Here is a 115,343-nt window from a genome sequence, read left to right as displayed (position 1 = left end):
TCCATCCAGATCTGGTCGAACCGGTTGTTACCCATGGCCCGATCGTCGACGCGGTCGTAGCTCTCGAACTGCCTAGGCATCACGTGGAACTCGGCGACCGCCTCGCCGTAGTCCTCACTGGCCCGCGTCATCTTTCCATGCAGGGGGCTGTGCTTCGCGTCTGCGTCCTCGAACTGCTTCTTGTTCTCGGGGGTCTTGTTCGCTTCGTAGGCGTCCTTGGCTGCCCGGCGGTCCTTATGCGGCTGATTGTCAGCATCGATTGCGTCTTGGCGGGCCTTTGCGGCCTTGTCGAGCCGCTCCAGGTTCTCCCTGGAGATCTCTGTGTTCCGCTTACCTGTATCCGCGCCCTCGTCGATGTACGACTCCGGATCGGCGTCCGGTGCGTCGTTGGCCAGCATCCAGGGAGTGTTGGGATCGTTCGTGGGATGCAGCTGGGGGACGGGACGGCCGTCCTCGGCGGGGGCCTTCACGCTCCGGCGGTGGCCGCTGTTCGGGTGGTAGTACTTCTCGAACCAGGCTTTGTCCTTCGGATCCTTCGAATTGGCGCGCGCGAGCATGTCCAGATCACGCTGCCGACGGCTTGCCTGGTCGTTGGCGTCAGGGGTACTACCTGCGGGCTCTGCAGGACCGGAGGGGCGCTCGGGGCTCGTCGGCCGGGAGGCCTGCGCCGGATTCTCGGATGCAATGTCGCCGTACAGCGGTTTCTTCCCGTTGACGGCGTCCTTGATGTAGTTGGCCGCATCGGCGTTCCTGCCGTCCGGCAGACGCTCGCGCGTGGGGACCGCGGAGTCCTCGTTCATGTTGCTCGGACGGTTGCGAGAGGCGTCGGCCGGCGAGTGGTCCGGGTCATCGGGCCGGTTCTTGTCCGGGGCCTCTGGCTGTGGCTCATGGCGGTGGTCCGGGCGTGTCTGGTCTGGGCGTGCCTCGTCCGCTCGCGGCGGCGTGTTCGGCCGTCGGCCGTCGGGCCGCTCGCTGGTCTCCGGCTTCTGCGTGGGGTTGTCCCGACGCGGTTCGGCCGTACGCGGGTCCGTGGTACGCGGGTCGGTGGTGCGGGGGTCCGCAGTCTGCTGGTGCGGAATGGACGTACGCGGATCCGAGGGCGTAGTGGTCTGCTGGGGCGTGTCCCGGTTGGGCGTGGGGTCGCTCGGAGCGTCGCGTGCCGGGCTGGTGCCCGGGGTGTCCGTCGCAGTCCGGGTGGGCGTCGACTCGTTGTCCGGCGTGGTCTTGTCGGTGCCGTCGGGGGTGGTGTGGGTGGGCTGGTGCTGGTGCTCCGGGGGTGAGTCGGCGCGGGTCGGGCTCTCCGCGGTCGGAGCGGGCGGCTGGGACTCCGTTTCGGGCGTCCCACCCTGCTCGTCGGGGCGAGTCGGGGTGTCCGGGCGTGACTGCTGGTCCCCGGTGTCGGGGGTCTCGGCCGGGGACGGGCGGTTCTGCTCGTTGGCCGACTCCGGTGTCTCCGACTGCCGCGGTTGCGTCGAGTTGGCGTCGTCCGGGGTTGTCTGCCGCCCGTCAGGTGTGCTGGGAGGCGGCGGTGTCTGGCCGTCCCCGTTTTCGGCCTTGCTGTTCGCCGGGTCCGGATCCGCGCTAGGACCCGGGTCCGTGCTCGGTTCGGCCGGGGACGGCTGAGACGTGTTCGAGGTGTTGGCGACGTCCGGTGTCGTGGCGTCCGCTGTGGTGGGCAATTCGGTGCTCGGGTTGTTGCTGTGGGTCTGCTGCTTCGGGGTGTCGCCCGAGGCGTCGTTCTGCGTGTTGTTGTCCGGCTGTCCGTTGCTGTCGGAGTTCTCCGCGTTCTCGGAGTTTTCAGTCAGAGACTCGTCGCTCTGATCCTGGGAGTCGCCGGTGTCCGTCTCCGCCGGGTGGATCGGGTTTCCGTCCGCGTCCAGAGGGATGTGCCAGACACGTGCCGCGCTGTCGATGTGGAGTGGGTCGTGGCTTACCTCTCCGCTCTGGGTGTCGATCCAGATGATGTTGCCGTGGTGGTTGACGGCGTTGAAGGCGTGGCCGCCGCCGCCCGGCCAGTCGACCTGGACGATGGCCGCCGAACCGTGCCCCGCCTGGTGAAGGTCCCACGCGATACGCAGCGGAGTATCGGGGTCGTCGCCGGTGCCGGCGTAGGTGTGGGGGGCGCCTGTCCAACGGATCTGGTTCTCGTTCGCGTTGCTCTCGGGGGACCAGGGGTCGGGGTTCCCGTTCTCGTCGGTGTCGAGGGTGCGCGGCGCGGAGACCTGCGGGTTGCCGTACCAGGTCTCCAGGAAGGAGCGGGAGCAGTCCGCGCAGTTGTTACTGCGGCCGGGTACCTGGTTGCCGCCGTCGTTTTGGAGCTGGCTCCAGGTGCCGAACGGGTCGGGGTGGCGCTGGGGGGTGCCGTCGGGGTTCTGCGGCACCGCGTCCGCCAGCAGTTGCTGGTCCTGGGGGTCGGGCGCGGTCAGCCCGCCTGGGTAGTGGTCCAGGTCGTTGCGGATGTCATCGAGGCTGTCCGTCTGCGGCTGCGGCTTGTCGGGGGCGCCCGGGTCGGCCTGGGGCGAGCCCGGCGCCTGCGGGTGGGGCGTGCTCGGGGTGGGCGCGGGAGAGGGAGACGGGGCCGCCGAGTGGATCGGGACCGGCGTCACCAGCGGTTGATCGGGTTTGTTCGATGTGCCCGACGGAGTGCCCGAGTCAATGCTGTTGCCACTGGGCTGCTGCGGAACGTTGGGCGTACTGCCCGACGGCTGATGCGGCCTCGCGGGAGCGGTGCCCGGCGCGGGCTGCGACGCGTGTGGGGTGTTCCCGGCCGGTGGCGTTCCTGGCCTGTCCGGCGTACGCGCGGGCGTGCCGGAGTCGCTCGTTTGAGGCGAGGGCGAGGGCGAGGGTGACGGGGAAGGCGTCGGAGTACCGACGGGTTGCGGCGTGCCTCTGCGCGGAGCCGGCTGCTGCCTGGGGTCCTGGGCGGGTGTGGACGAGTGCGGGTTCTGGCCAGTGCTGTTGGGGGTGCGGCTGTCCGCCGTGCTCGGGGTGCTGGAGGCCGGGCCGGGGGTCCGAGAGCTCGGTGTGTTCTGGTTCGGTGTGTTCTGGTTCGGGGTACGCCCGTCACTCGTGCCGGGGGTGCTCTGGTTCGTTCCCGGGTTGCGGCTGGCGGTGGGGTTGGGTGTGCCGTGGTTCGGGTTGGAGCTGTGCGCCGGAGGCGTGCTTGTGCCCGGGGTGCGGCTGTCCGGCGAAGGGTTGGCGGTGATCCGGGGCGGGGTGGCCGACGTGGGGTTGGGGGTGGAGGCGGGGCTGGTTGCACCGGGGGACGGGGCGCCCGTGGGCTGCGGGGTGCTCCTCGGTGGGGTGGAGTTGGCACCGGGGTTCGGGCTGGTGGGGCTGGTGCCGACGGGGGAGTTGCCGGGAGTGTTCGTGCCTGTACGGGCACTCGCCGCACCGTCGGCTGTGGAGGGGGGTGTGGGCGAGGTCGGCGTGGGGGAGTTGCCGTCTGTGCGCGGGGCGGCGGACGAGGAATCGGCCGTGGTGGGGGTGGGTGCGGCGTTGGACTGAGTGGGGATGCTGGCGGCGAGGCTGTCGATCGAGGTGCTGATGCCTCCGCCGCTGTTGGTGGAGGGCGATGTGCCGCCGGGTGCGGTCGCGGGTCCGGTCTGTGGGGTCGGTGAGGTGAGGCCGCCAGGTGAGGAGGAGTTGGTGCGACCATCGCTGTTACTGGGGCTGGTGGTGTTGCCGGTGTCCGGTGCGGGCGACGGTGTGCTGCTGGGGGCGGGGTCGTCGAAGTCCGACAGGGTTGGCCTGGGGGGTGTGTTTGAGGAGGAAGGATTCTGCTGCCCGTTGTCTGGGGTGTCGGCGGCCGGGTCGGGGGTGTTCTGGCTGGAATCCGGGGTGGGGCGGGGGCCCACTTCGGGTGTGCTGGTCGGGGCGTCGCCGATGTCGGCGGATATCCCCCCTCCGATGTTTGTATTGGTGCCGGCCCGCGAAGTCGTCGGAGGATCGGACCGGGAGGAGTCCGAGGAGTTCGACGACGAGTTCGAGGAATTCGAGTCCGGGGTGGAAGAAGCGGAGCTTGAGCCGTTCGGCGAGCTGCTCCCGGACGAAGAGGAGTTGGATGCCGGGCCGGCATCGGATCCGGATCCTGAGCTGGACCTCGAGTCTCCGTTACTGCCGCTACCTTCTCCGGTGCCGGTGCCGGTGCCGGTGCCGGTGCCGTTCCCGTTGCCTGCGTTGGGGCCGCTGTAGTTGTCGATGCTGTTGTTGATGGAGTCGTGGAAGCTGTTGCCGGCTTTTCTGCCGAGTCCGTCGCGGAGGCCTTCGGCGAGGGTTTGTGGGGTTTGCTTGATGGCGTCCCAGCCACCCTGGGCGCCTGCTGAGACGGTTTTGCTGAGGTCGAAGCCTTCCTGGGTGCCGAAGCCGACGTTGATGGACTGGCGGACCAGGTCGGTGACCATGGCCTGGACCGCTGAGACCGCTGGTTCCTTCATCGCCTCGATGATGGCTTCCATCAGGGCGTCTTTGAGTGCGTCGAGGATGCGTCGTATGGCGACACGGGTCAGCTGGGTGGCGGCCATCCCGCCGATGGACGCGAGTCCGAAGGTGACGACGGATGCGGCAGCGGCGGCCGCGATAGAGATGGCCAGCGCGATGAGCTGGACGATGACCGCGTACTTCGCGAATTCCACCAGATACGCGGCGGCTTCGAAGGTGTTCGCGATGATGTAGGCGGCTTCCGAGGCGTTGGCGAGGTAGCCGTCCGAGCCGCCGTCGGAGAACTTCTTGTAGTGCGTGGTGAACTTCTCGATGGACTCACCCGCGTTGTGCGCGGCCACCGTCCGGGCGCTGGTGTCGGCCCGTACGCGCAGCTTCTGGGCGTCGTCGCCGAACTTCCGCCACAGTGCGGCAGAGTCTCTGAGCAGGTCCTCGTTGGCGGTCGGCCACCTGTAGCCGAGCATTTCGAGGACCCACTCGAGCTCGTCCGGCAACATCATCGCCACAGCGCCACACCCCCGTTAGGCCACCGCCGCACCACGTCCCCAACGGCCGGGGAATCACACACAGTACAGCCGTGCCCAGAGCCTACTCACCATGTCCGGCTCAACTCGATGGGGTCCCTGTCACAACCCCGCTGCAGGACGAACTCGTCTCACGACCCTCGAACCACATCCCGGCCCAGAGCAGCCACTACCGCAACGGGATCCGGTGGCGGTGCGTACCGGGGCCATCAAGTCGCCCCGCGCGGGAGCGGCTGCCTCCGAGCGCAGTCGCCCGCGCGGGAGCGGCTGCCTCCGGGCGTTGGCGTCTCCGGCACAGCTTGCGGCGCTCCTTTTCAGAGAACTGCCGCAGCCTCACACCGACTTGAAGTTCCGCACGTCCGCGCCCGCCCCGCCCTCGTGCTGCGCCGTCAGCGCCGCGTACTTCGCGTCTTCCTCCGCCTCGCGCTTCTCGTGCCGCACGCCCATCGCGGTGAACTTCATGCCCATGCCCGCGAGACGCTTGGCGAGGCTGGGCATCGAGTCCTTCATGCCGTCGCGCAGACCTTCGTAGACGACGCCGAAGTGCTCGCCCATCTCGTCATCGCCCCACGGCGGCGTCTTGCCCGACGCCTTCTCGATGCCGTTCAGTCCCTCGAACAGAGCCTTTGCCGCCAGGGCGAAGTCCTGGCCCACCTCGAACATGTGGAAGCCCTCACCCTTGAGGATCGACGCATCGGCCCTCATCGTGTCGTCCCCCGCCACAACTGCCCCCGGTGACTAGTCCATTGCTGTCGCCACGCCAGCCTAGCGCCCACCCCCGACAACACGTGAGGGGCGGCGCCCCATCAGGCGTCGCCCCTCACGTGTTCGTACAGCCGCAGAGAGCTGGAGTCGGGATCAGAACCTGGGCGGCAGCCACCCCGTCTGAATCATCTGCCCACTGCGTCGCCGCGTGTGGAACAGCCCACGCCCGGCCGGCAGCTGCTGCGCGGTGATGCTGCCCAGCAGCGCGCCCTCCGACCGGTCGCCCGAGAGCACAAGGCCCTGCGCGCCGAGCTCGCGCAGTCGCTGCATCACCGGCTCGTACAGCGACCGGCTGGCGCCGCCGGACGCCCGCGCGATGATGATGCGCAGGCCCACGTCACGCGCGAACGGCAGGTACTCCAGCAGCGGTTGCAGCGGGTTCATGCCGGTCGCCACCAGGTCGTAGTCGTCGATGATGACGAAGGCGTCCGGGCTGTTGTACCAGCTGCGGTTGCGCAGCTGTTCCGGTGTGACGTCCGGCCCCGGCATACGACGGCTCAGCGAACCGGCGAGGCCCTCCAGGGTCTCCGTCAGCGCGGGTGCCGAAGCGCAGTAGCGCGACAGATGCGACTCCGGTACGCCCTCCAGGTGCGCGCGCCGGTAGTCGCCCATGACGATCTTCGCCTGGTCCGGCGTGTACCGCTCCGTGATCTGCTTGATGAGCAGCCGCAGCACCGCCGACTTACCCGACTCGCTCTCACCGAACACGATGAAGTGCGGGTCCGCCTCGAAGTCCAGGAAGACCGGCGCGAGCGCCGACTCGTCGATGCCGAAGGCCACACCGCGCTCCGGGTGCTCGAAGCCCTTGGGCAGCCGGTCCGCCTCCATGATCCTGGGCAGCAGGCGCACCGTCGGGGCGGGGGGGCCCTGCCAGTTCTCGTTGACGCCCCGGATGAGTACGCCCGTCGCGTCCGCCAGGTCGTCCGTCTCCGAGGAGCCGTCGACGCGCGGCAGCGCCGTCATGAAGTGCAGCTTGTCCGGGCTGAGACCCCGGCCGGGGACCGACGCGGGCACGTTCTGCGCCACCTTGCGGTCGATCTCCGACTCCGTCGGGTCGCCGAGCCGCAGCTCGATGCGGTTCTGCAGCATGTCCTTGAGCGCGGGCCGCACCTCGGTGTACCGGCTGGCGGTGAGGATCACGTGCACGCCGAAGCCGAGACCGCGCATCGCCATGTCGGTGATGGCCGCTTCGAGCATCTCGTAGTCGGTCTTGAACGTCGCCCAGCCGTCGATGACCAGGAACACGTCACCCCAGGGCTGGTCGGGCAGCAGCCCCGCCGCCCTGCGCTGGCGGTACGTCTGGATCGAGTCGACGTTGTTCGCGCGGAAGTACTCCTCGCGGCCGTTGAGGATCCCCTCGACCTCGCTGACCGTACGGCGTACCTTCTCCGCGTCCAGTCGGTTGGCGACCCCGCCGACGTGCGCCAGGTCCTCCATCGCGATCAGGCTGCCACCGCCGAAGTCCAGGCAGTAGAACTGCACTTCGCTCGGCGTGTGCGTGAAGGCGAACGACGAGATGAGCGTACGCAGCAGAGTGGACTTGCCGGACTGCGGGCCGCCCACGAACAGACCGTGGCCAGCCCCGCCCGCGAAGTCCCGGTACAGCACATCACGCCGCTGCTCGAACGGCTTGTCCACCAGACCGACCGGCACATTGAGCCGCCCCAGCGCCGTGTACTCCGGCGCGGTCAGGCCGCGCTCCGGGGTGACGGCCAGCGCAGGCAGCAGCTGCTCCAGCGAGGGCGCCTCCTCCAGCGGCGGCAGCCACACCTGGTGGGCGGGCGGGCCCTGGTTGACCATCCGGCCGACGATGACGTCGAGAACGGTGTCGGCCAGCGCGTCGTCCACCCGGTTGTCCGCCTCGGGCTCCTCGACCACCGGCTGCGGCGGCAGCGCCACCTGCCCCGCTGTGAACAGCGCCGGGCGCAGCTGGGTGGAGCGGTGCACGCGGGACGGCCCCTCGCCGTGGTACGCCCCCGACACGTACGCCGCCTTGAACCGGACCATGGTGTCGGTGTCGTACCGCAGATAGCCGGAGCCGGGAATGGACGGCAGGTGGTACGCGTCCGGCACGCCGATCGCCGTACGCGACTCCGCGGCCGAGAAGGTCCGCAGACCGATCCGGTACGAGAGATAGGTGTCAAGACCGCGCAGCTTCCCCTCCTCCAGGCGCTGCGAGGCGAGGAGCAGATGCACACCCAGCGACCGGCCGATGCGGCCGATCTGGATGAACATGTCGATGAAGTCGGGCTTGGCGGTGAGCAGTTCGGAGAACTCGTCGAGCACGATCACCAGCGAGGCCATCGGCTCCAGAGCGGCGCCCGCCGCCCGCGCCTTCTCGTAGTCGTGCAGGTTCGCGTAGTTGCCGGCCGTACGCAGCAGCTCCTGACGGCGCTGCATTTCACCCATGATCGAGTCACGCATACGGTCGACGAGCGTCAGGTCGTCCGCCAGGTTGGTGATGACGGCCGCGGTGTGCGGCATGTCCGCCATGCCGGCGAAGGTCGCGCCGCCCTTGAAGTCCGCGAGGATGAAGTTCAGGGTCTCCGACGAGTGCGTCACCGCGAGGCCGAGTACGAGCGTACGCAGCACCTCGGACTTGCCGGAACCGGTGGCGCCGACGCACAGGCCGTGCGGGCCCATGCCCTCCTGCGACGCCTCCTTGAGGTCGAGCATCACCGGCTCGCCGGCCTCGCCGACACCGATCGGCACCCGCAGCCGCTCATGCAGCGTGCGCGGCCGCCAGGTGCGCGTGACGTCGATGTTGCCGGCGTCGCCGATGCCCATGAGGTCCGTGAAGTCCAGGTTGGACAGCAGGGGCTCGCCCTCCTCGGTGGTGCCGACCCGGTAGGCGGCGAGCTGGCGCGCCAGCGACTCGGCCTGCGCCAGGTTCAGCACGTCGGGCTTGCCGCTGTACGCCGACTCGTGGCCGACGAAGAGCTGCAGACGGTTCGGCTTCAGATGCGCCGTCAGGCCGCCCCGCAGCTCGTCCTCGAGCTCACCGGGAGCGATCTCCAGGAACGTCACACCCTGCAGCCCCTCCGAACCCGCGAGCCCGGAGTCCGGCGGTACGGTCCCGCCGTCGAGCACGACGACCAGATGCGGCTGGTCGTAGACCGGCGTCGCGTCCCGGTTCCAGCGGGCCCGGTCCGCCAGCTGGTCCTCCAGCGCCTCCTCCAGCTCACCGAGATCGTCGAAGAGGAGCCGGGCCGTGCCCGCGCCGTCCTTCGACTTCATGTGCTGGCTGTGCGGCAGCCACTTGATCCAGTCCCAGTCGGCGGCGGCCGCGGGATGCGCGACGACCGCGATCAGCAGATCCTCGGGGGAGTGCAGCGTGGCCAACTGGGCAATGGAGGCACGGGCGTTGTCGTAGACCGTGTCACTGTCTCCGGACAGCGCCACATGGTAGAAAGCGCGCAACGACACCGAGACCGGCAGATCGGCCAGGCTTCCGTGCGCGTCGAGAAACGCCTTCATGGCCGCCGCGGTCAGCGGTTCCAGCTCCTCCTTGGGCGCGGTCTCCGGCGCCACCAGCGGAGTGCTCAACTGCTGGGTCCCGAGCCCCATCCGTACGGACGCGAAATCGGCGTCGCTCGGACGCCGCTCCCACAGCCGCTTGCCGTCGGCCGCCAGCGCCCACAGCTGGTCCGGGTCCGGATGCTGGAAGAGCTGGGTGCGCCGCTGAAGATCCGCGGTCTTGTGTACGTCCTTGCGCACCTGCTCCAGATAGCGGAAGTAGTCGCGCCGGTCCTGGGCCATCCCCGCGCCGCCACCCTGCCGGGACTTGGCGAACTGGGCGATGCCCATCGCCAGCGTCGAGGCGAGCATCAGCCCGCCGACCACCCTCATGTAGGAGGGCAGGTTCGGCATGAAGAAGAAGCCGACGGAACCCAGCATGCCGAACATCGGCAGCAGGTTCATCAGCATGCCGTCGTCGCCCTCCCGAGGAATCTCGGGCGGTGTCTCCAGCTTGACCTCGCCGTCCGGGACAGCAGGCGGCTGGACCCGCGGCTGCCGTTTGATGATGACGACGCTCACCGATGCACTCATCCTTCGCGATTGATACGTCTTTGCACCGACGCCCCCGTGTGCGCGACGGGAACTCGTCCGCGTAGCCGCTGATCCTACTGTTACGCACCGGCGCACAAGGAGGCCGGTGGGTGGAGATGCAGGGGGAGTAAGGGGATGAATGGGGGAGGGGCCCTGCGGCCCCGGGGGCGAACGATAAAGTGACGGACCGCGTCGTACGAGCGGCGTGAACCAGCCTTATCCAGCAGGGGGAACTACCAGGTGAGCACGGGTACATCGACGGGTTTCTGCCGGGTCACCGTCGCAGCGCCGGACAGCCGTATCGATGTGGCGCTGCCGGAGGACCTGCCGATCCAGGACATCTATCCGGAGATCATCAGGCTCTCCGGCATGGCCCAGTCGGAGCACGGCCTCGCCGGCTACCACCTCGTGCGCCGCGACGGCCATGTGCTCGACGCCAGCCGCTCGTTGCTCGAGCACCGCGTGCGGGACGGCGAGGTGCTGCTGCTGCGCACGTTCGCCGATTCGCTGCCGCCGGCCGTCCATGACGACGTGGTCGACGCGGTCGCCACCGCCGTCAAGCAGGACCTGCGCGGCTGGAACGACAACCTGATGCGGGTCGCCGGCCTGGTGTCCGGCGTACTGCTGCTGACGATGCTCGGCTTCGTGTTCTGGTTCGCGGACCCGCTCCGCCACGACATGCACGGCCTCCAGGGCATCGTCGCCGGTGTGGTCGCGCTCGCGCTGACCGCGCTCGCGGGCGTACGCGGCCGGGTGTACGACGACCGGGCCTCCGCCGTCGCCCTGGGCATCGCCGCGCTGCCGCACGCACTGATCGCGGGCTCCGGCGTCATCGCGCAGGACGCGGGAGAAGGCCCCGGCCGGCTCCAGTTCCTCGTCGGCTGCGTCGCCGTGCTCCTCTTCTCCGTCGTGCTGATCATGTTGCTGCCGCAGGGCGACGCCCCGTTCGTCGCCGCCGCGCTCGCGGCCGCGATCGGCACCCTGGCGGCGTTCGGCGGCGTACTCACCGAAGCGCAGCCGCGTGAGATCGCCGCCGTCACCTCCGTCGTCGCCCTGGCCGTCGTCGGATTCCTGCCGGGCTGGTCGGCCCGCTTCGCCAAACTGCCGATCGGCTTCCGCAACCCCGAGGACCTGGCCAGGGCCCGCCGCGAGGGCCAGGAGGGCAGCCTGGAGGCCGTCGACGTACAGCGCATCGTCGCCCAGACCAGCCGCGGCCACGAGCTGCTCCTCGGCCTGGTCGGCGGCTGCGCCGTGGTCATCCTCGGCGCCGGCGGCGCTGTCCTCGGCTTCAGCGACAACGGCTGGGCCCAGCTGATGGCCCTGGTCATCAGCCTCGCCGCGATGCTGCGGGCACGACTGTTCCGCTACACCGCCCAGGTCACCTGCCTGCTGGTGGCCGGTGTCCTGACGACCGGCCTGCTGATCCTCGGCCTCGCGATCTCACCCCCGCTCGAAATGATCATGGATCTGGCGCAGGGCAACTCAGCGGGCGTCGACGTACGCACCCTGTGGCTCGGCGCCTCGGTCGCCGTCGGCGCGCTCATCCTGATCGCGATCGCCCTGATCGTCCCGCAGAAGGGCCTGTCCCCCTTCTGGGGCCGCATGCTGGACCTGTCGGATTCCCTGGTCCTGCTCTCCCTGATCCCGATCTGCCTGGCCGTCCTCGACGTGTACGCCAAGGTCCGCGGCGGCGTCTGACGGGGTCCGGACGCATCACGGAGAGCACAGCAGCCTCTCTGTTGGATCCCCTCGTCACGCTCATCCGAGACTGACGAGGGGATGCGTACGTCGAGGGGCAGGCCCAGGGCGCACCGACGCGCGCCGCGTTCTGCGTCCGAACCATCCGCTGAGGGGGCGTAGCCCGCTCAGCGTCATCCGAGGGGGACGCACGTATGGAACGCCTGCGCCAGGACGATCCACCACAGATCGGGCCGTACATCACCCTGGCTCGACTCGACGCGGAGAGCGCGGCCCTGTCGGTCGCGGAGCGTCGCTACATCGCGCGCAGCGCCGACGGGGACCGCACGGTCGTGGCTTGCGTCCCGCACATCGGCACGGATCCGACCCGGTGGTCGGTCGAGGCGGAGACCGCCCGCCGCCTCTCCGTCCCTGGGTTTCTGACTGTCACGGAGGTCGGCGGCCCGGCGGAATTCCCCTGGTACACCACTGCGTACACTCCCGGGCTCCCGCTGCCCGCTGCTTTGGAATCCCACGGCGGTCCGCTTCCGGAGTCCTGCGTACGTTCCCTGGGTGTGGCCCTGGCCGCATCGCTGGCAGCAGCCCACGCGGGGGGTGTGACGCATGCGGGGACATCCCCGTCCGCCGTGCTGCTGACAGCCGAAGGCCCCCGTCTGGCTTCCTTCGGCGCGGCGCGTTCCGCAGCCCCGGACGGCCAGAAGCGAGCCGGGCTACCGGAGCTTGATCCCGGCAGCCTCGCACCTGAGCAGGTCCATGGCGGGCGGCCTCGCCCGCTCGGTGACACATACGCCCTCGGGGCGGTGCTCTCGTACGCAAGCACTGGTCACACAGCCCCGGAACGCGAAGAACTCCCCGCTTCCATAAGCGACTTGATCGCCTCATGCCTGGCCCGTGACCCGGCGGCGCGCCCGCAGGCACACGAGGTCGTCACATCCCTGACGTCCTCCACAGGCAGGGTGACGCCCGCGGCTCCGCAGGCCACCGTCCTGGACACTGGCGCCGTGGTCTGCTGGCCCGCCAGGGTGGTCGCGGCTCTTGCCCGTCAGTCGGCGGACATCCTCGCGGCCGAGCCTCCCACCCTCGCCCCTACAGCTCTGGACTGACGGCCGATGCTCCTGCCTCTCACCCACGACGACCCACACCAGCTCGGGGCCTACCGCCTCATGGCCCGCCTGGGCAGCGGTGGCATGGGCACCGTCTATCTCGCCCGCTCGGCATCCGGACGTACCGCCGCCCTCAAGACGATGCACGCACGCATCGCCTCGGATCCCACCTTCCGCACCAGATTCCGGCTCGAAGTGGACGCGGCCCGCGTGATCGGTGGTGTCCACGGTGCGCAGGTCTTCGACGCGGATCCGCTGGCGGAAACGCCCTGGATGGCAACGGCGTACATCCTGGGCCCGGCCCTGGACGACGCGGTCGTGCTTGCCAGCGGCCTTCCCGAGCCGGCGGTACGGGCCGTGGGGGCCGCGCTGTGCCAGGCGCTGGGTCAGCTCCACGCCTCAGAAGTGGTGCACCGCGACCTCAAGCCGTCCAACATCATGCTGACCGCTGACGGCCCCAAACTCATCGACTTCGGCATCGCTCGCGCCCTCGGCGACGACCGTCTCACCCGCGTCGGTGCGGCGGCGGGTACCCCCGCCTTCATGTCCCCGGAACAAGCGACGGGCCAGGAACACACCTCGGCCGGTGACGTATTCGCTCTGGCTGGTGTCCTGGTCCATGCGGCGACGGGCCGTGGCCCATTCGGTTCCGGTCAGCCGGCGGACCTGATGTTCCGCGTGCGCTATGCGGACCCCGATCTGGCAGGGCTCTCGGATTCCTTGGCCGCTGTGCTGACCGGCTGCCTCAGCAAGGACCCGGCGGACCGTCCCACAACATCGCAACTCATGGCCCAACTGTCCTTTAGCACAAGCGACTTCGCGGAACATCTCCCCGCTGCTCTGCTCGTCGAGATTACCCGTCGATCGGCGGAGGTCTGGCGCGTCCATCCGCACCGGCTCCTTCCTGCGGACACGCTGCCGGAGTCGCCAGAAGCAGTCACATCCCCCTCCGTCTCCCGCCGCAAGCTGCTCACGGTCGGCGCAGGCTCAGTCCTCGGACTGGGTGCCGCCGGCGCGGGAGCCTGGGTGTGGACCGGAGGACGGAGCACGAGTGACAGGGGAAAAGCCGCGCAGCCAGGCGGGGCGAGTACGAGCAACCCACCGCCGAAAAACAGGGACTGGCGGTGGCGGCTTCCGATCACCCCGTCGAAATCCGCCATTGCACCGCTGGTTCCTGTCAGCCTCGACGGGCGCATCGCACTGTCGGACCACAAGGGCGTACGCATCATCGACACCAAGCGCGGCGCGGTTGAGGCTTCCCACTTCAGTAAGGCTCCCTCGCACCAGTGCGTGTCGGACGGGCAGCGGGTGTACACCAATGAGCTCCCACCGGAGGGGGACGGACCCCTGACCATCAAGTCGTTCGGCATCGGCATCGCACCCCCTCCCGTCGCCAGGTTCCAGGACTTCAACGGAAGGCTGCCGGCGAACCAGCTGCTGTGCGCCGAGTTCGGCATCTTGTACATCGCCGCAGGACAGGGGAAGCCTTCAGGGGAAGGGATCGGCTTCGGGAGCGGTCAGTCCTGGTATCTCCTGGCCATTGACTCCGCCACGGGCGACATTGTCTGGCGCCGGCCGCTGCCGCGGCGGCCGGACACCTCGCAGCGGCTGCACTTCCTCGCCTCGCACATCGTGAACCAGCATCTGGTCCTGCTGCAGGAGACCTCGGACGGTCAGGTCAGGCTCTCAGTGAGGGACTCCGGTACGGGGAAGGTCCGCTGGGAGCAGCCGCTGGCAGGCGCCGAGCCCGAAGACGTTCGGGGCCGGCTGGCCGTGGATTTCGTCTCTGTCTATCCGCCTGCGGGAGCGCTCCGGGCGCTGAGTCTGAAGGACGGTACAGAGATGTGGAACGCGGGAGACCGGCGATCCGGCCGCACCGGCCCCCCAACGGTCACGCCCGACGCCGTGTACGCCGTCGAGGAACGACTCGGCGTCGTGGCCCTCGAGCCTTTCTCCGGAGAGCTGCTGTGGGAGGAAAAGGGTGGCAAGGGCGCAGACGCCGACCTCGCCACCGCGCCCATGGCCGGTACCCGACACGTCTACAGCAAGAGCCCGGGACGGCTTCGCATCATCGACGCCAGAACGGGAAAAGCCGGCCCTTCGTACAAGACCTCTGAGACCCGCTTCTTCGCCAATGAGTCGGCCATGGACGATGCCGGCCGGATCATCGCCGTGGGCGAGGACTACGTCGCCGGCTACTCCCTTGACTGAAGCCACAGAAAGCAGCCTGCCCATGCACCCCCTCAGCAACGGCGACCCACTGCGCCTGGGTCCCTACCGGCTCCATGGCGTACTGGGCGAAGGCGGTATGGGAAAGGTGTACTTCGGGCAGGACAGCGACGGAGGCACAGCCGCCGTAAAGGTGCTCAGACCCGAACTCGCACACGACCAGAACCTCGCCCGGCGCTTCGTCCGAGAGGCTCAGATGGCGCGAGCTGTCACGTGCACGGGTGTGGCACGTGTACTCGCTGCGCAGACCGAAGGCGGGCGGCCATGGATGGCCACCGAGTTCCTGACCGGCCCCACTCTCGACCAGGCCGTCGGAGCCCATGGACCCTTCGATGAACCGGGGGTGCGCGCCCTTGCCAGCGCACTCGCCCGCACTCTGGTGGACATCCACGCGGCCGGCCTGGTCCACCGTGACCTCAAGCCCGCCAACATCGTGCTGACCTCAGCCGGTCCCCGCATCATCGACTTCGGTATAGCCCGCCCCGAGCACGGCCTCACCCTCACCACCACCGGCCAGGTGCCGGTCACCCCCGGCTACGGCGCCCCCGAGCAGGCACTGGGCCGGCGCGTCGGCCCATCCGCCGATGTGTTCTCGCTGGGAGCCGTCCTCGTGTACGCGTCCACCGGTTCCGCGGCCTTCAGCGGCGGACATGTCGCTGCCGTGCAGTACGAGGTCGTTCACGGTGCCCCCCAATTGGGCGCCGTTCCGCCGGGCCTTCTACGGCTCCTCGCGCCATGCCTCGGTAAGGACCCCGCCCTCAGACCCACACCGCATCAGATGACAACAGCTTTCGCGCCGCCCCGGGGCGCGGAGCGCATCTGGCGCCAGGGCCCTCTCGCCGGCGACATCAAGGAGCGGGAGCGCAAGGTTCACCAGCTGACCACCGCCGTCTCCGGAACCGGTAGCCCTTACCGCATGTCGCGGCGCCGGCTGCTCACCACGCTCGCCGTCGGCGGCACCGTGATCGCGGCCGCAGGTGGCTCGGCCGCCTGGTGGTTGCGAGAACCTCAGCAGTCCGATCCTTTCGCCCTGCCGCCGACTGCCAACACTCCTGAGGCCCAGCTTGCGCGGCTTCGACCCGTGGCGGGCGGCAACACCCCTGGCACAAACCCCACACCCATATGGGGGCCACTGTCGGTGATCGGCAAAGAGGCCTGGACCCCTCTGCCCGTACGCGATGTCATCGTCTTCGCCGCCAAGAACGGGGGCATCGCCGCTCACGGCGTGGAGGACGGAAAGCTCCGCTGGACTGCGCCGAAGCCCGACGCGGCCGCCGGAATCCTCTCTTTGTCGGACGCGCTGATCGCAGCCGCCGACGCCAAGGGCGCTCTGGTCACGTTCGTGGCATCGACGGGAGAACCCAGGTGGACATCGCCTGCCGCCGAAGCCCGGTCCCTCATCGCCGCGGACGACACAGCGGTGTACGTCGCCACTGAGGACGGCCGCCTGCGCAGCATCAGCCGCCTCGACGGCGCGACCCGCTGGACGGCGCGTGCCAAGGTCAATCTGGAATCGAAGAGGCGGCCGACAGGCCTGGCCGCACAAGGGCGCCTGGTGGTCACCACGGACTCCGGTGCGGTCATCGCCGTCGATTCCGCCAGCGGTCGGCCCGTATGGGACATTCCGGATCAGGCCAGCCCGGCCGAGGAAAAGATCCGTCCGGTGGCCTCCGGAGGGACCGTCTACATAAACGGAAGGTCGCTCACCGCCCGGAGTCTCGCCGACGGTACCGAGCAGTGGTCCGAGACCGAAGTGTTCGAGGGCAGGCCCGTGGCTGCAGGCCCGCCCCTCCTTCATGGGAAGAACGTCTATGCGACTGCGGGACCGTATGTCATGGGCTACGACGCCGACGACGGCACCAAGTCGTGGAGGTCGGCAAAGGGGTATTTCACCCACAGCCCGGTCACCCTGCAGGGCAATACCGTGTGTGCCATGAACTTCACCCCCCACATGGCCGAAGACATGGAGGTGTGGGCCGTGGGCCACGACGACCGCCGACGGTACTGGACCTACCCACTGGACGACGACGCCGGGTCGTACCGAGTGGTGGGGAGCGGCAACCGCGTCTTCGTCGCGCAGGGCAACGCGCTGCTCGCCCTCCCCGCATTCGCCTAGCTAGGGGGTGTCCGGGCGACCCGTGGGCGATGACGTCCTGACTGACTGGTACGCTGTGTGACGGTCGTTTGTGTACGCGCCTTCAGAGTAATCGGAGGCTGCGCCCGACGGACCGCGCCTCCCGAGTAACGGAAGCTCCCCAGAGACCTAGACCTGGGGCACTCGGTGGCTACGAAGACCAAGAGGAGTACGCGTGCCGCTCGACGCCGCTACGAAGAAGCAGATCATGACCGAGTTCGCTCAGAAGGAAGGCGACACCGGCTCCCCCGAGGTCCAGGTCGCCATGCTTTCGCGCCGGATCTCGGACCTGACCGAGCACCTGAAGACGCACAAGCACGACCACCACTCCCGCCGTGGTCTGCTGATCCTGGTCGGCCAGCGCCGCCGCCTGCTGCAGTACCTGGCCAAGAAGGACATCCAGCGCTTCCGTGCCCTGGTCGACCGCCTCGGCATCCGCCGTGGCGCGGCCGGCGGCGCCAAGTAAGACGGACGCCGTGAAGGGAGCGGTCCCCCACTTCTAGGGGATCGCTCCCTTTGCTGTACGTGCGAGACGTACCGGACGCTCAGTAGTCTGGTCGTACAACGGAAAACAGAACGACCTAGAACGACCCAGAATGACCGAGAAGCGGATTCCCCGCCGCCGGTCCTCGGTAGTGGCCCCCGGAGCACCTTCACCCCGGGGTCTTCGATCGAAGACCGGCCCGCAGCAGAAGCGCTTCTCCGCCACCGTCCCCGCGCCACACGGGCTGGGGGACGAAAGACGCCAAGCATCAGGAGACAACGCTAGTGGAGAACGAGACCCACTACGCCGAGGCCGTCATTGACAACGGTTCCTTCGGCACCCGCACCATCCGCTTCGAGACGGGCCGCCTCGCCCGTCAGGCCGCTGGCTCCGCCGTGGCGTACCTGGACGACGACACCATGGTGCTGTCGGCCACGACCGCTTCCAAGAAGCCCAAGGACCAGCTCGACTTCTTCCCCCTGACGGTGGACGTCGAGGAGCGGATGTACGCAGCCGGCAAGATCCCCGGCTCCTTCTTCCGTCGTGAGGGCCGCCCCTCCGAGGACGCGATCCTCACCTGCCGCCTGATCGACCGCCCGCTGCGCCCCTCCTTCAAGAAGGGCCTGCGCAACGAGATCCAGATCGTCGAGACGATCATGGCGCTCAATCCCGACCACCTGTACGACGTGGTCGCGATCAACGCCGCCTCCTGCTCCACGATCCTGGCGGGCCTGCCCTTCTCCGGCCCGATCGGCGCCACCCGTGTCGCCCTGATCAAGGGCCAGTGGGTCGCCTTCCCGACGCACACCGAGCTCGAGGACGCCGTCTTCGACATGGTGGTCGCGGGCCGCGTCCTGGAGGACGGCGACGTCGCGATCATGATGGTCGAGGCCGAGGCCACCGAGAAGACGATCCAGCTCGTCGCCGACGGCGCCGAGGCTCCGACCGAGGAGATCGTCGCCGCCGGTCTTGAGGCCGCGAAGCCGTTCGTCAAGGTCCTCTGCAAGGCCCAGTCGGACCTCGCCGCCAAGGCTGCCAAGCCCACCGGCGAGTTCCCGGTCTTCCTCGAGTACCAGAACGACGTGCTGGAGGCGCTCACCGCCGCCGTCAAGTCCGAGCTCACGCAGGCGCTCACCATCGCCGGCAAGCAGGACCGCGAGGCCGAGCTGGACCGCATCAAGGAGATCGCCGCCGAGAAGCTGCTCCCGCAGTTCGAGGGTCGCGAGAAGGAGATCTCCGGTGCGTACCGCGCGCTGACCAAGAACCTGGTCCGCGAGCGCGTCATCAAGGACAAGGTCCGCATCGACGGCCGCGGCGTCACGGACATCCGTACGCTCGCCGCCGAGGTCGAGGCCATCCCGCGCGTGCACGGCTCGGCGCTGTTCGAGCGTGGCGAGACGCAGATCCTGGGCGTCACCACCCTCAACATGCTCCGCATGGAGCAGCAGCTGGACACTCTTTCCCCGGTGACCCGCAAGCGCTACATGCACAACTACAACTTCCCGCCGTACTCCGTCGGTGAGACCGGCCGCGTGGGCTCGCCCAAGCGCCGCGAGATCGGCCACGGCGCGCTCGCCGAGCGCGCCATGATGCCGGTGCTGCCGTCGCGCGAGGAGTTCCCGTACGCGATCCGTCAGGTGTCCGAGGCTCTCGGCTCCAACGGCTCTACGTCCATGGGCTCGGTCTGTGCCTCCACCATGTCGCTGCTGAACGCCGGTGTGCCGCTGAAGGCCCCCGTCGCCGGTATCGCCATGGGTCTGATCTCGCAGGAGATCGACGGCAAGACGCACTACGTCGCCCTCACCGACATCCTCGGCGCCGAGGACGCGTTCGGTGACATGGACTTCAAGGTCGCCGGTACGAAGGAATTCGTCACCGCCCTCCAGCTCGACACCAAGCTGGACGGCATCCCGGCCTCCGTCCTGGCCGCGGCCCTCAAGCAGGCCCGCGACGCCCGCCTCCACATCCTCGACGTGATGATGGAAGCGATCGACACGCCGGACGAGATGTCCCCCAACGCCCCGCGGATCATCACCGTCAAGATCCCGGTGGACAAGATCGGTGAGGTCATCGGCCCCAAGGGCAAGATGATCAACCAGATCCAGGAGGACACCGGCGCGGACATCACGATCGAGGACGACGGCACCATCTACATCGGTGCCCAGGTCGGCTCGCAGGCCGAGGCGGCCCGCGCGACGATCAACGCGATCGCGAACCCGACGATGCCGGAGGTCGGCGAGCGCTACCTGGGTACGGTCGTCAAGACCACCACCTTCGGTGCCTTCGTCTCCCTGATGCCCGGCAAGGACGGTCTGCTGCACATCTCGCAGATCCGCAAGCTCGCCGGCGGCAAGCGCGTGGAGAACGTCGAGGATGTGCTCGGTGTGGGCCACAAGGTCCAGGTCGAGATCGCCGAGATCGACTCACGCGGCAAGCTCTCCCTGGTCCCCGTGATCGAGGGCGAAGAGGGCTCCGAGGACGACCAGAAGGCCGACTCCGACCAGTGACATCCCGTAGTTCCGTGACGACGGCCCGCACCTCCTCGGAGGGGCGGGCCGTCGCCCGTACCCAAACACTGCTCAAGGGCAAGGACGGCATCGGTACGGTCCGCAGGACCACCCTCCCCGGAGGCCTGCGCGTCGTCACCGAGACCCTGCCCTCCGTCCGCTCCGCCACCTTCGGCATCTGGGCGCACGTCGGCTCCAGAGACGAGACGCCGTCGCTGAACGGCGCGACGCACTACCTGGAACACCTCCTCTTCAAGGGCACCCACAAGCGCAGCGCCCTCGACATCTCCTCCGCCATCGACGCGGTCGGCGGCGAGATGAACGCCTTCACGGCGAAGGAGTACACCTGCTACTACGCACGTGTCCTGGACACCGACCTGCCGCTGGCCATCGACATCGTCTGCGACATGCTGACGGGCTCGCTCATCACGGCCGAGGACGTCGACGCCGAGCGCGGCGTCATCCTCGAAGAGATCGCGATGACCGAGGACGACCCGGGCGACTGTGTGCACGACCTGTTCGCGCACACGATGCTCGGCGACACCCCCCTCGGGCGGCCGGTGCTCGGCACTGTCGACACGGTCAACGCCCTGACGGCCGACCGGATCCGCCGCTTCTACAAGAAACACTACGACCCGACGCACCTCGTCGTCGCGGCCGCGGGCAACGTGGATCACGCCACGGTCGTACGCCAGGTCCGCAAGGCCTTCGAGAAGGCCGGCGCCCTCTCCCACACCGACGCCGTCCCGCTCGCCCCGCGCGAAGGCGCCCGCGCCATCCGCACCGCGGGCCGCGTCGAGCTGGTGGGCCGCAAGACCGAACAGGCGCACATCGTCCTCGGCATGCCGGGCCTGGCCCGCACCGACGACCGCCGCTGGGCGCTCGGCGTACTCAACACCGCCCTCGGCGGCGGCATGAGCTCGCGGCTCTTCCAGGAGGTACGGGAGAAGCGCGGCCTGGCCTACAGCGTCTACTCGTACACCTCGGGCTTCGCGGACTGCGGGCTCTTCGGCGTCTACGCGGGCTGTCGGCCCAGCCAGGTCCACGACGTACTGAAGATCTGCCGCGACGAGCTCGACAAGGTCGCCTCGGACGGACTGCCCGACGAGGAGATCGCCCGGGCCGTCGGCCAGCTCTCCGGCTCCACCGTCCTCGGCCTGGAGGACACCGGCGCGCTCATGAACCGCATCGGCAAGAGCGAGCTGGCCTGGGGCGAGCACATGTCCGTCGACGAGATGCTCGCCAGGATGGCGGCCGTCACCCCCGACGAGGTACGAACCGTGGCAGCCGACGTCCTGGGCCACCGGCCCTCGCTGTCGGTCATCGGCCCGCTCAAGGACAAGCAGGCCGACCGCCTGCACGCATCAGTCACCTAGAGACGTCGTAGAAATCGTAGAAGTCGTAGAAGCGTCGTAGAAAGAAGCAAGCAATGAGCAAGCTGCGCGTGGCTGTTCTCGGTGCCAAGGGACGTATCGGTTCCGAGGCCGTACGGGCCGTCGAGGCCGCGGACGACATGGAGCTGGTGGCGGCGCTCGGCCGGGGCGACAAGCTGGAAGCCGTGGCCGAAGCGGGCGCCCAGGTCGCGGTCGAGCTGACCACCCCCGCCTCGGTGATGGGCAACCTCGACTTCCTGGTACGCCACAACATCCACGCCGTCGTCGGCACGACCGGGTGGACCGACGAACGCCTCGCCCAGCTGGGCTCCTGGCTCGACGCATTCCCCCGGACGGGTGTGCTCATCGCACCCAACTTCTCCATCGGCGCCGCCCTGACCATGAAGTTCGCCCAGCAGGCGGCCCCGTACTTCGAATCCGTCGAGGTCGTCGAGCTCCATCACCCGCACAAGGCCGACGCCCCCTCGGGCACCGCGGCCCGCACCGCCCAGCTCATCGCCGCGGCGCGCGCCAAGGCCGGCAGCGCCCCGCAGCCCGACGCCACGGCCACGGAGCTGGACGGCGCGCGCGGCGCCGACGTGGACGGCGTACGCGTCCACTCCGTTCGGCTCAGGGGCCTGCTCGCCCACCAGGAAGTGCTCCTCGGCGGCGAGGGCGAGACACTGACGATCCGGCACGACTCCCTGCACCACAGCAGCTTCATGCCGGGCATCCTGCTCGGCGCGCGCCGCGTGGTGACCACTCCCGGCCTCACCTTCGGCCTGGAAAACTTCCTCGACCTGAACTGACGGCACGAACAGCCATGCGCGCAAAGATCACATACTTCGTCCTGGCCGCCGTCCTGGTCGTCTACTTCGTCCTGGCCGGAAGCCGCGGCTACCTGCTCATCCGGGAGGGCACCGCCCTCACCGTCACCTTCGGCATCGCGGTACTGGTCCTCCCGGCCATCGGTATCTGGTTCCTCTGGCACACCACACAGTTCGCCCGCAAGGCGGACGTCCTGTCCGCGAAGCTGGAGGCCGAAGGCGGCCTGCCCGTAGACGAACTGGTACGTACGCCGGGCGGACGCATCGACCGTGACTCCGCCGACGCGGTCTTCGCCAGGCGCCGGGCCGAGACCGAGGACGCACCGGACGACTGGCGTGCCTGGTTCCGCCTCGCGATCGCCTACCACGACGCGCGGGACACGCCGCGTGCCCGCAAGGCGATGCAGAAAGCGATCGCACTCCACGACGGCAGAGCCGTCTGAGCAGGCATGGGCATGTGAGTGGAGGGGGCGTCCGCGTCGGAGGCCCCCTCCACTCACATGCCTGAACGACTCACCCGGGCACGACTCACCCGGGCCGGTACTCGTCGCCCCAGGCCTCGACCGTGTCGGCGGCCCGGTCGAAGGCCTCCACCCGCGAGAGGAAGTCCGCGTTGTGGTCGGTGAGCAGCGCCAGCCGCTCACCGCCACGCTGTTCCAGTACGAGGGCCTGCCCCTGAACCGTGCGCGGCAGCCCGAGCCAGCGCACCGGCTGCTGGACCGTGCGTACGGTAGTGGCCTGATGCCACGGCACGGTGACCGTCGTGATGAAGCCCACGCGCCGCAGCCCGTGCCGGCTGACCCAGGCACCGACCCGCAGCAGGCGCAGCGCGCAGCTGATGACGGCCACGGCAACGGCCATGCACAGGCCCGCGCCCGGCAGCGCACCGGCGAAGGCGATGATCATCGCTGCCAGCAGGATGATGGACGCGAGTAGCAGAAGCAGCGCCGCCGCCCCGACGCGCCACGGTCCTGGGCGGTAGGGACGGCGCCATTGATCGTGGTCGTCGAAGGGCAGCGCGACATCGTCGGAAGTCTCACCGGACGCTTCGAAAGCACGGTCGGCCGTCAGGAAGGGCAGGGGCACGACTGATCCTCACTCACCAGCACGCTCGATTGGGCTGTGCCCGGTGAGGCTACCGAGGCGACCCTTCGCGAGCCACCCCAGGGGGTCCGGACGAGTCAGTACCCCTGTCCTGTCGGTCTCCTGTGGCCCGTCAGGCCCGTCAGCGCCCGTGGGCCGCTTCGGACTGCTGGGTAGCGCCGGGCGCGCGGGCGGGATCGAGGGCGGGTACTGCGAAGAGCAGCGATCCGGCCAGTCCCGCGACGACGGTGAGACCGATCAGCGCACGGCCCATGAGCTGGGACGCGCTGGGACGCTCGGGGGGTGGCGGGGTGACGTTACTGCGGAATCGGTCGGCCTCGGCAACGAATGCGAAGGGGACGGACTCTCGCCGGCGCAGCATGGGGCGGTACTCCTTTGATCATTTGCTCTGGTACTCGGGCTTCTACAGAGTCAGACGTAGAAAACTGTCACTTGGTGCCCGATTTCCCTGAATTGGCCGAACCATGTCTCACAGGGCTGGCCGGGGGGCTGGGCGGCACAGCGACGCGAGCCGAGCCCCTAGAGTGTGGGGCGCCCGAGCGACGTACATGGAAGGACCCGCCGGTGACTGTTACCCCTGATGGCACCCCCCCCGAGACCGCCGAACCCAGCTTCCGCAGCGACGTCACCGTCGAGCTGGTGAAGCACACCGCCGGTGACTCCGACGTGTTGTGGGCCGCCCGTGTCTCGACCGCCGGCGAGCAGTCCCTGGAGGAGCTCAGCAAGGACCCCGAGCGCTCCAAGGGCCTGATCAATTACCTGATGCGGGACCGCCACGGCAGCCCCTTCGAGCACAACTCGATGACCTTCTTCATCAGCGCCCCGATTTTCGTCTTCCGCGAGTTCATGCGCCACCGCGTGGGCTGGTCGTACAACGAGGAATCGGGCCGCTACAGGGAGCTGGAGCCGGTCTTCTACGTCCCCGGTGAGTCCCGCAAGCTCGTCCAGCAGGGCCGCCCGGGCAAGTACGAGTTCGTCGACGGCACCCAGGCCCAGCAGGAGGTCACGAGCCGCGCCATGGAGGACGCGTACCGCCAGGCGTACGACGCGTACCAGGAGATGCTCGCCGCCGGAGTCGCCCGCGAGGTCGCCCGCGCGGTGCTCCCCGTCGGCCTCTTCTCGTCGATGTACGCCACCTGCAACGCCCGCTCGCTGATGCATTTCCTCGGCCTGCGCACCCAGCACGAGCTCGCCAGGGTGCCGTCCTTCCCGCAGCGCGAGATCGAAATGGTGGGGGAGCAGATGGAAGCCCACTGGGCCAAGCTCATGCCCCTCACCTACGCGGCCTTCAACGGCAACGGGCGGGTCGCGCCGTAGGAACGCCGCAGGGACGACGTAGGACGCACAGATGTACGGGCCGCTCGCCCGAAGTGTCCGTATTGCCGGAGTTCGGGAATGTCATCTAGGCTGATCAAACGGACCCGGCACTGCTTGAACCCCCGAGCAGGCAGTGCCGGGTTCTACCCCATCTCCTACGTCTTCTCCCACCTCTTCTCCCACGTCCGACCTCCCCCCGAGGGGACACCACGCGTTGAGCAGCGAGTAGCGTGTTACCCATGGCTCCGATCTCCACTTCGCAGACCCCCTTCGGGCGGGTCCTCACCGCCATGGTCACGCCCTTCACGGCGGACGGCGCACTCGACCTCGACGGCGCCCAGCGTCTCGCCGCCCACCTGGTGGACGCGGGCAATGACGGGCTGATCGTCAACGGCACCACCGGCGAGTCCCCGACCACCAGTGACGCGGAGAAAAACGACCTGGTACGGGCCGTGCTGGAGGCCGTCGGAGACCGGGCCCACGTCGTGGCCGGGGTCGGCACCAACGACACCCGCCACAGCCTTGAGCTGGCCCGCGCCGCGGAGCAGACCGGTGCCCACGGCCTCCTCGCCGTGACGCCGTACTACAACAAGCCCCCGCAAGAGGGCCTGCTCCGGCACTTCACAGCCATCGCGGACGCCACCGGGCTCCCCGTGATGCTGTACGACATCCCGGGCCGCAGCGGCGTCCCCATCAACACCGAGACACTCGTGCGGCTGGCCGAGCACCCCCGGATCGTCGCCAACAAGGACGCCAAGGGAGACCTCGGCCGCTCCAGCTGGGCCATCGCCCAGAGCGGCCTGGCCTGGTACTCCGGCGACGACATGCTCAACCTGCCGCTCCTGTCCGTCGGCGCGGTCGGTTTCGTCTCGGTCGTCGGCCACGTCGTCACCCCCGAGCTGCGCGCACTGCTCGAGGCGCACCTGGCCGGCGACGTACGCAAGGCGACCGAGATCCACCAGCGGCTGCTGCCGGTCTACACCGGCATGTTCCGCACCCAGGGCGTCATCACCACCAAGGCCGCCCTCACCCTGCAGGGCCTGCCCGCGGGCCCGCTGCGCCTTCCCCTGGTGGAGCTCACGCCCGACGAAGAGGCGCAGCTCAAGAGGGACCTCGCAGCCGGCGGCGTACAGCTCTAGCCACAGGCTTCACACACCGAACTTCACAACTGAATACGCAGGAATCCCACAGACAACAGCAAGTGCACGAATGTCATGCGCGCCACGTGCCTCCGCGGTACGTGGCGCGTGTGGTGAGGAGAGTCTTTTGAGTCATCCGCATCCTGAACTCGGTACGCCGCCCAAGCTCCCGAAGGGCGGCCTGCGCATCACCCCGCTCGGCGGTCTCGGTGAGATCGGCCGCAACATGACGGTCTTCGAGTACGGCGGCCGCCTGCTCATCGTCGACTGCGGTGTGCTCTTCCCCGAGGAGGAGCAGCCAGGCATCGACCTGATCCTGCCGGACTTCACGTCCATCAAGGACCGTCTCGACGACATCGAAGGCATCGTGCTCACGCACGGCCACGAGGACCACATCGGTGGCGTCCCCTTCCTGCTTCGCCTGAAGCCGGACATCCCGCTGATCGGCTCCAAGCTGACCCTCGCCCTGATCGAGGCGAAGCTCCAAGAGCACCGGATCCGCCCGTACACCCTTGAGGTCACGGAGGGCCACCGCGAGCGCGTCGGCCCCTTCGACTGCGAGTTCGTGGCGGTCAACCACTCCATCCCGGACGCGCTGGCCGTCGCCATCCGTACGCCGGCCGGCATGGTCGTCCACACGGGCGACTTCAAGATGGACCAGCTTCCGCTGGACCGCCGCCTCACCGACCTCCCGACGTTCGCGAAGCTCGGAGAGGAGGGCATCGACCTTCTGCTCTCGGACTCCACCAACGCCGAGGTCCCTGGTTTCGTCCCGCCCGAGCGCGACATCTCCAACGTCCTGCGCACGGTCTTCGCGAACGCCCAGAAGCGGATCATCGTCGCCAGCTTCGCCAGCCATGTGCACCGCATCCAGCAGATCCTCGACGCCGCCCACGAGTACGGGCGACGGGTCGCGTTCGTGGGCCGCTCGATGGTCAGGAACATGGGCATCGCCCGCGACCTGGGCTACCTGAAGGTCCCGGCCGGCCTGGTCGTCGACGTGAAGACCCTCGACGACCTGCCCGATCACGAGGTCGTACTGGTCTGCACCGGCTCGCAGGGCGAGCCGATGGCGGCGCTGTCCCGCATGGCCAACCGTGACCACCAGATCCGCATCGTCCAGGGCGACACCGTCATCCTGGCGTCGTCGCTCATCCCGGGCAACGAGAACGCGGTCTACCGGGTCATCAACGGTCTGACCCGCTGGGGCGCCAACGTCATCCACAAGGGCAACGCGAAGGTCCATGTCTCCGGACACGCCTCGGCCGGCGAGCTGCTGTACTTCTACAACATCTGCAAGCCGAAGAACCTGATGCCGGTCCACGGCGAATGGCGCCACCTGCGCGCCAACGCCGAGCTCGGCGCCCTGACGGGTGTTCCCAAGGACCACATCGTCATCGCCGAGGACGGCGTGGTGGTCGACCTGATCGACGGCCGCGCGAAGATCGTCGGCAAGGTCCAGGCGGGCTATGTGTACGTCGACGGCCTGTCGGTCGGGGATGTCACCGAGACCCACCTGAAGGACCGCCGCATCCTGGGCGAGGAAGGCTTCATCTCGGTCTTCGTCGTGGTCGACACCGCCACCGGCAAGATCGTGGGTGGCCCGAACATCCACGCTCGCGGCTCCGGCATCGAGGACTCGGCCTTCACGGCTGTGGTTCCGCGCATGGAAGAGGCCATCGCCAAGTCGGCCTCCAACGGCGTCCTCGAAACACACCAGATCCAGCAGCTCATCCGTCGCACGGTCGGCAAGTGGGTCTCCGACACCTACCGCCGGCGCCCGATGATCCTGCCCGTCGTCGTCGAGGTCTGACGGGCCGCCTAGCACACCAACTGGGAGCGGGGCACCTCGATTTGCATCGGGGCGCCCCGCTCCAGTACGTTTACGTCTCCGCCTGAACGGGAAGGGCCCGGCACCCTGGTGTGTCCGGACCACTCGGAACGGTCGGGAATTCCGACTCAGAACTTCTGATAAAGTCGGAGTCGCCGGAAAGGGAAACGCGAAAGCGAAGAACTGGAAAGCGCCGAGGAAGGCGGACGCGAAAGCGTCTGATAGAGTCGGAAACACGAAGTGCTGAACGATAGCTCGGAGGAAAGCCCGCGAGGGTGAGTACAAAGGAAGCGTCTGTTCCTTGAGAACTCAACAGCGTGCCAAAAGTCAACGCCAGATATGTTGATACCCCGGCCCACCTCTGGTGGGTTGGTGGTTCCTTTGAAAAGTCCTGGCCGCCCTTGTGGTGGTCAGGCGAACACAGCGAGGACGCTGAGGACAGCGGGCCATATTCCGGCCCGATCTGTTCCGCTCTAAGTGTGTGTGAGCTCGATTACGAGCAAACATTCATGGAGAGTTTGATCCTGGCTCAGGACGAACGCTGGCGGCGTGCTTAACACATGCAAGTCGAACGATGAAGCCCTTCGGGGTGGATTAGTGGCGAACGGGTGAGTAACACGTGGGCAATCTGCCCTTCACTCTGGGACAAGCCCTGGAAACGGGGTCTAATACCGGATAACACTCTTCCCTGCATGGGGAGGGGTTAAAAGCTCCGGCGGTGAAGGATGAGCCCGCGGCCTATCAGCTTGTTGGTGGGGTAATGGCCTACCAAGGCGACGACGGGTAGCCGGCCTGAGAGGGCGACCGGCCACACTGGGACTGAGACACGGCCCAGACTCCTACGGGAGGCAGCAGTGGGGAATATTGCACAATGGGCGAAAGCCTGATGCAGCGACGCCGCGTGAGGGATGACGGCCTTCGGGTTGTAAACCTCTTTCAGCAGGGAAGAAGCGACTGGGTTTTCCCGGACGTGACGGTACCTGCAGAAGAAGCGCCGGCTAACTACGTGCCAGCAGCCGCGGTAATACGTAGGGCGCAAGCGTTGTCCGGAATTATTGGGCGTAAAGAGCTCGTAGGCGGCTTGTCACGTCGGATGTGAAAGCCCGGGGCTTAACCCCGGGTCTGCATTCGATACGGGCAGGCTAGAGTGTGGTAGGGGAGATCGGAATTCCTGGTGTAGCGGTGAAATGCGCAGATATCAGGAGGAACACCGGTGGCGAAGGCGGATCTCTGGGCCATTACTGACGCTGAGGAGCGAAAGCGTGGGGAGCGAACAGGATTAGATACCCTGGTAGTCCACGCCGTAAACGTTGGGAACTAGGTGTTGGCGACATTCCACGTCGTCGGTGCCGCAGCTAACGCATTAAGTTCCCCGCCTGGGGAGTACGGCCGCAAGGCTAAAACTCAAAGGAATTGACGGGGGCCCGCACAAGCAGCGGAGCATGTGGCTTAATTCGACGCAACGCGAAGAACCTTACCAAGGCTTGACATATACCGGAAACACCTAGAGATAGGTGCCCCCTTGTGGTCGGTATACAGGTGGTGCATGGCTGTCGTCAGCTCGTGTCGTGAGATGTTGGGTTAAGTCCCGCAACGAGCGCAACCCTTGTCCTGTGTTGCCAGCATGCCCTTCGGGGTGATGGGGACTCACAGGAGACCGCCGGGGTCAACTCGGAGGAAGGTGGGGACGACGTCAAGTCATCATGCCCCTTATGTCTTGGGCTGCACACGTGCTACAATGGCCGGTACAATGAGCTGCGATGCCGTGAGGCGGAGCGAATCTCAAAAAGCCGGTCTCAGTTCGGATTGGGGTCTGCAACTCGACCCCATGAAGTCGGAGTTGCTAGTAATCGCAGATCAGCATTGCTGCGGTGAATACGTTCCCGGGCCTTGTACACACCGCCCGTCACGTCACGAAAGTCGGTAACACCCGAAGCCGGTGGCCCAACCCCTTGTGGGAGGGAGCTGTCGAAGGTGGGACTGGCGATTGGGACGAAGTCGTAACAAGGTAGCCGTACCGGAAGGTGCGGCTGGATCACCTCCTTTCTAAGGAGCACTTCTTACCAGGCTTCGGTTTGGTCAGAGGCCAGTTCATCGGCGAACGTCCGGTGCTGGTTGCTCATGGGTGGAACGTTGACTATTCGGCACGGTTGGTTGGGACTGTTAGTACTGCTTCGGCGTGGAACACAGTCTGGATTGGCCGGGTCGGGCACGCTGTTGGGTATCTGAGGGTACGGACTTCGGTCCTTATCTTCGCGATGCCGGCCCCAGTGCACTCGTTCTTCGGAGCGGGGTGATGGGTGGCTGGTCGTTGCTTGAGAACTGCACAGTGGACGCGAGCATCTGTGGGCAAGTTTTTAAGGGCGCACGGTGGATGCCTTGGCACCAGGAACCGATGAAGGACGTGGGAGGCCACGATAGTCCCCGGGGAGCCGTCAACCAGGCTTTGATCCGGGGGTTTCCGAATGGGGAAACCCGGCAGTCGTCATGGGCTGTCACCCATACCTGAACACATAGGGTATGTGGAGGGAACGCGGGGAAGTGAAACATCTCAGTACCCGCAGGAAGAGAAAACAACCGTGATTCCGGGAGTAGTGGCGAGCGAAACCGGATGAGGCCAAACCGTATGCGTGTGATACCCGGCAGGGGTTGCGCATACGGGGTTGTGGGATTGCACTTCAACAGTCTGCCGGCTGTTGGGCGAGTCAGAAACCGTTGGTGTAGGCGAAGGACATGCGAAAGGTCCGGCGTAGAGGGTAAGACCCCCGTAGCTGAAACATCAACGGCTTGCTTGTGCAACACCCAAGTAGCACGGGGCCCGAGAAATCCCGTGTGAATCTGGCGGGACCACCCGTTAAGCCTAAATATTCCCTGGTGACCGATAGCGGATAGTACCGTGAGGGAATGGTGAAAAGTACCGCGGGAGCGGAGTGAAATAGTACCTGAAACCGTGTGCCTACAAGCCGTGGGAGCGTCGCGCATTGAGTTTACTCAGTGCGTCGTGACTGCGTGCCTTTTGAAGAATGAGCCTGCGAGTTAGCGGTGTGTAGCGAGGTTAACCCGTGTGGGGAAGCCGTAGCGAAAGCGAGTCCGAATAGGGCGCATGAGTTGCACGCTCTAGACCCGAAGCGGAGTGATCTAGCCATGGGCAGGTTGAAGCGGAGGTAAGACTTCGTGGAGGACCGAACCCACCAGGGTTGAAAACCTGGGGGATGACCTGTGGTTAGGGGTGAAAGGCCAATCAAACTCCGTGATAGCTGGTTCTCCCCGAAATGCATTTAGGTGCAGCGTCGTGTGTTTCTTGCCGGAGGTAGAGCACTGGATAGGCGATGGGCCCTACCGGGTTACTGACCTTAGCCAAACTCCGAATGCCGGTAAGTGAGAGCGCGGCAGTGAGACTGTGGGGGATAAGCTCCATGGTCGAGAGGGAAACAGCCCAGAGCATCGACTAAGGCCCCTAAGCGTACGCTAAGTGGGAAAGGATGTGGAGTCGCAGAGACAACCAGGAGGTTGGCTTAGAAGCAGCCACCCTTGAAAGAGTGCGTAATAGCTCACTGGTCAAGTGATTCCGCGCCGACAATGTAGCGGGGCTCAAGCGTACCGCCGAAGTCGTGTCATTCACACATATATCCCCAACGGGAGTGTGGATGGGTAGGGGAGCGTCGTGTGCCGGGTGAAGCAGCCGCGGAAGCGAGTTGTGGACGGTTCACGAGTGAGAATGCAGGCATGAGTAGCGATACACACGTGAGAAACGTGTGCGCCGATTGACTAAGGGTTCCTGGGTCAAGCTGATCTGCCCAGGGTAAGTCGGGACCTAAGGCGAGGCCGACAGGCGTAGTCGATGGACAACCGGTTGATATTCCGGTACCCGCTTTGAAACGCCCAGTATCGAATCCGTTGATGCTAAGGCCGTGAAGCCGCCCTGGAGCCTTCGGGCAAAGGGGAGTGGTGGAGCCGCCGGCCCAATGCGGTAGTAGGTAAGCGATGGGGTGACGCAGGAAGGTAGTCCAGCCCGGGCGGTGGTTGTCCCGGGGTAAGGGTGTAGGACGCACGGTAGGTAAATCCGTCGTGCATATAGTCTGAGACCTGATGCCGAGCCGATTGTGGTGAAGTGGATGATCCTATGCTGTCGAGAAAAGCCTCTAGCGAGTTTCATGGCGGCCCGTACCCTAAACCGACTCAGGTGGTCAGGTAGAGAATACCGAGGCGTTCGGGTGAACTATGGTTAAGGAACTCGGCAAAATGCCCCCGTAACTTCGGGAGAAGGGGGGCCATCACTGGTGATCGGATTTACTCCGTGAGCTGGGGGTGGCCGCAGAGACCAGCGAGAAGCGACTGTTTACTAAAAACACAGGTCCGTGCGAAGCCGTAAGGCGATGTATACGGACTGACGCCTGCCCGGTGCTGGAACGTTAAGGGGACCGGTTAGTCATGATTCGTCATGGCGAAGCTGAGAACTTAAGCGCCAGTAAACGGCGGTGGTAACTATAACCATCCTAAGGTAGCGAAATTCCTTGTCGGGTAAGTTCCGACCTGCACGAATGGCGTAACGACTTCTCGACTGTCTCAACCATAGGCCCGGTGAAATTGCACTACGAGTAAAGATGCTCGTTTCGCGCAGAAGGACGGAAAGACCCCGGGACCTTTACTACAGTTTGATATTGGTGTTCGGTTCGGCTTGTGTAGGATAGGTGGGAGACTGTGAAGCATGCACGCCAGTGTGTGTGGAGTCAATCTTGAAATACCACTCTGGTCGTGCTGGATGTCTAACCTCGGTCCGTGATCCGGATCAGGGACAGTGTCTGATGGGTAGTTTAACTGGGGCGGTTGCCTCCTAAAGAGTAACGGAGGCGCCCAAAGGTTCCCTCAGCCTGGTTGGCAATCAGGTGTTGAGTGTAAGTGCACAAGGGAGCTTGACTGTGAGACCGACGGGTCGAGCAGGGACGAAAGTCGGGACTAGTGATCCGGCAGTGGCTTGTGGAAGCGCTGTCGCTCAACGGATAAAAGGTACCCCGGGGATAACAGGCTGATCTTCCCCAAGAGTCCATATCGACGGGATGGTTTGGCACCTCGATGTCGGCTCGTCGCATCCTGGGGCTGGAGTCGGTCCCAAGGGTTGGGCTGTTCGCCCATTAAAGCGGTACGCGAGCTGGGTTTAGAACGTCGTGAGACAGTTCGGTCCCTATCCTCTGCGCGCGTAGGAATATTGAGAAGGGCTGTCCCTAGTACGAGAGGACCGGGACGGACGAACCTCTGGTGTGCCAGTTGTCCTGCCAAGGGCATGGCTGGTTGGCTACGTTCGGAAAGGATAACCGCTGAAAGCATCTAAGCGGGAAGCCTGCTTCGAGATGAGTATTCCCACCAACTAGATTGGTTAAGGCTCCCAGTAGACGACTGGGTTGATAGGCCAGATGTGGAAGCCCGGTAACGGGTGGAGCTGACTGGTACTAATAGGCCGAGGGCTTGTCCTCAGTTGCTCGCGTCCACTGTGTTAGTTCTGAAGTAACGAACTGTGCTGTCACCGGTTTGTGCAACTTCATAGTGTTTCGGTGGTCATAGCGTTAGGGAAACGCCCGGTTACATTTCGAACCCGGAAGCTAAGCCTTTCAGCGCCGATGGTACTGCAGGGGGGACCCTGTGGGAGAGTAGGACGCCGCCGAACAATCATTCAACGCTGGTCCCTGAACTTCGGTTCGGGGACCAGCGTTTTTTTATGCCTTGTTACCCCGTGTTCACGTTGCACGACGAGCATCGCCCGCATGGGGACGATCGGAATGCTGCAGTCCGCGGGTGTCGGTGCCGGCGATGAGGTCATCGTGTCCGCGTACGGGAACATCGAGGTGGCCGAGGCTGTGCTGGCCGTCGGTGCGTTGCCCGTGTTCGCGGACATCGACGAGACGACGTACTGCCTGGACGCCGAGGCCGCCGAGGCTGCCGTGACCTCGCGGACGGCTGCCATAGTTGCCGTACCGCGCTTCGGATACCTGGCCGGCGTGCGGCCGTTGCAGGATCTCGGGCGCCGGCGAGGACTGTTCGTCGTCGAGCATCGCGAAGGGGGCGAACCCGGCAGCAGCGCACTCGCCCAACGCCAGGTGCACGCCGCCTATCTGGACAGGCGGCTGACTGGGGTGCGGACGCCGACGGCCTGCGTGGGGCACGCGTACGAGCAGTACGTGGTCCGGGTGCCCGGCAACGGGCGGCCCGACCGCGATGCCTTCGCCCGCGCGGTGCGGCGCAAGGGTGTCGACTGTGTGGTGCCCGTGAAGACGCCCGCACACCGGCTGCCCGGGTTCCGGCGGGACATCTGTCTCCCGGAGACCGAGCGGGCTGCGGACGAGACGCTTGCTCTGCCCATCGGTGAGCCGCTGTCACGTCGTGGCCTCCAGCGTGTGACCGCCGCATGCAACGCTCTGGGCGGCCTCCTCCAACCGGCCTTTTAGGACCTTTGTTTGGGGTGGTCGTTGAAGAACTCGACGGTCGGGTCCGTGGCATCGACGCCCGCTTCGGGGGCCGACATGTCGCCGGTTCGGCGCCCGGCCATTCACGGCCCATGTCGGGGATCCGGTACGTGACGACCTCGGACCCGTCATCGCATTTCGCCGAGGTCGTCGTGATCTTCTTCGGCAGTTCGCGTGGCGGCGCGGGTGTGCACGAGAGCCGTTTCTGCCAGGACTTGATGCCCAGGTCCGCGTCCTCGTAGATCCGGTCCGGGCCGCCGATGAGGTCATCACCGCGACCGGGGTCTTCGGTACGTAGCTGGTGTCCGCGGTGTCCGGGCCGCTGTAGTAACCGCTCACGGGGGCGATCGCCGTGAACGTGTCGTGGAGTTCGACGGCCACCTTGAACGACATGTCGGCGCCGTTGGAGATCCCGGTGGCGCAGATACGGTCGGGATCGGCCTTCCACGTCTGCACCAGACGCTTGGTCATGGCGCTGATGAAGCCGACGTCGCGTCCTCGGCGCCGCAGCAGACTAAAGCGTTGTAGCCGCTGTTCAGGCCGTCCGGGTAGGCGACCAGGAAGTTCTCCTCATCGGCCTTCTCGCTGAGGCGGCTGAGTGCGGCGACGAACTCACCGGTGCTCGGGTACGGGTGCATGGCCACGACCAGCGGCAGCTTCGCGCCGGGGGTGTAGCGGGGCGGTGCGTGCACTCGGTAGACGCGCTTCTGGCCGCCCCAGGTCATCGTCACCTTCCGTCGCCCGGCCGCGGAGTCTCGGGCGCCGCCGCCGGCGGTCCTGGCAGGTTCATGCGAGCGCCGCTCTGGCCGACGGTGCCGGCCCTCCTTTGCTCCATGGCCGCCTGCGGTGTCCGCATCCGGGCATCGTGACAGCGGCGGCGCGAACGGTCCAGACGAATGGCGGGTTCAGACCTCCCCGGGACTCGGGTATGATCTATCCCGTTGCCGCAGGGCAGCAGGCCCCAATAGCTCAGTCGGTAGAGCGTCTCCATGGTAAGGAGAAGGTCTACGGTTCGATTCCGTATTGGGGCTCAACACACGGAAGGCCCCCGCCTGTTGGCGGGGGCCTTCCGCGTACTCCCTACGTGGTGTGCGGCTCTGGAACGCGCAAGACGAGGATGGCCATGTCGTCGGAGGCCGGCTCGGCGGCGAAGCGCTCCACGGCCCGCAGGATGCGGGCGGCAACCGCTCCGGCGGTCAGGCCCGTGCAGGTGGCGAGGACATCGGCCAGGCCGTCGTCGCCCAGCATCCGACTGCCCTCGCGGCGCTCGGTCACGCCGTCGGTGACGCACAGCAGAACGTCACCGGGGTCGAGGGTGACGATCTGCTCGTACAGCTCCAGATCCTCCATGACGCCGAGCAGCGGCTGGGGTTCGGCGGCCGGTTCCACCGAGCCGTCCTGGCGCAGGCGCAGCGGCAGCGGATGGCCCGCGCAGACGATTTTGAGGATGGAGCTGCCGTCCTCCTGGGGCCACAACTCGCCGTACAGCAGCGTCAGGAAGCGGCTGCGGGCGCCCTCGTCGAGGATGGCCGCGTTCAGGCGTTCAAGGACGGCGGGTCCGCTGAAGCCCTCGCGGGCGAGCAGGCGCAGTGCGTGGCGGGCGAGGCCGGTGACGGCTGCGGCCTCCGGGCCCGTACCGCAGACGTCGCCGATGGCGAAGCCGTACGCACCGTCGCGGATGGGGAAGAGGTCGTAGAAGTCGCCGCCGACCTCGTTGCCCTCGCCGGCGGCGCGGTAGATGACCTCGACCTCGACGTTCGGTACGTGGGGCAGTTCGGGCGGCAGCAGGCTGCGCTGGAGGGACTGGCTGATCGCCGTGCGCTCCGAGTACAGGCGGGCGTTGTCGAGGGCGAGTGCGGCGCGGCGGGAGAGGTCCTCGGCGAGTTCGAGGATCTCCTGGCGGAAGTGGTCGTCGGTGGGCTTGCCCAGGGTGAGCATGCCGATGACCCGGTTACGGGCGACCAGGGGCAGCACAACGGTCTCGCCGCCGACCGCAGCTGCCGTGGCGAGCGTCGTGCCGATGCCCGAGCCGAGGTGCGGGGTGGAGCCGAGACCGAGACTGCGCATCGACGTACGCAGCGACGCCTGGTGGGCGGCGTCGCTGGGGGCGGTCCAGATGCGGGCGCCGGGGGCGGGGACGGGCTCGGGCGGGTCGATCTTGGAGAGCAAGGCCTTGAGGCCGTCGATGCGGTCCTCGTCCTCGTGAAGTACGAAGGAGAGGTACGGCTCGGAGGACTGGTCGGCGATGGTGTAGACGGCGCACCAGGTGGCGAGGGTCGGGACCGTCATCTGGGCCATCAGCGCCAGGGTCTGGTCCCGGTCGAGCGTGCCGGCGAGGAGGTCGGAGGCTTCGACCAGGAAGGAGAGCGAGCCGCGGCGCAGGCGTTCCAGCTCGCCGAGGCGGGCGGACTCGACGGCGAGCGCGATGCGGTCGGCGGCGAACTGCAGGCGCAGCGCGTCTTCGTTGGAGTAGCGGCCCGGGGCCTCGGCGGCGACTCCGAGCGAGCCGGTGAGCCGGCCCTCGACCTTGAGCGGGACGGTGACCACCGAACGCATGCCGGTATCACTGAGGAGCGGGACGGCGCCCGGAACGGCCGTGAGGTCCTCGTGGACGGCGGGCATGCGGGCCGAGCCGTAGCGGCCGGTGCCGGCCTCGACGGGGACGCGGGCGAAGCGCTGGCGGGCGGAGGGGAGGCCGGTGGTAGCCCGTACTTCCAGCTCCGTCTCGTCATCGGTCGCCAGCAGCAGGAACGCGGAATCCGCGTCCAGCATGTCCCGGGAGCGCTCGACGGTGCGCTGCAGCAGTCCGTCGAGGTCGTCGGGGGCGGGCGAGCCGATGAAGACCTCGAACGGGTCCCTGGCGCGTCCGCCCTCGGACAGGGCGCCGCCGGAGTGGTCGCTGGGGGTGCGCTGCGGGGACTGGATCACGGCGCGTTCGACGTCGCGCACCAGGAGACAGATGGTTGAGGGTTCGCCGGCGGTATCGCGTACGCGCAGGTGGGAGGCGTAGACGGGGATGACGCGGCCGTCGGCTCCGCGGACGCCGTAGCTGCCCTCCCAGCGGGAGAGCTGGAGGGCGTCGACGATGCCGGTGGCGATGCCGGGGGTGTGCGGCCACGCGGCGAAGTCGGTGAGCTGCTTGCCGGTGACCTGCCCGGCGGCGTAACCGAAGAGGTCTTCCGCGTCCTCGTTCCAGGCATTGATGGCGCCGGAACGGTCGATCTGGACCACGGCGACGCGGATGCGGCCGTCGGCGACCGGGAGGAGCTCGACGGGGAGTACGGGGCCGGCCGACCGGATGCCCACAGGCCGCTGCGGGAGGTCGAGTTGGAACCAGACGTGTTTGTGGGTCGGCGCGTACTCGACGCCCCAGCGGGCGGCGAGGGCAGCGCACAGCAGCAGGCCGCGGCCGCCTTCGCGGTCGGGGCTGCCGAAGGACTGGCTCGCACCCTGGAGCGGTACCTCGCGTTCGGGGTAGCGGTCGGCCACCTCGACGCGTACGCCGTCCTCCATGCGCAGACAGAGCACGTCCGCCGTGGTGCCCGCATGCACCACGGCGTTGGTGACGAGTTCACTGGTGAGGACGACGGCGTCGTCCACGATGTCGGCGTAGCCCCAGCCCTGGAGGGTGTCCCGTACAAATGCGCGGGCGGTCGCGACGGACCGGCCCACGGGATCGAAGCTGGCAGCCGCCCGCGCGGTGATCACAGAACTCCTCGTACGCGTCTCGACGCCCGGCTCTGCCATGGTCGGCCCCGCCCCTCCGCTGCCCGGTGGTGGATCTCGCGTCACCGCCCCCGCCGGGCGGACCGGGGCGGCTGGACAGCCGGAAGCCAGGTTACTTACCTTCGCCCTCCACGTGGATGCCGGTCACCAGTGTTTCCCGCCCGGGAGTCCGGGGAGGGGTGTGCGAAGCTGCCGAACTGTTATGGCCTGGTTCAACCATGGTGAAACACTGGGGGCAGGCTTCGCGAGAAGCTTCGGTGAGAACGGTCAACCCCTGCGGGAGGGACACGGTGGAGTCTGGCGCAGCCGCGCGGAGCACGAGCACGCGCGCAAGAGGCGGACGGTCCCGGAGCAATGGGACGACCGAAGTGGACACGGCGGCCCTGAACAGGCTGCTGGCCGCACTGGTGACGATGCGGGACGGCAATTTCCGTAAACGCCTGACCGTCTCGGGCGACGGGGTGATGACCGAGATCGCCGCTGTCTTCAACGAGGTCGCCGACCGCAACCTGCACCTGACCGGTGAGATCGCCCGTGTACGGCGCATGGTGGGCAAGGAAGGCAAGCTGGCCGAACGGCTGGAGACGGGGGCCTGCGAGGGTTCCTGGGCCACCGCCATCGATGCGTCGAACGCGCTGGTGGACGACCTGGCGCGGCCTGTTTCCGAGGTCGGCCGGGTGCTGTCCGCGGTCGCGGACGGCGATCTGGACCAGCGGATGGAGCTGCGGGCGCAGGGGCCGGAGAGCGCCGAGGGGGCGGGCCACCCGCTGCGCGGTGAGTTCCTGAAGGTCGGCCGTACGGTCAACAACCTGGTCGACCAGCTTTCGGCGTTCACGGACGAGGTCACGCGGGTCGCGCTCGAGGTCGGTACCGAGGGCAAACTGGGCGGCCAGGCCCAGGTGCGTGGTATGTCCGGATCGTGGAAAGATCTGACGGATTCCGTCAACACCATGGCGTACCGGCTGACGGCGCAGGTGCGTGACATTGCTCTCGTCACGACCGCGGTCGCCAAGGGCGATCTGTCACGCAAGGTCACCGTGCATGTGGCCGGTGAGATGCTCCAGCTGAAGAACACCGTCAACACGATGGTCGACCAGCTGTCGTCGTTCTCCTCCGAGGTGACCCGTGTCGCCCGCGAGGTGGGCACCGAGGGCGAGCTGGGCGGTCAGGCGCAGGTGCCCGGGGTGGCGGGCGTGTGGAAGGACCTCACCGACTCGGTGAACCTGATGGCCGGGAACCTGACGGCCCAGGTGCGCGGCATCGCGGAGGTCACGACGGCGGTCGCCAACGGCGATCTGTCACGCAAGGTCACGGTGAGTGCGCGCGGTGAGGTCGCCCAGCTCGCGGAGACCATCAACCAGATGACCGAGACGCTGCGTACGTTCGCGGACGAGGTCACCCGGGTGGCGAGCGAGGTCGGCGGCGAGGGCCTGCTCGGCGGCCAGGCGCAGGTGCCGGGCGCGGCGGGCACCTGGAAGGATCTGACGGACTCCGTCAACACGGTCTTCCGTAACCTGACGACGCAGGTGCGCGACATCGCGCAGGTCACGACGGCGGTGGCCAACGGTGACATGACGCAGAAGGTCACCGTCGACGTCGCGGGCGAGATGCTGGAGCTGAAGAACACCGTCAACACGATGGTGGACCAACTCCAGTCCTTCGGTTCCGAAGTGACGCGTGTGGCCCGCGAGGTCGGCGTGGAGGGGTTGCTGGGCGGTCAGGCGCAGGTGCCGGGCGCGGCGGGCACCTGGAAGGACCTGACAGATTCCGTCAACACGGCCTTCAGGAACCTCACCGGGCAGGTGCGCAACATCGCCCAGGTCACGACGGCTGTCGCCAACGGTGATCTGTCGCAGAAGGTCACCGTCGATGTGTCCGGCGAGATGCTGGAGCTGAAGAACACCGTCAACACGATGGTCGACCAGCTGTCGTCGTTCGCCGACCAGGTGACGCAGATGGCGCGTGACGTGGGTACGGAGGGCCAACTCGGTGGTCAGGCGCGGGTGGACGGCGTGAGCGGCACCTGGAAGGAACTGACCGACTCCGTCAACTTCATGGCGGGGAACCTGACGTCTCAGGTGCGCCAGATCGCGCAGGTGACGACGGCGGTGGCCCGTGGTGACCTGTCGCAGAAGATCGACGTGGACGCGCGTGGCGAGATCCTGGAGCTGAAGAACACCATCAATACGATGGTCGACCAGCTGTCGTCGTTCGCCGACCAGGTGACGCGGGTCGCCCGCGGGGTGGGTACGGACGGCCGCCTCGGCGGTCAGGCGCAGGTGCCCGGCGTGGCCGGCGTGTGGCGGGATCTGACCGACTCCGTGAACGGCATGGCCGGCAACCTCACCGCGCAGGTGCGCAACATCGCGCAGGTCGCGACGGCGGTGGCCCGTGGTGACCTGTCGCAGAAGATCGACGTGGACGCGCGTGGCGAGATCCTGGAGCTGAAGAACACCCTCAACACGATGGTCGACCAGCTGTCGAACTTCGCCGAGCAGGTGACGAGGGTGGCCCGCGAGGTCGGCACCGAGGGCATCCTCGGCGGCCAGGCCGAGGTGCAGGGTGTCAGCGGTACGTGGAAGGACCTCACCCAGTCCGTCAACTTCATGGCGAACAACCTGACCTCCCAGGTGCGCAACATCGCCGAGGTCACCACGGCCGTCGCCAGGGGCGATCTGTCGAAGAAGATCACCGTCGACGCCAAGGGCGAGATCCTGGAGCTGGTGACGACCGTCAACACGATGGTCGACCAGCTGTCCTCGTTCGCCGACGAGGTGACGAGGGTCGCCCGTGAGGTGGGTACCGAGGGCATCCTCGGCGGGCAGGCCCGGGTGCGCGGTGTGACCGGCATCTGGAAGGACCTCAGCGACAACGTCAACCTGATGGCCAACAACCTCACCTCGCAGGTGCGCAACATCTCGCAGGTCTCGGCGGCGGTCGCCAACGGCGATCTGACGAAGAAGGTGACGGTCGAGGCTCGCGGCGAGGTCGCGCAGCTCGCCGACACGGTCAACACCATGGTGACGACGCTGTCCTCGTTCGCCGACGAGGTGACGCGGGTGGCCCGTGAGGTGGGTACGGAGGGCGAACTCGGCGGCCAGGCGCGCGTCCCCGGCGTCTCCGGCACGTGGAAGGACCTCACCGAGTCGGTGAACTCGATGGCGTCCAACCTGACCGGTCAGGTCCGCCAGATCGCCATGGTCACGACCGCCATCGCGAAGGGAGACCTGACCAAGAAGATCGACATCGATGCGCGGGGCGAGATCCTGGAACTCAAGACCACGATCAACACGATGGTCGACCAGCTGTCGTCGTTCGCGGACCAGGTCACCCGGGTCGCCCGTGAAGTGGGTACGGACGGCATGCTGGGCGGCCAGGCGCGCGTACGGGATGTGGACGGCACCTGGCGCGATCTGACCGAGTCCGTGAACGAGATGGCCGGGAACCTGACCCGGCAGGTGCGCGCCATCGCGGCCGTCGCCACGGCGGTGACCCGCGGCGATCTCAATCTGAAGATCGACGTGGATGCGGCGGGCGAGATCCAGGTCCTCCAGGACAACATCAACACGATGATCGCCAACCTGCGTGACACCACCCTCGCCAACAAGGAGCAGGACTGGCTGAAGGGCAACCTGGCCCGTATCTCCGGTCTGATGCAGGGTCGCCGCGACCTCGACGACGTGGCCTCGCTGATCATGAGCGAGCTCACGCCGGTGGTCTCGGCGCAGCACGGCGCCTTCTTCCTGGCCATGGCGGGGCGGGCGGCGGCCTCCGAGGTGGGGGCGGCCGAGGACAGTTCGTACGAGCTGCGCATGCGCGGTAGCTACGGCTACTCGGCGGGTTCCATGCCGACGTCCTTCCGGCCCGGTGAGACGCTCATCGGGACGGCGGCGGAGGAGAAGCGCACCATCCTGGTGGACAACGTGCCGCCGGGGTATCTCAAGATCTCCTCCGGTCTCGGTGAAGCCCCGCCGGCGCATGTGATCGTGCTGCCGGTGCTCTTCGAGGGGCAGGTTCTCGGGGTGATCGAGCTGGCGTCGTTCCAGCCCTTCACTCAGATCCAGAAGGACTTCCTGAACCAGATCGCCGAGATGATCGCGACGAGCGTCAACACCATCAGTGTCAATACGAAGACCGAGGTGCTGCTGGAGCAGTCGCAGGAGCTGACCGAGCAACTGCGGGAGCGGTCCGAGGAGTTGGAGAACCGGCAGAAGGCGCTGCAGGAGTCCAACGCCGAACTGGAGGAGAAGGCCGAGCTGCTGGCCCAGCAGAACCGGGACATCGAGGTCAAGAACACCGAGATCGAAGAGGCCAGGCAGGTTCTGGAGGAGCGGGCCGAGCAGCTCGCGGTCTCGATGCGCTATAAGTCCGAGTTCCTGGCCAACATGTCGCACGAGCTGCGTACGCCGCTCAACTCGCTGCTCATCCTGGCCAAGTTGCTGGCCGACAACGCGGAGGGCAATCTCTCCCCGAAGCAGGTGGAGTTCGCGGAGACGATCCACGGGGCGGGTTCCGACCTGCTCCAGCTGATCAACGACATCCTCGACCTGTCCAAGGTCGAGGCGGGCAAGATGGACGTCAGCCCTACCCGGATCGCACTGGTCCAGCTCGTCGACTACGTCGAGGCGACGTTCAGGCCGCTCACCGCGGAGAAGGGTCTCGACTTCTCGGTACGGGTCTCGCCGGAGCTGCCCGCGACGCTGCACACCGACGAGCAGCGGCTGTTGCAGGTACTGCGCAATCTGCTGTCCAACGCGGTGAAGTTCACCGACACGGGCGCCGTCGAACTTGTGATCAGGCCGGCCAACTCCGACGTACCGAACGCCATCAGGGAGCAGCTGCTGGAGGCCGGGTCGCTGCGTGACGCCGACGCGGATCTGATCGCCTTCTCGGTGACCGACACGGGCATCGGGATCGCGTCCGGCAAGATGCGGGTGATCTTCGAGGCGTTCAAGCAGGCCGACGGGACGACCAGCAGGAAGTACGGAGGCACCGGACTCGGCCTGTCCATCAGCCGGGAGATCGCCAGGCTGCTGGGTGGCGAGATCCACGCGGCGAGCGAGCCGGGCCGGGGCTCGACGTTCACGCTCTACCTGCCGCTGCACCCGAGCGAACTGCCCCCGCAGGGCTACCCGCAGCTCGCACCCGGGGGCATCGAGCCGCTGCGCGGCAGCGCGGCGGACGACGCCCCGCAGGCCGATGCCGGTCCGCAGGGCGACGGCGGTGGTCCGCGGCGGCTGCCGTCCGATCCGCAGACCGGGCCGGCGGGGCTGTTCCGGCGGCGCCGCAAGGCGCTGGGGACGGCTCAGCAGCGGACCGCGCTGCCGGGGCAGGTCGGCCAGCCGGGGCAAGGCGCGCAGAGCACACCGGCCGGGGCCGGTGTGCAGGAGCCTGCGCCGTCGCAGACGGGTCAGGAATCCTGGGCCGCGGGCGGGCAGGAGACGGTCGCGCCCGAGGTTCGCCGCGGCATCATGTTCGACAGCGAGAAGGTGCTGATCGTCGACGACGACATCCGCAACGTCTTCGCGCTCACCAGTGTGCTGGAGCAGCACGGGCTCTCGGTACTGTACGCGGAGAACGGCCGCGAGGGCATCGAAGTCCTGGAGCAGCACGACGATGTGACGGTCGTACTGATGGACATCATGATGCCGGAGATGGACGGCTATGCGACGACCACGGCGATCCGCAGGATGCCCCAGTTCGCCGGACTGCCCATCATCGCGTTGACGGCGAAGGCGATGAAGGGCGACCGGGAGAAGGCCATCGAGTCCGGCGCTTCCGACTACGTTACGAAGCCGGTCGATCCTGACCATTTGCTCTCTGTGATGGAGCAATGGATGCGTGGGGAGTGACCGATTGCTGTGCGAAACGCGGCATGTTGCTGACTGACTGTGGCCGAAGGCGTGTGAGGCCGGGGCAACCGGGGAACCTTCTGGTCTCCCACTGCGTTTTTGCTACGTGCACAGTGACATCGCAGTGACAGGGTGTGGCGACAGGCGGGGTGCGGCTACCATGACCGGCACAAGGACGGACGACGCAAGAGAGTCGTCCCCTGGGGCGGCGCCCGGCGCACTGCCGGGGCGAGGAGGGCGGGCCATGGTGCAGAAGGCCAAGATCCTTCTGGTCGATGACCGGCCGGAGAATCTGTTGGCGCTGGAGGCCATCCTCTCGGCGCTGGATCAGACACTGGTACGGGCATCGTCGGGGGAGGAAGCGCTCAAAGCGCTGCTGACGGACGACTTCGCGGTCATCCTGCTGGACGTTCAGATGCCGGGGATGGACGGTTTCGAGACCGCGGCCCACATCAAGCGGCGGGAACGGACCCGGGACATCCCGATCATCTTTCTCACCGCGATCAACCACGGCCCGCACCACACCTTCCGTGGGTACGCTGCGGGCGCTGTGGACTACATCTCGAAGCCGTTCGACCCCTGGGTGCTGCGAGCCAAAGTCTCGGTCTTCGTCGAGCTGTACATGAAGAACTGCCAACTGCGTGAGCAGGCAGCCCTGCTGCGCCTCCAGCTGGAGGGCGGCGGCCATACCGGCGGCGTGGGCGACACGAAGGAGCCGGCGGGCCTGCTCGCCGAACTGTCCGCGCGCCTCGCGGCGGTTGAGGAGCAGGCGGAAGCGCTTTCGAAGCAACTCGACGACGAGTCCGCCGATGCCGGGGCCGTCGCCACAGCCGCGCACCTCGAGCGCAAGCTGACCGGCCTGCGCAGGGCCCTCGACGCGCTCGAACCGGGCACCAGCGGCGCTGCGCCGCCGTTCCCTTTGCAGGGCTGAGCGTGCCCGAGCCGGGCGCGGCCGCCGCGGTGTGAGGCAGTGTCAGTCCCCGTGCCCCTCGCGGCACGACCGGCACGACACGAACGGGTGAAGCGGTGGGCACACGTGTCCGTCCGCGCTCACACCGGTAACCTCACCCCCATGGCCTCACGTACGTCCGGCAAGGGTTCCCAGGGCACGGCGGGCACCGCGAAGCCGCGGGCCGGCCGTACCACCGGTGTCGCGAAGAAAGCGGCGCCCGCGAAGAAGGCCGCGGTGAAGAGGGCCGCGCCGGTGAAACCCGTGCACAAGGTGCCTGCGAAGCGGGCGCCCGCCAAGAAGACCGGTGCCCGGCCCGCGCCGAAAGCCGCGCCCTCTCCTACCGGGGGCGTGTATCGGCTCCTGCGCGCCCTGTGGCTGGGGCTCGCGCACGGAGTGGGCGCGCTGCTGCGGGGCGTGGGGCGGGGCGCGAAGGGGCTCGACCCGGCCCACCGCAAGGACGGGCTCGCCCTGATGCTGCTGGGTCTCGCGCTGATCGTCGCCGCCGGTACCTGGACGCAGCTGCGCGGTCCGGTCGGTGATCTCGTCGAAATGCTGGTCACCAGTGCCTTCGGGCGGCTCGATCTGCTGGTGCCGATACTGCTCGGTGTCATCGCGGTGCGGCTGATCCTGCATCCGGAGAGGCCCGAGGCCAACGGGCGCATCGTCATCGGACTCTCGGCCCTCGTCGTCGGTGTGCTCGGGCAGGTCCATGTCGCGTGCGGTTCGCCTGGGCGCACGGACGGCGCGGAGGCGATGCAGGACGCGGGCGGCCTGATCGGCTGGGCCGCGTCCACACCGCTGATCTTCACCATGGGCAGCGTCCTCGCCGTACCCCTGCTGCTGCTGGTGACGGTCTTCGGGCTGCTGGTCGTCACCGCCACACCGGTCAACGCCATCCCGCAGCGTCTGCGCGGGCTCGGCATCAAGCTGGGAGTCGTCGCCGCGCCGCCGGAGGGCGAGGACGCTGAGGAATACGACGACGAGCGGTACGACGAGCAGTGGCGCGACTCACTCCCGGCCGGCGGGCGCCGCTCGCCCGGCCGTCGCAGCCAGGCGCCCGGGGACTACGACCCGGACTACGACGAGGAGTACGAAGAGGCGGCGCCCACCCGGCGCCGCCCCCGCCGGGCCTCCCCGCGGCCGGCCGCCGCGCGGGGCATGGACCCGGTGGATGTGGCCGCGGCCGCAGCTGCCGCGCTGGACGGCGCCGTACTCAACGGGCTGCCGCCCTCGGCGCTCGTCGCCGACCTGACGCAGGGGGTCTCCACTGAGCGCCCCGCGTCCGTGCCCACGGCGCGCGGGGGTGCCGGCAAGCAGAAGGCCGGGGCCGCGGCCGAACCCGACCCTGCCGGGCCCTCTGCCGATCCGGCGCCTGCCAGGGGTTCGAAGGTCGCCGACCTGACCAAGGCGCACCCGGAGACCTCGCAGCCGCTGCCGCCCCGCGCCGAGCAGCTCCGGCTCGCCGGTGACATCACGTACTCCTTGCCGTCACTGGACCTGCTGGAGCGCGGCGGCCCCGGCAAGACGCGCAGCGCGGCCAACGATGCCATCGTCGCCTCGCTGACCACGGTCTTCACCGAGTTCAAGGTCGACGCGGCGGTCACCGGTTTCACCCGGGGGCCGACGGTCACCCGCTACGAGGTGGAGCTGGGCCCGGCCGTCAAGGTCGAGCGGATCACCGCGCTGGCCAAGAACATCGCGTACGCCGTCGCCAGTCCGGACGTACGCATCATCAGCCCCATCCCCGGCAAGTCCGCCGTCGGCATCGAGATCCCCAACACGGACCGCGAGATGGTCAACCTCGGTGATGTCCTGCGCCTCGCCGACGCGGCCGAGGACGACCATCCGATGCTGGTCGCGCTCGGCAAGGACGTCGAGGGCGGCTATGTGATGGCCAACCTCGCGAAGATGCCGCACGTGCTGGTCGCCGGAGCGACGGGCTCGGGCAAGTCGTCGTGCATCAACTGTCTGATCACCTCGGTCATGGTGCGGGCCACCCCGGAGGACGTACGGATGGTGCTGGTCGACCCCAAGCGGGTCGAGCTCACCGCGTACGAGGGCATCCCGCACCTGATCACCCCGATCATCACCAACCCGAAGCGGGCCGCCGAGGCGCTCCAGTGGGTCGTACGCGAAATGGACCTGCGCTACGACGACCTGGCGGCGTACGGCTACCGGCACATCGACGACTTCAACCAGGCCGTACGCAGCGGCAAGGTCAAGCTCCCCGAGGGCAGTGAGCGGGAGCTGTCGCCGTACCCCTACCTGCTGGTGATCGTCGACGAGCTGGCGGACCTGATGATGGTCGCGCCGCGCGATGTGGAGGACTCGATCGTCCGCATCACCCAGTTGGCCCGCGCCGCGGGAATTCATCTGGTGCTCGCCACGCAGCGTCCGTCGGTGGACGTCGTCACCGGTCTCATCAAGGCGAATGTGCCCTCGCGGCTGGCCTTCGCCACCTCGTCGCTGGCGGACAGCCGGGTCATCCTCGACCAGCCGGGCGCAGAGAAACTGATCGGCAAGGGTGACGGGCTCTTCCTGCCGATGGGCGCGAACAAGCCGACCCGTATGCAGGGCGCGTTCGTGACGGAGGACGAGGTCGCGGCGATCGTCCAGCACTGCAAGGACCAGATGGCGCCGGTCTTCCGCGAGGACGTCGTAGTGGGGACGGCGAAGAAGAAGGAGGTCGACGAGGACATCGGCGATGACCTGGACCTTCTGTGCCAGGCGGCCGAGCTCGTGGTGTCCACCCAGTTCGGCTCGACCTCGATGCTTCAGCGCAAGCTGCGTGTCGGTTTCGCGAAGGCGGGCAGGCTTATGGACCTGATGGAATCGCGCAACATCGTCGGACCGACCGAGGGCTCCAAGGCGCGCGACGTACTGGTAAAACCGGACGAACTAGATGAAATGCTTGCGGTCATTCGCGGGGATTCTCACCCGTAAGAGAAGCGCGAGCAACTGTTTCTGTTGTTCGTACGTCCAGTTGAGGGGAGGGAAGACAGATGGTCCCACCACCGGTCCTTCGGGCCGGGCCGCCAGGCGCTTCCGATGGCGTACAACATCAGCCCTCCCGGTTGCCCCACCCTTTCGTACCACCCCTAGACTGAACCTCCAGCAGGTGGCTCACGCTCGAAAGGCACACCCGTGTCCATCGGCAACTCTCCCGAAGAAGACCGGCCTTCGACCGAAGACGGCGAAGACAACCGGCCCTCGATCGGCACGGTCCTCCAGCAGGCCCGCATCGCCTCAGGTCTGACGGTCGACGAGGTCAGCAGCTCGACCCGGGTGCGCATCCCCATCGTGCACGCGATCGAGCAGGACGACTTCAGCCGCTGCGGCGGCGATGTCTACGCACGCGGACACGTCCGTACGCTCGCGCGCGCCGTCGGTGTCGATCCGGAAGCACTGATCGAGCAGTACGACGCCGCGCACGGCGGCCGTCCCGCGCCCACCCCGGCGGCTCCGCTCTTCGAAGCGGAACGCATCCGTCCCGAGCGGCGCCGGCCCAACTGGACCGCGGCCATGGTGGCCGCGATCGTCGCCGTCGTCGGTTTCGTCGGCTTCACCCTCTTCAACGGCGGCGACAGCGGCGGCTCCACAGATGTGGCCGAAGGAACCGCGCCCACCTCCACCAAGCCCGGCACGAAGCCCACCCCGACCAAGCCGGCCGACCCCAAGCCTGACCCGTCGGACAGTGCCATCGCGGCTGCCCCGCGGGACCAGGTGACGGTCGCGCTCACCGCCAAGGACCGCAAGAGCTGGATCTCGGCCAAGGACCACAACGGGCGGCTCCTCTTCGACGGGCTGCTGCTCAAGGGCGAGTCCAAGACGTTCACCGACAAGCAGAAGATCGACCTCGTGCTCGGCGATGCCGGGGCGATGCAGCTGTTCGTGAACGGCAAGGAGGTCGGGGAGAAATTCCAGGCCGGCCAGGTCGAGCGGCTGACCTACACGAAGGGTGACCCCGAAGCCGGCTGAGAGCCGGTCGACCTCACCCTCACGCCCCCTTTGCCGACCGGGTTCGCAACCGGGAAAGGGGGCGTGAACGCGCGCGGACAGGCGGGTGCAACCCTCGCGGCGGGGGCGCGCGCCGGGACAAAGTAGTCTTGAGCCCATGCCCGAACGCCGCACCGTCGCCCTTGTCACTCTTGGCTGCGCCCGTAATGAGGTGGACTCGGAGGAGCTGGCAGGCCGCTTGGCAGCGGACGGCTGGCACCTCGTTGAGGACGCCTCGGACGCGGACGTCGCTGTCGTCAACACCTGCGGGTTCGTCGAGGCCGCCAAGAAGGACTCCGTCGACGCCCTGCTCGAAGCCAATGATCTGAAGGATCACGGCAAGACCCGGGCCGTCGTCGCCGTGGGCTGCATGGCCGAGCGGTACGGCAAGGAACTCGCGGAAGCGCTGCCCGAGGCTGACGGCGTACTCGGATTCGACGACTACGCCGACATCTCCGACCGCCTCCAAACCATCCTCAACGGCGGCATCCACGCCTCCCACACCCCCCGCGACCGCCGCAAGCTGCTGCCCATCAGCCCCGCCGAGCGCCAGGACGCCTCCGACGTGGCGCTGCCCGGGCACGCGCAGGACACTCCGCCGGACGACCTCCCGGCCGGCGTCGCTCCTGCCTCGGGACCGCGCGCCCCGCTGCGGCAGCGTCTCGGGAACAGCCCGGTGGCGTCCGTGAAGCTCGCTTCCGGGTGCGACCGGCGGTGCTCCTTCTGCGCCATTCCCTCCTTCCGCGGATCGTTCATCTCGCGGCGGCCCTCGGACGTACTGGCGGAGACGCGCTGGCTGGCCGAGCAGGGCGTCAAGGAGGTCATGCTGGTCTCCGAGAACAACACGTCCTACGGCAAGGACCTCGGCGACATCCGGCTGCTCGAGACGCTGCTGCCCGAGCTGGCCGAGGTCGACGGCATCGAGCGGGTACGGGTCAGCTACCTGCAGCCCGCCGAGATGCGGCCGGGACTGATCGACGTCCTCACGTCCACGCCGAAGATCGCGCCGTACTTCGACCTGTCCTTCCAGCACTCGGCCGCCGGGGTGCTGCGCTCGATGCGGCGCTTCGGTGACACCGACCGCTTCCTGGAGCTGCTGGAGACGATCCGCGGCAAGGCGCCGCAGGCCGGTGTGCGGTCCAACTTCATCGTCGGCTTCCCCGGTGAGAGCGAGGCGGACCTCGGCGAGCTGGAGCGCTTCCTCACCGGCGCGAGGCTCGATGCGATCGGCGTCTTCGGCTACTCCGACGAGGACGGCACCGAGGCGGTCACGTACGCGAACAAGCTGGACGCCGACGTCATCGCCGCGCGTCTGGAGCACATCTCGCGGCTGGCCGACGAGCTGACCAGCCAGCGCGCCGAGGAGCGGCTGGGCGAGAGCGTCGAGGTGCTGGTCGAGTCGGTCGACGGCGAGGACGGTGCGGTGGGCCGGGCGGCGCACCAGGCCCCCGAGACGGACGGCCAGGTGGTGTTCACGACGAGCCAGGGGCTGACCGTCGGTCGTATCGTCGAGGCCAAGGTGGTCGCCACCGAAGGCGTGGACCTGGTGGCGGAACCCTGCGGTCTGCTGGGGGGCCGCTCCCAGACCCCCGGTGAGGAGGCAGGCAGATGACCGGAGTCCCGGCATCCGCCGCCGGCGGAACCGGTCCCGCACCGGCGCCGCCGGGGGGCAAGCTGGGCGCCGCGGCCGTCAACCAGGCCAGTCTGTGGAACATCGCGAACATCCTGACCATGATGCGGCTGGTCCTCGTGCCCGGCTTCGTGATGCTGATGCTCCAGGACGGCGGATACGACCCGGCCTGGCGGGCCTGGGCGTGGGCGGCCTTCGCCGTCGCGATGATCACCGATATTTTCGACGGCCATCTGGCCCGGACGTACAACCTGGTCACCGACTTCGGGAAGATCGCGGACCCCATCGCCGACAAGGCGATCATGGGCGCCGCGCTGATCTGTCTGTCGTGGCTCGGCGATCTGCCGTGGTGGGTGACCGGGGTGATCCTCTTCCGCGAGCTGGGCATCACGGCGCTGCGTTTCTGGGTGATCAGGCACGGGGTTATTCCGGCCAGTCGCGGCGGCAAGATGAAGACGCTGACGCAGGGCGTGGCGGTCGGGATGTACGTACTGGCGCTGACGGGGCCGCTCGCCACTCTGCGGTTCTGGGTCATGGCGGCGGCGGTCGTGCTGACGGTGGCCACCGGTCTGGACTACGTGCGGCAGGCCGTGGTGCTGCGGCGGGCCGGGATCGCCGCGGAGTCGTCCCGGTGACGGACGCCGCCGGCGAAGTCCCGTCGGTCGCGGAAGTTCGGCCGGTCGCGGCGGAGGTACTGGAGCTGCTGGCCGGGCGGGGAGAATCGCTCGTTGTGGCCGAATCGCTCACCGGAGGCCTCGTGGCCGCTGAGCTGACGGCGGTTCCCGGCGCCTCCCGGGCCTTCCGGGGCTCCTGCACGGCGTACGCCACCGAGCTCAAGCGGGACATCCTGGGCGTCGACGGAGTACTGCTGGAGCAGTGCGGGGCCGTCGATCCGGAGGTGGCGCGGCAGATGGCGACCGGGGCGCGGCGCGTACTCGGGGCCGACTGGGGCGTCTCGACCACGGGGGTCGCGGGGCCGGACACACAGGACGGGCAGCCGGTGGGGACGGTGTTCGTGGCGGTCGCGGGGCCGGGCGGCGGCGGGAAGGTCGTCCATTTGAGGTTGAACGGGGACCGGGCGGAAATCCGTAGAGAGAGTGTACGCAGCGTATTGACTCTGCTCCTTGGCGAACTGAACGAAAATGCGCGGGCACAGGATACGGAACAGAACGGGGGGAATGGATGTTTGCAGCCCTGAGTGAACACGACATCGCTCCCCGCACGGCCGCAGCGCGAGGCGGTACGGTGGGGCGTGAAGGATGCGGCTACGCGGTCCGAGGAGGGAGCCACCGATGATTCTGCTCCGTCGCCTGCTTGGTGACGTGCTGCGTCGGCAGCGCCAGCGCCAGGGCCGTACTCTGCGCGAAGTCTCCTCGTCCGCCCGAGTCTCACTCGGCTATCTATCCGAGGTGGAGCGGGGGCAGAAGGAGGCATCTTCCGAGCTGCTCTCCGCTATCTGCGACGCGCTTGACGTACGGATGTCCGAGCTCATGCGCGAAGTGAGTGATGAGTTGTCCCTGGCTGAGCTGGCGGAGTCGGCGGCGAGCGAGCCGGTGCGGCCACCGGTCCGCCCGAGGCTCAACTCCGTTTCGGTTACGTCGGTGGCAGGTGTGCCACGGGGGCGGGTGACGATCAAGGCGCCCGCGGATGTGGTGGCTGCGTGACCGCGATGACGGCGATCGCGGCGTAGTCCGAAGCGTGTGAGAGCCCCGGTGGGTCCTGAGGGACCGCCGGGGCTCTTTCGTTCGTTCATGTGACCGTTTTGGGTCATTTGTGCCATGGTGGTGGGGCTGTTGAACGTCACGTTGCTGAGTCCTGAGGAGGACACGGATGTCTGTCGTGAAGAGCACCCTGCCCGAGGCGGATCTGAAGGTGGTCGGCGAGGCCCTGCAAGGCGCGCTCGTGGACCTGGTGGACCTGTCCCTGGTGGCCAAGCAGGTTCACTGGAACGTCGTGGGTCCGCGGTTCAGGTCCGTACACCTGCAGCTGGACGACGTGGTGACCACGGCGCGGCTGCATTCCGACACGGTCGCCGAGCGGGCCTCTGCGCTGGGGGTCAATCCGGACGGGCGGTCGGCGACCGTGGCGGGGGCCACCGCGATACGTGAGGTGCCGTCGGGGTGGATTCCGGACGTGGACGCCGTACGGATCCTGGTGGACGGGCTCGGGGTGGTGGCCGGGCGGATGCGCGAGCGGATTGCCGCGACGGGCGATGCCGACCCGGTGACGCAGGACATCATCATCGGTCTCACGGCGGACCTTGAAAAGCACGCGTGGATGTTCCAGGCGGAGAGCGCGTAACGACAGAGTGCGCCCCTGCGCGCGCGCCCTTGTGCTTCCGGTGCGCCCTCCCGCCGGCTGAGGGGCCCGGTTAGCGTCGGATTCGTCGGTTGGAGGAGGCAGCCGTGGCGTTGCGTAACTTCTTCTGCGGACGTGCGGCGACGGTGGCCGTCGTGCTGGGCGGGGGCGGGGTGTGGTGGTGGGCCGTGCTGCGACTGGTGCTCCAGCCGGGGGAGGCGGGAGTGGTGGAGGGGACGGTCGTGGCGGGCGGCTGGGGGCTGAGCCTGCTACCGGTCCATGCGGTCTCGGCGGCTGCCGCGGGGGTCGACCCGAAGCGCTGGAGGCGGGTGATGCGCCGCCGGGATCCGGGGCCTGGGGAGGGCCTGGGTCAGGGCGTTGGGCCCAGCTGACACCGCGGGCACCAGTAGGTCGGGCGGGCGCGGGCGCCGTCGCCCTGCTCGGCGAGGCGCACGGTGCTTCCGCATCGCAGGCAGGGGCGGCCGTTGCGGCCGTAGACGTACAGAGGTGCACTGAAGGCGCGCAGCGTCGTACGGCGGCGGTGCGGGTGGTCCCGGTTGGCCTTCAGGAGGCGCTGGGCGGCGCCGACGAGGGGCTCGGGGGCGGGGAGGTCCCCGACGGGCAGCCAGGGGGTGGCGCGGGCGAGGAAGCACAGCTCGGACTTGTAGACGTTGCCGATGCCGGCGAGGTTGCGCTGGTCGAGCAGCGCCTCGCCCAGGGGGCGGGCTGGGTCGGCGAGGAGCCGGCGGAGTGCCTCGTCGGCGTCCCAGTCGGGGCCGAGCAGGTCGGGGCCGAGGTGGCCAACTGCCTGCGCTTCGTCCGGCGTCCGAAGGAGTTCGAGTACGGGAAGGCGGTAGCCCACGGCGGTGTACTGGTCGGTGGCGAGGATGGCACGGATCTGGTGCGCGGGTCCGCCGTGCCAGCGGTCGCCGGCGGCGTAGATCCGCCAAGCACCGTCCATGCGCAGGTGGGAGTGGAGGGTCAGGCCGCCCTCGATGCGGGCGAGGAGGTGCTTGCCGCGGGGGGTGACGTCCAGGACGGTGCGGCCGGTCAGGTCGGCGGTGGCGAAGCGGGGGACGCGGAGGTCGGAGCGGGTGAGGATGTGTCCCGCGAAAGCGGTGTGCAGACGGTGGGCCGCCTGCCAGACGGAGTCTCCTTCGGGCATGGCATCCATGATGCGCGGTGGCCGGCGTTCGGGGGCGCAGGCCGGTGGTGTCAGGGGCGCTCGGGGGCGCAGGCCGGTGGGTCTCAGGGGCGCAGACGAAGGCCCCTGGGGGTGGGGTGGAAACCCGCCGCTTCCAGGGACTTGCCGAGAGGGGACGTCAACGCGGGTGCGCCGTTGGTGCGTTCCACGGTGACCGTGCCCAGGGCGCCCTGCTTGGCTGCCGCGGCCAGGGCCTCGGCCGCCGTGGTGAGCCGGGGGTCGGAGGCCGAGGGATCGTCCGGATCGGTGGGCCAGGCGAGCAGCGTTTTCCCGCCGCGCTCCATGTAGAGGGTCAGCTCGCCGTCGACGAGGACGACCAGGGCGCCCGCTTTGCGCCCCGGTTTGTGGCCCGCTTCGGCTGGCGGTTCGGGCCAGGGCAGCGCCGCGCCGTACGCGTTGGCCGGGTCGGCCGCCGCCAGGACCAGTGCGCGGTTCGGGGTGTCGGAGTCGCCGCGCTCGCGGGCGGTGGCTGCCGCACGCAGCCGGTCCACGGCGCCGTCCATCGCGAACTGTGCGGCGCCGAGGCCCTCCACGACGTACCCCCGCCGTGCCTGCCCGCTGTCCTCGAACGCGGCGAGGATGCGGTAGGTGGCCGAGAAGCCGCCCTCGACCCCTTCGGCGGCGACCGCACCGCGGGTGACCACTCCGTGCCGGTCCAGCAGGGTGCGGGCCAGTGCGTGGGCCCGATGGGTCGGGTCGGGTTCGTGGGCGGGCAGCAGGGACCAGCGGCCCGAGACCGTGGGAGGCCCGGTGCGGGAAGCGGGGCGGGCGGCCGCGCTGAGAGTGCCGTAACGACCGCGCGGCACGGTGCGTTTGGCGCGGTGGGCGGTCGAGCCCGCTGTACGGCCGGATCCCAGGAGCGAACGGAGCGGGGCGAGGGTGTCGTTGGTCAGGCGTCCCGACCACGACAGGTCCCACAGGGCATCGGCCAGTTGTGGATCGGTGCAGTCGGGGTGAGTGGTGGCACGGACCTGGTCGGCGATCTGGCGGAAGAACAGCCCGTACCCACCGGAAAGTGTGGTCAGCACGGACTCGTGGAGAGCGGTGAGTTCGAGCGGATGTGGCTGGGGGAGAAGCAGGGGCGCCGCGTCGGCGAGGTAGAGGGAGACCCAGCCGTCCTTGCCGGGGAGCGCGCCCGATCCGGCCCACAGGACTTCGCCGGTGGTGGTGAGTTCGTCGAGCATCGACGGTCTGTACCCCGCGACGCGGGAGGGCAGCACCAGCTTTTCCAGCGCGGAGGCGGGAACGGAGGCTCCCTGCATCTGCTCGACGGCGCGTACCAGCCCGTCGATGCCGCGCAGACTGTTGTTGCCCAGGTGCTGCCACTGGGGCAGGAACGTGGCGAGTGCGGTCGGGGGTACCGGCTCCAGCTCCTGGCGCAGGGCGGCGAGCGACCGTCGCCTCAGCCGGCGCAGGACCGTGGCGTCGCACCATTCCTGGCCGATGCCCGCCGGGTGGAACTCGCCCTGTACGACGCGGCCGGAGGCGGCGAGGCGTTGCAGGCCGCCGTCCGTGACCGCCGCGCCCAGGCCGAAGCGGGCGGCGGCCGCGGCGGATGTGAACGGGCCGTGGGTGCGGGCGAAACGGGCCAGAAGGTCGCCGAGCGGATCCTTCACCGGTTCGGTGAACGCTTCGGGTACGCCTACGGGAAGCGCCGTGCCGAGGGCGTCGCGCAGACGGCCCGCGTCCTCGACCGCCGCCCAGTGATCGGCCCCCGCGATACGGACCCGGATGGCGCGCCGGGCGGCGGCCAGAGCCTCGGCCCACCCGGGTTCGGCGCCCCGGGCCGCCAGTTCGGTGTTCGTGAGGGGACCCAGAACACGCAGCAGGTCGGCGACGCCCTCGATGTCCTTGATACGGCGGTCTTCGGTGAGCCACTGCAGTTCCTGCTCCAGCTCGGTCAGGGCGTCTGCGTCCAGCAGTTCGCGCAACTCGGCCTGGCCGAGCAGTTCGGCGAGGAGCCGGGAGTCCAGGGAGAGGGCGGCTGCGCGACGCTCGGCGAGGGGCGAATCGCCCTCGTACAGGAACTGGGCGACGTACCCGAAGAGGAGGGAACGGGCGAAGGGGGACGGCTCGGGGGTGGTGACCTCCACCAGCCGGACGCGTCGGGACTCGATATCGCCCATGAGCTCGGTGAGTCCGGGCACGTCGAAGACGTCCTGGAGGCACTCCCGCACGGCTTCGAGAACGATCGGGAACGATCCGAACTCCGAGGCGACCTGGAGGAGCTGCGACGCGCGCTGACGCTGCTGCCACAGCGGGGTGCGCTTGCCGGGGCTGCGGCGGGGGAGAAGCAGCGCACGCGCGGCGCACTCGCGGAAACGGGCGGCGAAGAGCGCGGAGCTCCCCACCTGGTCGGTGACGATCTGGTTGACCTCGCCCTTGTCGAAGGCGATGTCCGCGGCCCCGAGCGGGGCCTGGTCGCTGTCGAACGCGGCTGTTGGGTGGGAGGGCTCGCCGTCGAGGAGGTCGAGACCCATCAGGTCGGCGTCGGGCAGGCGCAGCACGATGCCGTCGTCGGCGTGCATGACCTGGGCGTCCATGCCGTACCGCTCGGTGAGGCGGGTGCCGAGGGCCAGCGCCCAGGGTGCGTGTACCTGGGCGCCGAAGGGAGAGTGGATGACGACGCGCCAGTCGCCCAGCTCGTCGCGGAACCGCTCCACCACGATGGTGCGGTCATCCGGAACGTGGCCGGCGGCGCGGCGCTGCTCGTCCAGGTAGGACAAAACATTGTCGGCGGCCCAGGTGTCCAGCCCGGCGGCGGACAGGCGCAGCCGGGCAGCCTCGGCTGTGAGTGATCCGACTTCGCGCAGGAAGGCGCCGAGGGCCCGGCCCAGTTCGAGTGGGCGGCCCAGCTGGTCGCCCTTCCAGAACGGCAGGCGGCCCGGCACGCCGGGGGCCGGGGAGACCAGCACACGGTCGCGGGTGATGTCCTCGATCCGCCAGGAGGTGGTGCCGAGAGTGAAGACATCGCCGACCCGTGATTCGTAGACCATCTCCTCGTCGAGCTCGCCGACGCGGCCGCCGCCCTTCTTGGGATCGGCTCCGGCGAGGAAGACGCCGAAGAGACCGCGATCGGGAATGGTGCCGCCGGAGGTGACGGCGAGACGCTGAGCGCCCGGGCGGCCCGTGACCGTACCGGCGATGCGGTCCCAGACCACCCGGGGGCGGAGCTCGGCGAACGCGTCGGACGGATAGCGCCCGGCGAGCATGTCGAGGACCGCCGTGAAGGCGGATTCGGGGAGCGAGGCGAACGGGGCGGCGCGGCGCACCGCGGTGAGCAGGTCGTCGGCCTGCCATGTGTCGAGGGAAACCATGGCGACGAGCTGCTGCGCCAGCACGTCCAGCGGGTTGGCGGGGATGCGCAGGGCCTCGATGGAGCCGCTGCGCATGCGCTCGGTGACGACGGCCGACTGCACGAGGTCGCCCCGGTACTTCGGGAAGACGACGCCGGTCGACACCGCGCCGACCTGGTGGCCGGCCCGGCCGACCCGCTGGAGACCGGAAGCGACGGACGGAGGCGACTCGACCTGTACGACGAGGTCCACCGCGCCCATGTCGATGCCGAGCTCCAGGCTGGAGGTGGCGACGACGGCGGGCAGCCGGCCGGCCTTGAGGTCCTCCTCGACCTGGGCGCGCTGCTCCTTGGAGACCGAGCCGTGGTGGGCGCGGGCGAGCAGCGCGGGCGCTCCCTTCGCGCCGCCCGCCTGAGCCATGATCTCGGCAGGGGATTGATCATCCGGCATGGGCTCGCCCGTGGCCCGTTCGTAGGCGATCTCGTTGAGGCGGTTGCACAGCCGCTCGGCGAGACGGCGCGAGTTCACGAAGACGATCGTCGAGCGGTGGGCCTGGATGAGGTCGGCGATGCGCTCTTCCACATGCGGCCAGATGGACGGCTTGTCTCCCGCGTCGTTCTCCTTGGCGGGGGCGCCGCCCAACTCGCCCAGGTCCTCGACCGGAACGACCACCGACAGGTCGAACTCCTTGCCCGAAGGCGGCTGGACGATCGCCGCCCTGCGCTGCGGCGAAAGGAAACGTGCGACTTCATCCACCGGCCTGACCGTCGCCGACAGGCCGATCCGGCGGGCCGGTCGCGGCAGCAGCTCGTCCAGTCGCTCCAGGGATACGGCGAGATGCGCACCGCGCTTGGTCCCCGCGACGGCGTGCACCTCGTCCAGGATCACCGTCTCGACGCCGGCCAGGGAATCACACGCGGACGATGTGAGCATCAGGAACAGCGACTCGGGCGTCGTGATGAGGATGTCCGGCGGCTTGGTCGCCAGTGAGCGGCGCTCGGCGGCCGGGGTGTCGCCGGAACGGATGCCGACCCGGACCTCGGGCTCGGGCAGCCCCAGTCTCACGGCCTCCTGACGGATGCCGGTCAGGGGGCTGCGGAGATTGCGCTCGACATCCACGGCGAGCGCCTTGAGCGGCGACACATACAGCACCCGGCAGCGCTTCCTCGGCTCCGCGGGCGGCGGCTTGGACGCCAGGTCGTCGAGCGCCGCCAGGAAGGCCGCCAGGGTCTTGCCGGAGCCGGTCGGGGCCACGACCAGGACGTCCGAGCCCTCGCCGATGGCTTGCCAGGCGCCTTCCTGCGCCGCGGTGGGCGTGCTGAAGGCACCCGCGAACCAGGCGCGGGTCGCGGGGGAGAAGGCGTCGAGCGCAGTCCTGGCCATGTCCCCCATCGTGCACCCCACCACTGACAACGGGTCTTCGGGACATGGACGCGCAGGTCAGCGTTGCGTGGGACGGAGCACAATGGCTGTATGGCGGCATCGGAGGACGGGGCAGGAGAGGCCGAAGCGCTGGGCGGGGCAGGCGAGGCCGAAGAGGTGGAAGGGGCCGGAGGGGCTCGGGCCGGCGAGAAGGAGTGGGCCCGGCACTGGCAGTACCCGGGCGTGCCGGGACTCGATCTGCTGCGGGCCCGCTATGTGCGCCACTCCTTCTCGCGCCACAGCCATGAGGGGTTCGTCTTCGGCGCGGTGTTCCGCGGCATCGAGGACGTCGTGATGCCGGACGGCGTCATCAGGGCCCGCCCCGGCACCGTCGTCATGATCAATCCGGAGGTCCCGCACTCCGCCCGAGCCGGAGTGCCCGAAGGCTGGTCGTACGCCACCCTCTATCCGTCGGCGCAGGTGGTCGCGGGCATCGCCGAGGAGACGACCGGCCTCACGGGAACGGCCGGTTTCGCCGAGACCATCGTCGACGACGCGGACACGGCGCTGCTCATCCGCGCCGTGCACCGGGCGGCGGAAGAGGGCAACGCGCTGGCAGCAGACAGCCTGCTGCGGATCGCGGTCGCCCGACTACTGCACCGTCACGGGCGGAGTCTGCCCGCGCGTACGCCGGTCGCCTCCGGAGCGCGCACGGCCGCTCTCGCCAGGGGCCTGCTCGAAGAGCGCATGGCTGAGCCACCTTCCCTGGAACAGCTCGCGCACGAACTCGGGACTGGTCCCTTCGCGCTCCTGCGTGCGTTCAAGGCGGCGTACGGCATGCCTCCGCACACCTGGCTCACCAACGCGCGTGTGCGCAGCGCACGGCAGCTCCTGGAGGCCGGGACGGCTCCCGCGGAGGCCGCCGCCACGGTCGGCTTCACCGACCAGCCGCACCTGAACCGGCACTTCAGCCGGATCGTCGGCGTGCCGCCCGGCGCCTACCAGCGGGAGCGCGCGAGAACGTAGCGGGAGCGCGCAAGAACGTACAAGACCCAGGGCGCAGGCCGGTCGTAGTGTGCCGGGCGTGGCAGAACAGACAGCATCCGCAGATATACGCACACAACCTCACTTCAAACCCGACCGGGCCGTGGTCCGTGACGCCCTCGGCGTCGGCGTCGCCGTGGGGCTCTCCGGCTTCGCGTTCGGGGTGACCTCCGCGGGGGCGGGCCTCACACTGCTCCAGACGTGCGCGCTCAGCCTTCTCGTCTTCACCGGCGCATCACAGTTCGCCCTCGTCGGCGCACTCGCTGCGGGCGGCAATCCGTTCACCGCCGCCGCCGGTGCCTTCTTCCTCGGTGTACGCAACGCGTTCTACGGACTGCGACTGTCCCAGTTGCTGGCCCTGCCGCGTTTTGTACGCCCCTTCGCCGCCCACTGGGTGATCGATGAGACGACGGCGGTGACCCTCGCGCAGCCCACGCGCCGCAGCGCCCTGCTCGGCTTCACCGTGACCGGGCTGAGCCTGTACGTGCTGTGGAATCTCACCACCCTGGTCGGTGCACTGGGGGCGGAGGCCATCGGCGACACCGATGCCTGGGGCCTGGACGCCGCGAGTCCCGCCGTCTTCCTCGCGCTGCTGGCTCCCATGCTCCGTACCACCGCGGAACGCACCGTGGCCGGCCTCGCGGTGCTGCTGGCCATCGGCCTGCTGCCGGTGCTGCCCGCGGGGGTGCCGGTGCTTGTCGCCGCGCTGGCCGCGCCCGCCGTGCTCTGGGCGCAGGGGCGCACTGCGGGCCCCAATGACCTCACCGTGAAGGAGGGAGACCGATGAGCGTCTGGATCGCGATCGGCGCCACGGCAGTCGGCTGCTACCTGGTCAAACTGATGGGCCTGCTGGTGCCCGCCGCGGCACTGGAGCGGCCGCTGGTGAAACGCCTGGCCGTGCTGCTGCCGGTTGCCCTGCTCGCGGCGCTCACCGCACAGCAGACCTTCAGCACCGGTCAGCACGTGACGCTGGACGCCAGGGGCGCGGGACTCGCCGCGGCAGCGCTCGCGCTCGTCCTGCGCGCCCCCTTCCTCGTCGTGGTCGGCGCCGCTGTGGCCGTCACGGCAGGGGTACGCGCACTCGGCTGAACCGGGGGAGGGCGGTTCGCCGCATATCAGCCGATGGGGCGCCCGTACGCCCGCAGCGTCAGCAGCGCGTCGATCGTCACGATCGGGCGCCACTCCAGTGCGGACCCCGGTGCCCACTCGCGCCAGCGGATCGGCCAGCCGCCGTCGGCGAGCTGGGCTGCCTCCAGGAAGTCCAGCGAGCGGTCCATCTCCTCGTCCGTGAACCAGCCACGGGCGAGTGAGCCGGGCGTCCGCGCGTAGTCGTGCGCGAAATGGTGCTCGCCCGGCGCGTACCCGGGAGCGACCGGATGCTCGGTGGCCCGCTCCGGATCGAGCACCACGAGCCGCTGCTCGCGCACCAGGCGGCCGAGCCGGCCGGCGGCGGTCTCGGCGCGCGTCCGGTCGGGCACGCCGTCCAGGAAGGCGACCGCCGCTTGGACCTCGTACGGATGCGTGATCTCCAGCGACTCGACCGCGGCCCAGCAGAAATCGGTCGCCCTGAAGAGCCACGCGTGCCACACCTCGTTGCGGTGCAGGAGCCCCGCCACGGGCCCGGTGGCCAGAAGATCGCTCGGCGGGTCGTCGACGACGGGCACGAAGGGCGCCGCCGGATAGCCGCGCTGGGACGGGTGCACGGCGGGCAGCGCCCCTTCCCGCGTCGACACGTCGGACAGATATCTGCACATCCGCTCCACCCGCAGGCCCTCGCAGCGGCCGATGGAATCGAGCACCCGCAGAGCGTGAGCGGTGTGCAGCGGCTGGCTCACCGGGCCGCGCAGATCCGGTTCCAGGGCATGGCCGTAGCCGCCGTCCCGCCCCTGGTAGGAGGCGAGCGCGGTGTCGACCGCATCGGCGTCGCCGCCGAGGAAGTGGTGTGCGAACCGTCGCTGTTCGAGGACGCGGGCCGTCAGCCAGACGAACTGCTCGGCTCGCGCGAGAGGGGATGCTCCAGATCCAGCCATGGAACGACCGTAGAACGCGAAGCGCCGCCGGCGAGCAACTCGGACCGGTCTGCACTCTCAGGAGCGCGATACTGGAGTGATGCGGTTGACGATTTTCTGGGAGCGGATGGCGGACCACTTCGGCGAGGCGTACGCCGATTCCTTCGCCCGTGACCATGTGATGGCCGAACTCGGAGGCCGTACGGTGCAGGAGGCACTGGCAGCGGGATGGGACGCCAAAGAGGTCTGGCGCGGCGTCTGTTCCGCGATGGACGTCCCTGCCGGCAAGCGCTGATCCGCAGGGGCGACCGGCGCGATGTCACAGCCATGGGCCAGACTGGCCCTGTGGCACCCACTGACGAGCCTGCCGGGCACGAACAACCCCCCACCGCCCCACCGCCCGCGGCAACGGACCGGAGCGGACCTGCCCGAATGCCCCCGTGGCTGCCGCGCGCGATGGTGCTCGCACTGGCGCTCTACGCCTGCTTCCTCCTCGGCAGCTGGGCGTTCCATCAGCTCGTAGGGCTGCTGACCAACATCCTGATCGCCTTCTTCCTGGCGCTGGCGATCGAGCCCGCGGTCGGCCGGATGGCGCACCGCGGAATGCGCCGCGGCCTGGCGACCTTCCTGGTCTCCATGGGGGTGCTCGTCGCGGGCATCGGCTTCGTCGTGCTGCTCGGGTCGATGCTGGCCGGCCAGATCGTCGAGATGGTCGAGGACTTCCCCACGTACCTCGACTCGGTGATCGAGTGGATCAATCAGACCTTTCACACCGAACTGTCGCGGGTGGAAGTCCAGGACAGCCTGTTGAGGTCCGACTGGCTGCGCAGGTACGTACAGAACAGCGCCAGTGGCGTCCTGGACGTGTCGGCGACGTTGCTGGGAGGGCTGTTCCAGCTGCTGACCGTCTTCCTGTTCTCGTTCTACTTCGCGGCCGACGGACCACGGTTGCGCCGCGCCCTGTGCTCCGTGCTTCCGCCGGCCCGCCAGACCGAGGTGCTGCGCGCGTGGGAGATCGCGGTCGACAAGACCGGCGGCTACCTCTACTCACGCGGTCTGATGGCGCTCATCTCCGGGGCCGCGCACTACGTCCTGCTGCTGATCCTCGACGTGCCGTACGCACCCGCGCTCGCGGTGTGGGTGGGGGTCGTCTCGCAGTTCATCCCGACGATCGGCACCTATCTCGCGGGCGCGCTGCCGATACTGATCGCCTTCACCGTCAACCCCTGGTACGCGCTGTGGGTGCTCGGGTTCGTCGTGGTCTACCAGCAGTTCGAGAACTACGTGCTGCAGCCCAAGCTGACCGCGAAGACAGTCGACATCCACCCCGCGGTGGCCTTCGGGTCGGTCGTCGCGGGCACAGCTCTGATGGGCGCCGTCGGAGCGCTGATCGCCATTCCGGCGGTCGCGACACTGCAGGCGTTCCTCGGTGCGTACGTGAAGCGGTACGACGTGACGGACGATCCGCGTGTGCACGGCCGGCGTCAGCGCCGCCGCGGCAGGTCGGTCCTCGCGCGGATGCGGCGATCGCTGCACGAGCAGCCTTCGCATCCGCAGACCCCGAAGGGCCGGCCGTCCGGCCCGGACAGCGACTCCTGACCGACGGCGGTCACGCTTCGCCGGGCCTGTGGTGGGGCTGCGCTTGACACCAAAATCGAACATCCATTCTGATGGGGGTCTGGCCGTGAACCTGCGAGAGTTATCCACAGGTCAGGACGGTGCCGGGGCGCATTGTCAGTGGCAGGGGATAGCGTCTTTGACGTGAAGCGATCGACTCAAGCAAATCGGGTGGAACCCATGGCAGCAGGCACCGACCGCGAGAAGGCGCTCGACGCCGCGCTCGCGCAGATTGAACGGCAATTCGGTAAGGGCGCCGTGATGCGTCTCGGCGACCGGCCGAACGAACCCATCGAGGTCATCTCCACCGGGTCGACCGCCCTGGACATCGCGCTTGGCGTGGGCGGGCTGCCGCGCGGCCGCGTGGTGGAGGTGTACGGACCGGAATCCTCCGGCAAGACGACGCTGACGCTGCACGCGGTGGCCAACGCGCAGAAAGCCGGCGGCACGGTGGCCTTCGTGGACGCCGAGCACGCGCTCGACCCCGAATACGCCAAGGCGCTCGGCGTCGACACGGACAACCTGATCCTCTCCCAGCCGGACACCGGCGAGCAGGCCCTCGAAATCGTGGACATGCTGGTGCGCTCGGGCGCCATCGACCTCATCGTGATCGACTCCGTCGCGGCCCTCGTGCCCCGAGCGGAGATCGAGGGTGAGATGGGCGACTCGCACGTGGGTCTCCAAGCCCGGTTGATGAGCCAGGCCCTGCGTAAAATCACCGGCGCGTTGCACCAGTCCCAGACCACAGCGATCTTCATCAACCAGCTGCGCGAGAAGATCGGCGTGATGTTCGGCTCCCCGGAGACCACGACCGGTGGCCGGGCGCTGAAGTTCTACGCCTCGGTGCGGCTCGACATCCGCCGTATCGAGACGTTGAAGGACGGCACCGACGCGGTCGGCAACCGCACCCGCGTCAAGGTCGTGAAGAACAAGGTCGCGCCGCCGTTCAAGCAGGCCGAGTTCGACATCCTCTACGGCCAGGGCATCAGCCGTGAGGGCGGGCTGATCGACATGGGCGTGGAGCACGGCTTCGTCCGCAAGGCCGGCGCCTGGTACACGTACGAGGGCGACCAGCTCGGCCAGGGCAAGGAGAACGCCCGTAACTTCCTGAAGGACAACCCCGATCTCGCCGACGAGATCGAGAAGAAGATCAAGGAGAAGCTGGGCGTCGGCGTCAAGCCGCAGGCCCCGGGCGCAGAGCCAAGCGCGGACGCCGCGGCGGTCAGCGCCTCGGCCCCCGCCGATGAGGCCAAGGCCGTAACGGCTTCGGCGACCAAGGCCAAGACGGCCAAGGCCACGGCAGCCAAGGGTTAGCCCGTGACCCGGAGGACCGACTGGCCGGGAAGCGAAGGCGTGGACTCCGAGGACAGCGGCAGCCCTGCCCCGTCGAGGGCCGGGAAAGGGTTGCCGCCTCAGGATCCGGGTGAGCAGGCGCGAGCGATCTGCCTCCGCCTGCTCACCGGAACCGCCCGCACCCGTAAGCAGCTCGCCGACGCCCTCCACAAGCGGGGCATCCCGCAGGACGTGTCGGAGGAGGTGCTGTCCCGCTTCGAGGAGGTCGGGCTCATCAACGACGCGGCCTTCGCGGACGCGTGGGTGGACTCGCGCCACCACGGCCGGGGCCTCGCCCGGCGGGCGCTCGCGCGGGAACTGCGGAACAAGGGAGTCGACCCCGCCCTGATCGACGACGCGATCGGACAGCTGGACGCCGACCGGGAGGAGGAAACGGCCCGCGACCTGGTGGCCCGCAAGCTCCGCTCCACTCGCGGCCTGGAGCGCGACCGCCGGCTGCGCCGCCTCGCCGGCATGCTCGCGCGCAAGGGGTACCCCGAAGGGATGGCGCTGCGGGTGGTCAGACGCGCCCTGGAGCAGGAGGGCGAGAACGACGATGACGACAGTGCACACGTGAATGCGGATTACGACCCGCTCTAAGTGCTCACGAGAGCGGGGAGTGTGGGGCGTTGTCCTGGGGGAACGCCCCACCCCGCGGCCCCGGCCATGATCGGCCGGACAGGCCCTGAGCCCCGACCGTGCTCTAACGGCCTGGTGCGCGAGAGGGGACGGGCCCGCGACGCCGGCTACGGCACCTCGCCGCGTTGGCGGAACGTCCTGATAGCTCCGCTATGAGGACGCTCCGCCGCCTTGCGATGCACCGCATCCGAGGCCGCGGGCTGATCCGCCCCCTATCGCACCAGGCCGTAAGCGGTGGCCGACTTCACCGGAAGGCCCGCCGCCCGCCATGCCTGGAAGCCCCCGCTGAGGTCGGTTGCCCGATGCAACCCCAGCTGCCGCAGCGACGCCGCCGCGAGACTCGACGCGTAGCCCTCGTTGCAGATCACCACGACATGCAGGTCATGATCATGGGCCTCTGGAGCGCGGTGGCTGCCCTGGGGGTCGAGCCGCCATTCCAGTTCGTTGCGCTCGACGACCAGGGCCCCCGGAATCAGCCCGTCCCGCTCGCGCAGGGCGGCGTACCGAATATCCACCAGCAGTGCGCCCGCTGCCGCGGCGTCGTATGCCTCCCGCGGCCCGATCCGGTCGAGTCCTTTGCGTACCCGCTCGAGCAGTTGGTCGATGCCGATCCGTTTTCCGCTCACTGCCACTCCTCGGGTCGCTCGATCTGCTCCAGCCGCAGCACCGCGCCTGTGCGGCTGTAGCGCCGCATCATCGGGAGCGGTGGATAGTAGGCGTGCACCGAGACAGCGTGCCGGTCCTTCGACTCATTCAGCACCTGGTGCACCTGGTGCACGTGGTGCGCGCTGAACGCCCGCCCCCGGCCGGCTGTCAGCTGTCGTCGCCGGTCCAGCCCGTCGCTGAGCTCCAGTGTTTTCCAGCCTTCTGTGGGCAGCCGCGCGGCGAGTGAGTCTTCCCGCAGGGCGCCCGCCGCCGCGGCGAAGGCGCCGTGCGAGCCGCCGTGGTCGTGCCAGCCGGTTCCGCTGCCGGGCGGCCAGCCGATCAGCCACGCCTCGCTCCCGCCCGGCCCGCTGAGGCGCATCCAGGTACGCCCTTCGGGATCGAGCGGCAGCGAGGCGACGAGAGAAGCGTCGGCAGCGGTACGGCGCACGAAATCGAGCAGCTCCGCAGCAGAGGACGAAGCGTTCCCCGGAACGCTTTCGGATGCGTCCGGGGAACGCCCGGGAAGAAGAAGGGACACAGGTGACCGTCCTGAGGAAGTTCGCGAGAACGCGCGGCCGGAACCACTGCACGGCACAGCGCGCGAGAAGAAGGGCGAATCAGCAGGACGGCCGACACACGCAGCCCGCATAGCGGACGAGGTCCATATGGACTCGTCGCCACAGGCGCATGGAGGTGTCGGTCACGTTCGGGAGTAGACCACGCACGCCCGCGGCGGTCAATTGATGTCCGCAGTCCGGTCGGTGAGGTCTCCGGTGCAGTCTCCGGTGGGGCCTTCGGTGGAGTCTTCGGCCTGATCGGAGGTGACCGGCCGCTCGGCTCCCCCGCAACGCTGCGGGTGCGGCCCCGTGCGTGCCGCTGTGGGTGCGCCCCCGCGCGCCGCGTCCGCAGCCGAATACAGCTCCGCCGGCCGCACCCCGTTGAAGGCCGCAGCCAGATGCCCGTCCGGCCGCACCAGCAGCACCGTGTGCGCCGAAGCCCCCGGGTAGCCCTCGGTGACCAGCAGCTCGGCCCGCACCGGCAGCGCGGTGACGGCCGCCGCCAGCCTCGGCATCACCCCCGCCGTCATCCAGTGCCGCCGGTCCCACACGCCCGTTCCCGGGGCGACCAGCACCACCAGCTGCCGTCCGCGTCGCAGCCGGTCCCGCAGCCAGACGCTTGAGCCGTCGGGCGCCGTCGCCCGTACGTCGGCGATCAGGGCGCCCAGGGGCGTGCGCACCGCCGTCCGTCCCTCGACGTCCTGCGCCGTGAGCGGAGAGCGGGCGTACTGCGGCGGCGCCCCCAGCGCCCCACGCCCCAGGTGGCCGTCCGTGAGCAGCGTGTCGTGCCCGCGCGCGGTGCCCGGCAGGTACGTCAGCAGTCCGCCGCCCCGCAGTATCGGCAAGGCCTGGTCGGCCGCGCGCAGCCGCGAGGCGACGGCCGTGCGCCGCTCGGCCTGGTAGCTGTCGAGCAGTGTTTCCGAGGCTCCCAGATGCCAGGCCTGCGCCAGCTTCCAGGCCAGGTTGTCGACATCCCGCAGCCCCTCGTCGAGGCCCTGGGTGCCGAGCGCTCCGAGCAGGTGGGCGGCGTCACCCGCCAGGAACGCCCGGCCCGACCGCCAGGTGCGGGCCAGCCGGTGGTGCAGGGTGTACACGCCGGTGTCGAGCAGCTCGTACGGCGGAGTCTCCTGGCACCAGCCCCCCAGCGTGTCACGGACCCGCGTCACCAGGGCTTCAGGAGTGACGAGTTCACCGCTCGGCGGCAGCAGCCAGTCGAGCCGCCACACGTCGTCGCGCAGCGGACGGGCGGTCACTTCCTGGCCTCCGGTGCGCCACGGCGGCATGCGGTGCAGTACGGCCTCGCCGGGCCACGGCAGTTCGGTACGCAGTGCCGCTACGGCATGCCTCTCGATGGCGGTGCGTCCCGGAAACCGGATGTCGAGGAGCTTGCGCACCGTCGACCGGGCGCCGTCACAGCCCACCAGGAAGCTGCCGCGCCACCGGGTTGCCCCGGGCTCGCCGGCCCCGGGCTCGCGGGCGGCTCCGGGCTCGCGGATGTGCGCCGTGACACCGTCGTGGTCCTGCTCGATCGTGTCGAGACGGCTGTCGGGCACGAACTCGACCAGTTCCTGCGCGGCCACGGCGTCCCGCAGTCCGCGGGTCAGCACGTGCTGCGCCAGGTGGACGGGGGAGGGCATGTCGGCGTCGTCGCCGAAGTCGATTCGGCGGACGTTCTGGTGACGGCGTATCGACCGCCATCCGGTCCAACGCGTTCCCTCGTCACGGACAGTCGCGCACCCGAGCCGTTCGAGGAGGTCTGCGGTGTCCGCCCGGAGCAGGGCCGTACGGGCCGTGCGGGGCTCGTCGTTGCCCCGGCCCTCATCGAGTACGACCGAGGGCACGCCCTGAGCCGACAGGGCAAGCGCGAGAGCCAGTCCGACAGGACCCGCGCCAACGACGATCACCGGGTCCACGGTGCGTTCCCTCCAGTCCGTACGGACATGCGGGAAGCGGCAGGTGGAACCCGGTGCACGATCACAGAACGTATGCAACCCACTGCGGGTGCTTGCGTCAAGTGACGGAGGCAGCGGCGGGGTGGCCGCTGCCTCACATTACGTCAGTTCTTCTTCTGGGCGGACCCGTCGTTGCCGTCTGCCATGCCTGTCGAGCCTCCCGCGTGCGGTCCGAGCGGACCGCCGCCCGCGTCGAGCACCCCGGGCGCCTCCAGCGGGTCGGCCGCGGCGGCCGGCGCGATGCCGGTCTTGGCACGGCGGCCGCGCTTTTCGATCCAGGTGGCAAGCGCGGACAGCGCCATGCACATCGCGACGTAGATGGCACCGAAGACGATGACCACCGGAACGTACGGGTTGTCGTCGTTGACGATGATGTTGTTGGCCAGCGTGCGGGCGACGAAGAGCAGCTCGGCGTACGTGATGATGTAGCCGAGTGAGGTGTCCTTGAGCGTCACCACAAGCTGGCTGATGATCGTCGGCAGCATCGAGCGGACGGCCTGCGGGATCAGCAGCATCGTCATGACCTGCGACTTGCGCAGACCCAGCGCGTACGCCGCCTCGACCTGCCCCTTCGGCACGGCGTTGACACCGGCCCGCAGGATCTCGGCCTGCACGCAGGCGTTGTAGACGGTCAGCCCGATGACCAGGGCCCAGTACGCCGAACTCTCACCGATGAAACCGAGACTGCCCTTGTACGTCAGGAACAGGACCCACATCGCGTAGATCGTGATCAGCAGCGGGACGGCCCGGAACAGCTCGATGAAGCCGGTGGCCACGGCGCTCACCGGACGGTGGTCGGAGAGCCGCGCCACCGCCAGCAGCACACCCAGGACCAGCGACAGCACCGCTGCGACGGCGAAGACCTGGAGGGTGGAGAGGAGGCCGTCGCGAATGCTGTTCCGGACACCCGCGTAGTTGAAGATGTTCCACATCTCGGGGGCGAAGTACCCGCGGTCGGCGAGGCGGAAGACCGCGAACCCGGTCAGAGCGAGGATCAGCAGGGAGCCGAGGACGGTGTAGATGCGGTTGCGTACCCGGGCCTTGGGACCCGGGGCGTCGTACAGGACGCTCGAACTCATCGTGCGACCTCCAGGCGCCGCTCGAGCAGCCGGAAGAGACCGCTGATGGTGAACGTGATGATCAGGTAGCCGAGGGCCACCCACAGGAAGATCGGGGCGATGGCGAAGCCCTTGTCACTGAGCAGCTTCTGCACACCGAAGAGTTCGGCGACGCTGAACGCTCCCGCGATCGCCGAGTTCTTGGTGAGTGCGATGAAGATGCTGCTCAGCGGCGGGACCACGACGCGCGTGGCCTGCGGAAGAACGATCAGACGCAGCGTCTGGAAGAACGTCATGCCCAGGGAGCGGGCGGCCTCGGCCTGGCCGAGCGGCACCGTGCTGACACCGGACCGGACGGCCTCGCAGACGAACGCGGACGTGTAGAAGCCGAGCGCAAGCAGAGCCTTGACCCACGGGTTCATACCGGTGCCGAAGACGGCGGGCACCACGAACCAGACGACGAGGAACAGCAGGGTCAGCGGAGTGTTGCGGAAGAGCGTGACCCAGGCGGTTCCGAAGAACCGCAGGGGCGGTACGGGAGAGACGCGGAAACCGGCCATCACGACGCCCAGCACCATCGCGAGCAGCGCACTGGCGGCGGTGAGCAGCACGGTTCCTATGAAACCGTCACGGAACTCCGGCAAGTGGTCGAGCAATACATTCACGGGGAAGTCCTCGTGGGCGGCAGCGGACGGGCAGGGGACACCGTGCCCCGTACGCTCCCCTCAAGCGCGTACGGGGCACAGAAACCACCGAAGGAAGCGGCGGTATCAGTAGCGCTCGAGCGCCGGCGGCTCGGTGAACTCGGAGCCGGACAGGCCCAGCGTCGCGTCGTACGCCTTCTTGTAGTCGCCGTTCTCGATGTGCGCTTCCAGGGCGTCGCCGACCGCCTCGCGCAGCGCCTTGTCGTCCTTGCTCATGCCGACGCCGTACGGCTCCTCGGTGAACGGCTTGCCGACCACCTTGAGCTTCGTCGGACGCTGGGCGGCGTAGCCCTTGAGGATCGCGTCGTCGGTGGTGACGGCGTCGACCTCGTTGTTGATGAGCTGCTGCACGCACTCGGAGTACTTCGACAGCTCGACGGTCTTCGCGCCGTACTTCGGCTTCTTGATCTCCTGGAGCGGCGTGGAGCCGACGATGGAGCAGACCTTCTTGCCCTTGAGCGAGTCGGGTCCGGTGATCGCGCTCTCGTCCTTGCGGACCAGGAGGTCTGCGCCCGCCATGAAGTACGGGCCGGCGAAGCCGACCTGCTTCTTGCGCTCGTCGTTGATCGTGTACGTACCGACGTAGAGGTCGATGTCGCCCTTCGAGATGGTCGTCTCGCGGACACCGGAGTCGACCGTCTTGAAGGTGATCTGGTCGGCGGAGAAGCCAAGGTCGGCGGCGACCATCTTGGCGATCTCGATGTCGAAGCCGGAACGCTCGCCGTCGGTGTCCTCGAAGCCGAGGTAGGGCTGGTCGTTCTTGGCGCCGAAGGTGATCTTGCCGGCCTTCTGGGCGCTCTTCAGGACCGGGGAGTCGATCTTGACGTCCTTGGCGACCGTGTACGTCGGAAGCTTGGGGGCTTCCTTGCCGCCGGTCGGGTTCTTCGGCTTGTCGCCGGCGGTGCCGGACTCGCCGCCACAGGCAGTCGCGGTCAGGGCGAGCACGGCGATGGCAACGGCGGCCGATTTGCGGAGCTTCATCGTGAAAATCCCTAGTGTCGTGGGTCGTTAATCGTCAGTGGTGAAGGATCTTCGACAGGAAGTCCTTGGCCCGGTCGCTGCGCGGGTTGCTGAAGAACTGGTCGGGTGTGGCCTCTTCGACGATCTTTCCGTCCGCCATGAAGACGACCCGGTTGGCGGCCGAACGCGCGAAGCCCATCTCGTGGGTGACGACCACCATCGTCATTCCGTCGCGTGCCAGCTGCTGCATCGCTTCCAGAACCTCGTTGATCATCTCCGGGTCGAGCGCCGACGTGGGCTCGTCGAAGAGCATGATCTTGGGGTCCATCGCCAACGCCCGCGCGATCGCGACACGTTGCTGCTGACCTCCGGAGAGCTGCGCCGGGTACTTGTCCGCCTGCGAGCCGACACCCACCCGGTCGAGCAGGGTGCGCGCCTTCTCCTCGGCCGCCTTCTTGTCCGTCCCGCGAACCTTGGTCTGGCCCAGCGTGACGTTCTCCAGCACCGTCTTGTGTGCGAAGAGATTGAACGACTGGAAGACCATGCCGACGTCGGCACGCAGCCGCGCGAGCTCCTTGCCCTCCTGGGGCAGCGGCCTGCCGTCGATCGCGATGGCGCCGGAGTCGATCGTCTCCAGGCGGTTGATGGTGCGGCACAGCGTGGACTTTCCGGACCCCGAGGGTCCGATGACGACCACGACCTCGCCACGGGCGATGGTCAGATCGATGTCCTGGAGCACATGCAGCGCGCCGAAGTGCTTGTTGACGTTGCTCAGCACGACCAGGTCGTCGGCTGCGGGGGCAGCGTCATCGGCGGCCTTGGTCACTGAAACTCCGCTCATCGGCTTCTTGCTCCGTCCTCCTCGGTTGGGAGGACCCTAGTCAGCCGTTACGACCAGCGTCATTACATCTGAGCGGAAATTGAGCATAACGATCCGGCTGCAACCGGACACTCCGCGTGAACGGGACTCCGCTCCGGCATACCGGCTCCATAACGGAACATGCCCGTAACGGGGAGCCCCTTGACTGGACCGTGACGCATCGGCGTGGATGCCATGAGACCAATTCACGAAGATTTCACCGAAGGACCGAAGGGGGGCCATGAGACTGCTGCTCGTCGAGGACGACGACCACGTCGCGGCTGCCCTCTCCGCCGTCCTCGCCCGACACGGCTTCCGGGTCGTCCACGCCCGCAGCGGCGAGGAAGCGATCCAGGCGCTGCTGCCGGCCGAGAAGGACCCCTTCGGTGTCGTGCTGCTCGATCTCGGGCTGCCCGACCAGGACGGCTACGAGGTCTGCGGGAAGATCCGCAAGCGCAGCGACACCCCGGTGATCATGGTGACCGCGCGGGCCGACGTACGGTCCCGTATCCACGGCCTGAACCTGGGCGCCGACGACTACGTCACCAAGCCCTACGACACCGGTGAGCTGCTGGCCCGTATCCACGCCGTCAGCAGGCGCAAGGCGAACGGCGAGACACCCGCGCCCGGTTCCGCCTCCGGAGCCGCTTCGGACGCCGCGCTGCGGCTCGGCGGCGTGTGCATCGAGCTGCTCACGCGCCGGGTCAGCGTCGCCGGCAGCGAGGTCCAGCTGACCCGCAAGGAGTTCGACCTGCTCGCCCTCCTCGCGCAGCGCCCCGGTGTCGTCTTCCGCCGGGAACAGATCATCAGCGAGGTCTGGCGCACGAGCTGGGAAGGGACCGGCCGCACGCTGGAGGTGCATGTGGCATCACTGCGCGCCAAACTGGGGATGCCCGCGCTGATAGAGACGGTGCGCGGTGTCGGCTACCGGCTCGTCGCCCCGGCCGCGGTGCAGGGCCCGTAGCCCCGCGTGCGCACCCGCCTTCTCCCGCTGCTCATCGTCCTGCTCGCGGGGATTCTCCTCGCCCTGGGCTTCCCGCTGGCGGTGAGCGTGGCCGCCGCCCACCAGCAGCGCGTGGTCGTCGACCGGATCGACGACACGGCGCGTTTCGCGGCGCTCGCCCAGTTCGTCACCGAGCGGGGCGGCAGTGGCACGGACGAACGGCGCAGCACCCTGGAGACGGAACTCGCCAGTTACCACGCCGTGTACGGCATCAAAGCGGGCGTCTTCTACCGCGACGGCGAGGCCATGGCGAGCGCCCCCGGGGGCTGGAGCGTCCCCGAGGCGGGGGAGGGCCGTGGCGCCTTCCAGGAGGCGCTCTACAAGCGCCGCAGCCACGACCCGAAGCAGGTCTGGCCCTGGCAGAGCGGACGCCTGTACGTGGCCTCCCCGGTCGTGCGCGACGGGGACGTGGTCGCCGTGGTGGTCACCGACTCGCCGACCGGACAGATGCGTTCGCAGACGCTGCGGGGCTGGCTGTTCATCGCCGCCGGTGAGGTCGCGGCGATGCTGGTGGCGGTCGGCGCCGCGTTCCGGCTCACCGGGTGGGTGCTGCGGCCCGTACGCATCCTGGACGCGGCCACCCACGACATAGCGACCGGCCTGATGAACTCGCGGGTCGCCGCGGCGAGCGGGCCCCCGGAACTCAGGCGCCTGGCCAGGTCTTTCAACGAGATGGCGGACAACGTCGAGGAGGTTCTGGAGCAGCAGCGCGCCTTCGTCTCCGACGCCTCCCACCAGCTGCGCAACCCGCTGGCCGCCCTCCTGCTGCGGATCGAGCTGCTCTCCCTCGACCTGCCGGGGAACGCCGAGATCACCTCCGTACGTACGGAGGGCAAGCGCCTCGCGCAGGTTCTCGACAGCCTCCTGGACCTGGCGCTCGCCGAGCACGCCCCAGCGCACCTCCACCTCATCGACCTCGGCGCACTGGTCACCGAGCGCATCGCCGCCTGGGGGCCCCTCGCCGACGACAAGGGCGTGCGTCTCACCCGCGAGGGGCCGGTGGCCGTCACCGCCTGGGGTGACCTCGTCGCGCTCTCCAGCGCCATGGACGCGGTCATCGACAACGCGCTGAAGTTCACCCCGCCCGGCGAGATGGTCGAAGTCGTCGTGGCGCCGGAGGGGGAGACCTGCACCGTCACTGTCGCCGACCATGGTCCCGGACTCACCGACGAGGAGCTCACGCGCGTGGGGGACCGTTTTTGGCGCAGCAACCTGCACCAGAACGTCAAGGGCTCGGGCCTCGGCCTGTCGATCTCGCGCGCCCTGCTCCTCGCGGGCGGCGGCACGATGGCGTACACCCAGAACAGACCCCACGGGCTGCGGGTCACCGTCACCGTCCCGCGAACGTCACCCGACGACGGAAGGCTTGAAGGCCCGGCCGGTCAGGGCTTGACGGACCGGTAGTAGCGCTGCGCCCCCTCGTGCAGCGGCAGCGGATCGGTGTAGATGGCGGTCCGCAGATCCACCAGCTGAGCCGCGTGCACCTCACTGCCGATGCGGTCCCGGCTCCCTATCACCGCCCGCGTCAGGCCCTCGGTGAGCGCGGCGTTGGTACGGTCCGTGGTCACCAGCAGATTGGCGACCGCCACCGTCGGCACCGCCACCCCGCCGTGAGCCCTCAGATACGCGTCCGCGGGCATCACCGCGGACCGGTAGTGGCGGGACGTTCCGCCCGTCGCGTGCAGTTCGTCGACCAGATCACCCAGCGGCACGAGCCGGATATCCATGCGCTTCGACAGGTCCCGCACCGCGGAGGTGGGCAGACCCCCCGACCAGAAGAAGGCATCGATCTCGCCCCGCTCGAGCATCCCGGGCATGGAGTCGATGCCGACGGACACCGGGGTGATGTCCCGCTCGGGGTCGATACCGGCCGCCGTCAGCAGCCGGTTCGCCACCAGCCGCACGCCGGAACCGGGCTGTCCGACCGCCACCCGACTGTTCCGCAGACCGGCCGCGGAACGCACCGTGGAACGCTTGGATACGACAAGTTGCACATAGTCGTCGTACAGCCGCGCACAGCTGCGCAGCCGCGCCGCCCCCGGCATGCCGTCCTGCTTGTACTTGGCGACGGCGTCCGCGGTGGCGATGGTGAAATCGGCCTCACCGCTCGCCAGCCGTGCGAGGTTCTCCTGCGAGCCCTCGCTGGTGCGCAGCCGCATGTTCACCTCGGGGAGGTCGCGCGCCGCGGCCCGCTCGAGGAGCTCGCCGTAGCGCTGGTAGACGCCCGTCGGCACGCCAGTGCTGAAGGTGATCTTCCCGCGCGGTGCGGACTCCCCGATCGGCACGAGCCACCACATCAGCAGCCCGAACGTCACGAGTGCGGCGGCGCCACCCTGGAGGGCGCGGCGGCGGCTGATGTGAGCCAAGGGCTGGAGCATGCGCGCGATCCTGCCAGTCCGGCCCCCCGGAGACCAGGCCGACGGTGGGGTGCCCCGCCCCGTTCGCGCCCCGTACCCTGGTGTGCGAGATGAGCGAGAAGACATACGAGGTGCGCACTTACGGGTGCCAGATGAACGTCCACGACTCCGAGCGGCTTTCGGGCCTCCTGGAGGGCGCGGGATATGTCCGGGCCCGGGAGGGAGCCGACGGCGACGCCGATGTCGTCGTCTTCAACACCTGCGCGGTGCGGGAGAACGCCGACAACAAGCTGTACGGCAATCTCGGCAGGCTCGCCCCGATGAAGACGAAGCGGCCCGGCATGCAGATCGCCGTGGGCGGCTGCCTCGCCCAGAAGGACCGCGACACCATCGTCAAGCGGGCACCCTGGGTCGACGTCGTTTTCGGTACGCACAACATCGGCAAGCTGCCCGTACTCCTGGAGCGCGCCCGCGTGCAAGAAGAGGCGCAGGTCGAGATCGCTGAGTCGCTGGAGGCCTTCCCGTCCACGCTGCCGACGCGGCGCGAGAGCGCTTACGCCGCCTGGGTCTCCATCTCCGTCGGGTGCAACAACACCTGCACCTTCTGCATCGTGCCCGCGCTGCGCGGCAAGGAGAAGGACCGCCGGACAGGCGACATCCTCGCCGAAATCGAGGCACTGGTCGCCGAAGGTGTCTCCGAGATCACCCTGCTCGGCCAGAACGTCAACGCCTACGGCTCCGACATCGGTGACCGTGAGGCGTTCTCCAAGCTGCTGCGCGCCTGCGGGAAGATCGACGGCCTGGAGCGGGTCCGGTTCACCTCGCCGCACCCGCGCGACTTCACGGACGACGTGATCGCCGCGATGGCCGAGACGCCGAACGTCATGCCGCAGCTGCACATGCCGCTGCAGTCCGGATCGGACACGGTCCTCAAGGCGATGCGCCGGTCGTACCGGCAGGAGCGCTTCCTCGGCATCATCGAGAAGGTGCGTGCCGCCATGCCGCACGCCGCCCTCTCCACCGACATCATCGTGGGCTTCCCCGGCGAGACCGAGGAGGACTTCGAGCAGACCATGCACACGGTCCGCGAGGCACGCTTCGCGCAGGCCTTCACCTTCCAGTACTCCAAGCGCCCCGGCACCCCGGCCGCCACTATGGAGAACCAGATCCCCAAGGAGATCGTCCAGGAGCGCTACATGCGCCTGGTCGCCCTCCAGGAGGAGATCTCCTGGGAGGAGAACAAGAAGCAGGTCGGCCGGACCCTGGACGTCATGGTCGCCGAGGGCGAGGGCCGCAAGGACGGCGCCACCCACCGCCTCTCGGGACGCGCCCCCGACAACCGGCTCGTGCACTTCGGGAAGCCGGACGCGCAGGTGCGCCCCGGTGACGTGGTGACCGTCCTGATCACCTACGCCGCCCCGCACCACCTGCTGGCCGAGGGCCCCGCCATGTCGGTACGCCGCACCCGCGCCGGTGACGCCTGGGAGAGGCGGACCGCGCAGCCGCAGCAGGGCCAGGGCGTGCTGCTGGGGCTCCCGAAGATCGGCGTTCCCGAGCCGCTGCCGGCGGCCACGGGCGGCTGCGCCGTCCAGTAGGGCGTTCGGCGCGAGGGACGGTTGCGGGCGGGGCACTAGGCTTCCGATCATGCTTGTCGCCGCCGCTGTGTGCCCCTGTCCGCCGCTCCTGGTACCCGAAGTGGCCGCCGGCGCGGCGCCGGAACTCGACGCCGCCCGGGCGGCCTGTGCGGACTCTCTCGGGGTGCTCGCCGCGTCCCGTCCCGACCTGCTGGTCGTGGTGGGCAGCGCAGGGCCGGGCGAGGCGAGTACGTACCCCCAGGGGGCCACGGGAAGCTTCCGCGGCTTCGGCGTCGACGTGACTGTACGTCTCGACACGTTTCGTGCGTTCCCCGGAACGGACGGGGGCAGCGCCCCGGTCTCGGGAACCGTCGTCGGCCAGGAGCTTCCGCAGTCCCTCGCGGTCGGCGCGTGGCTGCTCACCCGTGAACAGTGGTCGGGCGCCCCCGTGGAAGCCCTGGGCGTCGCAGAACGCACCCCGGCGGACCTGTGCGCGGACCAGGGACGGGGACTCGCCACGCGCGTGGAGCGGGTCGCGCTGCTCGTGATGGGGGACGCCAGCGCCTGCCGCACACTCAAGGCGCCCGGCTATCTGGACGAACGCGCCGAGGCCTTCGACGCACGTGCCGCACACGCCCTCGCGGCCGCCGACCCGGCCGCCCTGCTGGCCCTGGACGCGGGCCTGGCGTACGAACTGAAGGCGGCGGGGCGGGCGCCCTGGCAGGTCCTCGCCGGCGCGGCCCAGGGGGCCGGTCTCGGCGGTCAGCTGCTGTACGAGGACGCTCCTTACGGCGTCGGCTATTTCGTCGCGCTCTGGTCGTGACACACCGCTGAACGCCCGACCGCTGAATGCCCCGCGGAAGGGACGGGGACGACGGGCAGGGGGACGCGGGACGGCGGAGGGCCGCGGAGCGTACTGCGCTCCGTGGCCCTCCGCCGTTGCCCGCCCGCCTGTCGTCGGGGCTACGGGGCCGGGGGAGGGGGCGGCGGCGTGGTGCTGGTACCGCCGGTTCCCGTCCCGCCCGGGCCGCCCGCGGCCGGGCCGCCCGCGGCCGGGCCGGCGGGGCCGCCCGTTCCGCCCGGGCCGTCGTCCTTGTGGGAGATGCGGTTCAAGGCGTCCCTCGCCTTGCCCGTACCCGACTGGATCTGGCTGCTGTACTTGCCCTTGGTCTTGCTGTCGACCGTCTTGGCGGCCTTGTCCAGACCCTGCCCGATCTTGCCCTCGTGCTGCTGCGCGAGGGCCGAGACCTTGTCCTTCGCAGGAGCAAGCTTGGCCTTCAACGAATCCAGGAAGCCCATGGTCACCTTCGCTCTTCGGGGAAACTACTTTCGGGCGCTGTCGCCGGCCTCATTGTCCGCCGCTTCTTCCACCGACTGCTGCTTGGGGATCTCCGCGCCCTCCGCGTCCGCACTCGCGCCCGCCTCAACGCCCTGCGCTGTGCTGGTTGGAGCCTCCTCGGCCGGCGCCTCAACGACATCCCTGGACTTACGACGAAACCGATCAAAAACTCCCATATCGACTCCATATCCTACTCGTGCGGGCGAAACCGGCGGTCGGATCCTCGCAACAGGCAACGAACCCGGTGGCGTGCCGTCACGTAACTCGTTCGGGGAGGCCTCGCGAGGTTTGCGAGACTGTGCACGTGAGAACTGCAGCCCCCGCACCGCGGGTCATCGCCGTTGTCGGCCCCACGGCAGCCGGAAAGTCCGATCTGGGCGTCGCCCTCGCCCAGCATTTCGGCGGGGAAGTGGTCAACGCCGACTCCATGCAGCTCTACCGGGGGATGAACATCGGCACCGCCAAGCTGACGCCCGAAGAGCGCTGCGGAGTGCCGCACCACCTCCTCGACATCTGGGACGTGACCGAGGCGGCGAGCGTCGCCGAGTACCAGAGACTCGCACGCGCGCAGATCGACCGTCTGCTCGCCGAAGGGCGTACGCCGGTGCTCGTCGGCGGTTCCGGGCTGTACGTGCGGGGGGCCGTCGACGCACTGGAGTTCCCCGGCACCGACCCCGACGTACGCGCCCGCCTGGAGGCGGAACTGGAGCTGCGCGGCCCCGGAGCCCTGCACGCCCGCCTCCTCGCCGCCGACCCGGACGCCGGCCGGGCGATCCTGCCGAGCAACGGCCGCCGCATCGTGCGGGCGCTCGAAGTGATCGAAATCACCGGCAGGCCCTTCACCGCCAATCTCCCCGGACCGGACTCGGTGTACGACACCGTGCAGATCGGCGTCGACGTCGGCCGTCCCGAACTCGACGAGCGCATCGCCCTTCGGGTGGACCGCATGTGGGAGGCGGGCCTCGTCGACGAGGTGCGCGCACTGGAGGCACGGGGGCTGCGGGAGGGCCGCACGGCCGCGCGCGCACTTGGGTACCAGCAGGTGCTGGCCGCGTTGGCGGGAGACTGCACCGAGGAGCAGGCGCGCACCGAGACCGTGCGTGCCACCAAACGCTTCGCGCGCCGCCAGGACTCGTGGTTTCGCCGGGATCCGCGAGTGCACTGGCTGAGCGGCGCAGCTCAGGACCGTGCGGAACTCCCGGAGCGGGCGCTGGCGTTGGTCGAACGAGCGGTTACAGCCTGATCACGTGATGGCATCGGGACGCTCCGCCCGTCATTGCGGCGCCCGGCCCCGTGCCATCATCGAGCTTCGATCGACCAGTGGAGTCCAAGTTGGGAGGGCGCGTGGCGATGGAAGCCGGCCCTCGTGACACAGCTCAGGGAGACCCGGACCGCTTGAGCCCCGACGGACCCGACGAGCAGGATGTGGCCGCGGTGGCCGAGACGGGCCCCGAGGTCCAGGTCGAGCTGCGCCCCCAGCGGCGACTGCGCATCTGGCAGCTCGCCCCGATCGTGGGGCTCGCCGCGCTGGGTTCCCTGATGTTCGCCTTCCCCCTCGCCTTCGAATTCGGCGACGGCGGCGCGGTCGTAGCCATGCTCGGCCTGCTGATCAGCTGCTGCGCCGCGGGCTGGGGCATGATGGCCGCGCACCGCGTCGGACACAGCTGGCCGGGTCTGCCGTCCAGGGAGTCGGAAGGGCGCCCGGACTGGCGCATGATCGCGCTGTACGTCGTCGTGGGCACCGGCCTCGTCGCCCTGGCCGTGTGGCGGGTCGCCAGGCTCCGCTGAGCCCAGCCGAGCCCCCGGCCGTGCGCGTCCCCGCCTCCGGCGAGCCCCCGGCCGTGCGCGTCCCCGCCCCCGCCGAGCGACCGGCCCGCCCGTACGATTGACGGCGTGAGCACCTCGCCGATCGCCTTCCTCAAGGGACACGGGACCGAGAACGACTTCGTGATCGTCCCCGACCCGGACAACGCCCTCGACCTGCCCGCCGCCCTCGTCGCGAAATTGTGCGACCGCAGGGCCGGCATCGGCGGGGACGGTCTGCTGCACGTCGTCCGGTCCGAGGCGCACCCCGAGGCCCGCTCCATGGCCGCGTCGGCCGAGTGGTTCATGGACTACCGCAACGCCGACGGCTCGATCGCCGAGATGTGCGGCAACGGCGTGCGCGTCTTCGCCCGCCACCTGCAGCGCGCCGGCCTCGTCGGCGAGGGCGACCTGGCCGTCGCCACCCGGGGCGGCGTCAAGGGCGTACACATCGCGAAGGCGCAGAGCGGCGGCGACATCACCGTCTCGATGGGCCGCGCGGTCCTGCCCGGAGGCGACGTGACAGTCGCTGTGGGGGGCCGCGCATGGCCCGCCCGCAACGTGAACATGGGCAACCCGCACGCCGTCGCGTTCATCGACGATCTGCGGCACGCCGGTGACCTGCTCACCGCCCCCGCCTGCGCACCCGGCGCCACCTACCCGGACGGGGTCAACGTCGAGTTCGTCGTCGACCGCGGCCCGCGCCACGTCGCGATGCGCGTACACGAGCGCGGTTCCGGCGAAACACGCTCCTGCGGTACGGGGGCCTGCGCCGTGGCCGTCGCCGCCGCCCGCAGGGACGGCGTCGACCCGGCCGTCACCGGTTCGCCCGTGACGTACACCGTGGATCTCTGGGGCGGGCGCCTGGTGATCACCGAGCGGCCGGACGGCGCCGTCGAGATGACGGGCCCGGCCGTGATCGTCGCCGGGGGCACCATCGACCCCGGCTGGATCGCGTCCGCCTCGTAGCCCACGGAGACGTCGGGCCGGGAGGAAACGGGTAGCGCGCTCAATTTCGCTCGAATGGGTGATCCGTTTCACGCTGAGCGAGAGCGGGACTGCACCGCGTGATGGGCTCGGTAGCATCAAGCACCGGCCCGGACGTGGATCGACCCGTCCACCGCCGGTCGACGCTGCCGGAGGTGCCCATGAGTGCAGAGGCCGCCGATCCAGGTGCTGCCAACCCAGGTGCCGCGAGCCGCAAACGGGGCCGCACCAGGCTCGACCTCCGCAGGCTCGGCCGGGTCGCTCTGCTCGGCCCCGCGTCCCGCGACCGGCTGCCCGACGCGATCGGCCACGTCGCGGACGCGCACCGCGCGCACCATCACGACGCGGATCTGTCCATCCTGCACCGGGCGTACGTCCTCGCCGAGTCGTCGCACCGCGGCCAGATGCGCAAGAGCGGCGAGCCGTACATCACGCATCCGCTCGCCGTGACGCTGATCCTCGCCGAACTCGGGGCGGAGACGACGACCTTGACGGCCGCCCTCCTGCACGACACCGTCGAAGACACCGACGTGACGCTCGAGCAGGTGCGGACGGCGTTCGGCGAGGAGGTCTGCTACCTCGTCGACGGTGTGACCAAACTCGAAAAGGTCGACTACGGCGCCGCCGCCGAACCCGAGACGTTCCGCAAAATGCTCGTCGCCACCGGCAACGACGTACGCGTCATGTCGATCAAGCTCGCCGACCGGCTGCACAACATGCGCACCCTCACCGTGATGCGCCCCGAGAAGCAGGCCCGCATCGCGCGAGTCACCCGGGACGTGCTGATCCCGCTCGCCGAACGGCTCGGCGTGCAGGCCCTCAAGACGGAGCTTGAGGATCTCGTCTTCGCGATCCTGCACCCCGAGGAGTACGAGCGCACGCGCGCCCTCATCGCCGCCGACGCCACCGCGGGAGACCCCCTGGGGGCCATCGCGGAGGACGTCAGGAAGGTGCTGCGGGAAGCCGGCCTGGCAGCCGAAGTGCTGGTGCGGCCGCGGCACTTCGTGTCGGTGCACCGGGTTAGGCTCAAGCGCGGCGAACTGCGCGGTAGCGACTTCGGGCGCCTGCTCGTGCTGGTCTCGGAGGACGCCGACTGCTACGGGGTACTGGGCGAGCTGCACACGTGTTTCACGCCGGTGATCTCGGAGTTCAAGGACTTCATCGCCGCGCCGAAATTCAACCTCTACCAGTCGCTGCACACCGCTGTCGCGAGCCCTGGCGCGGAGGTGGCCGAAATCCTCATCCGTACACACCGGATGCACAAGGTGGCGGAGGCGGGCGTCGTCGCGCTGGGCAACCCGTACGCCCCCACCGACGGGGCGGAGCCCGCGGTCGAGGGGGAGCGCGCCGACCCGACCAGGCCCGGCTGGCTCTCCCGGCTGCTGCAATGGCAGGAGTCCACGCCAGACCCCGACACCTTCTGGACGTCGCTGCGCGCGGATCTCGCACAGGACCGTGAGATCACCGTGTTCGACCCGGACGGCGAGGCGCTGGGCCTGCCGGCTGGAGCGAGCTGTGTGGACGCGGCGTACGCCCAGCACGGCGAGGCGGCGCACCGCTGTGTCGGCGCGCGGGTCAACGGGCGTCTCGCGACCCTGAGCACGGCGCTCGGCGACGGCGACACCGTGCAGCTGCTCCTTGCGCACGACATCGGCTCAGGCCCTTCTCCCGAATGGCTCGACCACGTCCGTACGCCGGCCGCCCGCATCGCCATCAACGGCTGGCTGGCCGAACATCCACAGGGCCAGGCCGCCCCCGGAGGTCTGCCGCCGCAAGGCGTTCAGGAGGCCCCCGTGCCGGCCCCCGCCCAGAGCGGCTTGGTGCGCAGGGCCGCCGAGAACGCCGTGGTGGACGTGCCGGACGCGACCGTACGGCTCGCGGGCTGCTGCACCCCCGTGCCGCCGGACTCCGTCACGGCGTTCGCCGTGCGCGGCGGCGTCGTCACCGTGCACCGCGCGCAGTGCCCCGCCGTCGGCCGGATGCAGGCACACGGACGGGAACCGGTGGGCGTGCGCTGGCTGGCCAGGGGCGGCTGCCGGGTCACGCTGGTCGCCGAGTCCTTCGGGCGCCCACAACTGCTCGCGGACCTCACCGAAGCGATCGCCACCGCGGGCGCGGCGGTCGTCTCGGCCACCGTCGAGCCCCCGAGCGAGCAACGGGTGCGGCACACCTACACCCTCCGGCTCCCGGACGCCGCGGGGCTGCCCGGCCTCATGCGGGCGATGCGGGCAGTGCCCGGTGTGTACGACGTGAGCCGCGCCCAGCACCCGGCCACCGCCTGACCGAACACGCCGCTCTTTCGGGTGGAGCCGTCGCGTGCCGTCCCGGCGGGTGCAGCCGGCGCTGATAGCGGTAGGGCATGCTGCTCTCTTCGCGCCTGCGCGCCGCCCTGCTGGCCGCCGCATCGGCCACCCTCGTCGCCGCCACCGTGCCCGCCCCCGAACCTCCCGTGGCGCTCGGCATCGGGGACCGCCTCTTCCCGCATCTGGGGAACCCCGGATACGACGTTCTCGCGTACGACATCTCCTTCACGTACGGCGGCAGCAACAGCAAGCCCCTGGACGCCGTCACGAAGATCGACGCCCGCGCGACCGACCGGCTGGAGCGCGTCAACCTCGACTTCACACGCGGAACCGTCGGCTCCGTCGAGGTGAACGGTGAGAAGGCGGCTTTCGCCACCGCCGGCGAGGACCTAGTCGTCACCCCCGCCGAACCGGTGCGCCGGGGGTGGCCGATGCAGGTCACGGTCCGCCACACCAGCGATCCGAGGCCCAAGAAGGGCCAGGGCGGCGGCTGGGTGCGCACCGCTGACGGCCTGGCGATGGCCAACCAGGCCGACGCCGCGCACCGCGTCTTCCCGTGCAACGACCACCCCGCGGACAAGGCCCTCTTCACCTTCCGCGTCACCGCGCCGAAGGGCATCACAGCAGTCGCCAACGGGCTGCCCGTGGACGAACCCAGGACCGCCCCGGACGGCGTCACCTGGACGTACCGGAGCGACCACCCCATGGCGACCGAGCTCGCCCAGGTCTCACTGGGCCGTTCGACCGTGCTGCACCGCCAGGGACCGCACGGCCTTCCGCTTCGCGACGTCGTGCCCACTGCCGACCGCAAGGTGCTCGAACCGTGGCTGAAGAAGACCCCCGCGCAGCTGGAGTGGATGGAGCGGCAGGTCGGCCGCTACCCGTTCGAGACTTACGGGCTGCTCGTCGCCGACGCGAAGACCGGGTTCGAGCTGGAGACGCAGACACTGTCACTCTTCGAGAAGTCGCTGTTCACCCGCACCGAACTCCCCGCCTGGTACGTCGACTCGATCATGGTCCACGAGCTGGCGCACCAGTGGTTCGGCAACAGCGTCGCGCCTCGGTCCTGGTCCGACCTGTGGCTCAACGAAGGCCACGCCACCTGGTACGAGGCGCGGTACGCCGAGGAACTCGAACCGAAGCGCACGCTGGAGGCGAGGATGCGCGAGGCGTACAAGATGTCGGACGGGTGGCGCGCCCAGGGGGGTCCGCCGGCCGTCCCTCGCGGCCCCGAGCCGGGACAGAACCTGAGCCTTTTCAGGCCGGTCGTCTACGACGGCAGCGCGCTGGTGCTGTACGCGCTGCGTCAGGAGATCGGCGAGGAGGCGTTCGGGCGGCTGGAGCGGATCTGGGTGAGCACCCACCGGGACGGCACCGCGACGACCGCCGACTTCACCGCGCTGGCTTCCGAGGTGGCGGGGCGGGACCTGTCCGCCTTCTTCCAGGGCTGGCTCTACGAGAAGAAGACGCCGGCCATGCCGGGGCACCCGGACTGGCGGAGCACACAGGTGCCCAAGGGGGCATAAACACGAGTGACGGGTCAGCGGCCTCCGTGCCACTATCAATGCGTCGGCGCGGAGGCTTCGGGGAATCTTCCAGGGGACTCACGCGTTGTAGCCGCTGTAGCCGACATTTCCGTCGGCTCTTCCTCTCGACGTAAGGATCCAATGACCTTCTCTTCTTCTTCCGCTTCCAAGGACGCGCAGAGCTTCACGGAGAACCTGACCGAGAGCCTTCGGGCCGATGCCCTGATGGAAGAGGACGTCACCTGGAGCCGCGAAGTCGACGGGGAGCGCGACGGCGACCAATACGAACGCGCGGAGCGCGCGGCTCTGCGGCGCGTGGCCGGCCTCTCCACCGAACTCGAAGACGTCACCGAGGTCGAGTACCGGCAGCTGCGCCTGGAGCGCGTGGTACTGGTCGGCGTCTGGACCACCGGGTCTGTGCTCGATGCCGAGAACTCGCTGGCGGAACTGGCGGCGCTCGCAGAGACCGCGGGTGCCCTGGTGCTCGACGGCGTCGTACAGCGCCGCGACAAGCCGGACCCGGCGACGTACATCGGCTCGGGCAAGGCGCTGGAGCTGCGGGACATCGTGCTCGAAACCGGCGCCGACACGGTCGTCTGCGACGGTGAGCTCAGCCCCGGCCAGCTCATTCACCTCGAAGACGTCGTCAAGGTCAAGGTCGTCGACCGGACCGCTCTGATTCTGGACATCTTCGCCCAGCACGCCAAGTCCCGGGAGGGCAAGGCGCAGGTCGCGCTCGCGCAGATGCAGTACATGCTGCCGAGGCTGCGCGGCTGGGGTCAGTCGCTGTCCCGGCAGATGGGCGGCGGCGGGTCCGGCGGTGGCGGCATGGCCACCCGTGGTCCCGGTGAGACCAAGATCGAGACGGACCGGCGGCGGATCCGCGAGAAGATGGCGAAGATGCGCCGGGAGATCGCGGAGATGAAGACCGGGCGCGACATCAAGCGCCAGGAACGCAAGCGCAACAAGGTGCCTTCGGTGGCGATCGCCGGATACACCAACGCGGGCAAGTCCTCGCTGCTCAACCGCCTCACCGGCGCGGGAGTGCTGGTGGAGAACGCCCTGTTCGCCACCCTGGACCCGACCGTGCGCCGCGCCGAGACCCCGTCGGGCCGGGTCTACACTCTGGCCGACACGGTCGGGTTCGTCCGGCACCTGCCGCACCACCTTGTCGAGGCGTTCCGCTCCACGATGGAGGAGGTCGGCGATAGCGACCTCATCCTCCACGTGGTCGACGGCGCGCACCCGGCCCCGGAGGAGCAGCTCGCGGCCGTACGCGAAGTGATCCGAGAGGTCGGCGCGGTCAACGTGCCCGAGATCGTGGTGATCAACAAGGCGGACGCGGCGGATCCGGTCGTGCTGCAGCGACTGCTGCGCATCGAGCGGCACGCGATCGCGGTGTCGGCCCGTACGGGCGCGGGCATGGCGGAGCTGCTGGCGCTCATCGACGCCGAACTGCCGCACCCGGAGGTCGAGATCGAGGCACTCGTGCCGTACACCCACGGTGGGCTGGTCTCGCGGGCCCATGCCGACGGCGAGATGATCTCCGAGGAACACACCGCGGACGGCACGCTGATCAAGGTCCGTGTGCACCAGGAACTGGCGGCGGAACTCGCCCCGTTCGTGCCGGCCACCCGCTGACCCCGGGGCGTACGGAGAGCGCACAGCCCGAAGGCCCGCCCCGTCACGGGGCGGGCCTTCGGGCTGTGCCGGGTTTCTACCGGCCGGCGAACTTGTCGCTGACCGAGTCGTAAAGCCCCTTGGCCTCCTTGCCCAGCCGGGGACCGGCCAGCCAGCCCGCCGTCACCGGGCCGATCGACGTGTTGGAGACCAGCGCCGGCTTGCCGTCCCGGCCGAGCGCCGCCCAGCCACCACCGGAGGAACCACCGGTCATGGTGCAGCCGATGCGGTACATCGTCGGGTCAGCGGCCTTGATGGACAGCCGCCCCGGCTTGTCGGCGCACTGGAACTCCTTCTGGCCGTCGAAGGGGGTCGCCGCCGGGTAACCCGTCGCCGTCATCCTCGCGATCTCGGGCGCGGCGGGAGCGCCGAACTCCACCGGCAGCGCCGAACCGACTGTCTCCTCCAGCGACTTGCCGTCGCCGTCCTCCGGGGTGACGTGCAGCACCGCGAAGTCGTACGGAGCACCCTGGCCGCCGGTCGGACCGCCCTCGGCGATCCATTGCTGCGAGGTCTGCGCCCAGTCGCCCCACCACACGCCGTGCGGGGTGATCTCCTGCTCGTTCTTGGGTGAGGCCTCGAGCTCGGCGGCCGACCTCCCGGTGTCGTTGTAGGACGGAACGAAGGCGATGTTCCGGTACCAGCCGCCGCGCTTTCCGGCGTGCACGCAGTGACCCGCGGTCCACACCATGTTGGACTTGCCCGGGTGCGCGGGGTCCTTGACCACGGTGGCCGAGCAGACCATCGAACCCTCGGGCCCGTCGAAGAACAGTTTCCCGGCCTCGGGCGTGCTGGCGCTGTACGGCGTCCGCACGGGCTGCGCACGGACGGGCGCCGGCGTCGGGTCCGTCACCCCTCCGTCGCCCGGGATGTCGTTGTCCACCGGCCTGTCGGGCTGCTCCGCGTCCCGCATCCGGTCCGCGTCCCAGAGGTCCTCGATGATCGGGTTGATGTAGTCCTCGGCCTCACGCAGCCAGTCGTCCCTGCTCCAGTCCTTCCACGCGCCGCCCTTCCACTGATCCAGGTCGACGCCGTGCTCCTTGAGCCGGTCCTTCAGATCGTCCGGTATGACGATCTTGCCGTCGTCGGTCTGCGCGGCGGGCGAGCTCGGTTCGCCACCCGCGTTGTCCTCGCTCGGACCGCAGGCGGTCGCGGTCAGGGCGAGGGCGGCGGCCATGCCGACGGCGGCCATCGCAGGGGAGGTTCGGCGACGCGCTCTCCTCCCACCACGTGCTGTGAAGGCTGGGCGAATGGGTCGCATGTCGTGATCCCCCTGGGACTTCGAAACGTCGTTGTCAACTGACTCTGGTTACGCGTGACTCTGGTTACGCGCTGCCCGCCCGGGCAGCGGAGCCCCGGCCGAGGCGCGGACCTCACTATGCCGGTGCCGATGGGGACGGTGAGCGGCAGGGCCGCGGTTCCCCGACGTACCGCGGTGCGGCGTAAGGATCTTGCGCCCGCCCGTGATCCCTCGCTCTCACCGTCGTTGGTACGTACGGGGGACACACGACCGGTGTTCAGCGTTCACTGCGGGAGGACCGACAGACGTGGCCGTGACCGAACCTGCCGCCGCGGTACTGCCCGCCGCGCACGAGGGCATCCTGCGGCGCCAGGCGCTGCGCGAATCGGCGGCCCGCACGTACGCGCGCTCGCTGCCGATCGTTCCCGTGCGCGCGCGAGGGGTGACGATCGAGGGAGCGGACGGACGCCGCTACCTGGACTGTCTGTCGGGCGCCGGCACACTGGCTCTCGGGCACAACCACCCCGTGGTGCTGGAAGCGATCAAGAAGGTCCTCGATTCCGGTGCTCCCCTGCACGTCCTGGACCTCGCGACCCCCGTCAAGGACGCGTTCACCACCGAGCTGTTCGCGACGCTGCCGCCCGGTCTCGCCGACAACGCACGGGTTCAGTTCTGCGGACCCGCGGGGACGGACGCGGTCGAGGCAGCCCTCAAGCTCGTGCGCACCGCCACCGGACGCAGCGGGCTGCTGGCGTTCACCGGGGCCTACCACGGCATGACGGCGGGCGCCCTGGACGCCTCAGGAGGCGCCCAGGACGTACGGGTGACCCGCCTGCCCTACCCGTACGACTACCGGTGTCCCTTCGGAGTCGGTGGCGAACGCGGCGCGGAACTCTCCGCGCGGTGGACCGAGAGCCTCCTCGACGACCCCAAGGGCGGGGTGCCCGCCCCGGCCGGGATGATCCTCGAACCGGTGCAGGGGGAGGGCGGTGTGATCCCCGCCCCCGACGACTGGATGCGGCGCATGCGCCAGATCACTGCCGACCGCGCCATCCCGCTGATCGCCGACGAAGTGCAGACCGGGGTCGGCAGGACGGGCACCTTCTGGGCCGTCGAGCACAGTGGCGTCGTGCCCGATGTGATGGTCATGTCGAAGGCCATCGGCGGCAGTCTCCCGCTGGCCGTGGTCGTCTACCGGGCCGATCTCGACGCCTGGGAGCCCGGCGCCCACGCGGGCACCTTCCGCGGGAATCAGCTCGCCATGGCCGCCGGCGCCGCCACCATGGCCTACGTACGACAGAACGGGCTGGCCGAGCGCGCGGGCGTGCTCGGGGCCCGCATGCTGGGCCAGTTGCAGGGGCTGGCCGCCGATCACCCCTGCATCGGGGACGTACGCGGCAGGGGCCTGATGATCGGCGTCGAACTAGTCGACCCCGACACCGAGGCCCGTACGCCCGCGGGCGCCCCGCCGGCCGCACCCGCCCTCGCGGCCGCCGTCCAGCGGGAGTGCCTCGAACGCGGGCTCATCGTCGAACTCGGCGGCCGGCACTCCGGTGTCGTACGTCTGCTGCCTCCACTCACCCTCACCGACGAGCAGGCCACCGCGGTCCTCGACCGTCTCGCCGACGCCCTCTCGGCCGCCGAGCGCTCCCCGTACCACCGGCAACAGACCGGGCAGTCGCACTGACCCCGGCCGACGTCACAAGGAAGACCCGTGAACCCCACTCCCGCATCCGATGCGTCCGAGGCCGAAGAGGGCCCCATCGTCGACGACCGAGGCCAGGGCGGTACGCACGGCCGTCTCGTGGTGCACGAGGCCAAGGTGCCCCGGCAGAAGGAGGGTGCCCGCGGGGAGGTGCGCACGGGCGAGACCGGCGCACTTCCGCAGGTCCCGGACCCGCTCGACGCTGCCGATCCGCAAGCGGCCGCGGAAGCGGCGGCCATCGAGAACCTGCTGCGCTGCTGGGTCAGGGAGAACGACCTCGCCGAGCCGTCGCGGCCGACCCTGCGCGTCCCCTTCGATGCGAGCGCCGCTGCTCTGCTCGTCCCCGTCCGCTACTGGTCGCCCACCGGATGGCACCGATTCGGCCTGCCCGCACTCGAAGGCACGCCGTCAGGCGCACCGTCCGCCGACGCGGTCACCGTCGCCGCGCTCCTCGGCCGCGAGGCCGGTCGGCAGGAGGGAGCGGACCTGGTGGGCCGGGTCGCCGACTCGGTGCGGCACACCGCGGACTTCATCGCCGACCGGCGCCGAAGCCCGGGCCCCGCCAAGGACGCGGACCTGTTCCTCAGCGCGGAACAGTCCCTGCTTCTCGGCCATCCGCTGCATCCCACGCCCAAGAGCCGCGAGGGCCTCTCCGAGTCCGAAGCACGCCTGTACTCGCCCGAGTTGCACGGCTGCTTCCCGCTGCACTGGTTCGCCGTCCACCGGTCGGTCCTGGCCGCGGACTCCGCCTGGACCGAGCGCGGCCGCACCGTCGCCGTCGAGCAGCTCATGCGCCGGCTGGCCGACGGCCTGCGGGTCCCCGACGACACCGTCCCGCTGCCCCTGCACCCCTGGCAAGCGCGCGAGCTCAGGCACCGGCCGGTCGTCGCGGCGCTCCTGGCCCAAGGTCTCCTGCGCGACCTCGGCCCCCACGGCGCCCCCTGGCACCCCACCTCCTCGGTCCGTACAGTGCACCGCCCCGGCGCCCCCGCGATGCTCAAGCTCTCCCTCGGCGTACGCATCACCAACTCCCGTCGCGAGAACCTGCGCAAGGAGCTCCACCGGGGCGTCGAGGTGCACCGGCTGCTGCGCGCCGGACTGGCCGAGGAATGGCAATCCGCGCACCCCGGCTTCGACATCGTCCGCGACCCCGCCTGGCTCGGCGTCGACGCCCCGGACGGCGAGCTGGATGCTGGGCCGGTCCAGGGGCTCGACGTGATGGTGCGGCACAACCCGTTCGGACCTGGCGACGACGCCGTCTGTATCGCGGGACTCACCGCCCTGCGACCCTGGCCCGGCCGCACCGACATGCACTCCCGCCTCGCCGACGTCGTCGCCCGCCTCGCCGCACGGACCGGCCGGCCGACGGGCGCGGTCGCCACCGAGTGGTTCCTGCGCTACCTAGACCACGTAGTACGCCCTGTTCTCTGGCTGGACGGTACGGCCGGGGTGGCGCTCGAAGCACATCAGCAGAACACCCTGGTCCTCCTGAGCCGGGAAGGCTGGCCCGTCGGTGGCCGCTACCGCGACAACCAGGGCTACTACTTCCGGGAATCCCACCGCGACCGTCTCGAACGACGGCTGCCCGGCATCGGCGCCACCAGCGACACCTTCGTCACCGACGCCGTCACCGACGAGCGCTTCGCCTACTACCTCGGCATCAACAACGTCCTTGGTCTGATCGGGGCGTTCGGAGCCCAGCGGCTCGCCGACGAGCGCGTCCTGATCGCCGCCTTCCGCCAGTTTCTCGGCAGGAGCGCCTCACTGGGCTCACCGCTGCCCGCGCAACTCCTGGCGAACCCCACCCTCCGCTGCAAGGCCAACCTGCTCACCCGGCTGCACGGACTCGACGAACTGGTGGGCCCGGTCGACACCCAGTCCGTGTACGTCACCATCGCCAACCCCCTGCGCACCTGAGAGAACTCGCCCCTTCCCGAACTGCTGAGAGGAGCGTCGTTGTGCCTCCCACCGATGCGAGCACCGACGCAGGAACCAACCCCGCTCCCCGCGCCGGATCCAGCACCGAGGACACCCTGGACCTGCGGCTGCCGGACGAACTCGTCGCGCTGTTCGGCGACGACGGGCCGGTGACCGAGCCCCGGCCCATCGGCGACGATCTCCTCGACGCCCCCGCCGGATGGGGTCCCGTCACCACCTCGGCCGGTGTCTTCCGGCTCGTCCCGGTCCGCATCGAGCGGGACCTGCCGCTCATCAGCCGCTGGATGAACGATCCGGCCGTAGCCGCGTTCTGGGAACTGGCGGGCCATGAGGAGGTCACCGGCCACCACCTGCGCACCCAGCTCGATGGCGACGGGCGCAGCGCACCCTGCCTCGGCGTGCTGGACGGCGTACCCATGAGCTACTGGGAGCTCTACCGCGCGGACCTCGACCCGCTGGCCCGCCACTACCCGGCCCGCCCGCACGACACCGGTGTCCATCTGCTCGTCGGCGGCGTGGCCGACCGGGGGCGCGGCCTCGGCACGACGCTGCTGCGAGCCGTCGGTGACCTGGTCCTCCACAACCGTCCGTCCTGCGCCCGGGTCGTCGCCGAACCCGACCTGCGCAACACCCCTTCCGTCTCCGCCTTCCTGGGAGCCGGATTCCGCTTCTGCGCGGAGGTCGACCTTCCCGACAAGCGGGCAGCTCTCATGGTGCGCGACCGCGCGCTGCGCAATCTGCTGTGAACGACTCGCTCCGCCTCATACCCCGCTCGCCCCGAATCGGTTCCACCCCGAGGAGTGCCCGTGCCGAAGCCCGTCGCCCATGACTTCGAGGACCCGCTTCCCCTGCTCACGCCGCCGGAGCTGAACCCCGCCTGCTGGGACCGTGCCGCCCGTCGTCTCCTCGCGAAGATGCTCGGTGAGTTCGCGTACGAGGAGATCATCGAGCCCGTGCCGCAGCCGGGAGGCGGTCACACCCTCGTACTCGACGACGGCGGCGCCCTCAGTTTCCGGGCCAGGCGCGGCGCGTACGGCAGCTGGCAGGTTGCCCCCGAGACGATCGAGCTCCGCGCCCCCGACGCCGGCGACGAAAGCCACCCCTTCGGCGACCCACTGGCCTTCCTCGTGCGCGCCCGCCGCCTCCTCGCACTCGAAGGCGCCACCCTCGGCCACCTCATCCGCGAGCTGAGCGCGACCCTCGCCGCGGACGCCCGCCTCGACCACACGGCCCTGTCCGCCGCCCGCCTCGCCGACCTCGGATACGCGGAGCTCGAAGGCCACCAGGCGGGCCACCCCTGGCTCGTCCTCAACAAGGGCCGCCTCGGGTTCTCGGCCACCGACACTGCGCACTGGGCCCCGGAAGCCCGCACTCCGGTCAGGCTCCCGTGGATCGCGGTCAGCACCGACCTCGCGCAGTACCGCGGCGTGTCCATACTGGCCACGCCCGAGCGCCTGTACGCACGCGAACTCGACGTATCCACACGCGAGTCGTTCGCCGCCGTACTGCGCGCCCGCGGCCTGGATCCCGAGCAGTACCTCTACCTGCCCGTGCACCCCTGGCAGTGGGACGAGGTACTGCTGCCGCTGTTCGCGCCCGCCGTCGCCCGGGGCGCCATCGTGCCCCTCCCCAGCGACGACGACCTGCGGCTGCCGCAGCAGTCCGTCCGTACCTTCCTCAATACGAGCCGTCCCGACCGGCACACCGTGAAACTGCCGCTGGCCGTTCTCAACACGCTTGTCTGGCGCGGGCTGCCCACTGAGCGCACCCTGGCGGCGCCCGCGGTCACCGACTGGGTGCACGGCTTGCGCGACGCCGACCCCTTCCTGCGGGACGAATGCGGAGTGATCCTGCTCGGCGAGGTCGCCTCCGTCGCCGTCGAGCACCCCCTTTACGACGGCCTGCCGGAAGTTCCGTACCAGTACAAGGAACTGCTCGGCGCGATCTGGCGCGAACCCCTCACCGGCAGGCTCGCCCCCGGCGAGCGCGCCCGCACGCTGGCCTCCCTGCTGCACACGGATCCCGAGGGACGCGCCTTCACCGCGGAACTCGTCACCCGCTCCGGGCTGCGGCCCGATGCGTGGCTGAGCCGCCTCTTCGCCGCCCTCCTGCCGCCCCTGCTGCATTTCCTGTATCGCTACGGCACGGTCTTCTCACCCCACGGCGAGAATGCCATCGTCGTCTTCGACGACCGCGACGTCCCGGTGCGCCTCGCCATCAAGGACTTCGTCGACGACGTGAATGTCAGTGCGCAGCGCCTGCCGGAGCACGACTCCATGCCCGACGACGTGCGTGAGGTGCTGCTGACCGAGCCTCCCGCATTTTTGACGCAATTCATTCATTCCGGCCTTTTCGTCGGGGTATTCCGCTATCTGGCGCCGCTGTGCGAGGAGCAGCTCGGTGTTCCGGAGCGCGCATTCTGGTCACTCGTACGGACTGCAATCCTGCGGCACCAGACGCGCTTTCCCGAGCTCAAGGAACGCTTCGAGACCTTCGATCTGCTCACCCCGCGCATCGAGCGGCTGTGTCTCAACCGCAACCGGCTGCACCTGGACGGCTACCGGGACCGCCCCAGCCGCCCGCACGCCGCGGTGCACGGTACGGTTCCCAACCCTCTGCACCTGTCCTGAAGCGTCCGTGGGGTGCGATCCGTGTGATCCGTGCGATCCGCGCTGTCAGTGCGGCCCCGTAGGCTGGTCGGGCTATGACGAAGCCCTCACTCCCCGAGCTCCTCCATGCCGCCGTGACCGCCGTCGGCGGCATGGAGCGGCCCGGCCAGGTCGCGATGACCGAGGCCGTGGCCGGAGCCATCGACGACAATTCCCACCTGCTCGTCCAGGCGGGCACGGGCACCGGGAAGTCCCTCGGCTACCTGGTGCCGGCCCTGGCGCACGGCGAGCGTGTCGTGGTGGCGACGGCGACGCTGGCCCTGCAGCGCCAGCTCGTGGAGCGGGATCTTCCGCGCACGGTCGACGCGCTGCATCCGCTACTGCGGCGGCGTCCCGAGTTCGCCATGCTCAAGGGGCGGTCGAACTACCTCTGCCTGCACCGCCTCCGCGAGGGTGTCCCGCAGGAGGCGGAGGACGGGCTGTTCGACCAGTTCGAGGCCCACGCGCCGACCAGCAAACTCGGTCAGGACCTGCTGCGGATGCGGGACTGGGCGGACGAGACCGAAACGGGTGACCGCGACGCCCTCACCCCCGGTGTCTCCGACCGCGCCTGGGGCCAGGTCTCGGTCTCCTCCCGCGAATGCCTCGGCGCGACGAAGTGCGCGTACGGCGCGGAGTGCTTCGCGGAGGCGGCTCGCGAGCGGGCCAAGCTGGCCGATGTGGTCGTCACCAACCACGCTCTCCTCGCCATCGACGCCATCGAGGGCGCCCCGGTGCTCCCGCAGCACGAGGTGCTGATCGTCGACGAGGCGCACGAACTGGTCTCCAGGGTGACCGGGGTCGCCACGGGTGAACTGAGCCCCGGCCAGGTCAACCGAGCTGTCCGCCGGGCGGCAAAGCTGGTCAACGAGAAGGTCGCCGACGCCCTCCAGACGGCTGCGGAGTCTTTCGAGCGGCTGATGGAGCTCGCACTTCCCGGACGAATCGAGGAGGTCCCGGAGGATTTGGGGTACGCCCTGATGGCGTTGCGTGACGCGGCCCGCAACGTGATCTCGGCCCTCGGCTCGACCCGCGACAAGTCCGTGCAGGACGAGGACGCCGTCCGTAAGCAGGCCCTCGCCGCCGTCGAGTCGATCCATGGCGTGGCCGAGCGCATCGCCAACGGTTCCGAGTACGACGTCGTCTGGTGCGAGCGTCATGACCGTTACGGCGCGTCTCTGCGGGTGGCCCCGCTCTCGGTCTCGGGGCTGCTGCGGGAGAAGCTCTTCAGCGACCGGTCCGTGGTGCTGACCTCGGCCACGCTCAAGCTCGGCGGCGGTTTCAACGGCGTCGGCGCTTCACTCGGCCTGTCGCCCGAGGGCACCGAGGGGGAGGACGTTCCGGCATGGAAGGGCCTCGACGTCGGCTCGCCCTTCGACTATCCGAAGCAGGGCATTCTGTACGTCGCCCGGCACCTGACCACCCCGGGGCGAGAGGGCTCGCGGGGCGACATGATGGACGAGCTCGCCGAGCTGGTCGAGGCGTCCGGCGGTCGCACACTGGGGCTGTTCTCCTCCATGCGAGCGGCGCAGGCGGCCGCCGAGGAGCTGCGCGGCAGACTGGGCATGCCGATCCTGCTCCAGGGTGAGGAGACGCTCGGCGAGCTGATCAAGTCCTTCGCCGCCGACCCGCAGACCTGCCTCTTCGGGACCTTGTCCCTGTGGCAGGGCGTCGATGTGCCCGGGCCCAGCTGCCAGCTGGTCGTCATGGACCGGATTCCCTTCCCCCGCCCCGACGATCCCTTGATGAGCGCCCGGCAAAAGGCCGTCGAGGAGGCCGGCGGCAACGGATTCATGGCCGTCGCGGCCACGCACGCGGCGCTGCTGATGGCTCAGGGCGCCGGTCGTCTCGTGCGGGCCACGGGTGATCGCGGTGTCGTGGCCGTTCTCGATCCGAGGCTGGCCAACGCGCGCTATGGCAGTTACCTGCGGGCCTCACTGCCGGACTTCTGGTTCACGACGGACCGCAATCAGGTGCGTCGCTCGCTGGCCGCCATCGACACTGCGGCCACAGCCGACGGGCGGTAGGTGGCGGCCGGCTGTGGTGGCCGTCTGCAGCCCGCAGGACAAGGCGCAGGAAAGGGCGGGGCCCCGGGACCGGCGCAGAGGTCCCGGGGCCCGGTCATCGACCGGCGAGGTGTCACACCCGCCGCAGCACCGCCACGACCTTGCCGAGAATGGTCGCCTCGTCGCCCGGGATCGGCTGGTACGCGGCGTTGTGCGGCAGTAGCCACACATGGCCGTCCTCGCGCTTGAACCGCTTCACCGTGGCTTCGCCGTCGAGCATCGCGGCCACGATGTCGCCGTTCTCCGCGACGGGCTGGCGGCGTACCGTCACCCAGTCGCCGTCACAGATCGCCGCCTCGATCATCGAGTCGCCGACGACCTTGAGGACGAACAGCTCTCCGTCACCCACGAGCTGGCGGGGGAGGGGGAAGACATCCTCCACCGATTCCTCGGCGAGGATCGGGCCGCCGGCCGCGATCCGGCCCAGCAGGGGTACGTACGACGCGGCGGGCTTGCCGGCCGTGTCGGTGGTCTGGGTGCTCGGCTGGTCCGAGCCCCGCACCTCGTACGCCCTGGGGCGGTGCGGGTCGCGGCGCAGGAAGCCCTTACGTTCGAGGGCCATCAGCTGGTGGGCCACGGAAGAGGTGCTGGAGAGTCCCACCGCCTGACCGATCTCGCGCATCGACGGCGGATAGCCCCGCCGCTGCACCGAGTCCCTGATGACCTCGATGACCCGCCGTTGCCGATCGGTGAGACCGGAGCTGTCCGCGCGGATTCCGGGAGGTCGGCCGGGAAGCGAGCGTCCGGGCTTGGGACCCTCGGGATTTGTGGCTGCTTCATTCATTGCATGCACCGGCTCGAGTCGGCTCTGGGAGCGGTTCTGGGCGGTGATGGTTGCACTGTCAGCGGTGGTGGTCACGTCGGCCCCTCTCGAGATGTTCTCTCCCTGACTGGCACAACGGTAGTGGCTTTCGAAAGGTTGCGCCAAACACACGTTCGAGTGAAAAAGCGCAGAATGACTTACGAGAACGTGTGACCGGGTGTATGAAGGGCCGCTTTTCGGCCGTGCAGTAATTCCGGCCATTACGGTATCCTTCGCGGTCGGGTCGTCCGGTGGCGGGGGTGAAGCCGCGCGTGTCGCGCCCCCGATTGGCCTGGGCGGCGGGCGTGGCAGGCGCGACACGCGCGGCGCGCGAAACACGCACAGACCCCAGATCTAGTGGTTGGATTGCCTCGGCTGCCCACAAGTTGTGGTCCCCGGTCCGCCGGGCGCTCGGTCATCACCTATGCTGGTGGCTGCTTCGAAGGGCCCCTTGCGGGGCCGGCGAGGCCATTCAGTCGTGCTGTGAAGGAGGGTTGGGATCCATGCACTGCCCCTTCTGCAGGCACCCCGACAGTCGCGTGGTCGACAGCCGCACCACGGACGACGGAACGTCGATCCGCAGGCGCCGTCAGTGCCCGGACTGCTCCCGCCGCTTCACCACGGTGGAGAGCGCCGCGCTGATGGTCGTCAAACGCAGCGGGGTCACCGAGCCCTTCAGCCGTACCAAGGTCATCTCCGGCGTGCGCAAAGCCTGCCAGGGGCGGCCGGTCACCGAGGACGCCCTGGCCAAACTCGGCCAGTGGGTCGAAGAGGCAGTGCGCGCCACCGGCAGTGCCGAGCTGACCACCCACGACGTGGGGCTGGCCATCCTCGGCCCGTTGCGGGAGCTCGACCTGGTCGCGTACCTGCGCTTCGCGTCCGTCTACCGGGCGTTCGATTCACTCGAAGACTTTGAGGCCGCCATCGCGGAGCTCCGCGAACATCGGCCGCCCGTAAGCGACTGCGGGCCCGGCGAGACCCCTGAGGTCCCCGTGCCCGCCGCTGCCGCCGACTGACCGATCGGCGGGAAAGCCAGACCTGCTCCGGCCGCTGTGTGCGGCGTCCGGTGCATCAGACACACACCGTGCCCCGGGAAGAACTGGGCACTTCAGGGCGTTTTCGCCCGTATATGGGAGGCGGCATGACAGAGACGGCGAGCGGCCCGGTACGAGGTTCCCGCAGCAAGGGAGCCAAGGGCACGGCGGCCCGGCAGGGCCTGCGTATCGAGCGCATCCACACCACGCCCGGCGTGCATCCGTACGACGAGGTGGTCTGGGAGCGCCGTGACGTCGTCATGACCAACTGGCGCGACGGCTCGGTCAACTTCGAGCAGCGTGGCGTCGAGTTCCCCGGCTTCTGGTCGGTGAACGCGGTCAACATCGTCACCAGCAAGTACTTCCGCGGGGCTGTCGGAACGCCCCAGCGCGAGACGGGGCTGCGACAGCTGATCGACCGGATCGTGAAGACGTACCGCAAGGCCGGTGAGGACTACAACTACTTCGCCTCTCCCGCGGACGCCGAGATCTTCGAGCACGAGCTGGCTTACGCCCTCCTGCACCAGGTCTTCAGCTTCAACTCGCCGGTCTGGTTCAACGTCGGCACGCCCCAGCCGCAGCAGGTATCCGCCTGCTTCATCCTGGCCGTCGACGACTCCATGGAGTCGATCCTCGACTGGTACAAGGAAGAGGGCATGATCTTCAAGGGCGGCTCCGGCGCCGGCCTGAACCTCTCCCGTATCCGCTCCTCCAAGGAGCTGCTCTCCTCCGGCGGCAACGCCTCCGGCCCGGTCTCCTTCATGCGCGGCGCCGATGCCTCCGCGGGAACGATCAAGTCGGGCGGCGCCACGCGCCGCGCGGCCAAGATGGTCGTGCTCGACGTCGATCACCCCGACATCGAGGACTTCATCGAGACCAAGGTCAAGGAAGAGGAGAAGATCCGCGCCCTGCGCGACGCGGGCTTCGACATGGACCTGGGCGGCGACGACATCACGTCCGTCCAGTACCAGAACGCCAACAACTCGGTCCGTGTGAACGGCGAGTTCATGACGGCGGTCGAGGCCGGCGGCAAGTTCGGCCTGCGCGCCCGCATGACGGGCGAGGTCATCGAGGAGGTCGACGCCAAGTCGCTCTTCCGCAAGATGGCCGAGGCCGCCTGGGCCTGCGCCGACCCCGGCATTCAGTACGACGACACCATCAACAACTGGCACACCTGCCCCGAGTCCGGCCGGATCACCGCGTCGAACCCGTGCAGCGAGTACATGCACCTGGACAACACCTCGTGCAACCTGGCCTCGCTGAACCTGATGAAGTTCCTCAAGGACGACGGCAAGGGCAACCAGTCCTTCGAGGCGGAGCGTTTCGCCAAGGTCGTCGAGCTCGTCATCACCGCGATGGACGTCTCCATCTGCTTCGCCGACTTCCCCACCCAGAAGATCGGCGAGAACACCCGCGCCTTCCGTCAGCTGGGCATCGGTTACGCCAACCTCGGCGCCCTGCTGATGGCGACCGGCCACGCGTACGACTCCGACGGCGGCCGCGCCCTCGCCGGCGCCATCACCTCGCTGATGACGGCTACCTCGTACAGGCGCTCCGCCGAGCTGGCCGCGGTCGTCGGCCCGTACGACGGCTACGCACGCAACGCCGAGCCGCACCAGCGCGTCATGAAGCAGCATGCCGACGCGAACGCCGTGGCCGTCCACGCGGACGACCTGGACAACCCCGTGTGGGCCGCCGCGACGGAGGCCTGGCAGGACGTGATCCGCCTCGGCGCCCAGAACGGCTTCCGCAACGCGCAGGCTTCGGTCATCGCCCCGACCGGCACCATCGGTCTCGCGATGTCCTGCGACACCACCGGACTTGAGCCCGACCTCGCACTGGTCAAGTTCAAGAAGCTGGTTGGCGGCGGTTCGATGCAGATCGTGAACGGCACCGTCCCGCAGGCCCTGCGGCGCATGGGCTACCAGGAAGAGCAGATCGAGGCGATCGTCGCCCACATCGCCGAGAACGGCAACGTGGTCGACGCCCCCGGTCTGAAGACCGAGCACTACGAGGTCTTCGACTGCGCGATGGGCGAGCGTTCCATCTCCGCGATGGGCCACGTCCGCATGATGGCGGCCATCCAGCCGTGGATCTCCGGCGCGCTCTCCAAGACGGTGAACCTGCCGGAGACCGCCACCGTCGAGGACGTCGAAGAGGTCTACTTCGAGGCCTGGAAGATGGGCGTCAAGGCACTCGCGATCTACCGCGACAACTGCAAGGTCGGCCAGCCGCTCTCCGCCAAGACCAAGAGCGTCAAGGCCGAGGTCACGGCGAAGACCGAGGACACGATCCGCGCCGCGGTCGAGAAGGTCATCGAGTACCGCCCGGTGCGCAAGCGCCTGCCGAAGGGTCGTCCGGGGATCACCACCTCCTTCACGGTAGGTGGCGCCGAGGGCTACATGACCGCCAACTCCTACCCGGACGACGGTCTGGGCGAGGTCTTCCTGAAGATGTCCAAGCAGGGCTCGACCCTCGCGGGCATGATGGACGCCTTCTCCATCGCCGTCTCGGTCGGCCTGCAGTACGGCGTTCCGCTGGAGACCTACGTCTCGAAGTTCACCAACATGCGCTTCGAGCCGGCCGGCATGACGGACGACCCGGACGTGCGGATGGCGCAGTCGATCGTCGACTACATCTTCCGCCGCCTGGCGCTGGACTTCCTGCCCTTCGAGACGCGTTCGGCGCTTGGTATCCACTCGGCCGACGAGCGCCAGCGTCACCTGGAGACCGGTTCGTACGAGCGGTCCATGCAGGAGGACGACATGGACGTCGAGAGTCTGGCCCAGTCCGCCCCGCGCGAGACCGAAACCGTGAAGATCGCCGCCGCCCCCGAGGTGAAGGCCGCCACGGAGCCGGCGCCGCAGGTGCACACGTCGGCTGAGCTCGTCGAGATGCAGCTCGGCATCAGCGCGGACGCACCGCTGTGCTTCTCCTGCGGTACGAAGATGCAGCGTGCGGGCAGCTGCTACATCTGCGAGGGCTGCGGCTCGACCAGCGGTTGCAGCTGATTCCGGGGCGCCGTCAGGGCGTGACAACGGCCGAAGAGGCGGAGCTGAATTCCCGGCTCCGCCTTTTCGGTGCGCCCGGCAGTCCGCATCCGGCGGTGGACGCCGTCAGGACAGGGCGCTGCCCATGGTCCCGGCGAAGGAGTTGGGGTCGGTGTCGAAGCCGCGGACGGCGGAGCGCAGCTCCCAGCCTCCCGAGGCGTCCGCCCGGGTGAACTCCGCCACCGTGGCCGCCGTCGATCCCGAGACGTCCGCGAAGTCGCCTTCCGCGAGCACCTCGTAGCCCTCGCGGATCCGCCAGCCCGTCTGCGGCACGTCGCCGAACGTCTTGCGGCCCTCGCGCTGCTGTATGGCCACGCCGACCACCACCCGGCCGTAGGCGGGCGCCAGCCGCTCCAGCTCAAGGGTCATGACCTCGTCGAATCCGAAGCCCTGACCGGTACGGCTGTCCCTGTTGAGGGTGATGGTGCCGTCCGGCGAACGCCTGCCGAAGGAGACGACGTACGCCGGGTCGCCGAAGGCGTCGTCGGCCGAGTAGGTGGCGGCGATGATGTCGAGGTCGTGGGCGGGTTCCCCCAGCGGGCTGGGTTCCCACTTCAGCGTCACTTCGACCTTGCCGACGCCCTTGTTGAGACTGTTCGCAGGACTGCTCACGGGTCTTCCCTCCCCTCGGTCCCCGCCCGGCTGCTCACCGGCCGGGGCGCAGCGAATGTGCCCCTGGAAGAAGGCTAGCCCCGGGCACGGACAATGCACGGCCCGTACGATGGCTCGGTGCTGGTCAAGTGGATTCGCTGCTCGGTCGTCGACCGTCGAGGTTTCGAGCGGGGGCAGCGGAAATGGGCGGGGCTGCTGGGGGAGCCGGGCTTCCGGGGGCAGGGCGGTGGCTGGAGCCGGGAGCGGCCGGGGGTGGCGCATGTCTTCGCGTTCTGGGAGAGCCGCGCGTTCTACGACTCGTTCATGGCGCGCTCGCACGACCGGCTCGCCGCCGCCCAGTCGGGCACGTACAAGAATCTCCAAGTCGGCCTCTTCGACTACCGTTTCGACGTCAAGACGGGGTTCGAGCCGCGATTCACCGATGCCGATGTGGTGCGCGTCGCGCACTGCACGGTGCACGCGGAGCGCGTCGAGCACTTCTCGCTGATGCAGCAGAAGGTGTGGAATCCGGCGATGGCGGGGTCGCCGGGAATGCTGCGCGGGGTTTTCGGCGAGGCGCCGGGTCACGAGTTCCTCGTGCTGTCGATGTGGAAGTCCGCCGCCGAGCACGGCAAGTACCGCGCCGAGCGGGTGGAGCGGCTGTCGCTGCGAGCCCAGACGGAGGCCGATGTGGCGGAACTGGCCGGGGCCGTTGTCGAGTTGGATCCTGCCTGGACGGTGTGAGTGCGGTCGGCGCGTCCGTGCTGCGGCGCAGGAGCCCGAGCCGCGAGTACACCGGATGGCGGCCGGGGGCCTGCCCGGCCGGGCCGCGCTCGATCCGACTTTCTAGTGCCGTGACCGTCTGCCTCATAAGGAGCGTCGTCCAGTGGGTGCGATCGCAAGGCGGCCGGAAGTCCCTTGGACGGGGTCTCCCCTGCTCGAACGAAGTTGAGAGCTTGGGGAGGGAGCTACCAGGGCTTTTGGCCAGCGCGGCGAGCGCGCGTGCTGGACGACGCGACGGGGCAAAGCTTGCCGGGAGGGGGACTAGGGTGTGGGTATGGCACGACCGCGGCGCATCGTCCTCGTCCGGCACGGGGAGTCCGAGGGCAATGCCGACGACACGGTGTACGAGCGCGAGCCGGACCACGCGCTCGGGCTCACGGACAACGGCGTGCGGCAGGCCCGCGAGGCGGGAGCGCGCCTGAGGGAGCTCTTCGGCGACGAGCGGGTCAGTGCCTACGTCTCGCCCTACCGCCGCGCGCTTGAGACGTTCGCCGCGTTCGGGCTCGCCGAGGACCGGACGCGGGTGAGGGAGGAACCCCGACTGCGCGAGCAGGACTGGGGGAACTGGCAGGACCGGGACGACGTACGGCTGCAGAAGGCCTATCGGGACGCCTACGGGCACTTCTTCTACCGCTTCGCACAGGGCGAGTCCGGGGCCGATGTGTACGACCGTGTCGGCGCCTTCCTGGAGAGCCTCCACCGGAGCTTCGAAGCGCCCGACCATCCGCCGAACGTGCTGCTGGTCACGCACGGGCTGACCATGCGGCTGTTCTGCATGCGCTGGTTCCACTGGTCGGTGGCCGATTTCGAGTCGCTTTCCAACCCGGGCAACGCCCAATCGCGGATGCTGCTGCTGGGCGAGGACGGGCGGTACAGCCTTGACCGGCCGTTCGACCGCTGGCGGGCCCCCGAATCGTACGGCCGCACCGGTTAGAGTGGCAGAGCGATGACCGCTGACTCCTCCACCGTCCCGCGCTTCGAACGCGCCCTGGCCAGCCTGCGTGGGCTGTCCCTGGGAGACGCCCTGGGCTCCCAGTTCTTCGTACCCGCGAACTATCCGCTGCTCAAACGGCGCGAGCTGCCGCCCGCCCCCTGGCAGTGGACCGACGACACCGAGATGGCCTGCTCCGTCCTGGCGGTGCTCGACGCGCACGGTCGCATCGAGCAGGACGCGCTCGCCCGCTCCTTCGCCGAGCACCACGACGTCGACCGCGGCTACGGCCCCGCCGTCAACCGGATGCTCCGGCTGATCAGGGAGGGCGGCGACTGGCGCGAACTGGCAGCCGCGCTCTTCCAGGGCCGCGGCTCATGGGGCAACGGCGCGGCGATGCGCATCGCCCCGCTCGGAGCCTGGTACGCCGACGACCCCGAGCAGGCCACGCACCAGGCGGAGATCTCGGCGTACGTCACCCATCAGCACCGGGAGGCCGTCGTCGGCGCCATGGCCGTGGCGGCCGCCGCCGCGCTCGCCGCCAATCCGGCGGGGGCGCCGACGCCGACCGGGCTGCTCGACGGCGTGATCGCGCTCGTACCGCGCAGCGCCGTGGGGGCCGGTCTCCGCCGGGCCCGCGACATGCTGGACTACGGCGACGCGGGAACGGTGGCCGCGGTGCTCGGGTGCGGCCGGCGTACGAGTGCGCACGACACCGTGCCCTTCGCCCTGTGGTCGGCCGCCCGTGCGCTCACCGACTTCGAGCAGGGCTTCTGGACTACCGCCCAGGTCGGCGGCGACGTGGACACCACGTGCGCCATCGTGGGCGGAGTGGTCGCTTCCGGGAAGACCGGAGCCCCGCCGCCCGCCTGGGTCGAACAGGCCGAAGGGCTCCCCGCCTGGGTGCCCTGCCCGGCTGTCTGACCCCCGCCTCCACCTAGCCGCCGCCGTCCCCGCCCCCTGTCACGGTCCTGCCACATCCCCGTCCCTGTGGGCCTGGCCCGGGGAGCCGGAGCTAGTGCCGCTCCCGGCAAGCTTTGCCCCGTCGCGTCGTCCAGCACGCACGCTCGCTGCGTTGGCCAAAAGCCCTGGTAGCTCCCTCCCCAAGCCCTGGTTCGCCACCAGTCTGGCGGTGGTGGCGGCGCGCGGGATCCTGGAGGACCGTCCGCTGAAGGTGGACGAGCGCGAGTGCCGCAGGCTCGGAACCTACGGTACCGACCGCATGCTGTACGAGGAGTACTGACCCGGATCGCCGCCCCGGCCCACGCAACCCTCGACGTGGGCGCCCGACCCACCGAATTCGCCCGGTAGTGCGACCGGGGTGTCGCCGTGGGCCGTGGCGGCGTAATCTGTGTGGCGCCATGCCGTACGAACCACCCACCCACGCCGTCGAGCGCTCGCTGCGTGCCACTACCGGCGCCAAGATCATCGCTGGTGTCGACGAAGTCGGTCGCGGAGCCTGGGCCGGACCCGTCACCGTGTGCGCGGCCGTCACCGGTCTGCGCCGCCCGCCCGAGGGCCTCACCGACTCCAAACTGATCAGCGCCAAGCGCCGCACCGCACTGGCCGCGATCCTGGAGGGGTGGGTCACCTCGCACGCGCTCGGTCACTCCTCGCCCGAGGAGATCGACACGCTCGGGATGACCGCGGCGCTGCGCCTCGCCGCCGTCCGCGCCCTGGACGCGCTACCCGTGCGGCCCGATGCGGTGATCCTCGACGGGAAGCACGACTACCTGGGGTTGCCATGGAAGGTCCGTACGGTGATCAAGGGCGACCAGTCGTGTGTCGCGGTCGCCGCGGCCTCGGTGATCGCCAAGGTGCGCAGGGACGCGATGATGGCCGAACTGGGTTCGGAGGGGAAGGAGTTCGCCGACTTCGCGTTCTCTGCCAATGCCGGGTACCCCTCACCCGTACACAAGGCGGCGCTGGCGGCGCTGGGCCCCACCCCGTACCACCGGCTTTCCTGGTCCTACCTGGACGCGCTGCCCCAGTGGCAGCACCTCAAGAGGCCCCGGATCCCGGCGGATGCCGTAGCGCTGGAAGACGGGGGCCAACTCGGCTTCGATTTCTGATCGCACGCATGTACCCTCCCGCTGCTGCCTCCCGCAGCGGCATTTGATAGACATTCCACTCATGCCTCTCTCCTCCCAGGAGCCTCAGATTCACGAGAGCGCCCAGGGTCCCCGTGTCGCTTCGGCCAACGGCCGTCCCGCGTCGACCCCCCGTCCCGTACCCGGTCCGCGCAGTGCGGCCACGCCGCGTCCCGGACGCCCCGTACCCGGCCCGGTGAAGCCCGCACCCGCGGCCCAGCGGCCGCAAGCGCCAGCCGGCCCGTCCCCGTCCCCGCGGCAGGAGATTCGTTCCGTGCCGCAGATCCAGTTGGTTCCGGCTCCGGCCGGCGGTGCACTCGACGCCGTCGACGAGGCGGTCGACGCGCTGCTGGACTCCGGCCGTACCCCGGCCGACATCCTCGTCCTCACCACGGGTGAGCAGCATCCGTGGGCCGCTCACGAGTTGTCCTTCGGCGAGGCCGCCTACTGGGCGCAGCACGATGCGCGTGACGACGTCTTCTACGCGGACGCCGCGGCGGCTGAGCGGGCTGCCGGCCGGCCCGTCATCGTCGTCGCCGTCAACAGCGAGGTCGACGGCGACGGGCGGGACGAGGCTGTGGCGCGGGTGCTGCCGTTGGCCAGGTCGCGGGCGGGCGCGCTGCTCGTTGTGTGCGCGGACCCGCAGCGGGTCGACGCCGCGCTGGGCGCGGGCGTCTGAGCCTGGCCGAGCACGGTCCGAGCCCCGCATCAGGCGCCGGGCGGCGGCGCCGCTTCAGCGGGCCGCCGCCCGGCGCAGCGCGTCCCTGGCCCCGTCGCCGGAGCGCAGCGGGGGCGGGCCGGCCTCGGCCTCGGCGTCCGCCAGGCCTGCCGGTCGTGACCCGGTGCTCGGGCGACGGCCCCCGCGGCCCTCGCCCAGCACCTGCCAGCCGCCGCTGGTCAGCGTGATGTAGGCGCCGCACCGCAACCCGTGCAGAGTGCAGGCGTCCCGCAGACCCCACATCCATGCGCCGTCCTCCTCGGTCCAGCGCTCGTCGCCGTCACGGCAGTAGAGCAGCACCGCTGTGCGCACCGGCGTACGGCGGCGCAGGTCGTGCGGGACGACGCGGCGCAGGTGGGCCAGCAGGGAGTTGCGCAGCTCCCAGCCGTCGGCGGGGACGGAGCGCCGGGCGAACGAAGCACTCGCGGTCAAGCGCTCCTCGGCGTCGAGGACGGCGACCACCGCGGTGGCCGGGGCCGGGCTGTGCCGGGCGTGCAGACCGCTGACGACTTCTCGCGGGTTGCGCAGCAGCGGTATCCCGGCAGCGGCCCACTCGGACGGTTCCAGAGTCCGTCCGAGCCGACTGACGGTGTCGGCCGACAGACGGCTGGGCGAGGCGGCGGACGAAGCGAATCCGAAGGTCATGGTCCTCCCTTCGCATACGCGCCCTCAATGCGGGCATGGTCGGTTGGGGCGCGCCGCGGCACAGCCCTTACGGTCCGCGGGGGGCCGTGCGGGGAGCAGCCCAATTCTCGCTGTCCCGTGGGTCATGCGGCAACGAGCTCGTGATGCCGCCGACTGAAATCGGCGGGTATGCCATGGATATCCCTGCCCAGGTCGGGCGCGTGCGACGCATTTCGTCACCCCTGAACTGCGAGGACCAGCGGAAACACCTCCTGAGCTCCGGCCCGGCGCAGCAGCCTGGCCGCCACGGCGAGCGTCCAGCCGGTGTCCGCACGGTCGTCCACGAGCAGCGCGGGTCCGGTGGCGGCTGCCAGTGCGTCTGCCAGCTCCGGAGGCACAGTCAGGGCCCGGTGCAGGGCCTTCACGCGCTGGGCGCTGTTGCTGTGCGACATCCGCTCGCCCGTTGTCTCCGGGGCGTACCCGACACAACCCAGCAGGGGCATCCTCCCTACCTCCGCGATCCGGGCCGCCAGCGACTGGATGAGTGCGGGCCTGGTGTGCGAGGCGACCGATACGACTCCGACTGGACGCGCGACGGCGTCCGCGCCCCCGCCGGCCCAACCACCGGGCCCTTTCGCCCAGTCGGCCAGCACGGTGACGACCGCGTCGACCGCGTCGTCGGGCACAGGGCCGTCCTGGCGCTGCTCGGCGAGAAGCGGGCGGAGCCTGTTGCCCCAGCCGATGTCCGACAGCCGGCCCAGCGCCCGCCCCGTGGAAGCCAGCTCCCCTTGCGCGATACGGCCCTTGAGGTCGATGCCGACCGCCCCCAGACCGGTCGGCCACATCTTGCGCGGCTCCACCTCGACCCCGGGCCTGCCGAGTTCGCCGCGCGCCGTGTCCAGGGCGCCCGTGGACACCGCGTCGGCGAACCTGCCTCCCGCGCAGTTGTCGCACCGGCCGCACGGCGCTGCCTGGTCGTCGTCCAACTGGCGCCGCAGAAACTCCATCCGGCAGCCGGATGCCGTCGCGTAGTCACGCATCGCCTGCTGCTCGGCGGCCCGTTGCCGCGCGACCCAGGCGTAGCGCTCCGCTTCGTACACCCGCGGCTGTCCCGTTGTGGTCCAGCCGCCCTTGACCCTGCGCACCGCCGTCCACGTCCAGGACCTTGAGCATGGCCTCCAGGCGGGTTCGCCTCAGGTCATTGTTGAGCCGTTCGGGGCTACGGAACTGGGAAGGCATTCAAATTCTCTGCGGATTTGGAACCCTGACCTGCGTAAATGTGCCGATCGAGGGCGTTCAGCGTCGAGCACTCGACCCTGAACGCCCTCGATCCGTGCATGGCAGGCACCCTTCGTGAGCCTATTGCCACGCTGGGTGGATTCGCTGATTGTCAGTGCCATCGGGTTGCATGGGGGCATGGACCATCTGGAGCTCCGCACTGAAGCCGACGCCATCCTCGCTGAGCTCGTCGGTGACCCCGGGGGTTCGGCGCGGCTGCGGGAGGACCAGTGGCAGGCGGTGGCGGCCCTGGTGGAGGAGCGCCGGCGTGCACTGGTGGTGCAGCGCACCGGCTGGGGCAAGTCGGCGGTGTACTTCGTTGCCACCGCTCTGCTGCGTCGACGTGGCTCGGGCCCTACGGTGATCATCTCCCCGCTGCTGGCGCTGATGCGCAACCAGGTCGAGTCGGCGGCGCGGGCCGGGATCCAGGCGCGCACGATCAACTCGGCCAACCCGGAGGAGTGGGACACCATCTACGGGGAGGTCGAGCGTGGCGAGACCGACGTCCTCCTCGTGAGCCCGGAACGTCTTAATTCTGTGGATTTTCGGGATCAGGTGTTGCCGAAGCTTGCAGCCACGACCGGTCTGCTGGTGGTCGACGAGGCGCACTGCATCTCCGACTGGGGCCACGACTTCCGGCCCGACTACCGCCGGCTGCGGGCGATGCTGGCCGAGCTGCCCGCAGGGGTGCCGGTGCTGGCCACCACCGCGACCGCCAATGCGCGCGTGACCGCGGACGTGGCCGAACAGCTGGGCACCGGTGCAGGCGAGGCCCTGGTGCTCCGCGGCCCGCTGGAGAGGGCAAGTCTGCGGCTCGGTGTGGTCCATCTACCGGATGCCGCGCACCGTCTGGCCTGGCTTGCCGAGCATCTGGACGACCTGCAGGGCTCGGGGATCATCTACACCCTCACAGTTGCCGCGGCCGAGGAGGCCACCGCCTTCCTGCGGCAGCGGGGCTTCCGCGTGGCCTCGTACACGGGGAAGACAGAGAACGCAGACAGGCTGCAGGCCGAGGTCGACCTGCAGGAGAACCGGGTGAAGGCACTGGTCGCGACTTCGGCGCTGGGCATGGGCTACGACAAGCCGGACCTGGGGTTCGTGGTGCATCTCGGTTCGCCCTCCTCACCCATCGCCTACTACCAGCAGGTGGGGCGTGCGGGGCGTGGTGTGGCCCATGCCGATGTGCTGCTGCTGCCGGGCAAGGAGGACGAGGCCATCTGGCGCTACTTCGCTGATACGGCTTTCCCGCCGGAGGCGCAGGTTCGCCAGACGCTCTCGGCCCTTGCCGGTGCGGGACGGCCACTGTCGGTGCCGGCATTGGAGGCGGCGGTGGATCTTCGGCGTAGCCGGCTGGAGTCGATGTTGAAGGTGCTGGATGTCGACGGTGCGGTCAAGCGGGTGAAGGGCGGCTGGACGGCTACGGGGGCCGAGTGGGTGTACGAGGCAGAGCGCTACGCATGGGTCGCCAAACAGCGGGCAGCTGAGCAGCAGGCCATGCGCGATTACGCGAGCACGTCCCATTGCTGCCGGATGGAGTTCCTGCGCCAGCAGCTGGACGACGAGGGGGCGACCCCGTGCGGCCGATGCGACAACTGCGCGGGGCCGTGGGCCGATCCCTCCGTCTCGGCGGAGGCGTTGACGGGGGCGACGAAGGAACTGGACCGCCCCGGGGTGGAGGTCGAGCCGCGTCGTATGTGGCCGACGGGGATGCCAACACTGGGCATCGACCTCAAAGGGCGTATCCCGGCCAGGGACCAGTGCGCCACAGGGCGCGCCTTGGGCCGGCTGTCGGATATCGGCTGGGGCAACCGGCTGCGTCCGCTTCTGGCTGAGAACGCGCCCGACGGGCCGGTTCCCGACGATGTCCTGCAGACAGCGGTGGCGGTCCTCGCCGACTGGGCGCGCTCCCCGGGCGGCTGGGCGCCGAACGTCGTGGACGCCTCCGCCCGGCCGGTCGGAGTTGTCGCCATGCCGTCCCTGATCCGCCCACAACTGGTCGACTCCCTTGCCCAGGGAATCGCGACCATCGGGCGCCTCCCCTTTCTGGGCACGCTGACGTATGCCGGGTCGAATGGCACGCACGCGGCACGCCGCAGCAACTCCGCCCAACGCCTCAAGGCGCTGTCCGGCGCCTTCACCGTCTCTGAGGAGCTGGCTGGCGCCCTGGCTAGCTATCCCGGCCCCGTCCTGCTCGTGGACGACTACACCGACTCCGGCTGGACCCTAGCTGTAGGCGCTCGCCTGCTGCGCCAGGTCGGCGCCGACCAGGTGCTACCGCTCGTCCTTGCTCAGGCCGGGTAGATCGATCCTTCGAGGGGTGCTGAGATCGACGAGGGCGTTCTCCCCGGGACGACGAGCACGGACGCGGCCCGGCTCGCGGAGCTGGAACGTGAGGTGAAGGAGCTGAGGCGGGCGAACGTGATCCTGAAGTCCGCGGCGAGTTTCTTCGAGGCGGAGCTGGACCGTCCTCTGAGATGAAGGTCACTTCCGACGCGCCGAACCAGCCGTGGGTCGCCGACATCACCTATGTCCGCACCTTCGCCGGCTGGGTGTATGCCGCCTTCGTCATCGACGTCTGTTCCCGCATGGTCGTCGGCTGGCAGGTCGCTACCTCCCTCTGAGAACGAGGAGGCTGAGCCCCGCACCACTCCCGGGCTGTACGCCCGGCCCACCCAGACGGACCTCTGGCCTCAAGCGCCCGCTGCCGTCGCATGCACCCGCCCCAAGAGGCTCTGGGCGATGAGCCGGAGGACGCCACGGGACCGGGCACCGCGCGGGCGCGCCGACGCCGCTCCCGGGTGCGGGGGAACCTCGTCAAGGGCCCCTCGCCCGCTTATCAGGGATCAGGTCGTGTAGTCCGCGTTGATCCTCACGTACTCCTCGGTGAGATCGCACCCGTAGACGGTGAACGCCCCGTCGGCGATGCCGAGGTCCACCTTGACGATCACTTCGTCACTCTTGAGGTACTGAGCCGCTTGCTCCAGCAGTTCGTTGCTCGGCGACTCCGGGTACATGGGGAAGTCGGCAAAGCCGATACGGGTCCGGATCGGGTCGATGTCGGCCTCGTCGAGCTTTCCGATGGCCATCGCGATCCTGCCCCAGTTCGGGTCGGCCCCGTGGACGGCCGCCTTGACCAAGGGAGAGTTGACGATGCTCTTGCCGACCCGCTTGGCCTGGGCGTCGTCCCGTGCTCCCGCGACCCGGGCCTCGATGAGTGTGGACGCGCCTTCGCCGTCCGAGGCGATGTCCCGAACGAGATGCAAGGCGCATTCGTACAGCCCCTGTTCGAACTCCTTCAGGTCGACGGGTCCGGCGAGGCCATTGGCGAAGATCGCCGCGGTGTCGCTCGTCGAGGTGTCCGTGTCGATGCTGAGCGCGTTGAACGTCTTGTCCATCACCCGCCGGAAGATGGCGTCGAGCTTGTTGGCCGGGACGTCCGCATCGGTGAAGAAGAACGTCAGCAGGGTGGCCATGTTCGGTTCGATCATGCCCACCCCCTTGGCGATGCCGGTGAGCACGGCGTCCCCGCACCGCACGGTCATGTGCTTGGGGCGAGTGTCGGTGGTCATGATCGCCTTGGCGGCGGCGCCGTAGTCGGCAGGCGGAAAGGGCCAGGTCAAGGCAGACAGGCCGGCCCGGATGCCCCCCATGGGGTAGGGGCGGCCGATCACTCCGGTGGACCCGATGACCAGCTCCTCCGGCGCGATGCCGACGATGTCGGCGACCCTGCGGCGCACCTCGGCGGCGTGCTCCGCCCCGGCTTTGCCGGTCGCGACGTTGGCGTTGCGGGAGAGCACGACCATGCCGCGGCTACGCTGCAGGGGCGCCGCGTCACGGCTGAGGACGACACTCGGGCCGGAGAACCGCGACCGTGTGAAGACGGCGGCCGACCGGGCAGGCACCTCGGAGACGACAACCGTGAAGTCGTCGCCGACATCCTTGAGACCCAGGTTCATGGTCGCGCTGCGGAATCCCTGTGGAGCCAAAGGCTGCATGGTCAGCACCTCTCTAGGCAGCCAGCCCGAGAGACCTCGCGTCATAGCGCTGCCCCCGGCCGATGTGAATGAAGATGCTGCTCACCGTACACATTGGTTGATCGAAGTGGCGAAGCCAATATGGCGTTTCGTCAATTTCCGCACTGCGGAAGGGGGTTCGCTGCTCGCCCGGAAGTGCCTGTGACTTACCTCACTGCCAGCGCCGCATACTTATGCCTATCGTTGGGCCAGTCATTGATTGGCACCGAGCATGCGCTGCATCACCGAGGGGGACGGAACGATGACCAGTTTGGCGACATCGACCATGGCGTGCGAGGTCCTCCCAGGGGGAGTAGCACTGGTCCAGTTCTCGCACGCACACGAGCAGAATCCGTTCAGCAGAGCCGCATGCGGGAGCTGATCCAGTTACTGACCGACCTGGACAGTGATGAGCAGGTGGGATGCGTCCTCCTGTATGGCGGCCCTGGCCGGTCCTTCGGCGCCGGTGGCGACTTCAACGAGGTCTCGGAGTTCTCCGGAGGCGATGAGGTCGACGCGTGGATCGACGACATCACGGATCTCTACACCACCATCGCCGGGATCTCGAAGCCCGTGGTGGCCGCCATCGACGGCTACGCGATCGGTGTGGGCCTGCAGATCGCCCTCTGCTGCGACCTGCGCGTCGGCAGCAGCACGTCAAAGCTCGTGATGCCGGAGTTCCGCGTCGGTATTGCTTGCAACTTCGGCGGCTACATGCTTGAAACGGTGGTGGGCCGCACCGTCATGCAGGACATGCTCTACACCTGCGGCGAGTGGCCGGCCGACCGTGCCCTCGCTGACCGGCTCCTGCACGAGGTGACCGCTCCAGAGGATCTGTTGCCGCTCGCACTCGACCACGCGCGCCGCATCGCGTCTTACACCAGCGCGGCCGTGCAGTCGACCCGCGCCCGTGTGAACGGCCCTTACATGGAAGGGTTGCGCCGGGTGCGCGAAGAGGGCAAGCGGTCCCACCGCACCGCCTTCTCGGCCGGCGAGGCGCAGGAGCGCATGCGCCACATCATCGGCAAGGCGTGAACGTGAAGGCGCCCCGCAGCGCTTGGCGCGTCCTCGCACACACCCCTCTCCCGACGCTGGACCACCTGGCGCAGCACACCGACCGCGGTGACACGCCGGCGAGCGCGGTCCACCGTCTGTGCCACGGGCTCGCCCCCCGGACCCGCCGCTGCTCCGGCGGCCGAAGGCCCATGGGCGCCCGCGACGAACACGCCTCCCCCCGAGCCTTACAGAGCCCGCGCCGCGACGACCCGGTTCACTGCCGGAGAAGCCCCGTTGGAGGCGCTGGCCAAAGGGACAACACGGATCGACGCGACCGACAGGCTCGCTCCGGTCGAGCAGGTCTGCACCGCCGTCGACCGCGCGCGACGCACCGACAAGTTCTCCCTCCGCATGCCTCCGGCGTGCGGGACCACCACCCTTCGCTCTTTCCTGCCCCCGAAAGTGATCCGCGTCGCCCTGGAGAGCGCCCCCGCGTCCAAGGTCCGGGACGGGTGCGCGAAGTGCACTCCGCGCACCGAGATCAGCGGGCGCGTCCTCGGATCACTCGCACGGCGCGACTGTGGCTCGCTGCGCCGCGTTCCGGCAGCGAGTCACACGCCGCTACGAAAAAGAGGAGGCCGACCGGCACCGCGAGGCCATGTACCTCAGCCGCTTCGGCGAACCTCTGGACAGCGGACAGCGCATGAGAGCCCACCGGTTCCTGCTTCCCGCTCGACATAGCCGCGCCCGCTTCGCGCACACTGATCACCCCAAAACCCTCACGACCTCAGGCACATGCCGCGCGCCGCGACAACTGAGGTCGTCAGACTCATGTTTCTTCGCACCTCGCCCCGGCGGTGTGCGCCGGCTCCGTGCCCCCACCCATATGGCACGTGGAGTGTCCGGCCGTAATTCCGGCCCCGATCACAGGACCGCGCGACTCGACGGTGCTCCACTGCGGCCCGTCCTGCCCCCACTACCGGCGGACGCCCCGCCGCGACCAGTGCCGCAGCCCTTGAGCACGCCGCCTCCATCACCCATGGGCGCCGCGACCAGGCCCGGTCGGCCGGACTAACGGCCCCACGCGAAGGATTACCGCGACCGTCCAGTCAACCCGGCTCCCTCGCCCCCTAGGCCGCCACCGCGGCATTCTCCGGAGCGGCTGCCACCAAGCAGTTCCGCGCCACCCAGCGGGACGGCGCGCCCCTCGCGGACATCGAGCGCGTGGGCCCGCTCGCGGGCGAACTCATCGCGCCCCACGCGGCATCCAACACAGACCGACCACGGCCTGACGGGCCTGTGCGTGGTCACCGGGCCCGGCCTCGGCCTCGTCCGCGCGCCACCACCACGCCGTCACGGCCGACCGTGACGACCAACTGCGACAACCAACTGCCCTCCGGGCAACCGACGACGAAAGAGAGCAACAGTGACCGACAAGTTGTGGGGCGGCCGCTTCGATGAGGACATCACCCCCGATGTACTCGACTACACGCTGACCACGGACGTGGACGTACGTTTGATCTTCGCGGACCTGTGGCAGGACATGGCGCATGTCCTCATGCTCGGCCGGCAGAGCATCATCCCTGAGGCGACCGCACGGGCGATCCTCGGCGCACTGCTGAAGCTGTGGGAGCGCCACGAGCGCGGTGAGCTCGTGCTGCGTCCCGAGCTCGAGGACGTGCACTTCAACATCGAGCAGATGGTGATCGAGGACCTGGGCCGCGAGACCGGTGGCCACATGCACACCGCGCGGTCCCGCAACGACCAGGTCTCCACGGACGCCCGCATGTACCTGCGGCGGGTCCAGCTCGACGCCGTCGCCGCCAACCTCGCGCTGATCGACGAGCTCCTCTCGTTCCCCGAGGAGGACCTCCTCGCGATCCTGCCGGGCTACACGCACAGCCAGGCCGCCCAGCCGGTCTCGGTCGGCTTTTGGAAGACCGCGCACGCCAGCATGCTGCTGCGCGACGTCCGCCGGCTGCGCGGCGCGTTCGACCGTACCGACGAGTCCGCGCTCGGCGCGTGCGCGCTGGCAGGCACCTCCTTCCCGCTCGACCGGGAGCTGACCGCCCGCCTGCTCGGCTTCGGTCGCGTCCTGACCCATGCCCTGGACGCCACCAGCGCTCGCGACTACCTCATCGAGAGCGCCTCTGCCTTCGCGATCGGCGGCAACCACCTCTCCCGCATGGCCGAGGAGATCGTGCTCTGGAGCGGCCACGAGTACAGCCTGGTCGAGGTCTCGGACGCGTACGCGACCGGCAGTTCGATCATGCCGCAGAAGAAGAACCCGGTGGTCGCAGAGCTGACCCGGGGGCGGGCCGGCCGCACCATCGGCACCCTCGTCCAGCTGCTGACCATGGCGAAGGGCGTCACCCTCGGCTACAGCTGTGATCTGCAGGACGACAAGCCCTACCTGTGGAACGCCATCGACACCTACCTGTCGACCCTGCGCATCGTCGTCGGCCAGACGAAGGGCCTGCGGTTCAACAGCGCCCGTGGCGAGGAGCTCTGCTGGGACAACTTCTCCACCGCCACCGAGCTCGCCAACTACCTGGTCTCCGACCGGGGCATCGCCTTCCGCGAGGCGCA

Annotated in this window: 83 protein-coding genes, 1 tRNA gene, 3 rRNA genes and 3 pseudogenes (2 of these 90 only partly in view); 63 read left to right on the top strand and 27 right to left on the bottom strand. The window is 69.2% G+C overall.

Annotated elements, in window-relative coordinates; genetic code table 11:
- The 3 genes from ACU6WZ_RS05415 to eccCa form a co-directional block, all read right to left on the bottom strand.
- On the bottom strand, positions 1-4,940 hold the 5' portion of the coding sequence (locus tag ACU6WZ_RS05415; protein ID WP_447033871.1) for a toxin glutamine deamidase domain-containing protein. It extends 490 nt beyond the left edge of the window; only the first 4,940 of its 5,430 coding nucleotides appear in the window; its start codon is at positions 4,938-4,940; the stop codon falls past the left edge of the window.
- A 357-nt stretch (positions 4,941-5,297) separates the two neighbouring features.
- Positions 5,298-5,669 (bottom strand): hypothetical protein, encoded by a 372-nt coding sequence (locus ACU6WZ_RS05410; RefSeq protein WP_447031974.1) that lies wholly within the window; start codon positions 5,667-5,669, stop codon positions 5,298-5,300.
- Between the two features lie 153 nt (positions 5,670-5,822).
- Complete coding sequence (gene eccCa / locus ACU6WZ_RS05405) at positions 5,823-9,767, bottom strand: type VII secretion protein EccCa (RefSeq protein ID WP_447031973.1); 3,945 nt, start codon at positions 9,765-9,767, stop codon at positions 5,823-5,825.
- 252 nt (positions 9,768-10,019) lie between these two features.
- Between eccCa and eccD the strand changes: the two genes are divergently transcribed.
- From eccD to ACU6WZ_RS05360, 9 genes are all read left to right on the top strand, one after another.
- Positions 10,020-11,477 carry a type VII secretion integral membrane protein EccD gene (eccD, locus tag ACU6WZ_RS05400; RefSeq protein ID WP_447031972.1) on the top strand — a complete coding sequence of 486 codons (1,458 nt, stop codon included), beginning with the start codon at positions 10,020-10,022 and terminating at the stop codon, positions 11,475-11,477.
- A 194-nt stretch (positions 11,478-11,671) separates the two neighbouring features.
- Positions 11,672-12,580 (top strand): serine/threonine-protein kinase, encoded by a 909-nt coding sequence (locus ACU6WZ_RS05395; RefSeq protein WP_447031971.1) that lies wholly within the window; start codon positions 11,672-11,674, stop codon positions 12,578-12,580.
- A 6-nt stretch (positions 12,581-12,586) separates the two neighbouring features.
- Positions 12,587-14,791: a serine/threonine-protein kinase gene (locus ACU6WZ_RS05390; protein ID WP_447031970.1), complete on the top strand. Its 2,205-nt coding sequence runs from the start codon at positions 12,587-12,589 to the stop codon at positions 14,789-14,791.
- Positions 14,792-14,813: 22 nt separating this feature from the next.
- Complete coding sequence (locus ACU6WZ_RS05385) at positions 14,814-16,925, top strand: protein kinase domain-containing protein (RefSeq protein ID WP_447031969.1); 2,112 nt, start codon at positions 14,814-14,816, stop codon at positions 16,923-16,925.
- A 193-nt stretch (positions 16,926-17,118) separates the two neighbouring features.
- Positions 17,119-17,409 carry a 30S ribosomal protein S15 gene (rpsO, locus tag ACU6WZ_RS05380; protein WP_018551846.1) on the top strand — a complete coding sequence of 97 codons (291 nt, stop codon included), beginning with the start codon at positions 17,119-17,121 and terminating at the stop codon, positions 17,407-17,409.
- A 302-nt stretch (positions 17,410-17,711) separates the two neighbouring features.
- On the top strand, positions 17,712-19,934 hold the full coding sequence (locus ACU6WZ_RS05375) for a polyribonucleotide nucleotidyltransferase (RefSeq protein ID WP_447031968.1): 2,223 nt from the start codon (positions 17,712-17,714) through the stop codon (positions 19,932-19,934).
- On the top strand, positions 19,931-21,310 hold the full coding sequence (locus ACU6WZ_RS05370) for a M16 family metallopeptidase (protein ID WP_447031967.1): 1,380 nt from the start codon (positions 19,931-19,933) through the stop codon (positions 21,308-21,310). Before ACU6WZ_RS05375 ends, ACU6WZ_RS05370 begins: the two co-directional genes overlap by 4 nt.
- Positions 21,311-21,363: 53 nt before the next feature.
- Entirely contained in the window at positions 21,364-22,116 is a 753-nt protein-coding gene (dapB, locus tag ACU6WZ_RS05365) for a 4-hydroxy-tetrahydrodipicolinate reductase (RefSeq protein WP_447031966.1), read from the top strand.
- Positions 22,117-22,130: 14 nt separating this feature from the next.
- Positions 22,131-22,577 (top strand): tetratricopeptide repeat protein, encoded by a 447-nt coding sequence (locus ACU6WZ_RS05360; RefSeq protein ID WP_447031965.1) that lies wholly within the window; start codon positions 22,131-22,133, stop codon positions 22,575-22,577.
- A gap of 85 nt (positions 22,578-22,662) precedes the next feature.
- Here ACU6WZ_RS05360 and ACU6WZ_RS05355 read toward each other — a convergent pair whose 3' ends face one another.
- Together ACU6WZ_RS05355 and ACU6WZ_RS05350 are read right to left on the bottom strand one after the other, a co-directional pair.
- Positions 22,663-23,220 carry an SCO5741 family PH domain-containing membrane protein gene (locus tag ACU6WZ_RS05355; protein ID WP_447031964.1) on the bottom strand — a complete coding sequence of 186 codons (558 nt, stop codon included), beginning with the start codon at positions 23,218-23,220 and terminating at the stop codon, positions 22,663-22,665.
- A 139-nt stretch (positions 23,221-23,359) separates the two neighbouring features.
- Positions 23,360-23,599: a hypothetical protein gene (locus tag ACU6WZ_RS05350; protein WP_447031963.1), complete on the bottom strand. Its 240-nt coding sequence runs from the start codon at positions 23,597-23,599 to the stop codon at positions 23,360-23,362.
- A gap of 203 nt (positions 23,600-23,802) precedes the next feature.
- On the opposite strand from ACU6WZ_RS05350, the gene thyX reads away from it, so the two are divergent.
- The 8 genes from thyX (at position 23,803) to ACU6WZ_RS05310 (ending at position 34,225) form a co-directional block, all read left to right on the top strand.
- On the top strand, positions 23,803-24,555 hold the full coding sequence (thyX, locus tag ACU6WZ_RS05345) for an FAD-dependent thymidylate synthase (protein WP_447031962.1): 753 nt from the start codon (positions 23,803-23,805) through the stop codon (positions 24,553-24,555).
- Between the two features lie 239 nt (positions 24,556-24,794).
- A complete protein-coding gene (gene dapA / locus ACU6WZ_RS05340; RefSeq protein ID WP_447031961.1) occupies positions 24,795-25,694 on the top strand; it encodes a 4-hydroxy-tetrahydrodipicolinate synthase in 900 nt (299 codons plus the stop codon).
- Between the two features lie 127 nt (positions 25,695-25,821).
- Positions 25,822-27,507: a ribonuclease J gene (locus ACU6WZ_RS05335; protein ID WP_447031960.1), complete on the top strand. Its 1,686-nt coding sequence runs from the start codon at positions 25,822-25,824 to the stop codon at positions 27,505-27,507.
- Between the two features lie 524 nt (positions 27,508-28,031).
- Positions 28,032-29,571 (top strand): 16S ribosomal RNA (locus tag ACU6WZ_RS05330).
- A 301-nt stretch (positions 29,572-29,872) separates the two neighbouring features.
- Positions 29,873-32,996: ribosomal RNA gene (locus ACU6WZ_RS05325) — 23S ribosomal RNA — on the top strand.
- A 74-nt stretch (positions 32,997-33,070) separates the two neighbouring features.
- Positions 33,071-33,187: ribosomal RNA gene (gene rrf, locus ACU6WZ_RS05320) — 5S ribosomal RNA — on the top strand.
- Together the 16S, 23S and 5S rRNA genes form the textbook arrangement of a ribosomal RNA operon.
- A gap of 112 nt (positions 33,188-33,299) precedes the next feature.
- Complete coding sequence (locus ACU6WZ_RS05315; RefSeq protein WP_447033869.1) at positions 33,300-33,965, top strand: DegT/DnrJ/EryC1/StrS family aminotransferase; 666 nt, start codon at positions 33,300-33,302, stop codon at positions 33,963-33,965.
- 128 nt (positions 33,966-34,093) lie between these two features.
- Positions 34,094-34,225, top strand: coding sequence for a hypothetical protein (locus ACU6WZ_RS05310; protein ID WP_447031958.1), 132 nt, complete (start codon positions 34,094-34,096; stop codon positions 34,223-34,225).
- Between the two features lie 225 nt (positions 34,226-34,450).
- Here ACU6WZ_RS05310 and ACU6WZ_RS05305 read toward each other — a convergent pair whose 3' ends face one another.
- Positions 34,451-34,708, bottom strand: coding sequence for an alpha/beta hydrolase family protein (locus ACU6WZ_RS05305; RefSeq protein WP_447031957.1), 258 nt, complete (start codon positions 34,706-34,708; stop codon positions 34,451-34,453).
- A gap of 233 nt (positions 34,709-34,941) precedes the next feature.
- Between ACU6WZ_RS05305 and ACU6WZ_RS05300 the strand changes: the two genes are divergently transcribed.
- Positions 34,942-35,014 (top strand) — tRNA-Thr (locus ACU6WZ_RS05300).
- Positions 35,015-35,063: 49 nt separating this feature from the next.
- On the opposite strand, the gene ACU6WZ_RS05295 is transcribed toward ACU6WZ_RS05300, so the two are convergent.
- The gene (locus tag ACU6WZ_RS05295; RefSeq protein ID WP_447031955.1) at positions 35,064-37,730 is read right to left on the bottom strand and encodes a SpoIIE family protein phosphatase; all 2,667 of its coding nucleotides are present in this window, start codon (positions 37,728-37,730) and stop codon (positions 35,064-35,066) included.
- Between the two features lie 269 nt (positions 37,731-37,999).
- Here ACU6WZ_RS05295 and ACU6WZ_RS05290 point away from each other — a divergent pair, with 269 nt between their 5' ends.
- The 10 genes from ACU6WZ_RS05290 (at position 38,000) to ACU6WZ_RS05245 (ending at position 52,829) form a co-directional block, all read left to right on the top strand.
- Entirely contained in the window at positions 38,000-43,561 is a 5,562-nt protein-coding gene (locus ACU6WZ_RS05290) for a HAMP domain-containing protein (protein WP_447031954.1), read from the top strand.
- 244 nt (positions 43,562-43,805) lie between these two features.
- On the top strand, positions 43,806-44,492 hold the full coding sequence (locus ACU6WZ_RS05285; RefSeq protein ID WP_447031953.1) for a response regulator: 687 nt from the start codon (positions 43,806-43,808) through the stop codon (positions 44,490-44,492).
- Between the two features lie 141 nt (positions 44,493-44,633).
- On the top strand, positions 44,634-47,456 hold the full coding sequence (locus ACU6WZ_RS05280; protein WP_447031952.1) for a DNA translocase FtsK: 2,823 nt from the start codon (positions 44,634-44,636) through the stop codon (positions 47,454-47,456).
- Positions 47,457-47,657: 201 nt separating this feature from the next.
- The gene (locus tag ACU6WZ_RS05275) at positions 47,658-48,491 is read left to right on the top strand and encodes a helix-turn-helix domain-containing protein (protein WP_447031950.1); all 834 of its coding nucleotides are present in this window, start codon (positions 47,658-47,660) and stop codon (positions 48,489-48,491) included.
- Between the two features lie 136 nt (positions 48,492-48,627).
- Positions 48,628-50,121: a 30S ribosomal protein S12 methylthiotransferase RimO gene (rimO, locus tag ACU6WZ_RS05270; protein WP_447031949.1), complete on the top strand. Its 1,494-nt coding sequence runs from the start codon at positions 48,628-48,630 to the stop codon at positions 50,119-50,121.
- Complete coding sequence (pgsA, locus tag ACU6WZ_RS05265) at positions 50,118-50,774, top strand: CDP-diacylglycerol--glycerol-3-phosphate 3-phosphatidyltransferase (RefSeq protein WP_447031948.1); 657 nt, start codon at positions 50,118-50,120, stop codon at positions 50,772-50,774. Before rimO ends, pgsA begins: the two co-directional genes overlap by 4 nt.
- Entirely contained in the window at positions 50,771-51,337 is a 567-nt protein-coding gene (locus ACU6WZ_RS05260; protein ID WP_447031947.1) for a CinA family protein, read from the top strand. The genes pgsA and ACU6WZ_RS05260 overlap by 4 nt, the downstream gene beginning before the upstream one ends.
- A gap of 94 nt (positions 51,338-51,431) precedes the next feature.
- Positions 51,432-51,803, top strand: a complete 372-nt coding sequence (locus ACU6WZ_RS05255) for a helix-turn-helix domain-containing protein (protein ID WP_447031946.1) — start codon at positions 51,432-51,434, stop codon at positions 51,801-51,803.
- A 166-nt stretch (positions 51,804-51,969) separates the two neighbouring features.
- The gene (locus ACU6WZ_RS05250; protein WP_447031945.1) at positions 51,970-52,440 is read left to right on the top strand and encodes a Dps family protein; all 471 of its coding nucleotides are present in this window, start codon (positions 51,970-51,972) and stop codon (positions 52,438-52,440) included.
- Between the two features lie 104 nt (positions 52,441-52,544).
- Positions 52,545-52,829 (top strand): hypothetical protein, encoded by a 285-nt coding sequence (locus ACU6WZ_RS05245; RefSeq protein WP_447031944.1) that lies wholly within the window; start codon positions 52,545-52,547, stop codon positions 52,827-52,829.
- Here ACU6WZ_RS05245 and ACU6WZ_RS05240 read toward each other — a convergent pair.
- Positions 52,808-53,602, bottom strand: coding sequence for an Fpg/Nei family DNA glycosylase (locus ACU6WZ_RS05240; protein ID WP_447031943.1), 795 nt, complete (start codon positions 53,600-53,602; stop codon positions 52,808-52,810). The two genes, ACU6WZ_RS05245 and ACU6WZ_RS05240, sit on opposite strands and share 22 nt — an antisense overlap.
- Positions 53,603-53,685: 83 nt before the next feature.
- Positions 53,686-58,320 (bottom strand): ATP-dependent helicase, encoded by a 4,635-nt coding sequence (locus ACU6WZ_RS05235; protein ID WP_447031942.1) that lies wholly within the window; start codon positions 58,318-58,320, stop codon positions 53,686-53,688.
- Between the two features lie 90 nt (positions 58,321-58,410).
- On the opposite strand from ACU6WZ_RS05235, the gene ACU6WZ_RS05230 reads away from it, so the two are divergent.
- Genes ACU6WZ_RS05230 through ACU6WZ_RS05220 form a run of 3 tightly spaced genes read left to right on the top strand, consistent with a single transcriptional unit; the run spans position 58,411 to position 60,432 of the window.
- On the top strand, positions 58,411-59,325 hold the full coding sequence (locus tag ACU6WZ_RS05230) for an AraC family transcriptional regulator (RefSeq protein WP_447031941.1): 915 nt from the start codon (positions 58,411-58,413) through the stop codon (positions 59,323-59,325).
- A 58-nt stretch (positions 59,326-59,383) separates the two neighbouring features.
- Positions 59,384-60,130 (top strand): AzlC family ABC transporter permease, encoded by a 747-nt coding sequence (locus tag ACU6WZ_RS05225; protein WP_447031940.1) that lies wholly within the window; start codon positions 59,384-59,386, stop codon positions 60,128-60,130.
- Positions 60,127-60,432: an AzlD domain-containing protein gene (locus ACU6WZ_RS05220; RefSeq protein WP_447031939.1), complete on the top strand. Its 306-nt coding sequence runs from the start codon at positions 60,127-60,129 to the stop codon at positions 60,430-60,432. Before ACU6WZ_RS05225 ends, ACU6WZ_RS05220 begins: the two co-directional genes overlap by 4 nt.
- 26 nt (positions 60,433-60,458) lie before the next feature.
- Here the strand turns inward: ACU6WZ_RS05220 and ACU6WZ_RS05215 are convergent, their stop codons facing one another.
- Complete coding sequence (locus ACU6WZ_RS05215; protein WP_447031938.1) at positions 60,459-61,373, bottom strand: hypothetical protein; 915 nt, start codon at positions 61,371-61,373, stop codon at positions 60,459-60,461.
- Between the two features lie 79 nt (positions 61,374-61,452).
- Between ACU6WZ_RS05215 and ACU6WZ_RS05210 the strand changes: the two genes are divergently transcribed.
- From ACU6WZ_RS05210 to recX, 4 genes are all read left to right on the top strand, one after another.
- Complete coding sequence (locus tag ACU6WZ_RS05210; RefSeq protein WP_447031937.1) at positions 61,453-61,647, top strand: DUF3046 domain-containing protein; 195 nt, start codon at positions 61,453-61,455, stop codon at positions 61,645-61,647.
- 137 nt (positions 61,648-61,784) lie between these two features.
- Positions 61,785-62,951, top strand: coding sequence for an AI-2E family transporter (locus ACU6WZ_RS05205; protein WP_447031936.1), 1,167 nt, complete (start codon positions 61,785-61,787; stop codon positions 62,949-62,951).
- 198 nt (positions 62,952-63,149) lie between these two features.
- Positions 63,150-64,283, top strand: a complete 1,134-nt coding sequence (gene recA / locus ACU6WZ_RS05200) for a recombinase RecA (RefSeq protein WP_447031935.1) — start codon at positions 63,150-63,152, stop codon at positions 64,281-64,283.
- A 3-nt stretch (positions 64,284-64,286) separates the two neighbouring features.
- Positions 64,287-64,901: a recombination regulator RecX gene (recX, locus tag ACU6WZ_RS05195; RefSeq protein ID WP_447031934.1), complete on the top strand. Its 615-nt coding sequence runs from the start codon at positions 64,287-64,289 to the stop codon at positions 64,899-64,901.
- Between the two features lie 251 nt (positions 64,902-65,152).
- On the opposite strand, the gene ACU6WZ_RS05190 is transcribed toward recX, so the two are convergent.
- From ACU6WZ_RS05190 to ACU6WZ_RS05155, 8 genes are all read right to left on the bottom strand, one after another.
- Positions 65,153-65,566, bottom strand: a complete 414-nt coding sequence (locus ACU6WZ_RS05190; RefSeq protein WP_447031933.1) for a rhodanese-like domain-containing protein — start codon at positions 65,564-65,566, stop codon at positions 65,153-65,155.
- On the bottom strand, positions 65,563-66,123 hold the full coding sequence (locus ACU6WZ_RS05185) for a cupin domain-containing protein (protein ID WP_447031932.1): 561 nt from the start codon (positions 66,121-66,123) through the stop codon (positions 65,563-65,565). The genes ACU6WZ_RS05190 and ACU6WZ_RS05185 overlap by 4 nt, the downstream gene beginning before the upstream one ends.
- A 79-nt stretch (positions 66,124-66,202) precedes the next feature.
- Positions 66,203-66,250, bottom strand: coding sequence for a hypothetical protein (locus ACU6WZ_RS05180; RefSeq protein WP_309506048.1), 48 nt, complete (start codon positions 66,248-66,250; stop codon positions 66,203-66,205).
- A gap of 71 nt (positions 66,251-66,321) precedes the next feature.
- Positions 66,322-68,055, bottom strand: a complete 1,734-nt coding sequence (locus ACU6WZ_RS05175) for an FAD-dependent monooxygenase (protein WP_447031931.1) — start codon at positions 68,053-68,055, stop codon at positions 66,322-66,324.
- A gap of 143 nt (positions 68,056-68,198) precedes the next feature.
- Positions 68,199-69,173 carry an amino acid ABC transporter permease gene (locus ACU6WZ_RS05170; protein WP_447031930.1) on the bottom strand — a complete coding sequence of 325 codons (975 nt, stop codon included), beginning with the start codon at positions 69,171-69,173 and terminating at the stop codon, positions 68,199-68,201.
- Complete coding sequence (locus tag ACU6WZ_RS05165) at positions 69,170-69,817, bottom strand: amino acid ABC transporter permease (RefSeq protein WP_447031929.1); 648 nt, start codon at positions 69,815-69,817, stop codon at positions 69,170-69,172. Before ACU6WZ_RS05165 ends, ACU6WZ_RS05170 begins: the two co-directional genes overlap by 4 nt.
- A gap of 105 nt (positions 69,818-69,922) precedes the next feature.
- A complete protein-coding gene (locus ACU6WZ_RS05160) occupies positions 69,923-70,837 on the bottom strand; it encodes a glutamate ABC transporter substrate-binding protein (RefSeq protein WP_447031928.1) in 915 nt (304 codons plus the stop codon).
- Between the two features lie 34 nt (positions 70,838-70,871).
- Positions 70,872-71,657, bottom strand: a complete 786-nt coding sequence (locus ACU6WZ_RS05155) for an amino acid ABC transporter ATP-binding protein (protein ID WP_447031927.1) — start codon at positions 71,655-71,657, stop codon at positions 70,872-70,874.
- Between the two features lie 259 nt (positions 71,658-71,916).
- Between ACU6WZ_RS05155 and ACU6WZ_RS05150 the strand changes: the two genes are divergently transcribed.
- Positions 71,917-72,639: a response regulator transcription factor gene (locus ACU6WZ_RS05150; RefSeq protein WP_447031926.1), complete on the top strand. Its 723-nt coding sequence runs from the start codon at positions 71,917-71,919 to the stop codon at positions 72,637-72,639.
- Positions 72,640-72,645: 6 nt separating this feature from the next.
- Positions 72,646-74,082 carry a sensor histidine kinase gene (locus tag ACU6WZ_RS05145; RefSeq protein ID WP_447031925.1) on the top strand — a complete coding sequence of 479 codons (1,437 nt, stop codon included), beginning with the start codon at positions 72,646-72,648 and terminating at the stop codon, positions 74,080-74,082.
- On the opposite strand, the gene ACU6WZ_RS05140 is transcribed toward ACU6WZ_RS05145, so the two are convergent.
- Positions 74,061-75,056 carry a TAXI family TRAP transporter solute-binding subunit gene (locus tag ACU6WZ_RS05140; protein WP_447031924.1) on the bottom strand — a complete coding sequence of 332 codons (996 nt, stop codon included), beginning with the start codon at positions 75,054-75,056 and terminating at the stop codon, positions 74,061-74,063. The two genes, ACU6WZ_RS05145 and ACU6WZ_RS05140, sit on opposite strands and share 22 nt — an antisense overlap.
- Positions 75,057-75,145: 89 nt before the next feature.
- Here ACU6WZ_RS05140 and miaB point away from each other — a divergent pair, with 89 nt between their 5' ends.
- On the top strand, positions 75,146-76,630 hold the full coding sequence (miaB, locus tag ACU6WZ_RS05135) for a tRNA (N6-isopentenyl adenosine(37)-C2)-methylthiotransferase MiaB (RefSeq protein ID WP_447031923.1): 1,485 nt from the start codon (positions 75,146-75,148) through the stop codon (positions 76,628-76,630).
- Between the two features lie 49 nt (positions 76,631-76,679).
- Entirely contained in the window at positions 76,680-77,432 is a 753-nt protein-coding gene (locus ACU6WZ_RS05130) for a class III extradiol ring-cleavage dioxygenase family protein (RefSeq protein ID WP_447031922.1), read from the top strand.
- Between the two features lie 140 nt (positions 77,433-77,572).
- Here the strand turns inward: ACU6WZ_RS05130 and ACU6WZ_RS05125 are convergent, their stop codons facing one another.
- Both ACU6WZ_RS05125 and ACU6WZ_RS05120 read right to left on the bottom strand, forming a co-directional pair.
- Positions 77,573-77,908 (bottom strand): antitoxin, encoded by a 336-nt coding sequence (locus ACU6WZ_RS05125; RefSeq protein ID WP_447031921.1) that lies wholly within the window; start codon positions 77,906-77,908, stop codon positions 77,573-77,575.
- A 24-nt stretch (positions 77,909-77,932) separates the two neighbouring features.
- The gene (locus ACU6WZ_RS05120; RefSeq protein WP_447031920.1) at positions 77,933-78,124 is read right to left on the bottom strand and encodes a hypothetical protein; all 192 of its coding nucleotides are present in this window, start codon (positions 78,122-78,124) and stop codon (positions 77,933-77,935) included.
- 128 nt (positions 78,125-78,252) lie between these two features.
- Between ACU6WZ_RS05120 and miaA the strand changes: the two genes are divergently transcribed.
- From miaA to hflX, 6 genes are all read left to right on the top strand, one after another.
- A complete protein-coding gene (gene miaA, locus ACU6WZ_RS05115) occupies positions 78,253-79,191 on the top strand; it encodes a tRNA (adenosine(37)-N6)-dimethylallyltransferase MiaA (protein WP_447031919.1) in 939 nt (312 codons plus the stop codon).
- A gap of 107 nt (positions 79,192-79,298) precedes the next feature.
- Positions 79,299-79,736: a hypothetical protein gene (locus ACU6WZ_RS05110; protein ID WP_447033867.1), complete on the top strand. Its 438-nt coding sequence runs from the start codon at positions 79,299-79,301 to the stop codon at positions 79,734-79,736.
- 105 nt (positions 79,737-79,841) lie between these two features.
- Positions 79,842-80,720, top strand: coding sequence for a diaminopimelate epimerase (gene dapF / locus ACU6WZ_RS05105; RefSeq protein WP_447031918.1), 879 nt, complete (start codon positions 79,842-79,844; stop codon positions 80,718-80,720).
- A gap of 179 nt (positions 80,721-80,899) precedes the next feature.
- Positions 80,900-83,020, top strand: coding sequence for a RelA/SpoT family protein (locus ACU6WZ_RS05100; RefSeq protein WP_447031916.1), 2,121 nt, complete (start codon positions 80,900-80,902; stop codon positions 83,018-83,020).
- A gap of 77 nt (positions 83,021-83,097) precedes the next feature.
- Positions 83,098-84,567, top strand: coding sequence for a M1 family metallopeptidase (locus ACU6WZ_RS05095; RefSeq protein WP_447031915.1), 1,470 nt, complete (start codon positions 83,098-83,100; stop codon positions 84,565-84,567).
- Positions 84,568-84,708: 141 nt separating this feature from the next.
- A complete protein-coding gene (gene hflX / locus ACU6WZ_RS05090) occupies positions 84,709-86,208 on the top strand; it encodes a GTPase HflX (RefSeq protein WP_447031914.1) in 1,500 nt (499 codons plus the stop codon).
- Between the two features lie 76 nt (positions 86,209-86,284).
- Here the strand turns inward: hflX and ACU6WZ_RS05085 are convergent, their stop codons facing one another.
- Positions 86,285-87,508, bottom strand: coding sequence for a trypsin-like serine peptidase (locus ACU6WZ_RS05085; protein ID WP_447031913.1), 1,224 nt, complete (start codon positions 87,506-87,508; stop codon positions 86,285-86,287).
- A gap of 286 nt (positions 87,509-87,794) precedes the next feature.
- On the opposite strand from ACU6WZ_RS05085, the gene ACU6WZ_RS05080 reads away from it, so the two are divergent.
- From ACU6WZ_RS05080 to ACU6WZ_RS05060, 5 genes are all read left to right on the top strand, one after another.
- Positions 87,795-89,174, top strand: a complete 1,380-nt coding sequence (locus ACU6WZ_RS05080) for a diaminobutyrate--2-oxoglutarate transaminase family protein (RefSeq protein WP_447031912.1) — start codon at positions 87,795-87,797, stop codon at positions 89,172-89,174.
- A gap of 27 nt (positions 89,175-89,201) precedes the next feature.
- A complete protein-coding gene (locus ACU6WZ_RS05075; RefSeq protein ID WP_447031911.1) occupies positions 89,202-91,109 on the top strand; it encodes an IucA/IucC family protein in 1,908 nt (635 codons plus the stop codon).
- A 41-nt stretch (positions 91,110-91,150) separates the two neighbouring features.
- The gene (locus tag ACU6WZ_RS05070) at positions 91,151-91,876 is read left to right on the top strand and encodes a GNAT family N-acetyltransferase (RefSeq protein ID WP_447031910.1); all 726 of its coding nucleotides are present in this window, start codon (positions 91,151-91,153) and stop codon (positions 91,874-91,876) included.
- 60 nt (positions 91,877-91,936) lie between these two features.
- On the top strand, positions 91,937-93,760 hold the full coding sequence (locus tag ACU6WZ_RS05065; protein WP_447031909.1) for an IucA/IucC family protein: 1,824 nt from the start codon (positions 91,937-91,939) through the stop codon (positions 93,758-93,760).
- A gap of 74 nt (positions 93,761-93,834) precedes the next feature.
- The gene (locus ACU6WZ_RS05060; protein WP_447031908.1) at positions 93,835-95,805 is read left to right on the top strand and encodes an ATP-dependent DNA helicase; all 1,971 of its coding nucleotides are present in this window, start codon (positions 93,835-93,837) and stop codon (positions 95,803-95,805) included.
- A gap of 112 nt (positions 95,806-95,917) precedes the next feature.
- Here the strand turns inward: ACU6WZ_RS05060 and lexA are convergent, their stop codons facing one another.
- Entirely contained in the window at positions 95,918-96,703 is a 786-nt protein-coding gene (gene lexA, locus ACU6WZ_RS05055; protein ID WP_447031907.1) for a transcriptional repressor LexA, read from the bottom strand.
- Positions 96,704-97,149: 446 nt separating this feature from the next.
- Here lexA and nrdR point away from each other — a divergent pair, with 446 nt between their 5' ends.
- Both nrdR and ACU6WZ_RS05045 read left to right on the top strand, forming a co-directional pair.
- Positions 97,150-97,662 carry a transcriptional regulator NrdR gene (gene nrdR / locus ACU6WZ_RS05050; RefSeq protein WP_447031906.1) on the top strand — a complete coding sequence of 171 codons (513 nt, stop codon included), beginning with the start codon at positions 97,150-97,152 and terminating at the stop codon, positions 97,660-97,662.
- 125 nt (positions 97,663-97,787) lie between these two features.
- A complete protein-coding gene (locus tag ACU6WZ_RS05045) occupies positions 97,788-100,691 on the top strand; it encodes a vitamin B12-dependent ribonucleotide reductase (protein WP_447031905.1) in 2,904 nt (967 codons plus the stop codon).
- Positions 100,692-100,796: 105 nt separating this feature from the next.
- Here ACU6WZ_RS05045 and ACU6WZ_RS05040 read toward each other — a convergent pair whose 3' ends face one another.
- Positions 100,797-101,342: a TerD family protein gene (locus tag ACU6WZ_RS05040; RefSeq protein ID WP_447031904.1), complete on the bottom strand. Its 546-nt coding sequence runs from the start codon at positions 101,340-101,342 to the stop codon at positions 100,797-100,799.
- Between the two features lie 117 nt (positions 101,343-101,459).
- Between ACU6WZ_RS05040 and ACU6WZ_RS05035 the strand changes: the two genes are divergently transcribed.
- From ACU6WZ_RS05035 to ACU6WZ_RS05010, 6 genes are all read left to right on the top strand, one after another.
- Positions 101,460-102,065 (top strand): YdbC family protein, encoded by a 606-nt coding sequence (locus ACU6WZ_RS05035; RefSeq protein WP_447031903.1) that lies wholly within the window; start codon positions 101,460-101,462, stop codon positions 102,063-102,065.
- Between the two features lie 313 nt (positions 102,066-102,378).
- The gene (locus tag ACU6WZ_RS05030) at positions 102,379-103,038 is read left to right on the top strand and encodes a histidine phosphatase family protein (protein ID WP_447031902.1); all 660 of its coding nucleotides are present in this window, start codon (positions 102,379-102,381) and stop codon (positions 103,036-103,038) included.
- Positions 103,039-103,050: 12 nt separating this feature from the next.
- Positions 103,051-103,959 carry an ADP-ribosylglycohydrolase family protein gene (locus ACU6WZ_RS05025; protein WP_447031901.1) on the top strand — a complete coding sequence of 303 codons (909 nt, stop codon included), beginning with the start codon at positions 103,051-103,053 and terminating at the stop codon, positions 103,957-103,959.
- Between the two features lie 151 nt (positions 103,960-104,110).
- On the top strand, positions 104,111-104,278 hold the full coding sequence (locus tag ACU6WZ_RS05020) for a hypothetical protein (protein ID WP_447031900.1): 168 nt from the start codon (positions 104,111-104,113) through the stop codon (positions 104,276-104,278).
- 118 nt (positions 104,279-104,396) lie between these two features.
- Complete coding sequence (gene rnhB, locus ACU6WZ_RS05015; protein ID WP_447031899.1) at positions 104,397-105,107, top strand: ribonuclease HII; 711 nt, start codon at positions 104,397-104,399, stop codon at positions 105,105-105,107.
- Between the two features lie 61 nt (positions 105,108-105,168).
- A complete protein-coding gene (locus tag ACU6WZ_RS05010) occupies positions 105,169-105,804 on the top strand; it encodes a hypothetical protein (RefSeq protein WP_447031898.1) in 636 nt (211 codons plus the stop codon).
- Between the two features lie 54 nt (positions 105,805-105,858).
- Here ACU6WZ_RS05010 and ACU6WZ_RS05005 read toward each other — a convergent pair whose 3' ends face one another.
- Positions 105,859-106,488: a hypothetical protein gene (locus tag ACU6WZ_RS05005; protein WP_447031897.1), complete on the bottom strand. Its 630-nt coding sequence runs from the start codon at positions 106,486-106,488 to the stop codon at positions 105,859-105,861.
- Positions 106,489-106,703: 215 nt separating this feature from the next.
- Positions 106,704-107,667, bottom strand: a pseudogene (locus ACU6WZ_RS05000) (RecQ family zinc-binding domain-containing protein); the annotation flags it as partial.
- Positions 107,668-107,883: 216 nt separating this feature from the next.
- On the opposite strand from ACU6WZ_RS05000, the gene ACU6WZ_RS04995 reads away from it, so the two are divergent.
- The 3 genes and pseudogenes from ACU6WZ_RS04995 to ACU6WZ_RS04985 all read left to right on the top strand — a co-directional run.
- Positions 107,884-110,046: a RecQ family ATP-dependent DNA helicase gene (locus tag ACU6WZ_RS04995; protein ID WP_447031896.1), complete on the top strand. Its 2,163-nt coding sequence runs from the start codon at positions 107,884-107,886 to the stop codon at positions 110,044-110,046.
- 18 nt (positions 110,047-110,064) lie between these two features.
- Positions 110,065-110,214, top strand: a pseudogene (locus tag ACU6WZ_RS04990) (IS3 family transposase); the annotation flags it as partial.
- 17 nt (positions 110,215-110,231) lie between these two features.
- Positions 110,232-110,363 (top strand): annotated as a pseudogene (locus ACU6WZ_RS04985) (DDE-type integrase/transposase/recombinase); the annotation flags it as partial.
- 225 nt (positions 110,364-110,588) lie between these two features.
- On the opposite strand, the gene argJ reads toward ACU6WZ_RS04985, so the two are convergent.
- Positions 110,589-111,740: a bifunctional glutamate N-acetyltransferase/amino-acid acetyltransferase ArgJ gene (gene argJ, locus ACU6WZ_RS04980; protein WP_447031895.1), complete on the bottom strand. Its 1,152-nt coding sequence runs from the start codon at positions 111,738-111,740 to the stop codon at positions 110,589-110,591.
- 387 nt (positions 111,741-112,127) lie between these two features.
- Between argJ and ACU6WZ_RS04975 the strand changes: the two genes are divergently transcribed.
- Together ACU6WZ_RS04975 and argH are read left to right on the top strand one after the other, a co-directional pair.
- Complete coding sequence (locus ACU6WZ_RS04975) at positions 112,128-112,793, top strand: enoyl-CoA hydratase/isomerase family protein (RefSeq protein ID WP_447031894.1); 666 nt, start codon at positions 112,128-112,130, stop codon at positions 112,791-112,793.
- A 1,387-nt stretch (positions 112,794-114,180) separates the two neighbouring features.
- Positions 114,181-115,343: the 5' portion of an argininosuccinate lyase gene (argH, locus tag ACU6WZ_RS04970; RefSeq protein ID WP_447031893.1), read on the top strand. It continues 379 nt past the right edge of the window; 1,163 of the gene's 1,542 nt are visible here — the first part of the coding sequence; its start codon is at positions 114,181-114,183; its stop codon lies beyond the right edge, outside the window.

It is taken from the genome of Streptomyces hypolithicus, from assembly GCF_052934925.1.
The sequence above is the reverse complement of the archived record's forward strand: the minus strand, read 5'-3'. Positions and strand labels throughout refer to the sequence as shown.

Coding starts and splice junctions, on each gene's coding strand:
- ACU6WZ_RS05410 (WP_447031974.1), bottom strand. CDS start 5,669: ATGAGGGCCGATGCGTCGATCCTCAAGGGTGAGGGCTTCCACATGTTC.
- ACU6WZ_RS05395 (WP_447031971.1), top strand. CDS start 11,672: ATGGAACGCCTGCGCCAGGACGATCCACCACAGATCGGGCCGTACATC.
- ACU6WZ_RS05390 (WP_447031970.1), top strand. CDS start 12,587: ATGCTCCTGCCTCTCACCCACGACGACCCACACCAGCTCGGGGCCTAC.
- ACU6WZ_RS05385 (WP_447031969.1), top strand. CDS start 14,814: ATGCACCCCCTCAGCAACGGCGACCCACTGCGCCTGGGTCCCTACCGG.
- dapB (WP_447031966.1), top strand. CDS start 21,364: ATGAGCAAGCTGCGCGTGGCTGTTCTCGGTGCCAAGGGACGTATCGGT.
- ACU6WZ_RS05360 (WP_447031965.1), top strand. CDS start 22,131: ATGCGCGCAAAGATCACATACTTCGTCCTGGCCGCCGTCCTGGTCGTC.
- ACU6WZ_RS05350 (WP_447031963.1), bottom strand. CDS start 23,599: ATGCTGCGCCGGCGAGAGTCCGTCCCCTTCGCATTCGTTGCCGAGGCC.
- dapA (WP_447031961.1), top strand. CDS start 24,795: ATGGCTCCGATCTCCACTTCGCAGACCCCCTTCGGGCGGGTCCTCACC.
- ACU6WZ_RS05315 (WP_447033869.1), top strand. CDS start 33,300: ATGCTGCAGTCCGCGGGTGTCGGTGCCGGCGATGAGGTCATCGTGTCC.
- ACU6WZ_RS05305 (WP_447031957.1), bottom strand. CDS start 34,708: ATGACCTGGGGCGGCCAGAAGCGCGTCTACCGAGTGCACGCACCGCCC.
- ACU6WZ_RS05295 (WP_447031955.1), bottom strand. CDS start 37,730: ATGGCAGAGCCGGGCGTCGAGACGCGTACGAGGAGTTCTGTGATCACC.
- ACU6WZ_RS05285 (WP_447031953.1), top strand. CDS start 43,806: ATGGTGCAGAAGGCCAAGATCCTTCTGGTCGATGACCGGCCGGAGAAT.
- ACU6WZ_RS05280 (WP_447031952.1), top strand. CDS start 44,634: ATGGCCTCACGTACGTCCGGCAAGGGTTCCCAGGGCACGGCGGGCACC.
- rimO (WP_447031949.1), top strand. CDS start 48,628: ATGCCCGAACGCCGCACCGTCGCCCTTGTCACTCTTGGCTGCGCCCGT.
- pgsA (WP_447031948.1), top strand. CDS start 50,118: ATGACCGGAGTCCCGGCATCCGCCGCCGGCGGAACCGGTCCCGCACCG.
- ACU6WZ_RS05255 (WP_447031946.1), top strand. CDS start 51,432: ATGATTCTGCTCCGTCGCCTGCTTGGTGACGTGCTGCGTCGGCAGCGC.
- ACU6WZ_RS05250 (WP_447031945.1), top strand. CDS start 51,970: ATGTCTGTCGTGAAGAGCACCCTGCCCGAGGCGGATCTGAAGGTGGTC.
- ACU6WZ_RS05240 (WP_447031943.1), bottom strand. CDS start 53,602: ATGCCCGAAGGAGACTCCGTCTGGCAGGCGGCCCACCGTCTGCACACC.
- ACU6WZ_RS05235 (WP_447031942.1), bottom strand. CDS start 58,320: ATGGCCAGGACTGCGCTCGACGCCTTCTCCCCCGCGACCCGCGCCTGG.
- ACU6WZ_RS05230 (WP_447031941.1), top strand. CDS start 58,411: ATGGCGGCATCGGAGGACGGGGCAGGAGAGGCCGAAGCGCTGGGCGGG.
- ACU6WZ_RS05220 (WP_447031939.1), top strand. CDS start 60,127: ATGAGCGTCTGGATCGCGATCGGCGCCACGGCAGTCGGCTGCTACCTG.
- ACU6WZ_RS05215 (WP_447031938.1), bottom strand. CDS start 61,373: ATGGCTGGATCTGGAGCATCCCCTCTCGCGCGAGCCGAGCAGTTCGTC.
- ACU6WZ_RS05210 (WP_447031937.1), top strand. CDS start 61,453: ATGCGGTTGACGATTTTCTGGGAGCGGATGGCGGACCACTTCGGCGAG.
- ACU6WZ_RS05205 (WP_447031936.1), top strand. CDS start 61,785: ATGCCCCCGTGGCTGCCGCGCGCGATGGTGCTCGCACTGGCGCTCTAC.
- recA (WP_447031935.1), top strand. CDS start 63,150: ATGGCAGCAGGCACCGACCGCGAGAAGGCGCTCGACGCCGCGCTCGCG.
- ACU6WZ_RS05170 (WP_447031930.1), bottom strand. CDS start 69,173: ATGAGTTCGAGCGTCCTGTACGACGCCCCGGGTCCCAAGGCCCGGGTA.
- ACU6WZ_RS05160 (WP_447031928.1), bottom strand. CDS start 70,837: ATGAAGCTCCGCAAATCGGCCGCCGTTGCCATCGCCGTGCTCGCCCTG.
- ACU6WZ_RS05155 (WP_447031927.1), bottom strand. CDS start 71,657: ATGAGCGGAGTTTCAGTGACCAAGGCCGCCGATGACGCTGCCCCCGCA.
- ACU6WZ_RS05150 (WP_447031926.1), top strand. CDS start 71,917: ATGAGACTGCTGCTCGTCGAGGACGACGACCACGTCGCGGCTGCCCTC.
- ACU6WZ_RS05140 (WP_447031924.1), bottom strand. CDS start 75,056: ATGCTCCAGCCCTTGGCTCACATCAGCCGCCGCCGCGCCCTCCAGGGT.
- miaB (WP_447031923.1), top strand. CDS start 75,146: ATGAGCGAGAAGACATACGAGGTGCGCACTTACGGGTGCCAGATGAAC.
- ACU6WZ_RS05130 (WP_447031922.1), top strand. CDS start 76,680: ATGCTTGTCGCCGCCGCTGTGTGCCCCTGTCCGCCGCTCCTGGTACCC.
- ACU6WZ_RS05125 (WP_447031921.1), bottom strand. CDS start 77,908: ATGGGCTTCCTGGATTCGTTGAAGGCCAAGCTTGCTCCTGCGAAGGAC.
- ACU6WZ_RS05120 (WP_447031920.1), bottom strand. CDS start 78,124: ATGGGAGTTTTTGATCGGTTTCGTCGTAAGTCCAGGGATGTCGTTGAG.
- ACU6WZ_RS05110 (WP_447033867.1), top strand. CDS start 79,299: ATGGAAGCCGGCCCTCGTGACACAGCTCAGGGAGACCCGGACCGCTTG.
- ACU6WZ_RS05100 (WP_447031916.1), top strand. CDS start 80,900: ATGAGTGCAGAGGCCGCCGATCCAGGTGCTGCCAACCCAGGTGCCGCG.
- ACU6WZ_RS05095 (WP_447031915.1), top strand. CDS start 83,098: ATGCTGCTCTCTTCGCGCCTGCGCGCCGCCCTGCTGGCCGCCGCATCG.
- hflX (WP_447031914.1), top strand. CDS start 84,709: ATGACCTTCTCTTCTTCTTCCGCTTCCAAGGACGCGCAGAGCTTCACG.
- ACU6WZ_RS05085 (WP_447031913.1), bottom strand. CDS start 87,508: ATGCGACCCATTCGCCCAGCCTTCACAGCACGTGGTGGGAGGAGAGCG.
- ACU6WZ_RS05060 (WP_447031908.1), top strand. CDS start 93,835: ATGACGAAGCCCTCACTCCCCGAGCTCCTCCATGCCGCCGTGACCGCC.
- nrdR (WP_447031906.1), top strand. CDS start 97,150: ATGCACTGCCCCTTCTGCAGGCACCCCGACAGTCGCGTGGTCGACAGC.
- ACU6WZ_RS05045 (WP_447031905.1), top strand. CDS start 97,788: ATGACAGAGACGGCGAGCGGCCCGGTACGAGGTTCCCGCAGCAAGGGA.
- ACU6WZ_RS05030 (WP_447031902.1), top strand. CDS start 102,379: ATGGCACGACCGCGGCGCATCGTCCTCGTCCGGCACGGGGAGTCCGAG.
- ACU6WZ_RS05025 (WP_447031901.1), top strand. CDS start 103,051: ATGACCGCTGACTCCTCCACCGTCCCGCGCTTCGAACGCGCCCTGGCC.
- rnhB (WP_447031899.1), top strand. CDS start 104,397: ATGCCGTACGAACCACCCACCCACGCCGTCGAGCGCTCGCTGCGTGCC.
- ACU6WZ_RS05010 (WP_447031898.1), top strand. CDS start 105,169: ATGCCTCTCTCCTCCCAGGAGCCTCAGATTCACGAGAGCGCCCAGGGT.
- ACU6WZ_RS05005 (WP_447031897.1), bottom strand. CDS start 106,488: ATGACCTTCGGATTCGCTTCGTCCGCCGCCTCGCCCAGCCGTCTGTCG.
- ACU6WZ_RS04995 (WP_447031896.1), top strand. CDS start 107,884: ATGGACCATCTGGAGCTCCGCACTGAAGCCGACGCCATCCTCGCTGAG.
- argJ (WP_447031895.1), bottom strand. CDS start 111,740: ATGCAGCCTTTGGCTCCACAGGGATTCCGCAGCGCGACCATGAACCTG.
- ACU6WZ_RS04975 (WP_447031894.1), top strand. CDS start 112,128: ATGCGGGAGCTGATCCAGTTACTGACCGACCTGGACAGTGATGAGCAG.